Genomic DNA, 96,690 nt, shown 5'->3' with positions numbered 1-96,690 from the left:
GTCGCGGTGACCGGCTCGGGTCTGGCGGGCGCCCCGCAGGGGCGCGGGAGGGCGCCGCGACGAGGCCACCCCCTCCGCCCACACCAGCAGTCGCACCACGCACGACGCCGTATACAGCGAGCCGAACACGGGCGGACGCATTCCGCGCGGATTCGCAGGCGCCGTTATACTCGTCGGGGCGCGCAATGCGCCGGAACTTCGAAAGGTACCGCGTGGACATCCTCCAGGTCGTGCTCCAGGTCATCCTGGGCATCACGAGCCTCCTGCTCACCATGCTGATCCTGCTCCACAAGGGGCGCGGCGGCGGACTGTCCGACATGTTCGGCGGTGGAGTCACCTCCAACCTCGGCGCCTCGGGTGTCGCGGAGCGCAATCTCAACCGCATCACCGTGATCCTCGGCCTCGTCTGGCTGGCGTGCATCGTGGTGCTCGGTCTCATCACCAAGTTCGACACCGGAGCATAGGGGTACACGGAATGGCATCAGGCGGCAGTGCAATCCGCGGTTCGCGCGTCGGCGCGGGACCCATGGGCGAGCAGGACCGGGGCTTCCACGCGGAGCGCGTGGCGGTGTCCTACTGGGACGCCCTCGGCAACGAGACGGTGCGCCACTTCTCGGCGGCCCTCCCGGAGGACGAGATCCCCGAGGTCATCGACTCGCCCCAATCCGGCCTTCCCGCGGGACGCGACCGCGCGAACCCCCCGCAGGTCGCGAAGACCGAGCCCTACAAGACGCACCTCGCCTACGTGAAGGAGCGTCGCACCGAGGCCGAGGCGGCCCAGCTCCTCGAGGAGGCGCTGCAGCAGCTGCGCGCCCGCCGCGGCACCGCGACGCCGTCCTGATCCTGCTCCTGCAGTAACGGCGAAAGGCCCGATCCGCTGAGGATCGGGCCTTTCGCCGTCGTGGACCCGGGTGCGCCGGGCAGAGCTCAGTAGCTCGGAGCGATGAGCGACTCCGGGACCTCGGCCGCGGCCTCCTGGTCGACGAAGAACACTGTGCGCTTGCGCCCGAATGCTCCGGCGACCGGCACCTCGTTCGTGTTCGCGCCGGCGAGCGCGAGACCGAGAGCGGACGCCTTGTCCGCGCCCGCGAGCACCATCCAGATCCGGTCGGACTGGTTGATGAGCGGGAGGGTCAGGGTGAGGCGCTCCGGAGGCGGCTTGGGGGAGTTGCGCACCGGGAGCACACCCGCCTCGGTGGAGCGGATCGCCGAGCGCTCGGGGAACAGCGATGCGATGTGACCGTCGGGACCCACTCCGAGGAACGTGATGTCGAACCGCGGGTAGTCGCGACCCTCCGTCGCGTGAGCGCGCAGCTCCGCGTCGTAGAGGGTCGCAGCCGCGTCCAGGTCGATCCCGTCGTCGGACGCCGGGAACGCGTGCACATTCTCGGCGGGGACGTCGAGGCGGGTGAACAGGTCACCCGCCTGGACGTCGTTGCGGTCCTCGTGGCCGCGGGGAACCCAGCGCTCGTCCCCCCACCAGAAGTGGACCCTCGACCAGTCGACGTTGCCCGAGGCGGACGACGTCGCGATCTCGGCAAGCGTCGCCGCCCCCATGGTCCCACCGGTCAGGATCACGTTGGCGGACCCCAGATCGTCGAGGATGTCGATCGTCTTCGTGATGAATCGGGCGGCGACCGACCCGGCGAGGGTCTGCTTGTCGCGGTGGACGAGCACTCGACGTTCGGTGGTCATGAGGGGTCTCCTTCGGTTGCGTCTGCCGATCGGCGGGTGGTCGGCTCCGTGTCAGGAAGCGCTGCGGGCACCGGTCTGCTCGGAGAGCATGTCGACGCCGCGCGAGATGACTTCACCGTACAGGTCATCCGGGTCGAGCCTGCGCAGCTCCTCGGCCAGGCAGTCGCGGAGGCTGCGGCGGGGGAGCGAGATGTCGTGGACGGGCTGCTCCGGCTGCGTCAGCGTCGCCACGTTGGGGATCGAGCGCTCGAGCTCGATGGTCCCGGACGCGCGGATCAGTTTGACGCCGTGGATGCCGCTCGACCCGGTCGCGCTGATGGTCAGCTCGTGATCGACCGGGATGTCGAGCTCGAGCTGGAGCCAGGCGGCGAGCAGGATCGTCGACGGCGAGTCGGGAGCACCCGACACCTCGACAGCGGTGATCGGCTCGTACGGCGGCTGGTCGAGGACCGCCGCGAGCTGGGCGCGCCAGAGGGTCAGGCGCGTCCAGGCGAAGTCGGTGTCGCCGGGGGCGTAGGTGGAGGCGAGGTGGTGCAGCGCCTCCGCCGGGTTCGACTGCGCCGAGGCGTCGGTGATGCGCCGCTGGGCGATGCGGCCGATGGGCGACTTCGAGGCGCTCTCGGGCGCGCTGTTCGGCCACCACGCGACCACGGGCGCGTCGGGGAGGAGGAGTCCCGTGACGAGGCTCTCCTCGTCGTTCGCCGCGTCTCCGAACGGGCGGAGCACGACGACCTCGCTCGCGCCGGCGTCGCCGCCGACCCGGATCTGGGCGTCGACGCGCGGAGTGGCGTCCACGGGGACGGTGGTGAGCCCGTCGTCCTTGGAGACGACGATGACGCGCATCGGGTGCTCGCGCGAGGCGTCGTTCGCCGCGTCGATCGCCTCCTCCTCGTGACCCCGGGAGGTCGCGATGATGAGGGTCAGCACGCGCCCGAGAGCGACGGCGCCGCCCTCCTCGCGGATCTTGACGAGGGTCTTGGAGACCTCGCTGGTCGTGGTGTCGGGCAGATCGACGATCATGGACGCCTCCAGGTACGGCCGTCGCGGGCGAGGAGCTCGTCGGCGGATTCGGGGCCCCAGGTTCCGGGGCGGTACTGCTCGGGCTGGCCCTGGGTCTCCCAGAACTCCTCGATCGGGTCGAGGATCTTCCAGGAGAGCTCGACCTCCTCGTGGCGGGGGAACAGCGGGGGCTCGCCCAGGAGGACGTCGAGGATCAGACGCTCGTAGGCCTCGGGGCTCGCCTCGGTGAACGCGTGGCCGTAGCCGAAGTCCATCGTCACGTCGCGCACCTGCATGCCGGCGCCCGGGACCTTGGAGCCGAAGCGCATGGTGACGCCCTCGTCCGGCTGCACGCGGATGACGAGCGCGTTCTGGCCGAGCGAAGTCGTCTGGCTCTCGGCGAAGAGCTGCTGCGGAGCCCGCTTGAACACGACCGCGATCTCGGTGACGCGGCGGCCGAGGCGCTTGCCCGCGCGCAGGTAGAACGGGACGCCCGCCCAGCGGCGCGTACCGATGTCCAGGCGCATGGCCGCGAACGTCTCGGTCGTCGAGGTGGGGCTCATGCCGTCCTCCTCGAGGAAGCCGAGGACCTTCTCGCCGCCCTGCCAGCCGCCGGCGTACTGCCCGCGGGCGGTGGCGGTGGAGAGGTCCTTCGGGAGGCGGACCGCAGCGAGGACCTTCTCCTTCTCAGCGCGCAGATCGGCGGCGTCGAACGAGATCGGCTCCTCCATCGCCGTGAGGGCGAGGAGCTGGAGGAGGTGGTTCTGGATCACGTCGCGCGCGGCGCCGATGCCGTCGTAGTAGCCGGCGCGGCCGCCCACTCCGATGTCCTCGGCCATGGTGATCTGCACGTGGTCGACGTAGTTCGAGTTCCAGAGCGGCTCGTACATCATGTTGGCGAAGCGCAGCGCCAGAATGTTCTGGACCGTCTCCTTGCCGAGGTAGTGGTCGATGCGGAACACGGAGTCGGGCGGGAAGACCGACTCGACGACGGCGTTCAGCTCACGGGCGGTGGTGAGATCGCTGCCGAAGGGCTTCTCGATGACGACGCGCCGCCACTGGCCCTCCTTCTGCTCCGCGAGACCGGAGTTGCGCAGCTGCTCGGTGACCTGCGGGAAGGACTTCGGGGGGATGGAGAGGTAGAAGGCGAAGTTGCCCATCGTGCCGCGCTCGCGATCGAGCTCGTCGACGGTGGTCTTCAGGCGGGTGAACGCCTCGGGGTCGTCGAACTCGCCCTGCACGAAGCGGATGCCCTGAGCGAGCTGCGCCCAGACCTCCTCGTGGAACTCGGTGCGCGCGTACTTCTTGACGGAGTCGTGCACCACCTGCTCGAAGTCCTGGTCGTCCCAGTCGCGCCGGGCGAAGCCGACGAGAGCGAATCCGGGGGGCAGCAGGCCGCGGTTGGCGAGGTCGTAGACCGCCGGCATGAGCTTCTTGCGCGAGAGATCGCCGGTGACGCCGAAGATGACGAGGCCGCTGGGCCCCGCGATCCGGTTCAACCGCCGGTCGAAGCTCAACCTCAGGGGGTTGAACTCGGGGGTGATGTCCACAGACATGTGCAGTGTCCTTCTGTGTGCCGGCTTCTCCGGCGCACTGCTCTCGATGAGGAGTGGGTGGGACCGATCGCGGGCACGCCGCCCCGCCCCGGTGAGGGGCGGAGCGGCGTGCCCGTCGAATCAGCTGTTGAGGGCCTCGAAGAGGGCCTCGAGGTCGGCCTCGGGGTCGGTCAGCGTCAGCGTCAGCACCGGTCGACCGTGCTCGGCGAGCACGCTCGCGTCGCCGGCCGCCTGGGCGAGGATCAACTGCCCGAACGTGAAGGGGCTGTCCGGGATCTCGAGATCGGCGGTCGCGCGCTCGGTGATCTGCAGGAAGACGCCGGTCGGGGCACCGCCCTTGTGGTACTGACCGGTCGAGTGCAGGAAGCGGGGACCCCACCCGAAGGTGACGGGCCGCTGAGCCTGCGCGGCGAGGAGGTCGCGGACGCCCTCCAGCTGCGGCACGGCGAGGCGGTCGACGTAGGCCTGGACGGCCACGTAGCCGCCCTCGCCGAGCTGGGCGAGGAGGCGGTCGACGGCCTCGGCGACGGTCGAGACGCCCTCGGTGACCACGGGGCTCCCCGTGACCTCGATGCCGGCGTCGGTGAAGGCCGGCGCCTCGGGCTCGGGACGCTTCTCGAGCAGGGCGCGGGTCGCGATCTTCGCGGACTCGACGTCGGGCTGGTCGAACGGGTTGATGCCGAGCAGTCGTCCTGCGACGGCGACCGCGTACTCCCAGGTCAGCATCTGCGCGCCGAGCGAGCCGGAGAGCAGGATCTCGCCCTCGTGGCGATCGCGCGGGAACAGGTGGAGCGCGCTCGCGTCGTCGACCAGGCGGACGACCTGCACGTCGGGCAGGTCCTCCGACAGCTCGGGGGCGAGCGTGCCGAGCACGACCGGCAGGATCCCGGTGCCGTCCTTGCCGGTGGACTCGGCGATCAGCTGCTCCGCCCAGTCGGCGAAGCCCACGATGTGGGTGCCGTCGGCGACGATCGCGAGCTTGTCGCGGCGCGGGCTGGTGGCGGCGATCGCCGCCCCGAGCACGAGCCCCGGGTTCTCGGGGGAGTCGACGGCGAGCCCGAGCGATGCCTCCGCGGCCTCGTCGAGGAGGGCCTCGATGTCGGCGCCGGCGAGTCCGGAGGGGACCAGGCCGAACGCGGAGAGCGCCGAGAAGCGGCCGCCGATGTTCGGGTCCGCGTTGAACACGCGGTAGCCGGCCTCGCGCGAGGACGTGTCCAGCGGCGAGCCGGGGTCGGTCACGATGACGATGCGCTCGAGGGGGTCGATGCCCGCCTCGGTGAACGCCTTCTCGTAGGCCTTCTTCTGGCTCGCGGTCTCGACGGTCGAGCCCGACTTCGACGAGATCACGACGGCGGTCGAGGAGAGGCGGTCCCGGAGGGCCGCAAGCACCTGACCGGGAGCGGTCGAGTCGAGGACGGTCAGCTCGACGCCGGCCGTGCGCGTGATGACCTCGGGGGCGAGCGACGAGCCGCCCATCCCGCCCAGCACGATGTGATCGATGCCCTTCGAGGCGAACTCCTCGCGGAGCGCCAGGATCTCGGGGATCAGCGGGCGCGACACCGAGGTCGACTCGGTCCAGCCGAGGCGCTTGGCCGACTCCTCCTCCGCGGCGGCGCCCCACAGCGTGGGGACCTGCGCGGTGATGCCCGAGGCGACCTCGTCGGCGACGAGATCGGGGACGACACGGTCGACGGCCTTCTCGGCGTCTCCGCTGACGTGGATCTGGATCGCCATGATCAGGCCTGCGCCTTCGCGCCCTCGAGAGCCGCGGTGACGGTGTCGAGCAGCTCGTTCCAGGAGACGATGAACTTCTCCACGCCCTCCTTCTCGAGCAGCTCCGTGACCTCGGCGTACGAGACGCCCTGCGCCGCGACGGCGTCGAGGACGGCGTTCGCGTCGGCGTAGGCGCCCGTGACGGTGTCGCCGGTGATGACGCCGTGGTCGAAGGTCGCCTCGAGCGTCTTCTCGGGCATCGTGTTGACGACGCCGGCCGCGACGAGCTCGGTCACGTAGAGCGTGTCGGGGAGCTCGGTCGACTTCACGCCGGTCGAGGCCCACAGGGGGCGCTGGCGGTTCGCGCCGGACTCCTGCAGGAGCAGGGCGCGCTCGGTCGCGAACGCCTCGACGAAGACCTCGTAGGCGAGCTGGGCGTTCGCGACGCCCGACTTGCTCTTGAGCGCCTTCGCCTCGTCGGTGCCGACTGCCTCGAGGCGCTTGTCGATCTCGGTGTCGACGCGCGACACGAAGAACGAGGCGACGGAGTGGATGGTCGACAGGTCGATGCCCGCGTCCTTGGCCTTCTCGAGGCCGGCGAGGTACGCGTTGATGACGGCGCGGTAGCGGGCGAGCGAGAAGATCAGCGTGACGTTGACCGAGATGCCCGAGCCGATGACCTCGGTGATGGCCTCGAGGCCCTCGACGGTCGCGGGGATCTTGATCATGGCGTTGGGGCGGTCGACCTTGGCCCACAGGGCCTTGGCCTGCTCGATGGTGCCCTGCGCGTCGTGCGCCAGGCCGGGCTCGACCTCGATCGACACGCGGCCGTCGTAGCCGTTGGTGGCGTCGTAGATCGGACGGAAGACATCCGAGGCGGCGGCGACGTCGTCGGTGGTGATCTCGAAGACGGCGTCCGTGACGGAGGTGCCGGAGGCGGCGAGCTCGCGCACCTGGGCGTCGTAGGACTCGCCGTTGGCCAGGGCGGCCGCGAAGATCGTCGGGTTCGTCGTGACGCCGACGACGTTCTTCTCGTCGATGAGCTTCTGGAGCCCGCCCGAGGAGATGCGCGTGCGGGAGAGGTCGTCGAGCCAGATGCTGACGCCGGCGGCGGAGAGGTCTGCGGTGGGGGTGTTCTCGGTCATGTCTCTTCTTCTCTTCTTCGTTCGGAGGTGATGCGGGCGTGGAGCCGGAGCCCCGACGGCGAAGGCCGCGTCCGTGTGGACGCGGCCTTCGGCTCAGGAGGCTGCGAGCGACTCCTTGGCGGCGGCGAGTGCCGCCTCCGTGGTGATCCCGAACTCGCGGAACAGGGTCTTGTAGTCGGCCGACGCGCCGAAGTGCTCGATGGAGACCGAGCGGCCGGCGTCGCCGACGTACTTCTGCCAGCCGAGGCTCAGTCCTGCCTCGATGGAGACGCGGGCCTTCACAGCGGAGGGCAGGACCTTCTCGCGGTAGGCCGCGTCCTGCTCCTCGAACCACTCGAGCGACGGAGCCGAGACGACGCGGGCGTTGACGCCCTCGGCCTTCAGCTTCTCGCGCGTCTCGACGGCGATCTGGAGCTCGGACCCGGTCGCGATGAGGATGACGTCCGGCGTGCCGCCTGGCGCCTCGGCGAGCACGTACGCGCCCTTGGCGACGTTCGAGGCGTGGGCGAAGGTCTCGCCCTCGGCCTCGCCCTCGCCGCGCTCGAACACCGGGATGTTCTGACGGGTCAGCGCGAGGCCCGCGGGGCCCTCGCGGCGCTCGAGGATCGTCTTCCAGGCGTAGGCGACCTCGTTCGCGTCGCCGGGGCGGACGATGTCCAGTCCCGGGATCGCGCGCAGGGACGCGAGCTGCTCGACCGGCTGGTGCGTCGGGCCGTCCTCGCCGAGCGCCACGGAGTCGTGGGTCCAGACGTAGATGGCGGGCGCCTTCATGAGCGCGGCGAGACGGACCGCCGGGCGCATGTAGTCGGAGAAGATCAGGAAGGTGCCGCCGAAGGGGCGGGTGTTCCCGTGCAGGACGATGCCGTTGAGGATCGAGCCCATGGCGTGCTCGCGGATGCCGAAGTGCAGCACGCGGCCGCCCTTCTTCCCCGTCCACTCGTGGGTCGAGAACTCGGACGGCACGAACGAGCCGGCGCCCTCGATGGTGGTGTTGTTCGACTCGGCGAGGTCGGCCGAGCCGCCCCACAGCTCCGGGATCACTCCGGCGAGCGCGTTGATGACCTTGCCGGACGCGGCGCGGGTCGACACCTCCTTGCCGGGCTCGAACACGGGGAGCGCGTCCTCGACGCCCTCGGGGAGGTCGCCGGTCAGGACGCGGTCCAGCAGGACCTTCTTCTCGGGGTTGGCCGCGGCCCACGCGTCGAACTGCTCGGTCCACTCGGCGTGCTGCGCCTGGCCGCGCTCGACGGCCTTGCGGGTGTGCTCGATGACCTCGTCGGCGACGTCGAAGGTCTTCTCGGGGTCGAAGCCGAGCACCTCCTTGAGGCCGCGGAGCTCGTCGGCGCCGAGGGCGGAGCCGTGGATCTTGCCGGTGTTCTGCTTCTTCGGCGAAGGCCAGCCGATGATGGTGCGCAGGATGATGAGCGACGGCTTGTCGGTCTCGCCCTTGGCGGCCTCGATCGCGGCGTGGAGCTCGGCGACGTCCTCGTGGTACTCGCCGGTCTTCTTCCAGTCGACGATCTGGACCTGCCAGTCGTACGCCTCGTAGCGGGCCTTGACGTCCTCGGTGAAGGCGATGTTGGTGTCGTCCTCGATCGAGATCTGGTTGGAGTCGTAGATGACGACCAGGTTGCCGAGCTGCTGGTGGCCGGCGAGCGAGGAGGCCTCGCTGGTGACGCCCTCCTGCAGGTCGCCGTCGCCGGCGATCACGTAGACGAAGTGGTCGAACGGCGAGGTGCCCGCGGCGGCCTCGGGGTCGAACAGGTCGCGCTCGAAGCGCGAGGCGTAGGCGAAGCCGACGGCCGAGGCGAGGCCCTGGCCGAGCGGGCCGGTCGTGATCTCGACGCCGTCCGTGTGGCCGTACTCGGGGTGCCCGGGGGTCTTGGAGCCCCAGGTGCGCAGCGCCTTCAGGTCGTCGAGCTCGAGGCCGTAGCCGCCCAGGTAGAACTGGACGTACTGGGTCAGCGAGGAGTGGCCGACCGACAGGATGAAGCGGTCGCGGCCGATCCAGGTGCTGTCGGAGGGGTCGCGGCGCATGACCTTCTGGAAGAGGAGGTACGCGGCCGGGGCGAGGCTCATGGCGGTCCCGGGATGACCGTTGCCGACCTTCTCCACGGCATCCGCGGCGAGGACCCTCGCCGTGTCGACTGCCTTCTCGTCAATGGATTCCCATTGCAGTTCTGACACTTGGTACTGACCCTTCTCGAGACGTGGGGCAGACGCAGACCGTCCGCCCTCTCGCATGGTGGAGCACGCCGCGCGACGACTTCGGCACGATGCTCCGGCGGCGACCCTCTGGGCCTCGCGGCGACCGATCGGTCGGGGCGGGCTCGGGTGCGTGCCGGGCGCTCTGGCGAGCAGTCCCGAGTATACGGAGGGGGGTGCGCTCGCCGACGGGGGTTGCGGGATGCATATGTAGGGAGTCGTTTGGGCAAGCGTGCACGCGGCGGGAGCGGTGTGACGGAACCGACGGACCGGGCCCGGGTCCAGCCTGCGCGCATTACACTCGTTCGGGATTGTCGAACGTTAGAGGAGCAATGGACGTAGCCGTAGAGACCACCGCGATCGAACGGGGCGGATCGTCCGGGGCGACCCTGTCTCGCAAGGTGAAGGCCTTCGTCTCGCTGACGAAGCCCCGCGTGATCGAGCTCCTCCTCGTGGTGACGGCCCCGACGATGATCCTCGCGCAGGGCGGCATCCCGAACCTCTGGCTCGTGCTCAACGTCCTCATCGGCGGTGCGCTGAGCGCCGGGTCGGCCGGCGCCTTCAACTGCTACTTCGACCGCGACATCGACCGCATCATGAACCGGACGAAGAACCGCCCGCTCGTGACGGGCGAGATCTCGGACCGGGCCGCGCTGGTGTTCGCCACCACGATCGGCGTGCTGTCGATCGTCTGGCTCGGATTGACGGCGAACTGGCTGGCTGCCGGCCTCTCGCTCGCGGCGATCCTGATCTACGTCGTCTTCTACACCCTCTTCCTCAAGCGCCGCACCCCGCAGAACATCGTCTGGGGCGGCATCGCCGGCTGCATGCCCGTGCTCATCGGCTGGGCCGCCGTCACGAACTCGCTCGACTGGGCGCCCGTGATCCTCTTCTCGGTCATCTTCCTGTGGACCCCGCCGCACTACTGGCCTCTCTCGATGAAGTACCGCGACGACTACCAGGCCGCCGGAGTGCCGATGCTCGCGGTGGTCCGCGGCCGCACGGTCGTCGGCCTGCAGGTCATCCTGTACGCCTGGGCGACGGTGGCCTGCTCGCTCCTCCTGATCCCGGTGGCGGAGATGGGCGTGGTGTACACCGTCGTCGCGCTCGCGAGCGGCGTCTGGTTCATCGCCGAGACGCACCGCCTCTACAACCTCGCGATCCGCCACGAGCACGTCTCGCCGATGCGCGTGTTCCACGGCTCGATCGGGTACCTCACCCTGCTGTTCCTCGCCGTCGGCATCGATCCCCTGCTCCCGTTCTGATGGTGACGCCCTTCTCGTTCCTCGCCGAGCGGGTCACGCTCTCGCCGCGGGCCCTGCGCTGGGGCACGACCGCCGCGCTCGTCGCGAGCATCCTGATCATCTTCTTCGGGGGAGTGGTGCGGCTGACGGGATCGGGCCTCGGCTGCCCGACCTGGCCGGCCTGCGACGCGGGATCCCTCACGTCGACCCCGGAGCTCGGTATCCACGGCTTCATCGAGTTCACCAACAGGGCCTTCACGGGCGTGCTGATCGTCGCCGTCGGCTGGGCGATCACCGCTGCGCGACTCCAGAAGCCGCGCGACCGGACGATGACGCGACTGGCCTGGTCGCAGTTCTGGCTCGTCGTCGCGAACGCCCTCGCGGGCGGAGCGACCGTGCACTCGGGTCTGAACCCCTACATCGTGGCGGGGCACTTCGTCCTGGCCATCGCCCTGCTCACCACGACGTCGCTGACCTGGCACCGCGCCCACCGGTCGCAGTCCACGGAGTTCGAGCCGGACGCGCTCACACGCGCCGTCAGCATCGCCCTCGTCGCCGTGACCCTCCTCGTGATCCTCGTGGGCACACTCGTGACCGGCACCGGTCCGCACGCGGGCGACTCCGCGGAGGTGCCCCGGATGCGCTTCCACTGGGAGAGCGTCACCGTCGTCCACGGCGTGCTCGGCACGGCGTCCCTCGTGCTTGGCATCGTCCTGTTCGCGCTCCTGCGCCGGGTCGCCGGTGCGGAGCTCGCACGTCGACGGGTGGTCACCTACATCGCCGTTGTCGTGCTGCAGGCGCTCGTCGGGGTCGCGCAGTCCCTCCTCGCGCTCCCGGAGGCCCTGGTCGCCGTGCACCTGCTGGGCTCGGCGCTCGTCTGGGTGGGCACCGTGCGCGTGCTCCTCGACGTGAACCCCCGGCTCTTCGCCGTCCGTGCGCAGCGCCGTCGGGCGGCGGAGGAGCTCGAGCCCGTCCACTGACGCCGCCGGCCGCCCTCCCGACGGAGCCGCGCGGCTCATCGGCCGGCGCCGCCTCGCGACGGCCTCCGCAGGTGCCCACGGAGTCGTAGCAGGGCGAGCGGCAGCGCCCGGACCGGCAGGTCGCGCGCGACCGCGCTGCCGAGGCGGCGGTGGAGCGCGGCCTCGGCGGGTGGGAGCCCGAGGCCCGCGGCGGCGAGCAGGAGGCGGGGGAGCAGCGGGATCGAGTCGTCGTTCGGCATGCCGGAAGATCATCACGGACCACAGACACCCGTATGGTCACCGTCGTCTGGTGGCGCAGGACGTCGCACCCGGCCGACACCCAGGTGAGCGGGTTCCCATCCGGGCGCGCCTCTGTAGAATGAGTAGTTGGTTCAGGTACGACGTGAGACCCCGGCATCCGCGCGGACACGGCGTCGACAGGGACCACCGGCCCGATGACGCGCCGCAGCACTTCTCTTAGGACATCTCAGGCACGCACATCAACCGCCCCCGCGCATCGACCACGATCGCGACCAGCCGGAATGTGCTCCGGGTCGCCCCACGGGGAATGACTCCGGAACCCGACCGGTTAGCAGTGGGTAGGAAACGAGGTACACATGTCAGACATCCTGATCGACCGCCCCGAGCTCGAGAGCCTCGGCGTCTACGAGTTCGGCTGGGCCGACTCCGACTCCGCGGGAGCGTCCGCGCGCCGCGGGATCTCACCCGAGGTCGTCTCCGACATCTCCGCGCTCAAGAACGAGCCCGCCTGGATGCGCGACCGCCGCATGAAGGCGCTGAAGCTCTTCGAGCGCAAGCCCATGCCGACGTGGGGCGCCGATCTGTCGGCGATCGACTTCGACAACATCAAGTACTTCGTCCGCTCGACCGAGAAGCAGGCGCAGACCTGGGACGACCTCCCCGACGACATCAAGAACACGTACGAGAAGCTCGGGATCCCGGAGGCGGAGCGCCAGCGCCTCGTCGGCGGCGTCGCGGCGCAGTACGAGTCCGAGGTCGTCTACCACCAGATCCGCGAGGATCTGGAGGAGCAGGGCGTCATCTTCATGGACACCGACACCGCGCTGCGCGAGCACCCCGAGATCTTCGAGGAGTACTTCGGCACCGTCATCCCCGCGGGCGACAACAAGTTCGCGGCGCTGAACACCGCCGTGTGGTCGGGCGGCTCGTTCGTGTACGTCCCCAAGGGCGTGCACGTCGACATCCCGCTCCAGGCGTACTTCCGCATCAACACCGAGAACATGGGCCAGTTCGAGCGGACGCTGATCATCGCGGACGAGGACAGCTACGTGCACTACATCGAGGGCTGCACCGCGCCGATCTACAAGTCGGACTCGCTGCACTCGGCCGTGGTCGAGATCATCGTGAAGAAGAACGCCCGAGTGCGCTACACGACGATCCAGAACTGGTCGAACAACGTCTACAACCTCGTCACCAAGCGCGCTATCGCGCACGAGGGCGCGACGATGGAGTGGATCGACGGCAACATCGGATCCAAGGTCACGATGAAGTACCCGTCGATCTTCCTGGTCGGCGAGCACGCCAAGGGCGAGACGCTCTCGGTCGCGTTCGCGGGCCCCGGCCAGCACCAGGACGCCGGCGCGAAGATGGTCCACATGGCGCCGTACACGCAGTCGTCGATCGTCTCGAAGTCGATCGCCCGCGGCGGCGGTCGAGCGGGGTACCGCGGAGAGGTCCGGGTCGACGCCAACGCGCACCACTCGGCCAACACGGTGCGCTGCGACGCACTGCTCGTCGACACCATCTCGCGCTCCGACACCTACCCGGCGATCGACATCCGCGTCGACGACGTGCAGCTCGGCCACGAGGCGACCGTGTCGAAGGTCAGCGAGGAGCAGCTCTTCTACCTGATGTCGCGCGGCCTCCCGGAGGACGAGGCCATGGCCATGATCGTCCGCGGCTTCATCGAGCCGATCGCCCGCGAGCTGCCCATGGAGTACGCCCTCGAGCTGAACAAGCTCATCGAGATGGGGATGGAGGGGAGCGTCGGTTGACGCCCGCCTCCCCCCTCGAAGGGGCGCCCGGACGGGGCGCCCCGCACCCATCGAAAGGAACCACCGCCTGATGACGGTCCCCACGAGCGCCGCGACCCCCGAGATCGACGGCGCTGCCGCTGCCGAGCGCCTGGGCATCAGCGCCCACTCCGACGGGGCCTTCACGCCCGTGCAGACGCGCTCGGAGCGCTTCGCGTCGGCCGACGTCGACGCCTTCGAGGCCGTCACCGGACGCGAGATCGCCTGGAAGCTGACCCCCGTCGCCCGCCTCGCCGATCTCATCGACGGACCGCTCGACGGCTCGCCGACCCCGTTCGAGCACGCCGCGGTCGACGGAGTCGACGTCTCGTGGGTCGGCCGCGACGACCAGCGGATCGGGACCGCCGGCCTGCCCGAGGACCGCGCGGCGGCCAGTGCCTGGTCGAGCTTCGAGCAGGCCCTGGCCGTTCGCGTCACGGGTGAGGACGAGAAGGTCGCGACCCTGATCCGCTCGGGTCTCGGGTCCGCTCCTCGCGCCGCTCACACGATCATCGAGGCGGCGCCCTACGCGCGCGGCGTCGTCGTCCTCCAGAACGACGGCCCGGCGACGCTCGCCGAGAACGTCGAGATCCTGGTCGGCGAGGGAGCCCAGCTCACCGTCGTGACCGTGCAGGAGTGGGACGACGAGGCGCGCCATCTGGCGAACCACTTCCTCCGCGTCGGCCGCGACGCGAAGGTCAAGCACATCGTCGTCACCCTCGGCGGCTCGATCGTCCGGGTCAACCCGTCCGCGCACCTCGTCGAGCGCGGCGCCGACGGTGAGCTCTTCGGGCTCTACTTCGCCGACGGCGGCCAGCACCTCGAGCAGCAGGTGTACGTCGACCACGACGCCCCCGACACCCGCAGCCGCGTGACCTACAAGGGCGCTCTGCAGGGCCAGGGCGCCCGCACGGTCTGGATCGGCGACGTCCTGATCCGCAACAGCGCCACCGGGACCGACAGCTACGAGCAGAACCGCAACCTGGTCCTCTCCGACGGCACCCGTGCCGACTCCATCCCGAACCTCGAGATCGAGACCGGCGACATCGCCGGAGCGGGCCACGCCTCGGCGACCGGCCGGTTCGACGACGAGCAGCTCTTCTACCTGCAGTCGCGCGGCATCCGCGAGGACGAGGCGCGCCGTCTGGTCGTGCGCGGCTTCCTCAGCGAGATCGTGCAGCAGATCAAGGTCGCCGAGCTGGAGGACCGCCTGCAGCTGGCGATCGAGGCCGAGCTGGCGGGCAGCGCCGGCCAGACCGGCTCCGGCAACTCGGCGGTGACCGCATGAGCAACGCCGCGATGATCTGCTCGGTCTCCGAGCTGGTCCCGAACCAGGCCATGCGCGTCGAGGTCGACGGAGTCGCCATCGCCGTCGTCCAGGACTCGGCCGGCGAGATCCACGCCATCGGCGACACCTGCACGCATGGCGAGATCTCCCTCTCGGAGGGCTTCGTCGAGGGCGACAGCCTCGAGTGCTGGGCCCACGGCTCGCAGTTCTCCCTCCGCACCGGGACGCCCCTCAACCTGCCGGCCTACGAGCCGGTCCCCGTCTTCGTCGTCGAGATCATCGACGGCGACGTCTACATCGACCCGACCGTCACGAAGGAAGTCTGAATGTCCGTTCTCCAGATCAGCGATCTCCACGTCAGTGTCGAGACCGAGCAGGGGACCAAGCAGATCCTCCGCGGTGTCGATCTCACCATCAACCAGGGTGAGATCCACGCGATCATGGGCCCGAACGGGTCCGGCAAGTCGACCCTCGCCTACACGATCGCGGGCCACCCCAAGTACCACGTCGACGGCGGCTCGATCACCCTCGACGGCGTCGAGGTCCTCGACATGTCCGTCGACGAGCGCGCTCGCGCCGGCCTCTTCCTCGCCATGCAGTACCCGGTCGAGATCCCCGGAGTGACGAACACCAACTTCCTCCGCACCGCCAAGACCGCGATCGCGGGCGAGGCTCCGGCGATCCGCACCTGGACCAAGGACGTCAAGGCGGCCATGGGCAACCTGCGCATGGACCCCTCCTTCGCGGCGCGCAACGTCAACGAGGGCTTCTCGGGCGGCGAGAAGAAGCGCAACGAGATCCTCCAGCTCGAGCTGCTCGCCCCGCAGTTCGCCGTCCTCGACGAGACCGACTCCGGCCTCGACGTCGATGCGCTCAAGATCGTCTCGGAGGGCGTGAACCGCGCGCACGCGAACACGGGCCTCGGCGTGCTGCTGATCACGCACTACACGCGGATCCTGCGCTACATCGAGCCCGACTTCGTGCACGTCTTCGTCGCCGGCCGCGTCGCCGAGCAGGGTGGCAAGGAGCTCGCCACCCGCCTCGAGGACGAGGGCTACGACCGCTTCCTCACGACGACGACGGCCTGATCATGGCCGTCACGACGCTCGAGCCGAAGCTCTTCGACCAGGTCGAGGAGGCGCTGAAGGACGTCATGGATCCCGAGCTCGGGATCAACGTCGTCGACCTGGGCCTCATCTACGACCTCGGATGGGACGACGAGAACGACGCCCTCGTCATCCACATGACGCTCACCTCGGCGGGCTGCCCGCTGACCGACGTGCTCGAGGAGCAGACCGCCGAGTCGCTCGACGGCATCGTCGAGGCGTTCCGGATCAACTGGGTCTGGATGCCGCCGTGGGGTCCCGAGCGGATCACCGACGACGGCCGCGACATGATGCGCGCTCTCGGCTTCTCGATCTGAGACCGGTACGGCGAAGGGCCGGGAGGATCATCCTCCCGGCCCTTCGCCGTACCGTCGTGCGGGCTCAGCTCGAGCGGCGGCGGAGCAGAGCCCAGGTCGTGGGGAGCAGTGCGGCGGCGAGCACGATCTTGAGGGCGTCGCCGATCAGGAACGGCACGAGACCGGCGGTCAGGACGGAGCCGAGATCGGCGGGGTAGCCGAGCGAGCCGAGCGCGGTCGCGAGCCAGGGGAGGCCGACCAGGTAGATGGTCGCAGTGCCCGCGAAGAAGGTGACGAGGGTGCCGACGACCCGGCGGTCCCACTGGCGCTGCGCCAGCCATCCGGTGACGATCGAGGCGAGGACGAAACCGACGATGTAGCCACCGGTCGGCCCCGCGAGGACGGCCCAGCCGCTCGAGCCCTCGGTGAAGACCGGGGCGCCGAGCGCGCCGACCAGCGCGTAGACGCCCATCGCGAGTGCGCCGCGCAGCGCGCCCAGCGTCGTGCCCGCGAGGAGCACGGCGAAGGTCTGGCCGGTGATCGGCACGGGCCACATCGGGATGTAGAGCTGGGCCATCCCGGCGGTGAAGGCCGCTGCGGCGACCACCAGGACGAGATCGGTGACGATCGAGCGCGCGAACAGGCGGTCCGCGAGGACCGGCCGCGACGGGGCGAGCGAGTAGCTGGACATGAGTGTCTCCAAAGACCGTGGCGCCCGGTGGCGACGAAGGACGAGCCCGACGGGGTCGAGCGTGCAGGTGGCCGAGCGCAGGGGGTCCGGGTGCGTCCGCGGACAGCGGACGTGAACCGGCCCCGCGGCTCAGGAAATATACTAGAGGGCTGCCGCATCGCGGCCCCTTGCCCCACACCTCCCGAAGCGACCGCCATTTCTTGGCGAGAACGGACAGCACTGTGCTGAGCGTCCACGATCTCGAACTCCGAGTCGGCGCCCGACTCCTGATGGAGAACGTCTCCTTCCGGGTGGGCGACGGCGACAAGGTCGGCCTCGTCGGCCGCAACGGGGCGGGGAAGACGACGCTGACCAAGGTGCTCGCCGGCGACCTCATCGCCGCCAAGGGCACGGTCGACCGCGGCGGCGAGATCGGCTACCTCCCGCAGGACCCGCGCTCGGGCGACCCGGAGGAGCTGGCGCGCACGCGCATCCTCGACGCCCGCGGTCTCGGCTCCCTCGTGGTGGGCATGTCCGAGGCGACCGAGGCGATGTCGAGCAGCGACCCGGCGACCAGCGCGGCCGGGATGAAGAAGTACGGCAACCTGACCGATCGGTTCCTCGCGCTCGGCGGCTACGCCGCGGAGGCCGAAGCGGCCTCGATCGCGAGCAACCTGAACCTGCCGGACCGGATCCTCGATCAGCCGCTGAAGACGCTCTCGGGTGGTCAGCGCCGCCGCATCGAGCTCGCCCGCATCCTGTTCTCGGACGCCAGCACGCTGATCCTCGACGAGCCGACGAACCACCTCGACGCCGACTCGGTGGTGTGGCTCCGCGAGTTCCTGAAGAACTACCGCGGCGGATTCATCGTCATCAGTCACGACATCGAGCTGGTCGGCGAGACGGTCAACCGGGTCTTCTACCTGGACGCGAACCGCCAGGTCATCGACGTCTACAACATGAACTGGAAGAACTACCAGCGCCAGCGCGCCGCCGACGAGGAGCGCCGCAAGAAGGAGCGCGCGAACGTCGAGAAGAAGGCGGGCGCCCTGCAGCTGCAGGCGGCGCGCTTCGGAGCGAAGGCCTCGAAGGCGGCGGCCGCGCACCAGATGGTGGCGCGCGCCGAGAAGATGATGAGCGGCCTCGAGGAGGTGCGCGCCGTCGATCGCGTCGCCAAGCTGCGCTTCCCGACGCCGATGCCCTGCGGCCGCACCCCGCTGCAGGCCGAGAACCTGTCGAAGAGCTACGGCTCGCTCGAGATCTTCACCGCCGTCGACCTCGCGATCGATCGCGGATCCAAGGTGGTCATCCTGGGTCTGAACGGCGCGGGCAAGACGACCCTGCTGCGGATCCTCGGCGGGGTGGACGCGCCGGACACCGGGTCGATCGAGCCCGGCCACGGTCTGCGGATCGGCTACTACGCCCAGGAGCACGAGACGATCGACGTCAAGCGCTCGGTGCTCGAGAACATGGTGTCGAGCAGCCCGAACCTCACCGAGACCGAGGCGCGCCGCGTCCTGGGCTCGTTCCTGTTCACCGGCGACGACTCGCACAAGCCGGCCGGAGTGCTCTCGGGTGGCGAGAAGACCCGTCTGGCCCTCGCCATGATCGTCGTCTCCGGGGCGAACGTGCTGCTCCTGGACGAGCCGACCAACAACCTCGACCCGGCGAGCCGCGACGAGATCCTCGACGCCCTCGCGCACTACGAGGGTGCGGTGGTCCTGGTCAGCCACGACGAGGGCGCCGTCGAGGCGCTGAACCCCGAGCGGGTGCTCATCATGCCCGAGGGCACCGAGGACCACTGGACCGCGGACTACCTCGACCTGATCACCCTGGCCTGATCGCGGTCCGTCCCCGTCGAGCGCGGCGGCTCAGTGGTGGGCGTCGAGGAGCTCGTCCTCGATCTCGGAGTCGCTGCGACCGCGCTTGAGCCGGCGCTGCTCGCGCCGCTCCTCCGCCGCGATGACCTCGGGATCGTCGGCGTTGAGCACCCGGAACTCGTGCCGCACGGCCCAGCCCAGTCCTCCGAAGCCCATCAGCGCGAACAGCACCCACTGGATCGCGTAGCTGATGTGCAGGCCCTCGTCGGCCACCGGCTTCAGCGCCGCGAGAGGAGGAGCGTCGACGGGTGCGGGGGATTCCGAGACCAGCAGGCCGTAGGCGCTCGTGCGCACCTGCTCTCCCAGCTGCGCACGCAGGTCGTCGAGCTGGATGGTCGCGATCTGACCGGCGGGAGCGGAGCGCCCCTCGATGCGGCCCTCGCTCGGCTTGATCCTGGCCGTCACCGTGACCTCTCCCTCCGGAGGGGCGGGCACGGCATCGGGGGAGTCCTGCTCGGATCCGACCGGGACCCAACCGCGGTCCACGATGAACAGGCTGCCGTCCGCGAGTCGGAGCGGTGTGAGCACCTCGAATCCGGGATTGCCGTTGTAGGGCCGGTTGCGGACGAGCGTCTCGTCCTGCGTCTCGTAGACGCCCGTGACCTCGACCGGCCGGAACTCGAGCGCGTCGTCCCACGCGCCGTCCTCGCCGATCAGGTCGTCGAGAGTGACGGGGTCGGCCGTCCAGTTGGCCGTGACGAGCCGGTTCGTCGAGGCGGCCTCGTCCAGGCGCGCCACCTGCCAGCGCGACAGCAGCACGCAGGCGACGGCGAAGACCACCGCGAGGGCGAGGTAGCCGAACCAGCGGCGCGAGAGCACGAAGCGCCAGGAGGGACGCGGCGTGGAGTCGGTCAACGCGAGGTCCCCCGGTCGATGGTCTGAAGCGGTCTCACCTCGAGCGGGAACTCCCGTGCGGCGAGGAACTCGCGGAGGAACTCGAGGTGCTCACCGCAGGCGAGCCAGGTCTTGCGCCGGTCCTCTGCGTGGATCCGCGGATTCCGCCACTCTACGGCCCAGGTCGCGATGCTCGTGCAGCCCGCTCTCGAGCAGGTGTGCTTCTCGGGCGCGGTGCCGAGCGGGATCACGGTCGATCCGTCGTCGCTCCGCCGCCCTCGGCCCGGTCGCCGGTCGAGGAGCCGGATTCGGGGGCGGGTGCGGGCGGCGGCACGGGGCGGGACAGGACGATCGCACCGGGGCGCTGCACGTTCCCGCTCTCGCCGACTCCGCCGACGTTCGCGAGCACCACGGCGAAGTAGGGGAGGACGATGGCGCCGATGGCGAAGAAGGCGAGCCACCACCCCTGCGCGAAGATCAGGCAGATCACGCAGATCATGCGGATGCCCATCGCGATGGAGTACTTGATCGCGCGGGAGCGACGCTCCGCGGTCGGCGACGGCGGGAGGGAGGTGAGCGATTCGCGGGGTTTCACAGCTGTACAAGCCTACGTCGCGGGGGAGTCGCGGGAGTCGGGCGGACGGGATCTCCCGATGTGTTGCGCCGCGCGCCCGTAGGATGTACGGGTCGTCCGGCGCCGTCCGCGCGTCGGCAGGAGGGACACCATGACCACGCCCCGCACCGTCCTCGTCACCGGAGGCAACCGAGGAATCGGCTTCGCCATCGCCGAGGAGTTCGTCGCCGCGGGGCACCGGGTCGCGGTCACGGCTCGGTCGGGATCGGGTCCGGCCGGATCGCTCACCGTCGTGGCCGACGTCACCGACTCCGCGTCCATCGATGCCGCCTTCACCCAGGTGGAGGCCGAGCTCGGTCCCGTCGAGGTCGTCGTGGCGAACGCGGGGATCACCCGCGACACCCTCCTCCTGCGCATGACCGAGGACGACTTCACGTCGGTCATCGACACCAACCTGACCGGGGCGTTCCGTGTGGTGAAGCGCGCCTCGAAGGGCATGCTCAAGCAGAAGTTCGGGCGCGTCATCCTGATCTCGAGCGTCGTGGGCCTCTACGGCGGACCGGGTCAGATCAACTACTCGTCGTCGAAGGCCGCCCTCGTCGGCTTCGCCCGCTCGCTCACCCGCGAGCTCGGGGCGCGCAACATCACCGCGAACGTCGTCGCTCCGGGCTTCATCGAGACCGACATGACGGCGGAGCTGCCGGCGGAGCAGCAGGCGGAGTACCGCAAGAGCATCCCGCTCGGCCGGTACGGGACCGCCGCCGAGGTGGCGAAGGTCACCCGCTGGCTCGCCGGCGACGAGGCCGCCTACATCTCGGGCGCGGTGGTCCCGGTCGACGGCGGCCTCGGGATGGGTCACTGATCGCTTCAGCTGTGGGCTTATATCCGTCGGATATCAGCTGTAGGCTTATCGGATGAGGCAAGCGCCGGTCGTCGCCGTTCTGATCGATCTGGTCGGCTCGCGCCGACTCGAGCGACGAGACGTGGCGCAGCACGCGATCGAGACCGGCTTCGCCTCCGTCGACGGAGTCGTCCCCGCGATCGAACCGCTGCATCCGACAGTGGGTGACGAGTTCCAGGGCGTCTACCCGTCTCTCCCCGCCGCCCTCACGGCCACTTTGCACGCGCGCCTGTCCCTGCCCTCCGGGGTCGACTGCCGCGTCGGTCTCGGCCGGGGGGAGATCAGGGTGATCGGTTCGGGAGTCGCCGGCGGCCTGCAGGACGGATCGGCGTGGTGGCGCGCCCGCACCGCGATCGACCGCGCCCACGAGCTCGAGGACGGCTCCGTCCCGAGTGCGCGGGCCTGGTTCGTGGGCTCCGACGAGCCGGGGGCCGAGGAGGCCGCGGTGAACGCCTACCTCCTCGCCCGGGACGCTCTGATCGGCCCCTTGAGCGCTCGCGACCGCCGACTCGTGCTCGGGGCGGCGCGGGGAACGCCCCAGAAGACACTGGCGGAGCAGGAGTCGATCTCGCAGTCCGCGGTGTCGCAGGCGCTGCGTCGCGCGAGCGCGGGCGCACTCCTCACCGGAGCGAGGCTCTTCGAGGACGCGTGCTGACCGCCCTGCTGCTCGGCCTCGTCGGCGCCGCCGACGTGCTGCGCACTCATCTGGGCCTCCGATCGGCGGTGATCGCGATCGTCGTCCTCGACGTCGTCCTCGCGGTCGCCTCCGCCGCAGGGCTCGGCGCACCGGTCATCGGGGTCGTCGTCGTCGTGATCCTCTCGGCGCTGTGGCTCCCGGTCACGACGACGGAGGCGGGACGCCGACCGCTGGGAGGCCTGCGCGCCGTCGTCGGTCTCGCGGTCGCGGTCCTCGTGCTCACCCTGGTCGACCGAGCGGGCGCCGCATCCGACGGACCACTGGTGGACGCGTGGTCGCGACTCGACGGCACCGCCTCGGGCTGGCCGCTGGAGCAGGTGCTCCTCGCCGTGGGAGCAGGACTGCTCTTACTGGAGACGGGCAACGTGATCGTCCGCGCGGCCCTGCACCGGGAGCTCGCGCCGCATCCGGAGCCCCGCCGTTCCCTGTCCCTGCGAGCTCGATTCCTCCGCCCGCCCGCGGAGATCGCGCCGCTTCCGGACCTGCGCGGCGGGCGCGCGATCGGCCCGCTGGAGCGCGTGCTGGTCGCGGGGCTCACCCTGACCGGCGCGATCGGCCTGGCAGGAGCGGTGTTCGCCGCGAAGGGGATCGTGCGCTTCCCCGAGATCTCGCGCGATGGCGACAGCGGGTCGAAGGCCGAGTACTTCCTCGTCGGCTCCCTCGTCAGCTGGACGCTCGCCCTCGCCTGCGCAGGGCTGGTCGCGCTCTCGGGGGTCTGACCGGGGTCAGCCGCGCAGGCCGAGCACCGGGAGGAGCTGGCTGAGGTCGATGCCCTCCACCACGAGGTCGGCTCGCTCCCGCACGAGCGGCTTCGCGTTGAAGGCGACCGCCAGCGCGGCGACCGCCATCATCTCGAGGTCGTTCGCTCCGTCTCCGATCGCGATCGTGCGCTGCGCGGGGACACCGGCGTCGGCCGCCCACTCGAGGAGGGCGGCAGCCTTCGCGTGCGCGTCGACGACCGGGCCGCTGACCTCGCCGGTCAGCACACCGGAGTGCGAGGCGAGGCGGTTCGCCCGCGCGTAGTCGAGACCCAGCTCGTGCGCGACGGGGTCGAGCACTTCGTGGAATCCGCCGGACACCACTCCGATGCGGCCGCCCGCGGCGTGCACGCCTGCGATGAGCTCCTGCACGCCGGGAGTGACGCGGAGCCCCGCCCGGACGCTCTCGCACACGGAGTCGGGGACGCCCGCCAGGGTCGCCACCCGTTCGCGCAGGCTCTCGCCGAAGTCGATCTCCCCGCGCATCGCGCGCTCGGTCACCGCGGCGACGAGGTCCTCGGAGCCCGCGTGGGCCGCGAGGAGCTCGATCACCTCGTCCTGCAGCAGGGTCGAATCGGCGTCCAGGACGACGAGGAAGCGGGCAGGCGTCGCGGGACGCTCACTCATGACGGTCCGATCGGTCGGGCCGCGCGCCGGTGACGCCGGACGCGCGGAAGCGCAGTGCTCTCGGCCCGCTGGGGTGCTACGGGCGGACGACGACGCCCTTGCCGACCACGGTGATCCCCGAGTCGGTGACGGTGAACCCGCGCTCGCGGTCGTGATCGTGATCCACGCCGACCCGCGCGCCGGGCTCGACGACGACGTCCTTGTCGAGGATAGCGCGCACGACCAGCGCGTCCGGGCCGATGCGGACCTTGTCGAAGACCACCGAGTCGGTCACGGTCGCGTTCGACTCGATGACGGTCCACGGGCCCACGACGCTGCGCTCGATGTGGGCGCCCGAGATGACGGTGCCGAGCGAGACCACCGAGTCCACGGTCGAGCCCATGTTGCCCTTGCCGTCCCGCACGATCTTCGCGGGGGGCGAGTTGAGCTGCGACGAGAAGATCGGCCACTGCTGGTTGTAGAGGTTGAAGACGGGCAGCGCCGAGATGAGGTCCTGGTGCGCCTCGAAGAAGGAGTCGATGGTGCCGACGTCGCGCCAGTAGTAGCGGTCGCGATCGGTCGATCCGGGGACCTCGTTGAGCTTGAGGTCGTAGACGCCCGCCTCGCCGCGCGCGACGAAGTCCGGGATGATGTCGCCGCCCATGTCGTGGTCGGAGGTCGACAGCTCGCCGTCGCGGATGACCGCGTCGATCAGCGCGTCGGCGTCGAAGACGTAGTTGCCCATCGAAGCGAGCACCTCGTGCGGCGAGTCGGCCAGGCCGACCGCGTCCTTGGGCTTCTCGAGGAACTCGGCGATCTTGGTCGGGACCACGCCGTCGCCGGCCTCGTCGCCCGCGAGCTGGATGACTCCGAACTGGTCGGCCAGCTCGATCGGCTGGCGGATCGCCGCGACCGTGGCCTTCGCACCCGACTTGATGTGGGCGTCGATCATCTGCGAGAAGTCCATGCGGTACACGTGATCGGCGCCGACCACGACGACGATGTCGGGCTTCTCGTCGCGGATCAGGTTGAGGCTCTGCAGGATCGCGTCGGCGGAGCCGCTGAACCAGCGCTTGCCCAGACGCTGCTGCGCGGGCACGGAGGCGACGTAGGAGTTGAGCAGGCCGGAGAGGCGCCAGGTCTGCGAGACGTGGCGGTCGAGCGAGTGCGACTTGTACTGCGTCAGCACGACGATCTGCGTGAGCCCCGAGTTGATGAGGTTCGACAGCGCGAAGTCGATCAGGCGGTACTGGCCGCCGAACGGGACCGCGGGCTTGGCGCGATCGGCCGTGAGGGGCATGAGCCGCTTGCCCTCGCCGCCGGCGAGGACGATGCCGAAGATCTTCTTTGACTGCATGGCTCAACAGTAGGGGGTGGTGCCCCGCCCGGAACCCCTGCTGTCGCCGGGGAATCGGCTGTACTACGGTTCGGGGTGTGCGAGTCGATCTGCTGACCAAGGAATACCCGCCCGAGGTGTACGGAGGAGCCGGCGTCCATGTCGCCGAGCTCACCAAGGCGCTGCGCCACGACATCGAGGTCGTGGTCCGCTGCTTCGGAGCTCCCCGGGACGAGCCGGGGGCGTTCGCGTACCCGGTCCCCGCCGAGCTCGCGAACGCGAACGGCGCGCTGCAGACCCTGGGCGTCGATCTGCAGATCGCGCAGGACGCGGCGGGAGCCGACCTCGTGCACTCGCACACCTGGTACGCGAACGCGGCGGGCCGCCTCGCCCAGCTGCTCCACGGCGTCCCGCACGTGGTCTCGGCGCACAGCCTCGAGCCGCTGCGACCCTGGAAGGCCGAGCAGCTCGGCGGCGGGTACCGCGTCTCGAGCTGGATCGAGCGCGAGGCGTACGAGAACGCGGACGCCGTGATCGCGGTCTCCGGCGGCATGCGCGCCGACATCCTCCGCTCCTACCCGGCACTGGACCCGGCGAAGGTGCACGTGGTCTACAACGGCATCGATCTCGACGCCTGGCACCCCGTCGAGGACGAGGCGGTCCTCGAGGGCCTCGGCATCGACCCCTCCCGCCCGTCGGTGGTCTTCGTCGGCCGCATCACCCGGCAGAAGGGCCTCCCGTACCTCCTGCGCGCGGCGGCGACGCTCCCTCCCGAGGTGCAGCTCGTGCTGTGCGCGGGCGCTCCCGACACCCCGGAGATCATGGCGGAGGTCACCGCGCTGGTGCGCGGGCTGCAGGAGGAGCGGACCGGCGTCGTCTGGATCGACCGCCACCTCCCTCGTCACGAGCTCTCCGCGGTGCTGACCGCGGCGACGACCTTCGTCTGCCCGTCGATCTACGAGCCGCTCGGCATCGTGAACCTCGAGGCCATGGCGTGCGGCGCCGCGGTCGTCGGCACGGCCACCGGCGGCATCCCGGAGGTCGTCGTGGACGGAGTGACGGGCCGACTGGTCCCGATCGAGCAGGTCACCGACGGCACAGGCACCCCGGTCGACCCCGACCGCTACGTCGCGGACCTCGCGGCGGCTCTCGCCGAGGTGGTCGCGGATCCCGAGGCGGCCAAGCGCATGGGAGCGGCGGGTCGCGAGCGGGCGCAGAGCGATTTCAGCTGGACGCAGATCGCGCGGGACACCCGGGCGATCTACGACTCGCTCGTCTGATCCCTCCGCCCTCGCCCTTTAGGATGGGACGCATGCCCAGCGTCGTCTCGTTCTCCGATGTCTCCTTCGTCCGGAACGGCAAGCGGATCCTCGATCACATCGAGTGGGCCGTCGCCGAGGAGGACCGCTGGGTCGTGCTCGGACCCAACGGCGCGGGCAAGACGTCGATCCTCCAGATCGCCGCGGCGCAGAACTACCCCTCGACCGGCACCGCCGGGATCCTCGACGAGACCCTCGGCCGCGTCGACGTGTTCGAGCTGCGCCCGCGCATCGGCTACGCCTCGACCGCCATGGCCCGCCGCCTGCCGGTCGACGAGCCGGTGCTGGACGTCGTGATGACCGCCGCCTACTCGGTGACCGGTCGCTGGAACGAGTCGTACGACGCCGTCGACGAGCGCCGCGCCCGCCGTGTGCTGGCCGAGTGGAAGCTCGACCACCTCGCCGACCGCACGTTCGGCACGCTCTCGGACGGCGAGCAGAAGCGCGTGCAGATCGCGCGCGCGATCATGACCGACCCCGAGCTCCTCCTGCTCGACGAGCCGGCCGCGAGCCTCGACCTCGGCGCCCGCGAGGAGCTCGTCGCGCTTCTCAGCGGTTTCGCGAAGGACCCGGCGTCGCCCGCGATCGTGATGGTCACCCACCACGTCGAGGAGATCCCCGACGGCTTCACCCACGCGCTCCTGCTGCGCGACGGGAAGGCCGTCGCCGCCGGGCCGCTGGCCGAGGCTCTGACCGAGCAGACGCTCTCCGAGACGTTCGGACTCGACATAGCCCTCACCCGCGAGGACGGCCGGTACTCGGCTCGCGCCCGCCGCTGATCGACCCGGTCCGCCGCGCCGCGGATCCCCTCCTCGACGGCCGCACGATCTGCTATTCTCGGTAGCTGGCTCGGGCCCGTTCGCGGTGCGCCCACCACCCTTCCACCCGTTCCCGTCGACGACAGGTGCGGTTCAGGACCACCAACGACAGGACACGCCATGAAGACCGACATCCACCCCGAGTACGCGCCGATCGTCTTCCGCGACCTCGCCTCCGGTGAGACCTTCCTCACCCGTTCGACGGCGAAGAGCAGCAAGACCATCGAGCTCGACGGCGTCACCTACCCGGTCATCGACGTCGAGATCTCGTCCGCCTCGCACCCGTTCTACACGGGCAAGCAGCGCATCATGGACTCGGCCGGCCGCGTCGAGAAGTTCAACAGCCGCTACAAGAACTTCGGCAAGTAGCCACTCCTCGAAGGGCCCTCGACCTCACGGTCGGGGGCCCTTCGTCGTGTCCCGGGCGACGCCGGTGCGGTAGCGTCCGGGCATGGTGTCCTTCGCCGACAAGCCGATCCTCCCCGTCGTCACCGCGGACGAGTGGGAGGCGTACCTGTCGGACTCCCCGGATCCCGGCGGGGTGCGTCTGAAGCTGCGCAAGAAGGCGGCGGTCGATCCCGGCCTGACCTACGCGGAGGCGCTCGACGTCGCGCTCTGCCACGGCTGGATCGACGGGCAGGCCGGCGCGTTCGACGAGCAGTTCATGCTCCAGGCCTTCACGCCGCGTCGCCGGGCCAGTCCGTGGTCGCAGGTGAACCGCGACCACGTCGCCCGGCTGATCGAGGAGGGCCGGATGCGCCCCGCCGGACTCGCGGAGATCGAGCGCGCGAAGGCGGACGGCCGCTGGGACGCGGCGTACCGGCAGAAGGGGGCGGAGGTGCCTCCGGACCTGCTGGCGGCCCTGGAGGCCGACCCGGCGGCGGCGGCGTTCTTCGCGACCGTGGGCGGGCAGAAGCGCTTCGCGTTCCTCTTCCGGCTGCAGCAGCTGAAGCGGCCGGAGTCGCGCGAGCGCCGGATCCGCGAGTACGTGGCGCTGCTCCGCGAGGGGCGCACGCTGACTTAGACGGCGTCAGTGGCGCACGGGCCAGGCGCCGTCGGCGACGAAGGCCTCGTCGCGCACGCGGCGCATGTACTCCTGGAACGACTCGGCCTGGTCGCGGCACCAGTCGATCTGCAGCGCGTGCAGGGCGTCGGCTCCCACTCCGAGCTCGTCGGCGAAGGCGCGGCCGAGCGCCTGGGCGACCCTGCCTGCCGCGACGGCGTCGGCTCCGGCGTCGTGGGCCTCGGTGAGGCTCACTCCGTAGTGCTCGGCGGCGAGGGTGAGGGTGCGCTTGCCCTTGCGGTAGCGGTCGACGGCCTTGTCGATGACGAGGGGATCGACGACCGGGCTCGGATCGATCAGCACCGGGACGCCCCAGCGCCGCGCCTCGTGGGCGAGCAGCGAGAGGTCGTAGGGGGCGTTGTAGACGACGACCGGGATGCCGCGGGCGAGCAGGGAGCGGAGCGCTTCGGACACCTCGGCGACGACCTCGCCGGCCGGGCGGCCGTGCTCGCGCGCGTGCTCGGTGCTGATGCCGTGCACGGCGCTGGCTCCCGCGGGGATCTCGACTCCGGGATCGGCGAGCCACGTGGTGCCCTCGATCGCCTCGCCGTCTGCTCCGATCACTCCGACGTGCGCGGTCACGATGCGGCTCGTGCGCACATCGATGCCCGTGGTCTCGAGATCGAAGACGGCGAGCAGGTCGAACCAGGGCGCGCCCTCGGCGGGGGCGAGCTCGGCGGGTGCCGGGGCGGCGCGACCCTCGTCGGACGGGAGGCCCTCGAACGCGCCGTCGTCGAACAGGGTCGGCTCGGTCGTTGCGGTGATGCTCACGCGGACAGCCTAAACGGGGCCTCCGACATCGGTCGGAGGCCCCGCGGCGTGCTCACGGTCGCGAGCGGATCAGCGGTCGTGATCCGCCTTCGCGACGTGCAGCCAGAAGAAGCCCTGCGTGCCGAGGGTCATCGTGAGGGTGCCGTCCGCCGAGAACCCGGGGAAGCGTCCGCCGCCGAAGAGGTCGGTCAGCGCGGAGCCGGGGTTCTCGGGGTCGGTGATGGTCACGGACACCGGGTTGTGGTTGAAGCTGAAGACGCAGAGCACCTCCTCGGGCTGGTCGCCCATGGCCGAGCCGGACCCGGCGTAGTCGCGCACGAAGGCGAGCACCGACTCGTGGTCCGTCTCGAGCACGCGCATCGAGCCGAGGCCGAAGGCCGGGTGGCCGCGGCGCACGTGCAGCACGTTCCGCATCCAGTGCAGGAGCGAGCGGGACTGCGCGAGCTGCGCCTCCACGTTGACCTGGTTGTAGTGGTAGACGAGCGACTGCACGATCGGCTGGACGAGCTTGCCGGGGTCGGCGGCCGAGAAGCCGGCGTTGCGGTCGGGCGTCCACTGCATCGGCGTGCGGGAGGCGTCGCGGTCGTTGAGCCAGATGTTGTCGCCCATCCCGATCTCGTCGCCGTAGTAGAGGAACGGACTGCCCGCGAGCGAGAAGAGGAGAGCGTTGATCAGCTCGAGCTCGGCGCGGGAGTTGTCGAGCAGCGGCGCGAGGCGGCGCCTGATGCCGATGTTGGAGCGCATCCGCGGGTCGTAGGCGTACCAGCCGTACATCGCCTGGCGGTACTCCTCCGAGACCATCTCGAGCGTGAGCTCGTCGTGGTTCCGCAGGAACACGCCCCAGGCGGCTCCGGAGGGGATGTCGAAGGTCTCGGAGAGGACCTTCTTCAGCTCGTTCGCCGTCTGCGCGCGGAGCGAGTAGAAGATGCGGGGCATGACCGGGAAGTCGAAGGCCATGTGGCACTCCGGCTCCTCCTCGGTGCCGAAGAACGCGGCGACCTCGCGCGGCCACTGGTTCGCCTCCGCGATCAGGATGCGGCCGGGGTAGTCGCGGTCGACCATCTGGCGGAGGTTCTTGATGAAGTCGTGGGTGGGCGGCTCGCCCTCGCCGTTGCCCTCGTCGGACTCGTAGAGATAGGGGATCGCGTCCAGGCGGATGCCGTCGACGCCGAGGTCGAGCCAGAACCTCACCACGTCGTGGATCGCCTCGCGAACGGCCGGGTTCTCGAAGTTGAGGTCCGGCTGGTGCGAGAAGAAGCGGTGGAAGTAGAACTGCCGGCGCTCGGAGTCGAACGCCCAGTTCGAGTCCTCGGTGTCGACGAAGATGATGCGGATGTCGGGGTAGCGGTCGTCGGTGTCGTTCCACACGTAGAAGTCGCCGTAGGGGCCCTCGGGGTCCGATCGCGACTGCTGGAACCACTCGTGCTGGTCGCTCGTGTGGTTGAGCGGGAAGTCCATGACGATGCGCATGTTGCGCTCGTGCGCCTTGCGCACCAGGTCGCGGAAGTCCTCCATCGTGCCGAACTCGGGGAGGATCGCCTTGAAGTCCGAGACGTCGTAGCCGCCGTCGCGCAGCGGCGACATGTAGAAGGGCGGCAGCCAGAGCGCGTCGATGCCGAGCCACTGCAGGTAGTCGAGCTTCGAGGCCAGTCCGTTGATGTCCCCGGCGCCGTCCCCGTTCGAGTCGTAGTACGACCGGATCATGACCTCGTAGAACACCGCACGGCGGTACCACTGGGGATCGAGGGCGAGTCCGGGGAGTTGGATCGGCGACGTGAAGCTCACGGTGCTCCTTCTGCTGCTGCCTGAGCGGATGACCGTCACGAAGGACGGGGCGGTGCGTCGCGAAGCGAGCGCGTCCTCATGCTCCCGGCTCGGATCGCGGCCACGCAAGGCGTTGCGGCGAGAAGTTCGAGCGGTCTTGCCTACGATGGGGAGCGAGATGACCTTCGCTTCGCCCTACGCCGCCGACCTCGGACGACTCCCGATCCGGGAGGCCTCCGCGGCCGTCCCGGGGGCGTCCACCGCCTACTGGAGCTACGGCTCGGAGGACGCGGCGACGGTGATCGTGCTGGTGCACGGCTTCCGCGGCGAGCACCACGGTCTCGAGCCGGTGATCGCCCGTCTGCTCGGGGGAGGGGCGGATGTCCGCGTGATCGCCCCGGACCTGCCCGGATTCGGCGCCTCCCCGCCCATGACGGCGCACCCGCACGACGTGGACGGCTACGCGGCCTGGCTGGGGGAGTTCCTGGACGTCCTCGGACTCCGCGGCGAGGCGGTGGTGCTCGGGCACTCGTTCGGCTCGATCGTGGCCGCGGCGGCCGTCGCGTCGGGGCTGCCGACTCCGCTGCTGGTGCTCGTCAATCCGATCGCGGCTCCGGCCCTCGCCGGCCCTCGGGGAGTGCTGACGCGGCTCGCGGTGCTCTACTACCGGCTCGGAGCGGTGCTGCCGCCGGCCCTCGGGTACCGGCTGCTGCGCGATCCCGTGATCGTCCGCGTGATGAGCCTCTCGATGGTGAAGACGAAGGACGCCGGTCTGCGGCGCTTCGTGCACGACCAGCACGATCGCTACTTCAGCGCCTTCGCGTCGCGCGACACGGTGCTGGAGGCGTTCCGCGCCTCGGTCTCGCACGACGTCAGCGAGTACGCGGCGCGCATCACGGTGCCGACGCTGCTGATCGCGGCGGCGCAGGACGACATCACCCCTCTCCCGGCGCAGCACCGCCTGCTCGCGGCGCTCCCGCACGCCCGGCTGCACGTGATCGACGGGGTCGGCCACCTCATCCACTACGAGACGCCGGACGAGGCCGCCGCGGTGCTCCGCCGCGCCCTCGAGGAGGGGATCGACCGATGAGGATCGTCGTCGACTGCCGCTACACCCGGCTCGAGCGCCACGACGGGATCAGCCGCTACACCTCCGAGCTCGTCCGCGAGCTCTCGGCTCTGCACGACGTGACGATGCTGATCAGCGACCGCCGCCAGCTCGCGCTGCTGCCCGACCTGCCGTGGGAGAAGGTGACGTCGCCGACCGGTCCGTTCGAGCCGTTCGTGGCGCTCCTCGTGAACCGGCTGAAGCCGGACGTGGTCTTCTCGCCGATGCAGACCATGGGGTCGCTCGGCCGCCGCTACCGCCTCGTGCTGACCGTGCACGACCTCATCTACTACCGCCACCGCACGCCCCCGCGCGACCTTCCGTTGCCCGTCCGCGGGCTGTGGCGGCTCTACCACCTGTCGTGGTGGCCGCAGCGGCGACTGCTGCAGCGGGCCGACGCCGTGGTGACGGTCTCGGAGACCACTCGCGAGCTGATCCGGGAGCACCGCCTGACGACCCGCCCGATCGTGGTGGTGCCGAATGCGGCGGGCGATCCCGACGAGTCGAGCGCCGCGCTGGCCGCGTCGCTGCCCGACCGCTCCGACGCCCGCTCGCTGGTCTACATGGGCTCCTACATGCCCTACAAGAACGTCGAGACGCTGGCCCGAGCGATGCGCCTGCTGCCCGACTACGAGCTGCACCTGATGAGCCGGGCGAGCGACGAGACGGTCGAGACGCTGCGCTCGCTCGCTCCGACGGCGAAGCTGGTGTTCCACCAGGGCGCGGACGACGCCACCTACCGGGCGGTGCTCGCGCGGGCGACCGCCCTGGTCAGCGCGAGCCGCGACGAGGGCTTCGGGATCCCGCTGGTCGAGGCGATGGCGCTCGGCACCCCCGTCGTCGTCAGCGACATCCCGATCTTCCGCGAGATCGGCGGGGACGCCGCGGTCCTGGTGGATCCGGGCAGTGCGAAGGACGTGGCGCGCGGAGTCCGCTCGCTCGAGGATGCGGCGGTATGGACGGAGCGTTCGGAGCGGTCGCGCGAGCGCGCGGCGGCGTACTCGTGGCGCGACTCCGCCCGGGTGCTCTACGCGCTGCTGACCGGGCTCTAGGGCCTGGTGGGGCTGAGGACGTCGTCGAGATCGGCGTCCACGACCACCACGTCGCCGGAGTCGTCGAAGGCGACGATCCGCAGGGCGCCGTCGACGATCGCGAAGTCGTGCCGCGAGCCGTTGCCGACGGTGATGCCCTGAGGAGGCAGCGCGTCCTCGCTGAGCGAGCGGAGGAGGCTGCCGATGACGGCGCCGTGCGTCGCCACGATCACCCGCTGGTCGGGGAAGCGCTCCGCGACCTCGAGCAGCGCCTCCGTCGCCCGTGCGACCACCTCGGCGCGGGTCTCGCAGCCGGGGATGCGCTCACCCTCGATGCCGCCGGGGAAGAACGCGCGGAGGTCGTCCCCGGTCATGCCCTCGGCCTCGCCGTAGGCGCGCTCGGCCAGCCCGGGCACGACGAGCGGCTCGTCGAGGCCCAGACCCCGGGCGATGACGGCGCCCGTCTCGTAGGCGCGCTGCAGCGGACTCGCGACGACCGCGTCCCACTCCCGCTCGCCGAGGATCCGCGCGGCCGCCCGCGCCTGCGAACGGCCGGTGTCGTTCAGCGGGATGTCGCTCGCTCCCTGGATGCGGCGCGCCGCGTTCCAGTCGGTCTGGCCGTGGCGGACGAGGGTGAGCTGGGTCACGGGAGCCTCTCGAGGTGCGGGGAGGGGAGGACGCCCGGGTCAGCGGGCGGGGAGGCGGTCGGCGAGGATCCGCAGGACCTCGGTCGTGCCGCCGTCGATCTTGATCGCGGCGCGGCCGTCGCCCTTGGTCGTGCCGCGGTTGACGATGACGATCGGCATCTTGCCGCGGCGGGCGATCTCGAGGAAGCGGATGCCGGAGTTGACGACGAGGGAGGAGCCGGCCACGAGCAGGGCGTCGGCGCCGGCGACGATGGCGCGCGCCTCCTGGAACCGCTCGGTGGGGATGAACTCGCCGAAGAACACGATGTCGGGCTTGAGGATCCCGCTGCAGACGGTGCAGTCGGGCACGGTCATCGCCGAGACGTCGTGCACCTCGGCGTCGCCGTCGGGGTTGAGGGAGGAGACGCCCGGGTCGTCGAGCCAGGGGTTCGCCTCGGCGATCCGATCGGCCACGGCGTCGCGGGCGAAGTACTGCCCGCAGGTCATGCAGCGGACGCGGTCGGCGGAGCCGTGCAGGTCGACGACGCGGCGCGATCCGGCGCGCACGTGCAGCCCGTCGACGTTCTGCGTGACGACTCCTGTCAGAACGCCCCGCTCCTCGAGGCGGGCCAGGGCGCGGTGCCCGTCGTTGGGGAGGGTGCTCGTGAAGCGCCGCCAGCCGATCTGGCTTCCGGCCCAGTAGCGCTTGCGGTAGTCGGGGTCGGCGACGAACTGCGAGTAGGTCATCGGGGTGCGCACCGGCGCGCCCGCTCCGCGGTAGTCCGGGATGCCGGAGTCGGTGCTGACGCCCGCGCCGGTGACGGCGGCGATGCGCCGCCCGGTGAGGAGTTCGACGGCCTGCTCGATCGCGTCGGCACGAGTGCCGTCCTCGACCGGTGTCGGACTCGACTCCATCCGCGCCTCCCGTCGGTGATCCCTCCGCGTGCGCGGCGGACCCGTCTCGAAGTCTAGAGCGCCGCGGCGCCCGAGGGCTGTGAACGGGGGATCGCCGTCGCGTGCGCGGCATCCCGTTCGACAGGCCCTAGGGTGCCGGGATGCCGATCGTGCACATCGCGGACCTCGACCACCCCCTCCTCGCCGACTACCACCGGCTGACGGACGTCGCCCTGCGGCGGGTGCTGGAACCGGAGGGCGGTCTCTACATCGCGGAGTCTGCCAAGGTGATCGGCCGGGCTCTGGATGCCGGGCACCGGCCGCGCTCGGTCCTGGTGCAGGAGAAGCGGCTGGCGGACGCGGCGGACGTGCTCGAGCGCTTCCCCGAGGTCCCGGTGTTCGTGGCACCCGATCCCGTGATCGAGGAGCTGACCGGGTTCCACCTGCACCGCGGCGCGCTGGCCTCGATGCACCGGCCCGTGCTGCCCACCGTGACGGAGCTGCTCGCCGACGCGCGCCTCGTCGTGATCCTCGAGGACCTCGTCGACCACACGAACGTCGGCGCGGTGTTCCGCGCGGCCGCCGGGATGGGGGCGGACGCCGTCCTCGTGACACCGCGGTGCGCGGATCCGCTCTACCGGCGGAGTGTCCGAGTCAGCATGGGCACGGTGCTGCAGGTGCCGTGGACCAGGACGCCGGAGTGGGGGCCGGCGCGGGACGAGCTGCTCGCCTCCGGATTCTCGATCGCGGCGCTGGCGCTGGCGCCGGACGCGGTGCCGCTGGACGTCTACGCCCAGCGGCGCCCCGAGCGCGTGGCGATCGTGCTCGGAGCGGAAGGGGACGGATTGAGCCGGGCCGCCCTCGACGCGGCGGACACCGTGGTCACGATCCCGATGCTGCACGGGGTCGACTCGCTGAACGTGGCGTCGGCCGGAGCGGTGGCGCTCTGGGCGCTGACGCGCTCGGCCGCACCCTCCGAGGATCGAGCGGACACCGCGCCTACGATGACGGAGTGAGCACCCCGACGCGACCCGACGACTCGCCGATCGACGTGTTCGGAGCCGTCCTGCCGGAGCGGCCTGCCGGCCCTCCGCCGCGTCGCCGCCGCGTCGGCGCGATCATCGGGGGCGCTCTCGCCGTCGTCCTCGTCGGCGCGGGCGGCGCCTACTCCGCGACCGCGGCGAGCGCTGAGCTGCCCGCGGCGACCGCGCTCGTGGCGCAGACTCCCGGGGCGACGACCGAGGCTCCGGTGCTCGCCTGGCCGGCGTACGGCTCCGGGGCGATCGGCGCCGTCGGTTTCGACGACGCCGAGCAGGACGGGGTCCTCGCGCGCTACGGGTCCGAGGATCCGGTCCCGACCGGGAGCATCGCGAAGGTCGTGACGGCGCTGGTGATCCTCGCCGCGCGGCCGATCGCCGACGGGACCGATGGCGCGGACATCACCTTCACGAGTGCCGACGTCGGCTACTACAATGATTCGCTCGCCGAGAACGGCTCCGTCGCGCCCGTCTCCGCGGGCCTCGAGCTGACGCAGCGCGAGGCGCTGACGGTGCTGATGCTGCCGTCCGCGAACAACTACTCGAAGTCCCTCGCGATCTGGGCCTTCGGCTCGGAGGAGGCGTACCTCGCCGCCGCGCGCACCTGGCTCGACCAGCAGGGGCTGACCCGCACGATCGTCACCGACACGAGCGGGCTCTCGCCCGACACCGTGAGCACCACCTCCGACATGGTGCGCCTGGGCGAGATGCTCGTCGCCGATCCGGTGCTGGCGCCGATCGTCGCCCTGCCCCGCGCGGACGTCCCCGGGGTGGGCGTCGTGGAGAACACCAACACGCTGCTCGGGCGCGGGGGAGTGGACGGGATCAAGACGGGGACGACGGACGAGGCCGGGTCGTGCCTCCTGTTCTCGGTGGACACCGTCGTCGAGGGCGAGCCGGTGACGCTCGTCGGCGTCGTCGTGGGCGCGCGGACGCATCCGCAGCTCGCCTCGGACATCCTGACCCTGCTGCCGAGCGTCGAGGCGGGGTTCCGCACGGTGCCGCTGACCACCGAGGGGCAGGACTTCGGCTCGTACACGAGCCTCTGGGGCGAGTCGGCCGTGGCCGAGACCCCCGAGGCGCGGTCGGTGCTGACCTGGGGAGCCGTCACGACCTCGACGACGGTCGAGCTCGATCCGCTCGGCACGGTGGCCGACGGGGCGGGCGTCGGCACGGCGACCGTGAGCGTCAACGGCACGCCCTACGAGCTGCCCCTCGTCGCGGACGGGTCGATCGAGGATCCGGGGTTCGGCTGGCGCGTCTCGCACCCGGCGGAGCTGCTCGGCCAGTCGGAGCTCGTGGGCTAGCCAGCGCTCAGTCGCCCTCGACGACGATGCGGACGCCGGCGGTCGCGATGTCGGCGGCGACCTCCTCCGGGGTCGCGTTGCCCGGCGCCGCAGTGCCCGGCGCGGAGGGGACGGGCTGCGCGCGCTCGGGGTCGGCACGGTAGGGCTCCGCGGACGGGCGCTTGGCCGTGATGAAGTCGCCCGAGGACTGGTGCCGGATGCGCCGCAGCACCCACGGCACGAGGTACTCTCGCGCCCACTTCACGTCCTCGGTCCGCGCCGCGCGCCAGGTCGGCGTGGGCAGCGGCTCCGGAGCCAGAGGCCGGAGCGAGTTCTCGACGGCGAGCGCCTCGAGCACCATGCGGGCGACCTCGTGGTGCCCGTGCGGGTTGAGGTGCAGGCGGTCGGGCGCCCACATCCGCACGTCCTGGATCTCCTGCAGCGACCACTGGTCGGCGACGATGCAGTCGTAGCGCTTCGCGAGCGCACGCAGGTTCTCGTTGTAGATCGCGACCTTGCCGCGGATGCGCCCGAAGACGGGGGAGAAGCCGACGTCGACGCCGGTGAAGAGCACGACCGTCGCGTCATCGGCGCGGAGCCGCGCCAGGCCCGACTCGAAGCGGGCGGCGATGTCGTCCGGGTCGGTGCCTGGGCGGATCACGTCGTTGCCGCCCGCGGAGATCGTGATGAGGTCCGGGCGCAGCTCCAGCGCCGGCTCGACCTGCTCGTCGAGGATCTGCTGGAGCAGCTTCCCGCGGACGGCCAGGTTCGCGTAGGCGAAGTCGTCGACCTGGCTGCCGAGCACCTCGGCGACGCGGTCGGCCCAGCCGCGGTGACCGCCGGGGCTGGCGGGCTCGGGATCGCCGATGCCCTCGGTGAACGAGTCGCCCAGGGCGACGTAGCGGGACCACGGATGACGCTGCTCGACCATCCCTCCATTCTGCTCCGCGGCGCTCGCGGCCGGATCCGTCGTGCGGACGATCGCGACACGCCCAGCACGCGCCCGCCGCGGCGCCCGATCGCGGGGACCCGGCCCCCGCGTCGGTGGTGTCGGCTACCGTTGGCGCACGTGAACAGTCCCTCGAGCTTCGGTCATCAGGTCGGCACCTCCGCTGCGGAGCACCTGTCCCCGTCGTTCCCGGGACGCGCTCCGTGGGGCACGGCGAACAAGCTCCGCGCGTGGCAGGCGGAGGCGCTCGAGGCGTACTTCCAGACCGAGCCGCGCGACTTCCTCGCCGCCGCGACCCCCGGCGCCGGCAAGACGACCTTCGCTCTCCGGCTCGCGGCCGAGCTCCTGCACAACCGCACCGTCGACCGCATCACGGTGGTCGCTCCGACCGAGCACCTCAAGCGCCAGTGGGCCGAGGCCGCGCACCGCGTCGGCATCCGCCTGGATCCCACCTTCACGAACCGGATGGGGCGCCACGCCCGGCACTACCACGGCGTCGCCGTCACCTACGCGCAGATCGCGGTGCGGCCGGAGCTCCACCGCGAGCTGACCCTCTCGGGGCGCTCGCTCGTGATCCTCGACGAGGTGCACCACGGCGGCGACGCGCTCAGCTGGGGCGACGCGATCCGCGAGGCCTTCGAGCCCGCCGTGCGGCGCCTGTCGCTGACCGGGACGCCGTTCCGCTCGGACACGGCGCCGATCCCGTTCGTCAGCTACCTGCCCGACGAGGAGGGCATCCGCACCTCGCGGACCGACTACGCCTACGGCTACGGCCGCGCCCTGGCCGACGGCGTCGTCCGTCCGGTGCTCTTCATGGTCTACGCCGGGCAGATGCGCTGGAAGTCGAAGGCCGGCGACGAGATGGAGGCGCGGCTCGGCGAGGGCAACACGAAGGACATCACCTCGCAGGCGTGGCGCACGGCGCTGGACCCCAAGGGCGACTGGATCCCGTCGGTGCTGCGCGCCGCCAACACGCGCCTGAGCGAGGTGCGCCGCGCGATCCCCGACGCCGGCGGGCTGGTGATCGCGACCGACCACTACGCCGCCCGCGCCTATGCCGCGATGCTGCGCGAGATCAGCGGCGAGCCCGTCACCGTCGTCCTCTCGGACGAGAAGGAGGCGAGCGACCGGATCGAGGAGTTCTCGAAGGACACCAGCCGGTGGATGGTCGCCGTGCGGATGGTGTCGGAGGGCGTGGACGTGCCGCGGCTGGCCGTGGGCGTCTACGCGACGTCGGCGTCGACTCCGCTGTTCTTCGCGCAGGCGATCGGCCGCTTCGTGCGGGCCCGGCGCCGCGGCGAGACCGCGTCGATCTTCCTCCCGAACGTGCCGGGGCTGCTCGCGCTCGCGAGCTCGATGGAGCAGCAGCGCGACCACGCGCTCGACCGGAAGAGCTCGGACGACGAGGAGTACCCCGAGGCCGACCTGATGGCCGACGCCGAGCGGCAGGAGAAGGCGTCCTCCGAGCTGCTCGAGGAGGGGCGGTTCGAGTCGCTCGGCTCCGCGGCGACGTTCGACCGGGTCGTCTACGAGGGTGCCGAGTTCGGGATGGAGGTCGAGGTCGAGAGCGAGGAGGAGCTCGACTTCATCGGACTCCCGGGACTGCTCGAACCCGATCAGGTTCGCGAGCTCCTGCAGCACCGGCAGCAGCGGCAGGCGAAGCGCGCGGGCACCCGCCCGGGCGCCGCGGCAGCTCCGGAGGCGAAGGAGAGCGAGATCCCCGCGCCGCTCTACCGCACCCTGAAGGAGCAGCGGAGCCTCCTGAACTCGCTCGTCGGACTGTGGGCGCGCAACACGGGGGAGACCCACGGCCAGGTGCACACCGAGCTGCGGCGGCTCTGCGGCGGACCGGCCGTCGCCCAGGCCAGCGTCACCCAGCTGCAGGCGCGCATCGACCTGCTGCGGCGGAGGATCGGCTCGCACTGAGCACGACGGGGCGATAGCCGATCGGCCCGGCGCGGCGCCAGCCCCTCCGGCGCGATCGGCGCCGCCCGTACTGTTCGAGACGTGACCTCGCCGCTCCTCCCGCTCGTCGCGACGCGCCCGCTCGCTGCACTCGAGGACGGCTCCCGGTGACCCCTGCCGACGAGCGGCTCCCGGGTGCGCCGGAGGAGCCCCTCGCTAAGGTGGGCAGTCGGTCCGTCGCGAAGGTGATGGACCATCACCCCCGACGTCGGGCATCCGCGGACCGAACGACGGCCTCATCCGGATCGCCCGAGACCACACCCCAGAGGAGTCTCGTGGAGACCTGGCCCGGAACCGCCTACCCCTTGGGCGCCACTTTCGACGGAAGCGGCACGAACTTCGCTCTCTTCAGCGAGGTCGCCGAGCGCGTCGAGCTCTGCCTGTTCGACGACGACGGCACCGAGACGCGCGTCGACGTGCTCGAGTCGGACGCCTACGTCTGGCACTGCTACCTGCCGCAGGTGCAGCCCGGCCAGAAGTACGGCTACCGCATCCACGGGCCGTACGACCCGGCCGCAGGGCAGCGCTGCAACCCGAACAAGCTGCTGCTCGACCCCTACGCGAAGGCCGTCTCGGGAGAGATCGACTGGGACCAGTCGCTCTTCTCGTACACCTTCGGCGACCCGGACTCGACGAACGACGAGGACTCGGCGCCGCACATGATGATGGGCGTCGTCATCAACCCGTTCTTCGACTGGGCGGGGGACCGCCGTCCGCGCATCGCCTACGACCGCACGGTCATCTACGAGGCGCACGTGAAGGGGCTCACCAAGAGCCACCCCGACATCCCGGAGGAGCTGCGCGGCACGTACGCGGGCGTCGCGCACCCCGCGGTCATCGCGCACCTCAAGCACCTGGGCATCACGGCGATCGAGCTCATGCCGGTGCACCAGTTCGTCAACGACTCGACCCTGATCGACAAGGGCCTCTCGAACTACTGGGGCTACAACACGATCGGCTTCTTCGCGCCGCAGAACACGTACTCGTCCACGGGCGACCAGGGCCAGCAGGTCCAGGAGTTCAAGAGCATGGTGCGGGCGCTGCACGCGGCCGGCATCGAGGTCATCCTCGACGTGGTCTACAACCACACCGCCGAGGGGAACCACCTCGGCCCGTCGCTCTCGTTCCGCGGCATCGACAACGAGGCGTACTACCGCCTCGTCGACGACGACAAGCGCTACTACATGGACTACACCGGCACGGGGAACACCCTGAACGTCCGGCACCCGCACTCGCTGCAGCTGATCATGGACTCGCTGCGCTACTGGGTGACCGAGATGCGCGTCGACGGCTTCCGCTTCGACCTCGCCTCCGCGCTCGCCCGCGAGTTCTACGACGTCGACCGGCTCTCGACCTTCTTCGAGCTCGTGCAGCAGGACCCCGTGGTCTCGCAGGTCAAGCTGATCGCCGAGCCGTGGGACGTCGGACCCGGCGGCTACCAGGTCGGCAACTTCCCTCCGCAGTGGACGGAGTGGAACGGGAAGTACCGCGACACGGTCCGCGACTTCTGGCGCGGCGAGCCGTCGACGCTGGGCGAGTTCGCCTCGCGGCTGACCGGATCGGCCGACCTCTACGCGCGCTCCGGTCGCCGCCCGGTCGCCTCGATCAACTTCGTGACGGCCCACGACGGGTTCACCCTGCGCGACCTGGTCTCGTACAACGAGAAGCACAACGACGCCAACGGCGAGGACAACAACGACGGGGAGTCGCACAACCGCTCCTGGAACCACGGAGTCGAGGGGCCGACGGACGACCCGAAGGTCCTGGGCCTGCGCGCTCGGCAGCAGCGCAACTTCCTGGCGACCATGCTCATCTCGCAGGGCGTGCCGATGATCCTGCACGGCGACGAGCTGGGCCGCTCGCAGAACGGCAACAACAACACCTACGCCCAGGACAGCGAGCTGACCTGGATCGACTGGTCGACCGCGGACCGACCGCTTCTGGAGTTCACGGCCGCGCTGATCCGCCTGCGCGCCGAGCACCCCACGTTCCGCCGCGGCCGCTTCTTCGACGGCCGGCCCGTCGTCCGCGGCTCGGAGGAGCCCCTGCCCGACATCGTCTGGTTCAAGGCCGACGGCACGGAGATGTCGCCGGAGGACTGGGACTCGGGCCTGGGCCGCTCGGTCGGCATCTACCTCAACGGCAACGGGATCCGCGAGCGCGACGAGCGCGGCCTGCCCGTGACGGACGACAGCTTCCTCCTCTACTTCAACGCCGACGACGTCGACGTGGAGTTCTCGGTGCCCAGCGACGAGTACGCCGCGCTGTGGAGCGTGCTCGTGGACACCGCGGGCGCCGAAGCGGACTCGATCCCGCGTCCGGCCGGCGCGATGCTGACCGTCCAGGCCAAGTCGCTCGTGATCCTGCAGGAGCACAGCGCCCCGGAGCCGGAGGTGGACCACTCGGTGGCCGCCTCGCTGGCCTCGCTGGCCGCGACCTCCGCGATCCCGATCATCGCCTCCACCAGCCCCCACTCGGAGTCGACCGACTCCGCGACCGCCTCTTCGACAGGAGCCTGACGTGCGACTGCCCGCTTCGACCTACCGACTCCAGATCCGCTCCGGCTTCGATCTCGACGAGGCGGCGCAGGTCGCCGACTACGTGCGCTCCCTGGGCGCCGACTGGCTCTACTTCTCGCCGCTGCTGACGGCCGAGCCCGGCTCCGACCACGGCTACGACGTCGTCGACCACTCGCAGGTCGACCCCGCCCGCGGCGGCGGCGAGGGCCTGGCCCATGCCTCCGCGGCGGCGAAGGCCGAAGGCCTGGGCGTGCTCATCGACATCGTGCCGAACCACATGGGCGTCGCGACGCCGAGCGAGAACTCGTGGTGGTGGGACCTCCTGAAGAACGGGACGTCGTCCCGCTACGCGTCCGCGTTCGACATCGACTGGGATGCGGGCGGAGGGAAGCTGCGCGTGCCGATCCTGGGCGACGGCGCGAGCGAGGGCGACAGCGACAGCGAGCTCGACGCGCTCGAGGTCGTGGGCGACGAGCTGCACTACTACGAGAACCGTCTGCCGATCGCTCCGGGGACGGCGCAGCCCGGCGACTCCGGACGCACGGTGCACTCGCGGCAGAGCTACGAGCTCGTCAACTGGCGGCGCGCGGACGCCGAGCTGAACTACCGCCGCTTCTTCGCCGTGAACACCCTCGCCGCCATCACGGTCGAGCGCCCCGAGGTGTTCGACGCCTCGCACGCCGAGATCGTGCGATGGTTCACCGAGGGGCTCGCCGACGGCCTCCGGGTCGACCACCCGGACGGACTCGCCGACCCGGGCGGATACCTCGACGACCTCGCCCGCGCCATCGGCGGGGCGCCGGTCTGGGTCGAGAAGATCCTCGAGGGCGACGAGGCGCTGCCCGCGCACTGGGCGACCGTCGGGACCACCGGCTACGACGCCCTTGCGGACATCGACCGGATCCTCGTGGACCCGGAGGCGCGGAGCGTCCTCGAAGGACTGGACGCCGAGCTCGGCCACGGCGGATCGCCGGTCGTCTGGGCCGACCTCATCCACGACACCAAGCGCGGCATCGCCGACGGGATCCTCCGCTCCGAGGTGCTCCGCCTCGCGCGGCTGATCCCCTCGGTGGACGGCGCCGACGACGCTCTCGCCGAGCTGCTCGCGACCTTCCCGGTCTACCGCAGCTACCTCCCCTACGGCGCCGAGCACCTCGAGCACGCCCGCCTCGACGCGGTGCGTCGCCGCCCCGAGATCGCGGACACGATCGACCGGGTCGCCGCGCTGCTCGGCGAGACCGGCACCGCCGTCTCCGTCCGGTTCCAGCAGACCTCCGGCATGGTGATGGCGAAGGGCGTCGAGGACACGGCGTTCTACCGCTACAGCCGGCTCACCTCGCTCAACGAGGTCGGGGCCGACCCGGACGAGTTCGCGATCGACCTCGAGGAGTTCCACCGCCGACAGGGCGTGCGGCAGTCCTCGTTCCCCGCCTCGCTCACGACCCTCTCGACGCACGACACGAAGCGCGGTGAGGACACCCGCGCCCGGATCACCGCGCTGGCGGAGGAGCCCGAGGCCTGGGCAGAGACGCTGCGCTCGCTGCACTCGCTCGTCGGTTTCGGCGACGGGCCCGTCGAGCACCTCCTCTGGGAGGCGATCGTCGGATCGTGGCCCGCGTCGCGGGAGCGCCTGCACGCGTACGCCGAGAAGGCGTCCCGCGAAGCCGGCAGCTCGACGAAGTGGACCGCGCCTGACGAGGCGTTCGAGGAGCGGATGCACGCCGCCGTGGACGCCGCCTTCGACGACTCCCGCGTGCGGAGCCTGATCGAGGGGACCGTCGCCCGGGTGAAGGGGATCGGCTGGTCGAACAGCCTCTCGGCGAAGCTCGTGCAGCTGACCATCCCCGGGATCCCCGACGTGTACCAGGGCAGCGAGCTGTGGGAGACCTCCCTCGTCGACCCCGACAACCGCCGCCCGGTGGACTTCGCCGAGCGCCGCGCGCTGCTCGAGCGGATCGACGGCGGCTGGCTGCCGCCGATCGACGAGGAGGGGGCCGCCAAGCTGCTCGTCACGTCGCGCGCGCTGCGGCTGCGCCGCGACCGGCCCGAGCTGTTCACCCGCTACGCACCGGTCTCGGCGATCGGCGAGGCGGCCGAGCACGCCGTCGCCTTCGACCGGGGCGGCGCCCTGACGGTCGCGACGCGGCTCCCGCACCGGCTGGCCGAGGCCGGCGGCTGGGGCGGCACCGTCATCGTGCTGCCGGGCCACCCGGTCGAGGACCTGCTCACCGGACGGACCTTCGCCGGTGGGGTCACCCCCGTCGCCGAGATCCTCGGCGGCGGCCTCCCCGTCGCCCTGCTCGTCCCGGTCGTCTGACCGTCCGGCCGGGCCCCCGCGGCCCGGCCGGCTCCGTTCCCGCTCGCACGACACCGTCAGGAGATCTCCGTGATCAGCACGACTCCCTACCGCTACGCCCTCGCCACCGCCGGACCCGACCGCTTCGACGTCTGGGCGCCCACGGCCTCCGCCGTCGAGCTGGTGCTCGGTGGCGGGGACTCCGTCCCGATGACGCCCACCGGGTCGGAGGGGTGGTGGCGGGTCTCCGGCTCCGTCCCGTCGGGCGAAGTCGACTACGGATACCGCGTCGACGGCTCCGGACCCTTCCCGGACCCGCGGTCGCGCCGTCAGCCCGAGGGTGTGCACGAGCTGTCGCGCACCTTCGATCCGAGCGCGTACGCCTGGCAGGACGGGGCCTGGACCGGGCGCCAGCTGGCCGGAGCGGTCATCTACGAGCTGCACATCGGCACCTTCACCCCGGAGGGCACGCTGGACGCCGCCGCCGGGAAGCTCGACCACCTGCGCTCGCTGGGGGTCGACTTCATCGAGATCCTGCCGGTGAACGCGGTGAACGGCACGCACAACTGGGGCTACGACGGAGTGCTCTGGTACGCCGTGCACGAGCCGTACGGCGGACCGGAGGCGTACCAGCGCTTCGTGGACGCCGCGCACCGCGCCGGCATGGGGATCGTGCAGGACGTGGTCTACAACCACCTGGGCCCGAGCGGGAACTACCTGCCGGAGTTCGGTCCGTACCTCAAGAACGAGAAGGCCAACACCTGGGGCAGCTCGGTCAACCTCGACGGCGAGGGCTCGGACGTCGTCCGGGGCTACATCATCGACAACGCCCTGATGTGGCTGCGCGACCACCACGTCGACGCGCTGCGCCTGGACGCGGTCCACGCCCTCTCGGACGAGCGTGCGGTGCACGTGCTCGAGGAGCTGGCGTCGGAGGTCGCGGTCCTCTCCGCGCACGTCGGCCGACCGCTGACCCTCATCGCCGAGTCCGACCTCAACGACCCGACCCTGATCACTCCGCGCGAGGCCGGGGGCTACGGTCTCGACGCGCAGTGGAGCGACGACTTCCACCACGCGGTCCACGTCGCACTGACCGGGGAGACCACCGGGTACTACGAGGACTTCGCTCCGCTCGGCGCTCTCGAGAAGGTGCTCACGCGCGGGTTCTTCCACGACGGCACGCTCTCGACGTTCCGGGGGCGTCACCACGGCCGTCCGATCGACACCGAGCGGATGCCCGCCTGGCGTCTCGTGGTCTGCAGCCAGAACCACGATCAGATCGGCAACCGCGCCATCGGCGATCGTCTGACGGCCACCCTCGACGAGGGGCGGCTGGCGATCGCCGCGGCGCTGACCCTGCTCGGCCCGTTCACTCCGATGCTCTTCATGGGCGAGGAGTGGGCCGCGTCCACGCCGTGGCAGTTCTTCACCTCGCACCCCGAGAAGGACCTGGGCGAGGCGACGGCGAAGGGCCGGATCGAGGAGTTCGCGAAGATGGGCTGGGACCCGGAGGTCGTGCCCGACCCGCAGGACCCCGAGACCTTCACCCGCTCGCGCCTGGACTGGTCCGAGGCGGAGGAGGGGCGCCACGCGCGGATGCTCGGCGTGTACCGGGAGCTCGCGGCGCTGCGCCGTCGCTTCCCCGAGCTGACCGATCCGCGCTTCGGCTCGCTCGTCGTCGAGTTCGACGAGGAGCAGCGCTGGCTGACGCTCGGACGCGGTCGGGTGACCATCGCGATCAACGTGGGCGAGGAGGCGGCCCGGGTGCCCCTGCCCGAGGTGGCGGAGTCGCTGCTGGGCGTCGGCGAGTACGCCGTGCAGCCCGGTGACACCGAGGTCGATCTCGGCGCCTCGTCGCTGCTGATCACGCTCACGACCGCGGACTGACTCCGACCGCTCGGAGAGGGACGGCTCGCCTCGGCGGGTCGTCCCTCCGTCGTTCCCCCGGCGGTTCCGACGGGTGCTCACCGGTCAGCGGATCGACGCCGTGTACTCGGCCTCGGCGACGACGCGCACACCGTCGTCGTGCACGAGCAGCAGCGCGCGCAGAGGGATCGCTCGCCGGTGGCACGCCGCGGCGAGGTAGCGGGCGAGCACCCTGTCGGTCTCGCCGAGGAAAGCGCGGCCGGGCCGCTCGAGTGCGAAAGCGAGGGAGCCGACCTCGTGGTGGGCGACGGCCTTGGCGAGAGTCGCGACGATCCGCTCGGTGCGCTCTTCGTCGGGATGCACGGGCAGCCCGTCGACGGGGTAGAGGATCGGCAGCTGGAATCCGGCCCGGTCGAGCAGGATCGGCCAGAGCGCGCGCCGGTAGGCCGGGCCGATGAGGGAGGTGACGCGCTCGCGCAGATCGCGGTCGTCGAGCAGCGGCGCGTCCAGGTGCGGGAGCGGGCCGGCGGAGTGGGTGGTCGTCATGGGATCGCTTTCTCGTCGAGCGTGCGATCGCGGGAGCGGTCGTCGCCGGGTGGCCGTGGTCATCGGAAGTTGCGGGAGGTCGTGCGGGCACCGACCGAGAGGGGTTCGAAGCGGTCGGCGAGGAGGTTGGTGACACCCTCCTCGGAGCGCTCGAGGATGCCCCGCACGAGCAGGGCGGGCGCCTCGCGGGCGATCCGCCGGTAGCGGTTCCATACTCCGACGGAGCAGATCACGTTGAGGATCCCGTGCTCGTCCTCGAGGTTCATGAAGGTCACTCCGCCGGCTGTGGAGGGACGCTGGCGGTGGATCACCACGCCGGCCACCTCGATCCGGGTGCCGGAGGAGGTGCCGGGCAGATCCGCCGTCGACCGCGCGCCCCGTGCTCGGAGATCGGCGCGGAGGTGCCGGAGCGGATGGTCGTCGGGGGAGATCCCGGTGGCCCAGAAGTCGAAGACGACGCGCTCCTGCGCCGAGAGCATCGGCAGCAGCGGAGGCTGCACGGCGACGACGGATCCGGGCAGGAACTCCTCGCGGTCGGCGGCGGCGGTGCCCGCCTCCCACAGCGCCTGGCGGCGGTCGAGCCCGAGGGAGTCGAAGGCCCCCGCGGCGCCGAGCGCCTCGAGCTGGGTCGCGGTGAGCCCGACCCGTCGCGAGAGGTCGGACATGCTCGCGTAGGCGCCGCCGCGCTCGCGCTCGGCCACGATGTGCTGGGCGAGCGCGTCGCCGATCCCCTTCACCCCCGAGAGCCCGAGGCGGATCACGAAGCCCGCGTCGCGGCGGTGGTCGTCGGTGTGGAAGTGCTCCGTGCGGTCGAAGAGACCGGTCGGCGGCTGGTGGACGGCGAGGCACTCCTCGCTGCCGTACCCGGCTCCTCCCCGGCGCCGGGGAGGCGGGTCCTGTGCGGCCTCGAGGCCGGGGTGGGGCAGCGAGCGGTTGACGTCGGGGGACTCGACGCGCACCCCGTGCCGGCGCGCGTCGGCCACGAGGGTGTGCGGGGCGTAGAAGCCCATGGGCTGGGCGCGGAGCAGCGCCGCGGTGAACGCGGCCGGGTAGTGCAGCCGCAGCCAGGCACTCGCGTAGACGAGCAGGGCGAAGCTGATCGCGTGGCTCTCGGCGAAGCCGAAGTTGGCGAAGGCCTGGATCCGCGTGTAGATGTCGTCCGCGACCTCGCCCGTGATGCCGTTGCGCGCCATGCCCTGGTAGAGCCGCTCGCGCAGCGTCTCGATCTTCTCCGTGCCCCTCTTGGAGCCCATCGCACGCCGGAGGAGATCGGCGTCCTCGGCGTTGCAGTCTCCGACCGCGACCGCGACCTGCATCAGCTGCTCCTGGAACAGCGGGACGCCCAGGGTCCTCTTGAGCGGGGTGACGAGGAGGGGGTGCTGGTAGGTGACCGGCTCCTCGCCGAGCTTGCGGCGGATGTAGGGGTGCACCGCGCCTCCCTGGATGGGGCCCGGCCGGATCAGCGCGACCTCGATCACCAGGTCGTAGAAGCGGCGCGGCTGCAGGCGCGGCAGGGTGCCCATCTGGGCGCGGCTCTCGACCTGGAACACGCCGATGGAGTCGGCCCGGCAGAGCTGGTCGTAGACGCCCTTCTCCTCCCGCGGGATCGTGGAGAGGTCCCACTGCTCGCCGACGTGCTCGGCGACGAGGTCGAAGGTGTACTGCAGGGCGGCGAGCATCCCGAGCCCGAGCAGGTCGAACTTCACCAGGCCCATCCAGGCGCAGTCGTCCTTGTCCCACTGCAGGACGGTCCGCTTCTCCATCCGCGCCGGCTCGATCGGGCAGACCTCGCCGACGGGGCGGTCGGTGAGCACCATGCCGCCGGAGTGGATGCCGAGGTGCCGGGGTGCGCCGAGGACGCGGGTGGCGAGGGCCACGACGTCGTCGGGGATGTCGTGGTCGGTGCTCTCGGTGATGGCCCCCCACGCCTCGACCTGCTTCGACCAGCCGTCCTGCTGCCCGGGGCTGTAGCCGAGGGCCTTCGCCATGTCCCGGACCGCGAACTTGGGCCGGTAGGTGATCACGTTGGCCACCTGCGCGGCGTTCAGGCGCCCGTACTTCTCGTAGACGTGCTGGATCACCTCCTCGCGCCGCTCCGAGTCGAAGTCGACGTCGATGTCGGGCTCCTCGTCGCGGATGCTCGAGAGGAACCGCTCGAACGGGAGGTCGTAGAAGATCGAGTCGACCGCGGTGATGCCCAGGACGTAGCAGACCGCCGAGTTGGCGGCGGATCCCCGGCCCTGGCAGAGGATCCCCTGCCCCTTGGCGAAGTGCACGATGTCGTGCACGATCAGGAAGTAGCCGGGGAAGTCCTTCGCCTCGATGACCGCGAGCTCCTTCTCGAGCCGCTCGAGCACGTCGGAGTCGGCTCCCGGGTACTTCTGCGGGACGGCCCGGTGCACGAGCTCGCGGAGCCAGCTCATGGGGGTGTGCCCCTCCGGCACGTCCTGGCGGGGGAGACGGGGGCGGACCTTCCCGAGTTCGAAGGCGATCTCGTCCGCGACGCGGACGGTGTTCTCGACGGAGCCGGGATAGCGCGCGAACCTCTCGGCCATCTCGGCTCCGGAGCGCAGGTGGGCACCCGCCGCCGCGGGGAGCCAGCCGTCCATCTCCTCGAGGCTGCGCCGGGCGCGGACGGCGGACAGCGCGGTCTGCAGAGGGCGGTCCTCCGGTCGGGCGTAGTGCACGTTCCCGGTGGCCACGACCCGCAGCCGCAGCCGCTCGGCGATGACCGCCAGGCCGTCGTTGTGCAGGGAGGCGAGCGGATCACCGTGGTCGTAGAGCTCGACGAGCACGTTCGCCGCCCCGAAGAGGCGCACGAGCTCGCGCACCTCGGCCTCGGCCGCCGCCTCGCCCTCGGCGACCAGCGCCTGGCGCACCGCGCCCTTGCGGCAGCCGGTGAGCACGATCCAGTGCCCGTCCGCCGCGCGGGCGAGCTCCTCGAGGTCGTAGCTCGGCTTGCCCTTCTCGGCTCCGGCGAGCTGGGCGGTGGTCAGAGCGCGGGCGAGCCGGTGGTAGCCCTCCTCGCGGCGGGCGAGGACGAGCAGGTGCGAGCCCTCGGGATCGGCGATGCCGTTCTGCGGGGTGCGGAGCCCGAGCGAGAGCTCGGCCCCGAAGGCGGTCCGGACGGGGTGGCCCTGCGCCGCCTCGGCCATCCGGACGATCCCGTAGAGGCCGTCGTGATCGGTCAGGGCGAGGGTGTCGATGCCCAGGCGCACCGCCTCCTCGACCATCTGCTCGGGGCGGTTGGCGCCGTCGAGGAAGCTGAAGTTGGAGTGCGCGTGCAGCTCGGCGTAGGGCACCTTCAGGTCGGGGGAGCGCACGTCGTCGCCCGCGGAGTAGGCCGGCCGCTTGTGCGACCAGGCCGGGCTGTCCCCTCCGTCGCCCCGGACCACGGTGCCGTCGGCCCGGCGGCCGGTGGAGAGGCGCCGTTCGAACTCCGACCAGGGGATCGGCGGGTTGTTCCAGCCCATGCGGGGCTCCTTCGTGATCGTGATCATGGTGCGGGAGGGAGGTGCGGGAGCGTGGTGCGGGAGGTCAGTCGTACCGGGCCTCGGCGGCCCACTCCCCGTCGCGGCAGACCAGGAGCCAGGCGGTCCCGGCCGCGTCGACCACCTGGAAGCGGTCGTAGCGGGTGGCGGTCCTCGCGTCCCACCAGCGCTCGTCGACGGGCCACGGCCCCGCCCAGCCGGCCACCGGTTCGAGCCGGGCCTGCGAGGTGCCGGGAGTGAAGTAGGCGGGGACCGAGACGAGGGAGCCGCGGTCGTCCACCGACACCGGCTCCCCGCGCGGACCCCGCACGAGTGCCGCCACCGGCTCGGTGAACACCGTGGGCGGGTGGGGCGGCGGGAGCGATCCCGGCCACGGCAGTCCCTTGGGCCGTGCGTCGCCCGGTTCACGATCGCCCCAGGGGACGAGGTGCTGCCGATCGCGGAGCGCCCGGCCGCCGCCGATCGACGCCGTCACGACCGCTTCGTGCCCGAGCATGCTCTGCACGCGGCTGAGACCGTGGTGGACCCGTTCCTCGGGGGCGGTGCCCCAGAGGCCCTGCTCGTGGTTCCCGATCGCGTCCACCGCCTCCGGCTCCACGGCGATGCGCGCGATCGGGGAGCCCAGGCCCGTGTCGATCGCCCCGCTGCCCTGCAGCTGCCAGCGCACGCGGTCGAGCACGTCGCCCGGGGTGAACCAGCGCGGATGCAGCCAGCTGCGCGAGGAGACCTCGCCCCGGTCGCTGGTGACGTCGATGCGGATCGCGGTGGCCACCAGCTGCGCCCGGGTGAGCCCCGCGACGAACTCCTCCGCGGGGATCCGGAAGGCGAAGGCGGCCTGGTCGATGCGGTCGAGCGGGGGCTCGAACTCGAGCGACCGGTCGAGCCGCTCGGGAGGCAGGCGCGGCACGACCGCCTCGGTCTCGGCCCCGCGGGCCAGGAGGTGGGATCGGGCCCCGTCCGGTCCGAACCGGGCGGCGACGTCCTCGGCCGGCAGCGCGGCGAAGGCACCCAGCGTCCGCACGCCCAGCCGGCGCAGGAGGGTCACCAGATCCTCGCCGCGGACCGGCTTCGAGCGCGTCGCGGCCGCTCCGACCGCCTCGGTGCCGAGCGCCTCGAGGGGGAGCGGCGCGAGGAACGCCGCGGTCGTCCCCGCGGGCACGATCGCGACGTCCTCGCCCGAGTGCTTGGCGGCGAGCTCGGAGGCGAAGAGCCCGTCGGCGATGCCGATGCGGGCCCGGTCGACCCCGAGCTCGGCCAGTCGCCGCAGCACCGCCTCGGCAGCGGACCGCTCGCTCCCGTAGTAGCGGCGGGGGCCCCTGGCGCGGATCGCGCAGAGACCCGGCCGGATCAGCTGAACACCCGGGGTGATCTCCTCCAGCGCCTGCACGAGCGGCTCGAACGCCCGGTGGTCGAGCACCGGGTCATAGGGCAGCACGATGAGCCCGGTGCAGCGCGACTGCGCCTCGCGGATCCGCATGCCCCGTCGCACACCCTCGGCGCGGGCTGTCGGGGAGCAGGCGAAGACGCGGCTCTTCTCGGTGAGCGCCAGCGGCGCCTCCGCGGGCAGGCCGGCGTCGCCCGCCGCGGCGAGCAGCGGCCAGTCCGGGCACCACACGAGGATCGTGCGGCGCAGCTCGGGTGCGGTCGCCACCTCACACCGCCCGTTCGCGCAGCCGTGAGTGCTCGTGGTGCACTCCGAAGGCCTGGTCGGCGCCCGGCATGCTCATCCGCACGGTCCGCACGCGGGTCCCCGCGCGACCGACGACGTCGACGAGGGCCTCGCGGGACCGCAGATAGCCGTGACCGGCCCCCAGCCCCTCCCAGCGGCTGCTGCGGATGCTGAGCCGCGCCTCGGCCTGCGGCCACTCGCCGAGCACGACGAGTGCCGCTCCGCGCTGGCGGAGCCGGGCGCCGAGCCGGGAGACGTCGGCCGAGGAGACGGAGGCGGGCGACCGGGTCAGCACGACGGTGAGGACGTCGACGAGCGCGGCGGTGACGGTGAGCCAGTGCTCCGCCGGAGCGGGCACGAGCACCAGCCGCTCGAGATCGATCCCGATGCCGGCCGCCGCCTCGGCCCCGAACTCGGGCACGCCGACGACCCCGCACCACGCCCCCTCGGAGGACGGGCCCGCGAGCAGCCCCATCGCGAGGCTCAGGGACCCCTCGACCGAGTAGGCGGCGCCCTGCTTCAGCGCGCCTCCCGGCAGCACCGAGGCGAACGCCGGCAGCGTCGCCAGGCTCTTCGTCTCGAGCGTGGTGGCCTGCATGTCGCGGATCCGCGACTGCAGCTCCTTCACCGACGCGAGCTGGCGCAGCAGCGGCTCCGCAGCCTCGGCCGTCCCCTCGGAGAGGGTGGGGGAGGAGGCTGTCATCTGCCCATATTCGAACATGTGTTCGAGTATGTCAATCGCCACCGACATCCCCGATGCGGTCCTCGGAGACTACGCCCGAGCACCGTCATCCCGGTCCTGAAGAGGAGCCTCCACCCCTCCCGAACCACTACTCCGCCGCGCCGATCCGCAGCCCGTGGCCGAAGCGGAACAGCGGATCCACGGTGTCGAACGGCACATCGGGCCGCCGCGCCGCGGCCGCCGCCATCGAGCGCGGCAGGTCCATCGGCAGCCTTCCCCGGGGAGCGGATCCGCCGACCAGCACGTCCAGCACCGCCTCGTCCGACGCCCCGAACTCCGCGAGCAGCGCCGCGGTCGATCCCACGAACGGAGTCAGGACGGCCGGCCGGTCCAGGAACACGACCACGATCGTCGGCACCCGCCCCGCGATGTCCAGCACGTGCGCGACGACCTCGTCCGGGAACTCCAGCGACCCCGCGTGGAAGAAGCCCTCGAACGCCGTCGTCCGCTGCTCGAAGGGCGCCTGCAGGCGGATCACGGCGAGCTCCGCCTCCCCCGGCGACTCCACCACCTCGCCGTACCCGGCGGCGGCCTCGGGGGAGACCCCCTCGACGTACAGCCGCACACCGCGTCGCACCGGCAGGACGTCGTCGTGCGCGAGCACCGTGACGGCCGCCCGTTGGGCGTCCTCGCCCGCGGCGCGGAACTCCGCGGACCCCACCACCTCCTCCGCTCGCAGCGGGTCGACCGAGCGCGCGTCGAACAGCCCCAGCACGAACTTCTCCCGCAGCAGCCGCCGCACCGAGACGTCCAGGCGCTCCTCTTCGACCACCCCGTCGCGCACCAGCTGGACGAGCACCTCCGGTATCGCCTCGCCGCCGAACTGGTCGACGCCCGCGTCCAGCGCCTTCGCCATCCGCTCCGGCACGGTGAGGTGCTCGACGCCCCAGGCGCGGGCCGGGTGCCGGTCGCCGAGGATGTCGGCGTCCGTGAGCAGCCCCCAGTCGGTGCACACGACGCCGTCGAACCCGAACCGCTCCCGCAGCAGCCCCGTGATCACCGAGCGGTTGAAGCCGAAGCCGACCTCCTCGTGCTCGGTGCCGACCGGCATCCCGTAGTAGGGCATGATCTGGCTCGTCCCGGCCTCGAACGCCTTCTCGAACGGCCGCAGGTGGTACTCGGCGTTGCCGCCCGGGTACACCTGCTCGCGTCCGTAGGCGAAGTGCGGATCCTCGCCGTCCTTCTGCGGTCCGCCGCCCGGGAAGTGCTTGGTCATCGTCGCGACCGACTCGGGGCCGAGCGCGGCGCCCTGGAACCCGCGGATGTAGGCCGCGCCCAATCGCCCCGTGAGATCGGCGTCCTCGCCGAACGTGCCGACCTGCCGCGCCCAGCGCGACTCCGTCGCCAGGTCGATCTGCGGATGCAGCGCCACCCGCAGCCCGACGGCGAGGTACTCCCGCCGTGCGATGTCGCCGAAGCGCTCGACGAGGGCCTCGTCCCCGATCGCCCCGAGTCCGAGCGGCTCCGGCCACTGCGAGAACGCCGCGGCGGACGATCCCGTGCCGGGGTTGTCGGTGAAGGAGTGGCGCGGATCGGTGGACACGGTCACGGGAATGCCGAGGCGGGTCGAGGCGGCGAGCTCCTGCAGCCGGTTGTGCCACTCCGCGATCTCGCGCGCCGACGCCTGCGCCCCGCCCAGGAGGTTGAAGTGGGTCATCCTCCGCTCGAGCACCATCTCGGAGGTGGAGGGGAGTCCGAAAGCGTCGTCCGCTCCGGCGAGCGCCCCGCCCTCGCCCAGCACGATCATCGTCTGGAAGAGCAGGCCCGCCTTCTCCTCGAGGGTCATCTGCCCGAGCAGGATCCGCACCCGCTCCTCGACGGGCCGGAGTGGATCGAGGTAGCGGCGGTCCACGGGCGAGCCGGTGGGCGAGGATGCTGACGACGCTGTCATGGGAGGTCCTTCCGAGGGGGAGCCCTCGTCGGCTCCATCGGGCACGCTACCCGATTACCGACCACCGCTCGGTAATCGGGGAGGGAGTGCTCAGCTCTACCATGGGGGCCATGCCCGACGCACTGCCCGATTCCGCCGCCGCTCCCTCCTCCGACGAGGGGGTCGCACCGCGCAGACGCACCCTGGTGGTGAAGATGGGCTCGAGCTCCGTCACCAAGCAGTCCGGCCCCGACCCCGTGCTGCTCGCCAGCGCCCTCGAGAGCGCCTTCACGGCCCACGGCCTCGGCTGGGACGTCGTCCTCGTCTCCTCCGGCGCCGTCTCCTCCGGCCGCGCCCTCTTCGCCCGCTCGCAGGACGAGCCGATCAGCTCGAGGCTCGCCGCCGCGGTGGGCCAGACCGTGCTCATGGGCTTCTACCGCTCGGTCGCCGAGCTGTCCGGGTCGCTCGTCGCCCAGATCCTGATCGGCGAGTCCGACCTGGCCTCCCCTCGGCAGATGTCGCACGTGGCCGAGGCGATTCGCCACGCGCTCGACGCCGGAGTGGTCCCGATCGTCAACGGCAACGACACCATCGACTCGGCGGGCTCGGACAACGACGGGGTCGCCGGCGGCCTCGCGATGCTCCTGGGCGCCGACCTCCTCCTGCTCCTCACCGACGTCCCCGGCGTCTTCGCCGGCAGCATCGCCGAGGGCGTGCACCTCGACGAGCTGGGCATCGCCGAGCTGCGCGGCATCGGCGTGCAGAAGGGCGGCACCGGACGCGGAGGGATCCGCTCGAAGCTGAAGGCGGCCGAGCTCGCCGCGCACAACGGCGTCTCGACGAGGATCGCCGGCGCGCGGACCCCCGAGGTCATCCTGCGCGCCCTCGAGAGCCCCGGCCCGGGCACGCTCGTCCGCGCGGTGCACGCGCACCCCGCCATGGAGCAGCGCTGGATCTCGGGCGTCGCCACGGCGCGCGGCCGGGTCGAGATCAACCTCGAGGCCGAGCGGAGCGTCCACTCCGGGTCGAGCCTCTTCGCCTCCGGGATCAAGCGGGTGTCGGGGGAGTTCACGGGCGGCGACGTCATCGAGGTGCGCGCGTTGAGCGGCGAGCTCCTGGCCCGCGGAGTGACGCGCGTCTCCTCCCGCCTGCTCACGCTCGTGCGGGCCCTGCGCGTCGACGAGATCGCCCGCGTGTTCGTGGCCGTCCTGGCGCACGCCGCGGCGAGCGGAGCGGACGCCCGGCCCGCCGACGGCGAGCGCCCCCAGCTCGCCCGCGCCCTCGAGTACGCCCGCGCGCTGTCGTTCGAGCACGCCAGGGCCGTCGCGATGGAGATCGTCGGGCTGTTCCCCGCCGAGAGCATCTCGGCCCTGCTGGGCCAGGGCGCCGAGGAGGGGGAGCTCGTCGAGCGCTACACCCGCCTCGTGCGCACCCTCGCGATCGTCGAGAACCAGCACCTCTCGGTCTTCCGCGACTGATCCGGAGGCGATGCTTCGCGCCACTCGTGACCTCGATTCCGCGCCACCGCGTCATGGAACGGCCTCTCCCGTGTCTCTCTGGTGACGGCGCCGATTCCGGGCGCCCCGAAGGATCGGACCACCATGACCGCGACCACCTCGCCCCTCCCCACCGCCCCCGACGAGCGGATCACCGCCGAGGGCTTCGTCTCCGACCGTCTCGCACGACGTCTCGAGCTGCTCGAGCAGTCGATCGCCGACGGCGAGCGCGCCCTCCGCGGATCCGCCGACCCGGTCTCGGGACGCCTCGTCCCGCCCGCCCGGGGCGGCTACCGCGAGCAGATCCTCAGCAACCTCTCCGTCGAGCGCGCCCTCGCCGACACGATCCGGAGGTCGCTCGAGTCGCGCGGGTGACGCGGCAGCACACCGGAGGGCGGCGGAGGGGCGCGGCGGAGGCGGATGGGGCACCATGAGGGCATGGTCACCCTCACCGTCAGCGGCACCGCGCAGCACTTCCACCCCGCCGAGCGGGGGACCGTCCGCCTCGAGATCCGCCGCGAGTCGCGGTCCCGCTCGGCGGTGCTCGCCGAGGTCTCGTCGCTGCACGCCACCGTCCGCGACCAGGCGCGCGCCGAGCAGCAGTCCGGAGCGGCCACGTGGTGGTCCGCCGACCAGGTGTCGGTCTCGACGGTCCGCCGGTTCCTCAAGGACTCGGACGTGGCCGAGGTCTTCCACATCGCCGCCGCGAGCGTGCGGGTCAAGTACCGGGACTTCGACGCCCTCGGGCGATGGGTGTCATCGGTGTCCGGACTGCCGGGCGTCGTCGTCTCGGGAGTCGACTGGGATCTGACCGCCGCCCGGCGGGCGAGCGTGGAGCGCGAGGTCCGCGTGGCGGCCGTCCGCGACGCGCAGGAGCGGGCCGCCGCGTACGCGTCCGCCCTCGGGCTCGGCCAGCCCCGCGTGCTCACCCTGTTCGAGCCCGGTCTGCGGCCGCACACCTCGGGCGGAGGAGGCGGCTACGGCACGATGAGCCGCGCCGCCGCCTTCGCCTCCCACGAGGAGCCGCTCGCCCTGAAGCCCGAGGACATCGAGATCGCCGCGTCGATCTCGGCCGACTTCGAAGCGCTCTGAGATCCGGCCCGGGGGAATACCGAGCCGTCCGCGGGCGCTGAAGCAGGCATGGTCTCGCGCATCGGCTTCCTCTCCTTCGGCCACTACCAGTCGGTGCCGGGGTCGATGACCCACACCGCGCGCGACGTGCTCCTCCAGACCATCGAGCTCGCCGAGGCGGCGGAGGAGATCGGCCTCGACGGCGCCTACGTGCGCGTGCACCACTTCGCGACGCAGCTCGCCTCGCCCTTCCCGCTGCTGGCAGCGATCGCCGCTCGCACCCGCCGCATCGAGATCGGCACGGGCGTGATCGACATGCGCTACGAGAACCCCCTCTACATGGCCGAGGAGGCGGCGGCGACCGACCTCATCTCGGGCGGCAGGCTCGAGCTCGGCGTGAGCCGGGGATCGCCCGAGACCGCTCTGCGCGGCTCCGAGGCGTTCGGCTTCGTGCCCCCGGAAGGAATGACCGACGCCGACCTCGCCCGGCACAAGGTGCAGCTCTTCCGGGAGGCGCTGTCCGGTGCTCCCGTGGCGCAGTCCGACCCGGCGATGACGCGTCAGTCGCTCCCGCTCCCGATCGAACCGCGCTCTCCCGGACTCGAGGACCGCATCTGGTGGGGCGCCGGCAGCTTCGCCACGGCGCGCTGGGCCGCCGAGCAGGGCATGAACCTCCAGTCCTCGACCCTCCTGCTCGAGGAGGAGGGCATCCCGTTCGACGAGCTCCAGGCCCGGCAGATCCGCGAGTACCGCTCGGCCTGGGCCGAGGCCGGCTGGCAGCGCGAGCCGCGCGTCTCGGTCTCGCGCAGCGTCCTCCCGATCACGAGCGAGCTCGACCGCCTCTACTTCGGCGGCCGCGGGGGAGCGGACCAGGTCGCGTCCCTCGAGGGTGTGCCGGCGCGCTTCGGCCGCAGCTACACCGGCGAGCCCGACCTCATCGCCTCGGAGCTCGCCGCCGACGCCGCCGTGCAGGAGGCGGACACGCTCCTGCTCACGGTCCCGAACCAGTTGGGCGTCGAGTACAACGCGCGGCTCCTGCAGACCATCGCCGAGTCGGTCGCGCCCGCCCTGGGCTGGACGTCCGCCCGCGCGGCCGCCGTCTGAGCCCGGTGCCGGGGGAGCGCGCCGCCGCGACCGTCGTCGCCGCGGCAGGGGCGGTCGGAGCCGTGGCCGCCGCGGTCGGGGTGCTGCTCGCCCGCCGCGTCGTGCTCGGCGGCCGTCCGAGGTTCGTGCGTCTCCACTCGGCGTCGGCCGCGTCCGTCGTCCTCGACGCCGACGACGCGACGACCCGTCCCGGGTCCTTCGGGATCTGGTCCCCGTCGCGCGACGGTCACGTGCGCGTCGGCGCAGTTCTCGGCACACGCGACTCGGGACGCCTGGTCGAGCGCGAGGTCCTCCACTCCTGGGGCGCCACGATCAGCCCGGGTCCCGTCCGGTGGACCGGTCACGTGTTCGCCGTGCCGCAGCAGCTCGGGGTCGAGGTCGGCTCCGTCGACCTCGCCGTTTCCGGAGGAAGGGCACCCGCCTGGGTCTTCCCGGGCGCGGGCCCCGCGGCCGACGTCTGGACCGTGCACATCCACGGCATCCGCACCACGCGCGTCACGTCGCTGCGCTCCGTCCCCGTCGCCCGGCAGCTCGGCTTCACCTCGATCGTCCCCTCCTTCCGCGGCGACGGCGACGGACCCGACACTCCGCGGGGCGCGTCGATGCTCGGACAGGCCGAGTGGGCCGACGTGGAGGCGGCGCTGGATCACGCCGTCGCGCAGGGCGCCCGGTCGATCGTCCTCGTCGGCTGGTCTCTCGGCGCGCAGATCGCGCTCCTGCTCCAGGAGCGCTCCGCGCACCGCGCCCGCATCGCCGGCCTCGTCCTCGTCTGCCCCGCGACCACCTGGCGCGGAGCGATCCGTCACGGCGCCGCTCGCGCCGGTCTGCCGCGCGGGGCGGGACGGCTCGCGGAGTGGGCCCTCGGCGATCCGGTCCTCAGCAGGATCGTCGGTCTCCCCGCTCCGATCGACCTCGACGCACTCGACTGGGGCGCCGGTCCGCTGGTGTCCGTGCCGACCCTCGTCGTGCACTCCGTCGGCGATCCCGAGGTGCCCTTCGCACTGACGGAGCGCTTCGCCACGGCGAACGCGCGGTTCGTCGAGGTCGCCGCGTTCCCCGACACGGTGCACGGAGGGGAGTACAACCTCGACCCGGAGCGGTTCGACCGCGTGATCCGCGAGTGGGCGGCCCGCACGATCCCGCGGGCGTGATCCGAGACCGCCCGCCGGCCCGATCCCCGACCGAATCGACCGAGCGGATCCTCAAGATGACCTCCGGAAACGCGAGAACCCCCGCTCCTCCGAAGAGGGACAGGGGTTCCGATGCGTCGTTCTCGATCTGTGTCCGAGGGGGGACTTGAACCCCCACGCCCTATACGGGCACTAGCACCTCAAGCTAGCGCGTCTGCCATTTCCGCCACCCGGACGAGTGTTGTTTCCGGCCTGCGTTTCCGCGGCCGAAGAAGACATTAGCACGGTTTCGGAGCGGTCCATGACCGCGGCCCGCCGGTAGCGTGGGGGCATGACCAGCGCCTCCTCCTCCTCCGTCCCCGACCAGGAGCTCGACGAGACCGCGCTGATCGCGCGCGACCTCATCCGCTTCGACACGAGCAACTACGGCGAGGGCCGGGCGGAGCCCGAGCGGGAGGCCGCCGAGTACGTCGCGTCGTACCTGCGCGACCTCGGCCTCGAGCCGGAGCTCGTCGACTCCGACCCGGGGCGCACGAGCGTCGTCGCCCGGGTCGCGGGGGAGGACCGCGAGCGCGGCGCCCTCGTCGTGCACGGGCACCTCGACGTGGTCCCGGCGATCGCCGAGGACTGGAGCGTGGACCCCTTCGGCGGCGTCATCAAGGACGGCATGCTCTGGGGCCGCGGCGCCGTCGACATGAAGAACATGGACGCGATGATCCTGGCGTCGCTCGGCGACGTCCTCCGCTCCGGCCGGCGCCCCTCCCGCGACCTCGTCGTCGCGTTCTTCGCCGACGAGGAGGCGGGCGGCGTGCGCGGCTCCGGGCACCTCGTGAAGACCCGGCCCGAGCTGTTCGACGGAGCGACCGAGGCGATCAGCGAGGTCGGCGGCTACTCCATCGACCTCGACGGCACGCGCGCCTACCTCGTGCAGACCGGCGAGAAGGCGCTGCTCTGGCTGAAGCTCCGCGCCCGCGGCACCGCCGGCCACGGTTCGCAGATCAACCGCGAGAACGCGGTCACGCGCCTGGCCGAGGCGATCGCGCGCATCGGCAGCGAGGAGTGGCCCACCCGCCTCACCGACACCACGCGCGAACTCCTCGGCGAGGTCGCCCGCATCCTCGGCCGCGACCCCCAGCGCAGCACTCCGGAGGAGCTCGCCATCGCCACGGGCACCGCCTCGCGCTTCATCGCGGCCACGCTGCGCACCACCGCGAACCCCTCGATGCTCTCCGCCGGCTACAAGGCCAACGTCATCCCCGAGTTCGCCGAGGCCGTCGTCGACGTCCGCGTGCTCCCCGGCGAGGAGGACGCGGTGCTCGAGCGCATCCGCGAGCTCGCGGGCGAGCACATCGAGATCGAGGTCCAGCACCGCGACATCGGCCTCGAGGTCCCGTTCGCGGGCCCCCTGGTCGACAGCATGGCGGCGTCGCTCCGGCGCTTCGACCCCGAGGCCGAGGTGCTGCCCTACCTGCTCTCCGGAGGGACCGACAACAAGGCCCTCTCGACGCTCGGCATCACGGGCTACGGCTTCGCGCCGCTGCAGCTGCCGGGGTCCCTCGACTTCCCGGCGCTGTTCCACGGGGTCGATGAGCGGGTTCCGCTCGACGCACTAGTGTTTGGCAGGAAGGTCCTGACCGATCTGCTCCTGCGATCCTGAGGCCGGCCTTCCGACCGCCACCGACCGCCTGCTGGCCGACGACGCCCCAGCCCTCCTCGAAAGTGACGCATGGGCCTGCTCGAAGCGCTGATCCTGGGACTCGTCCAGGGTCTGACCGAATTCCTCCCCATCTCCTCCAGCGCCCACCTCCGCATCGTCAGCGAGCTGCTGCCGGGCCTGGGCGGCCGCGACACGGGTGCGGCGTTCACCGCGATCACGCAGCTGGGCACCGAGACCGCGGTGATCATCTACTTCTGGCGCGACATCGTGAAGATCGTCGGCAGCTGGTGCCGCTCGCTCGTGGGCCGCGTGCCCCGCTCCGACCCGAACGCCCGGATGGGCTGGCTGATCATCATCGGCAGCCTCCCGATCATCGTCCTCGGCCTGATCTTCCAGGACGCCATCGAGACGACGCTCCGCTCGCTGTGGGTGGTCGCCACGACGCTCATCCTCTTCGGCATCCTGCTCGGCATCGCCGACCACGTCGGAGCGAAGAAGCGCCGCCTGCGCGACCTGAACGGCCGCGACGGACTCATCTACGGCGGCGCGCAGGCGCTGGCCCTCATCCCGGGCGTCTCGCGCTCGGGCGGCACCATCACCGCCGGGCTCTTCATGGGCTACGAGCGCGCCGCGGCGGCCCGCTACTCGTTCCTCCTGGCGATCCCCGCCGTGTTCGGCAGCGGGCTCTACCAGCTCTACAAGAGCCTCACCGATCCCGAGGTGCTGCCGAACCAGATCCAGGTCGGCGGAGTCGAGACCCTCGTGGCGACGGTGGTCGCGTTCGTCGTCGGCTTCGTCGTGATCGCGTTCTTCATGGGCTACATCTCGCGCCGCAGCTTCCTCCCGTTCGTGATCTACCGGATCCTGCTCGGCGGTGTCCTGATGGTCGCGCTCAGCACCGGGCTCATCGCCGCCTAGATGCGCGCCTGGACCTCCCCGGACCTCCCCGCTCTGCCGGGAGCCGGACCCGTGCCCCGGATCCACGACACCTCGACCGGCGGGCTCGTCGAGCTCACCGCCACGGACGGGACCGCCCGCCTCTACGTCTGCGGAATCACGCCGTACGACGCGACCCATCTCGGCCACGCGTCGACCTATCTCGCCTTCGACACCGTGCAGCGGCTCTGGCGCGACGCCGGTCTCGAGGTCGACTACGCGCAGAACATCACCGACGTCGACGACCCGCTGCTCGAGCGCGCGACGGCGACCGGCGTCGACTGGCGGGACCTCGCCGAGGAGCAGGTGGAGCTGTTCCGCGGTGACATGGCCGCGCTGCGCATCCTGCCGCCCGCGCACTACGTCGGCGTCACCGAGACCGTCGAGCCGATCGCCGGCGCGGTCGCCCGTCTCGAGCGCGACGGAGTGGCCTACCGCGTCCCCGCGCCCGACGCGACGACCGAGGGAGCCGCGGACCTCTACTACGACGTCGCCGCGGCGGAGAGCGCCGTCTGGCACCTCGGCAGCGAGAGTCGACTCGACTCCGCCACCATGGCCGAGCTGTTCGCGCTCCGCGGCGGTGATCCGGAGCGTTCCGGCAAGCGGCATCCGCTCGACCCGCTGCTCTGGCGCGCCGAGCGCCCGGGGGAGCCCGCCTGGGACTCCGCCGTCGGTCGCGGCCGCCCCGGCTGGCACATCGAGTGCTCGGTCATCGCGCTCGATCGGCTCGGGCCCGACTTCACGCTGCAGGGCGGCGGGAGCGACCTCGTCTTCCCGCACCACGAGTTCAGCGCCGGTCACGCCGCCTCGCTGTCCGGCCGCCCGCTCGCCCGCGCCTATGCGCACGCCGGCATGGTCGGCTACGAGGGCGAGAAGATGAGCAAGTCGCTCGGCAACCTCGTGCTGGTGTCGCGACTGCGCGCCCAGGGAGCGGATCCGCGGGCGATCCGCCTCGCGCTCCTCGCGCACCACTACCGCTCGGACTGGGAGTGGCTGCCGGAGGATCTGCCCGCGGCCGTCGAGCGCCTCGGCCGCTGGGAGGCGTCGCTCGCGGCGACCGGGACCGCCTCGGCACTCGAGGTGCTCGAGCGGCTCCGCGCCGTCCTCCGCGAGGACCTGGACACTCCGGGCGCGATCGCACTCCTGGACGCGGTCGCCGCGACCGGGGTCGACGACCCCGCGATGCTGCGCGACACCGCCGACGCCCTGCTCGGGATCCGCCTGGGCTGATCCCCGGCAGGAGCCGCGGCGACGCGCGGCTCAGCGGGTCACGCCCGCCAGGGCTCCTCGCCCGAGCGGCCGTCGCCGCGGCGACGGAGGTAGCGCTCGAACTCCTGTGCGATGGCCTCGCCGCTCGCCTCGGGCGAGTCGACGGTGTCGCGCGCCTGCTCGAGCTGGGCGATGTAGGCGGCCATCTCCTCGTCGTCGGCCGCAAGTGCGTCGATCCCGCGCTCCCACTCCTCGGCCTCCTCGACGAGGTCGCCGCGGGGGATGCCCAGGCCGACGACCTCCTCGAGCTTCTCGAGCAGCGCCAGCATCGCCTTGGGCGAGGGCGCGTTGTGCACGTAGTGGGGGACCGAGGCCCAGATCGAGACGGCGGGGATCCCGACCTTCTGCGCGGCCTCGCCGATCACGCTGAGGATCCCGACCGGGCCCTCGTAGCTCGAGCGCTCGAGCTCGAGCTCGGAGCGCAGCTCGGCGTTCTCGCTCGAGGCGAAGATCGAGATCGGCCGGGTGTGCGGGACGTCGGCGAGCATCGCGCCGAGGAACACGACGGCCGAGATGTCGATGGCGAGCATCGCGTCGACGACCTCGGCGGCGAAGCTCTTCCAGCTGCGCGACGGCTCGGTGCCGATCATCACGTAGAGCGCGCTCTCGGCATGGACGGACGTGTCGGCCGGTCCGAAGATCTGCGTGCCGGGCCACGCGAGCGTGCGCCGGCCGTCTTCGCCGATCGAGAGCATCGGACGGGTGTACTGGAAGTCGTAGTACTGCTCGGCGTCGACCGCGAACAGGGGCACGTAGTCGCCGTCGTCCTTGACGAGGCGGACCGCCCCGCTCGCGGCGTCCCCCGCGTCGTTCCAGCCTTCGAAGGCCACGACGAGGACGTTTCCCTTGATCACGTTCATAGGCACGATCTCCGCGTTCGGCTCGAGGTCCGGGCCTGCGCGGTCCGCGGGCACCCGTTGCACAAGGATAGGACCCGCCCCGCCCGCGCCCGCGCGGCACCGGTGCTTTCCGCTGTCCGCGTACGGACGGCTCCCGCAGGGCTGCCGGTACGATGGTCGCTCGTGACTTCCGACTCCTCCGCCGCGCGCCCGACTCCCGACGCCCCGGCCGCGGTCCTCTGGGACATGGACGGCACGCTCGTCGACACCGAGCCGTACTGGATGGCCTCCGAGCACGCGCTCGTCGCGTCCTACGGCGGCGTCTGGACGCACGAGGACGCGATGAGCCTCGTCGGATCGGGGCTGCCCGCCTCCGCCCGCATCCTGCAGGGCAAGGGCGTCGACCTCAGCGTCGAGCAGATCATCGACCGGATGACCGACGAGGTCGTCGCGCAGCTGGCCGTCGAGATCCCGTGGCGACCCGGGGCGCTCGAGCTCCTCGCCGCGGTGCGTGCCGCGGGCGTGCCGCAGGCGCTGGTGACGATGTCCGTCGGACGGATGGCGCACGCCGTCGTCGACCGCCTGCCCTTCCCGGCGTTCGACGCCGTCGTCAGCGGCGACATGGTGGAGCGGAGCAAGCCCGACCCCGAGGCGTACCTGCTCGCCGCGCGGACCCTCGGCGTTCCGGTCGGCGCGTGCGTGGCGATCGAGGACTCGCACGCGGGCCTCGCCGCCGCCGTCGCCTCCGGCGCCGCCGCGATCGGCGTGCCCCACCAGCTCGAGCTCGACCCCGACGCTCCATACTCCCTCTGGCCCACCCTCGCGGGCCGCACCCTCGCGGACCTCGCGCTGGTGTCCTCCGAGCACCGCGGCGACCGACCGCTCAGAACCGAGACGGAGGCCCTCCGATGACCGGTGAGGCACTGCAGCATTCCGGCCCCTTCCGCGCGGGCGACCGCGTCCAACTGACCGGGCCGAAGGGGCGGATGAACACCATCACGCTCGTCCCGGGCAAGGTCTTCCACACGCACCGCGGAGGGATCGAGCACGACACGGTCATCGGGCTGCCCGACGGATCCGTGGTCGTCAACACCGTCGGGGTGGAGCACCTGGCCCTCCGACCGCTCCTGGCCGACTTCGTGATGTCGATGCCTCGAGGAGCGGCGATCGTCTACCCGAAGGACGCCGCCCAGATCCTCGCGCTCGCGGACGTGTTCCCCGGCGCCCGCGTCGTCGAGGCGGGCGTGGGCTCCGGAGCCCTCTCGCTGTGGCTCCTGCGCGCGGTCGGCCCGACCGGCCGTCTGGCGTCCTTCGAGCGCCGCGACGAGTTCGCCGACGTCGCCCGCGCCAACGTCGAGACGTTCCTCGGCTACACGCCCGACAACTGGAGCGTCACGGTCGGCGACCTCGTCGACGAGCTGCCCGGAGCGGTGCCCGCAGGCGAGGCGGACCGCGTCGTCCTCGACATGCTCGCGCCGTGGGAGTGCCTCGACGTCGCCGCAGAGGCACTCACCCCCGGCGGAGTGCTCCTCTGCTACGTCGCGACCGTGACGCAGCTCTCGCGGACGGCCGAGGCGATCCGCGCGTCCGGCCTCTTCACCAACCCCGCCTCCAACGAGACGATGGTGCGCGGCTGGCACGTCGAGGGCCTGGCCGTGCGGCCCGACCACCGGATGATCGGGCACACCGGCTTCCTGATCACCGCGCGCCGGCTCGCTCCGGACACCGTGCTCCCCGAGCTCAAGCGCCGCCCGTCCAAGACCGACTTCAGCGACGAGGACGTCGAGGCCTGGACCCCCGGCGCCCTCGGCGAGCGGGCGGTCAGCCCGAAGAGCCTGCGCAAGCGGGTCCGCGAATCGGCGACCAGCGCCGAGCTGTCGCGGGCGCGCGGCTTCGGCGCCGAGGAGCCCTCGGACGGCTCCGAGGGCGACGAGGGCATCGTCTAAGCTGATTCCGGCCTCCGGGCCGCCGTCCCGATGGCCCCGCACGCGGGCCCCCGCTCCACCCGTCGAATAGAGGACCCGTGCGCCGCACCACCGCGCTCATCGCCAGCATCGGCATCGTCGCCGCTCTCGCGGGATGCTCCGCGTCCTCGCCGACGGCCGACTGCGACGCCCCCTTCTCCTCCGGCGACTCGTCGTCGGCGGTCGAGGCGACCGGCGACTTCGGCTCGCAGCCCGACGTGACGGTGCCGAGCCCGCTGAAGGTCTCGACCTCGCAGGTCAGCACCCTGATCGAGGGCTCGGGCGACCCGCTCGAGAAGGGCCAGCTGGTCACGATCGACTACACGCTCGTCAACGGCGCCGACGGCAGCGTGCTCGAGGCCTCCCCGTACGACGGCGAGAGCACCGCGCGCTTCGCCGTGGGCGGCTCCGGTCTGGTGGGCCTGAACGACGGCCTGCTCTGCACGCAGGTCGGCTCGCGCGTCGCGATCGCGATCGCCCCGGAGGACGGCTTCGGCGAGTCCTCCGCCCAGCTCGGCATCTCCCCCGAGGACACCCTCGTCCTGGTCGCCGACGTGCAGAGCGCCTCGCTCGCCCGCGCGAACGGGGAGCAGCAGCCCGCTCCCAGCGGCTTCCCGACCGTGACCCTCGACGAGAACGGGCAGCCGGGGCTGGCGAAGCCCTCGGGCGACGCGCCGACCGAGCTCGAGATCGCCCAGCTGAAGAAGGGCGACGGCGAGGTCGTCGAAGAAGGCGACCAGGTCGTCGTCGCGTACACCGGCTGGCTCTGGAGCACGGGCGAGACCTTCGACTCCAGCTGGGAGAAGGGCGCGCCGGTCGTCTTCACCGCGGCCGACGGCTCCACGACCCAGGGCGGAGTGATCCCCGGCTTCGCCGAGGCCCTCATCGACCAGCCCGTCGGCTCGCAGGTCATCGCGATCATCCCGCCCGACCAGGGCTACGGCGACACCGAGCAGGGAGCCATCCCCGCCGGGTCGACGCTGATCTTCGTCGCGGACATCCTCGGCACCGTCTGAGTCCCCGGCGCCGCTCGGGCAGGCCGTGCCCGGGCCGCGCCCTAGACTGGAGGGCGTGCCCGCCGACGCTTCTCCCTCGAGCCGCATCCCGGCCGAGGAGCGTCTGTTCAACCTCGTGCTCGCCCTCGTGGCCGCCGAGAACGGACTCACCAAGGCGGACGTCCTCTCGACCGTCCAGGGCTACCGCCAGCGGTCCGACCGCGGCGATCGCGCCTCGCTCGAGCGGCAGTTCGAGCGAGACAAGGACGATCTGCGCGAGCTCGGCATCCCGATCGAGACGGTCGACGCCCCGGGCGATCCGGGCAACACGCAGACCGTGCGCTACCGCATCGCGAAGCGCAGCTACGACCTCCCCGCCGACATCTCCTTCGATCCGGAGGAGGTCGCCCTGCTCCGCCTCGCCGGTGCGGTGTGGCGCGAGGGCACCCTCTCGGCCGAATCCCGCCGGGCGCTGATCAAGCTCCGCTCGATCGGCGTGGAGTCGGTCGACCCCGTGATCGGGATCAGCCCGTCGATCCGGGTCCGTGAAGCCTCCTTCGAACCGCTGAGCACCGCGCTCGACCGCGGTCAGGTCGTCCGCTTCCCCTACCTCAAGCCCGGTGCCGCCGAGCCGCGCGTGCGCGTCGTCCGGCCTCGGGCCCTCGTGAACCACCAGGGCCGTTGGCACCTGCACGCCTGGGACGAGGGTGCCGAGGGGACGCGCACCTTCCTCCTCTCGCGCATCGTCGGGCCGGTCGCGTCGGCGGGCCGCACCTTCGCTCCGGAGGAGGGGGACCACGCGGTCGCGGCGCTCGCCCAGCTCGACGACGTGCTGCGCCGCAACACCGCGCTCCTGCGGGTGGCGCCGGACTCCGATGCGGCACTGCGCCTCGGCCGCCGTGCCGAGACGGCGGGGGAGGGCGAGCACCTGCTCCGCCTCCACTTCACCGACGCCGACATCCTGGCGGACGAGCTCGCGGGCTACGGCCCGGAGGTCGTCGTCCTCGAGCCGCTCGAGCTGCGCGACGCGGTGGTCCGGCGTCTGCGACGCTCCCTGTCCGACCACCGCCCGCAGCCCGCCTCCGGAGGGAGCCACGATGGCTAGGCCCCGCACGCTCCAGGCCCGCGACCGCCTCGCGGTCCTGCTCTCCCTCGTCCCGTACCTGCTCGACCGCGGCCGCGTCAGCGTCGGCGAGGTCGCCGAGCACTTCGACATCGCCCCGGAGGAGGTGCGGCGCGCCGTCCGCCTCATCGCCGTGTCGGGGATCCCCGGAGAGACGGCCCAGTACCAGGCGAACGACCTGTTCGACATCAGCTGGGACGACTTCGAGGAGAACGATCACGTCGTCCTCACCCAGCAGGTCGCGATCGACGACTCGCCCCGCTTCTCGGCGCGGGAGGCGGCGGCCCTGATCGCCGGCATGCAGTACCTCGCCGCGCTGCCCGAGAACCAGGGCAACGACCGCATCGCCGCTCTGATGGGCAAGCTGTCGCGCGGAGCCTCCTCGGCGCCGAGCGCGGTGGCCGTCGCGCGGGGCACCGGGGCCGATGCCGGGCTCGAGGTGATCCGGACCGCTCTGGCCGCAGGGACCCAGCTCGCCTTCGACTACCGCAACGCCCGCGGCGAGACGGAGTCGCGACTGGTCGACCCCTTCCTCCTCGAGTCCGTCGACCGCGACTGGTACCTCCGGGGCTGGTGCCACCTCCGCGAGGGCGTCCGCACGTTCCGCGTCGATCGGATGCGCGGGCTCGCCGACACGGGATCGCCGATCGTGCGGCGCCGCAACGAGGTCACTCTGCCGGACCGCCTCTTCGAGGCGTCCGACTCCGACCTTCTCGTCGATCTCCGGGTCGCGCCGAGCTCCGTCCCGCTCCTCGGCGACTACGCCGTGGACGCCGAGTTCCCGCCGGTTCCCGCCGATCAGGAGGAGCCCGGTGTGCTCGTCCGGATCCGCGTGGCGCACCTGGAGGGCCTCACCCGCCTGGTCGCCTCCCTGCCCGGCCTCGTGACCGTCGTCGCCCCGCCCGCCGCGCGCGACGCCGTCGCCGACTGGACTCTCGCCGCTCTGCGGGTCAACGGGGAGGAGGCGTCGTGACCTGGTGGTCGTGGATCCTGATCTGGGCGGTGCTCGCGATCGCCGCGCTCGCGGTGCTCGCGCTCTTCCTGGTGTCGTACTGGCGCAAGGGCCGCGCTCTCCTCGGGCAGCTCGACGAGCTCACCGCGACGCTCGACGCGATCCAGCCCGAGGGCGGCGTCCCGGTCGTCACCCGGCCGTCGTCGTCGCTCTTCGCCGATCGCGACGCGGTGCGGCGGGCTCACGAGTCCCGTCGCGACTCCCGCCGTGACAGGACTGAGGATCGCCGGTCGGTGCGAGTCGAACGGGGTAAGCTCCTGATACACCGCAACCGACAAGCAAAGTGAGTCTGCAATGTTCGCTGGCCTCCAGGGGTGGCACCTCCTCATCATCCTCGCTGTGATCCTCCTGCTCTTCGGTGCGCCCAAGCTGCCCCAGCTCGCGCGCAGCGTCGGCCAGTCGATGCGCATCTTCAAGAGCGAGGTCAAGACCATGAAGGAGGAGGACGGCTCCGAGCGCAAGGACTCCACCGAGGGTCCGGCGTCGTCCACCGGCACCACCACCGGCTCGACCACCGGCACCGGCTCGACCACGCCGCCCGAGTCACCGCTCAAGTAATGACGTCCGTGGCAGCGAAGAAGCCACGGACGAAGCGATCGGGGAAGGATCCCGAGGGGCGCATGTCCCTCGGCGCTCACCTGATCGAGCTCCGCAACCGGCTCTTCAAGTCGGCGATCGCGATCGTTCTCGGTTGCATCGCCGGATGGTTCGTCTCGGAGTGGGTGTTCGAGTCGCTCAAGGCGCCCATCCTCGAGGTGGCGTCGACCCAGGGCAAAGAGGCGATCCTCAACTTCCCGACGATCGCCGGCGCCTTCGATCTGCGCCTCCAGATCGCCATGACCGTCGGCATCGTGATCGCGAGCCCGGTGTGGCTCTACCAGATCTGGGCGTTCCTCGTGCCCGGTCTCACGAAGAAGGAGATGCGGTACGGGCTCGGGTTCATCCTGACCGCCATCCCGCTGTTCTTCGCCGGCTGCGCGGCGGGCTGGTTCGTCTTCCCGCACATCGTCGAGCTGCTCACGGGCTTCACGGGTGACAACGCGGCGAGCTTCATCGACGCGAAGTACTACTACGACTTCGTCCTCAAGCTCGTCCTGATGGTCGGCATCGCGTTCGTGCTGCCGGTGTTCCTGGTCCTGCTGAACTTCCTCGGGATCCTGCCCGGGATGCTGATCCTGAAGTCGTGGCGCATCGCGATCATGGTGATCGTCTTCTTCACCGCGATCGCGACCCCTGCGGCCGACCCGATCTCGATGTTCCTGCTCGCGATCCCGATCATCGTCCTGTTCTTCCTCGCGTGCGGCATCGCGATCCTCCACGACCGTCGCGTCGCGAAGCGCCAGCCGGTGTTCGACGGCACCGCCTCCGACCTGCCCGCGTGAGCGATCAGTCCCCGTCGGAGCGCTTCGCCGCGTTCCGCACCCGCCAGGGCCATGCGAGGGTCGAGTCGTTCCGCTCGACCCTCGCGTTCGACCTCGATCCGTTCCAGTACGAGGCGTGCAGCGCTCTCGACGACGGTCGGAGCGTCCTGGTCGCGGCCCCCACGGGTGCTGGGAAGACCGCCGTCGCCGAGTTCGCGATCCACCTCGCCATGCAGGACCCGACCGCCAAGGTGTTCTACACGACGCCGATGAAGGCGCTCAGCAACCAGAAGTTCCAGGAGTTCGTCGAGGACTACGGAGCGTCCGAGGTCGGCCTCCTCACCGGCGACTCGAACGTGAACGCCCGGGCCCGCATCGTCGTCATGACGACCGAGGTCCTGCGGAACATGCTGTACGCCGACTCCGATCTGCTGCGCGATCTCGCGTACGTGGTCATGGACGAGGTCCACTACCTCGCCGATCGCTTCCGCGGGGCGGTGTGGGAGGAGGTCATCATCCACCTCCCGCAGCGCGTCCGCCTCGTCTCGCTCAGCGCGACGGTGTCGAACGCCGAGGAGTTCGGCGACTGGCTGCAGACCGTCCGGGGCGAGACCGAGGTCATCGTGTCGGAGGAGCGGCCCGTGCCGCTGGATCAGCACGTGCTCGTCGGCGGCAAGCTGCTCGACCTGTTCGATTCCTCCGGCCGCGCCGCGACGAACCGGGTCAACCCCGAGCTGGCGCGTCTCGCTCAGGGCGGGACGCGAGTCGAGCGCGGCGGCCGGGGCGGCCCGCGCGGCCGGGGCCGCGGTCGGTTCCAGGACACCCGTCCGGCCGACGATCTCGTCCAGCGCTCCGAGGTCGTGGAGATCCTCGAGGGCAAGAACCTCCTCCCCGCCATCTTCTTCGTCTTCAGCCGTGCAGGCTGCGATCAGGCAGTGCGGCAGGTGCTGCGCTCGGGGGTCCGGCTCACCGAGCGGCACGAGCGCGATGAGATCCGCGCCGTCGTGGAGGAGCGCTGCCGCACCATCCGCGACGAGGATCTCGCCGTCCTGGGCTACTGGGAGTGGCTCGACGGACTGCAGCGCGGGGTCGCCGCGCACCACGCCGGCATGCTCCCCGCCTTCAAGGAGGTCGTCGAGGAGCTGTTCCTGCGCAAGCTCGTGCGAGTCGTCTTCGCGACCGAGACGCTCGCGCTCGGCATCAACATGCCCGCTCGCACGGTCGTGCTCGAGAAGCTCGAGAAGTTCAACGGCGAGGCCCGCGTCCCCATCACTCCGGGGGAGTACACCCAGCTCACCGGTCGCGCGGGCCGGCGCGGCATCGACGTCGAGGGCCACTCCGTCATCCAGTGGCGCGGCGGGATGAACCCGCAGGCCGTGGCGTCGCTGGCCTCGCGCCGCACCTACCCGCTGAACTCGAGCTTCCGGCCGAGCTACAACATGGCCTGCAACCTCATCGAGCAGTTCGGCCGGACGCGGACCCGCGAGATCCTCGAGTCCTCGTTCGCCCAGTTCCAGGCCGATCGCTCCGTCGTCGACCTCGCTCGACGGGTGCGGCAGCAGGAGGAGTCGCTCGACGGCTACGTCACGGCCATGCAGTGCCACCTCGGCGACTTCGAGGAGTATGCGGCCATCCGGCGCGAGATCAGCGAGCTCGAGCGCCGCGGCGCGGTCCGGGGGGAGTCCGCCTCGCACGCCGAGCGCGAGAAGAGGCAGGGGCAGCTGACCTCGCTCCGCCGCCGGATGAAGGCGCACCCCTGCCACGCCTGCACCGATCGTGAGCAGCACGCGCGCTGGGCCGAGCGGTGGTGGAAGCTCCGCCGGGAGACCGACGAGATCGAGCGCCAGATCCGCTCGCGCACCGGAGCCGTGGCCAAGGTCTTCGATCGCATCACCGAGGTCCTCCTCGAGCTGGGCTACTTCCGGCGCGACGACGCGGGCGAGCTCTCGCTCACGCCGAACGGGCGGACCCTGCGCCGCATCTACGGGGAGCGCGATCTGCTCGTCGCGGAGTGCCTCCGGAAGCAGGCCTGGACGGAGCTCGACCCGGCCGGCCTCGCGGCGATGGCGTGCTGCCTCGTCTTCGAGCCGCGGCGCGAGGAGGGGACGCTCAACGAGAAGTTCCTCCCGCGCGGCGGGTTCCCCGAGGCGCTCGAGAAGACGCAGCTGCTCTGGGCGCGACTCGACGACGTCGAGCGAGACCACCGACTGCCCGGCAGCAACCCGATCTCGACGAGCCTCGCGCTCGCGATGAACATGTGGGCGCGCGGGATGCCGTTGGACGCCGTCCTGCGCGAGGCCGACATGGCGGCCGGTGACTTCGTCCGGTGGGCGAAGCAGACCATCGACCTCCTCGACCAGCTCTCGGTGGTGGCGGACGGCAAGGTCGGCCGCGCCGCCCGCACGGCACTCGACCTCGTGCGCCGGGGCATCGTCGCCTACTCCGCGGTCGCATGATCGGAGCGACTCCCGCGCCTCCGGGGCGCACGGCACCGCTGTGGCTCGCGCTGATCCTCGCCGCGCTCGGGGGAGCGGTCCTGGACCGCGGGTTCCCGGACACCGACGTCTGGCCGCTCGCGATCATCGGCGCCGCGGCCATCCTGTCCGCGCTCGCCGGCCGCGGCTTCTGGAGCGGCGCGCTGGTGGGCCTCGTCGGCGGCGCCGTGTTCTGGGGCGTCCACATCGAGTGGCTGACGCTGTACCTCGGGCCCGTGCCGTGGGCGGCCCTGGCGGGACTCCAGGCGATCTTCTTCGCCCTCTCCGCCGGTCTGATGGCGCTCGTGTCCACGCGCGGCCACCTCGTCTGGACCGGACCGCTCGGGCGCATGGTCGGCATCCCGGCCCTGCTCGCCGCACTCTGGGCGGGTCGCGAGACGATTACGAGCGTCTGGCCGTACGGCGGCTTCGCCTGGGGGAGGCTCGCGCTCTCGCAGTCGACGGGCCCGCTGGCCGATCTCGCCGCCTGGATCGGATTCACGGGACTGAGCTTCGTGGTGGCGTTCCTCGCGGCGCTCCTGGCGCAGGCCGTCCGCGAGGTCTCGGTCCCCGGCACCGCGCGTGTCGCGACCGTCGCCGGCTTCGCGATCGTCGCCCTCGTGTTCCCGGCCTGGCCGGCACCGACCGACGGGACGACCCGCATCGCGGCGATCCAGGGCGACTCCGACGCCGGCCTCTTCTCGGAGAGCTACCGCGGGCAGATCCTCGAGGACCACACCTCCGCGACGCTGCCCGTGCTCGACGAGGACGTCGACATGGTGGTCTGGCCAGAGAACGGCGTCGACATCGATCCGACGCGCAACGCCCAGTCGGCCGCGGTGCTCGACTACCTCAGCCGCACCATGGACGCGCCGTTCGTCGTCGGCACGATCACGAACCCCGAGGAGGACGTCTTCTACAACAGCTCGCTGCTCTGGAAGGCGGGGGAGGGTGCGACGCAGGTCTACGACAAGGTCCATCCGGTGCCGTTCGCCGAGTACATGCCGGATCGCGCGTTCTGGCGGATGTTCGCTCCGGACCTCGTCGATCTCGTGAGCCGGGACTACTCGATCGGCACCCGGCCGAACGTGTTCGACATCGACGGGGTGCTCGCGGGCATCGCGATCTGCTTCGACATCTCGGACGATGCACTGACGAACGCGATGATCGACGGCGATGCCGAGATCATCCTCGCCCAGACCAACAACGCCGACTTCGGGCGCACGGACGAGAGCGTCCAGCAGCTCGCGATCGCGCGGCTGCGGGCGATCGAGACCGGCCGGAGCGTGGTGAACATCTCGACGGTCGGCACGAGCGCGATCATCGCGCCCGACGGCTCGACGCTCGACTCCCTGACATGGTTCGAGCCGGGTGCCATGGTGGACGAGGTCCCCCTCGCCTCCACCACGACCCCGGCTCTGGTGTGGTCCCGGAACCTCGGCTGGTACTTCCTCGCCGCAGGTCTCGTGGGCCTGGTCTCGTTCGTCCTGCGGACGCGCGCTCCCCGGCCCCGGGACGCAGACCGGCGCTAAGCGCCGATCTTGTGCTCGCCTCGACGGGCGCGCAGGTAGGCGAGCCGCTCCTCGAGCAGCTCCTCCAGCTCCGCGCGGGTGCGGCGCTCGAGCAGCATGTCCCAGTGGGTACGGGGCGCCTTCTGCTCACCGCGGTCGACGACGACGGGCTTCGAGTCCACCAGGAGGGTGGCCTCGTGACCGCACGCGCGGCACTCCCAGGTCTCCGGCGCCTCGGCGTCGGCCGAGAACACCATGTCGGTGTCGTGGCCGCAGTTCGTGCAGTGGTAGGTGTGCGTCGAACGCGGTGAGAAGACGACACCCTCCTCGCTCTGCAGGCTCTGAGAACCCAGTCTCATTCCTCGCAAGCTTCGATCTGCCATTGTGTGGTCTCCTCTCGCTGTGCTCCGACAAGTGTCGACCGCGTACCTGGAGGTGGTCTTGCGGTCGTCTCCTTTGCCAGAGAACCTTCAGGTGAGAGGCGATTTCCGGGCGTCGACGGCGCGGCGCGCGAGGTCCGTCCGGTCGGTGACGAGTCCGTCCACGCCCAGGGCGAGCAGCCGGGTCATCCGCTGCGCGTCGTTGATGGTCCAGAGATGGATCTCGGCCCCGGAGATCCGCAGGCGGGCGAGGATCGGGGGAGTGGTGACGCGCAGGCCGAGCGCCGACTCCGGGACCTGGAGCGCGTCCATCCCGTTCAGCGCGAGGCGCACCAGCGCGGGGATCCGGAGGTGCGCTCCGAGCAGCGCCGCCAGGAAGCGGGGGGCGGACGCCGACGTGGCGACTCCGGGGAGCAGCCGCACGGTCGAGGCGCGGCGGGACTCCGAGAAGGAGGTGATCAGGACGCGGTCGCGCGCGCCCTGCCGGTCGACGGCCCGCGCAGTGGGGGCCACCGCGGCGCGAGTCTTCACGTCGATGTTCAGGAGGGCGTCGGGCAGCAGCCGCAGAGCGTCCTCGAGGCTCAGCAGCGTCTCTCCGCCCGGGAGGACGAGACGCGCGAGGTCCTCCCAGCGCTCGGCGTCGATCCGGTGGGACCGCCCGTCGGCGTCGCGGACGACCTCGTCGTGGACGAGAACGGCGACTCCGTCGAGAGAGGCCCGGACGTCTGTCTCGAGCAGGTCGGCGCCGGCCTCCAGTGCCCGCTCGAAGGCGCCCAGGGTGTTGCCGATCCGATCCGGCCCGAAGCCGCGATGGGCGATGACGCGCGGCCGCCGTCCCCGGAGGAACGGCGGCCGCCTGTCGCTCATGGTGCGCGGACCCTAGAAGCGCGGCGCCGGGGGAGTGACCGCGGAGTCCTGCGGGCGCTCGGGCTCCTGGCCCTTCGGGCCGAACGCGGCGCCGATACCCTTCAGCGCCTCGGTCAGCTCGCTCGGCACGATCCAGAGCTTGTTGGCGCTTCCGTCCGCGAGCTTGGGGAGCGTCTGCAGGTACTGGTAGGCGAGCAGCTCCTTGTCCGGACGGCCCTGGTGGATCGCTTCGAACACCGTCGTGATGGCCTTCGCCTCGCCCTCGGCGCGGAGGATCGCCGCCTTCGCGTCTCCCTCCGCAGCGAGGATCGCCGCCTGGCGGTGCCCCTCCGCGTTCAGGATCTGCGACTGCTTGGTGCCCTCTGCTGTGAGGATGACGGCGCGGCGGTCGCGCTCGGCGCGCATCTGCTTCTCCATCGAGTCCTGGATGGAGGCGGGCGGGTCGATCGCCTTGAGCTCGACGCGACCGACGCGGATGCCCCACTTGGTGGTGGCCTCGTCGAGGACGATGCGCAGCTGTCCGTTGATGTTGTCGCGGGAGGTGAGCGCCTCCTCGAGGTTCAGGCCACCGACGACGTTGCGGAGCGTGGTCGTGGTGAGCTGCTCGACGGCGCCGAGGTAGTTGGCGATCTCGTAGGTGGCCGCGCGGGCGTCGGTGACCTGGAAGTAGACGACCGTGTCGATCGAGACGACGAGGTTGTCCTCGGTGATGACCGGCTGGGGCGGGAACGAGACGACCTGCTCGCGCAGATCGACCGAGGGGCGCACCCGGTCGATGAAGGGGATGACGAGGTTGAGACCCGGCAGCAGCGTGCGGTGGTACTTGCCGAGCCTCTCGACGACCCCCGCAGTGGCCTGCGGGACGATCCTGATGGATTTGAACAGGACGACCAGGGCGAAGACGACGATCACCGCGACGACGATGGTCGTCACGAGTGCGGAAGTGGTCACGAGGAGCTCCTTTCGGCGGGGACGACGACAGCGGTCGCGCCGTCGATGGCGGTGACGACGACACGTTCGCCGAGACCGAGTGGACGTGATTCGACGAGCGGCGACAGGCGGGCCGTCCACGTCTCGCCGTTGGCCAGCTTGACCTGGCCGGGGCCGTCCCCGGCGATCACGACGCTGCCCGCGAGTCCGAGCAGGGCGTCGGCGCCGATCGGAGCCGGATCGCCGCCGCGTCGGAGCAGGCGGAGCAGGGGCGGACGGACCGTGAGCAGCAGCAGCACCGCGAGGACCGCGGCCACCGGGACCTGCACCCAGAAGGGCGCCCCGACGAGGCCGGTCAGGAGCCCGCCGACGCTGCCGACGGCGAGCATCAGGAACGTGAACTCGAGAGTGATCATCTCGACGATCACGAAGATCAGGATCAGCGCGAGCCAGAGGATCCACGCGAACTGGAGGACAGCGTCCATGCTGGTTGCTCCTTCCCCTCGATGAGCGGTTCCACCGTAACAAGGCCCCCCGGAAGCGGGCTGGGAGGGTCGGCGGCCGGGTCGAGGGGCGCGGGGCGGACGGTTTCGGTAGGATCGCCTGTCGGGGCCCCGGCCCGTCATCGTGCCCGCCCCGGTCTTCGCATCGGCGTCCTGGAGGATCTCCTCGTGTCCAACCCCCTCGCTCCCGGCTCGCTCGACGGCAAGCGCGTCCTCGTCACCGGCTCCTCCCGCGGCATCGGCGCCGACACGATCCGCTACTTCGCCGAGGCGGGCGCCCGTGTGGTCGTCAACTACCGCTCCAAGGCACCCCGGGCGAACAAGCTCGTCGACCAGATCGTCGCCGCCGGCGGCTCGGCCTTCGCGGTCGGAGCGGACCTCACCGACGCGCAGTCGCGCACCGACCTCTTCGCCCGCATCCAGGACGAGCTCGGTGGACTGGACGTGCTGGTCCTGAACGCGTCCGGCGGCATGGAGAGCAACATGGGCGAGGACTACGCGATGGTCCTCAACCGCGACTCCCAGGTGGCGACCCTCGAGGCGGCGCTGCCGCTGCTCGGCGACGGCGCGCGCATCGTCTTCGTGACGAGCCACCAGGCCCACTTCATCCGCTCGACGCCGACGATGCCCGAGTACGAGCCGGTCGCGCTGTCCAAGCGCGCGGGTGAGGACGCCCTGCGCGACCGCATCCCCGAGCTCGCCGAGCGCGGCATCGAGTTCGTCGTGGTCTCGGGCGACATGATCGAGGGCACCATCACGGCGACGCTGCTCGAGCGCTCGAACCCCGGAGCGATCAGCTCGCGCCGCGAGTCGGCCGGCAAGCTCTACAACGTCGGCGAGTTCGCGGCCGAGGTGGCTCTCGCGGCCGTCGAGCCGATCCCGGCGGAGAACACGCGGCTGGTGGGCGACATCACGGACTTCGTCGGCGCGTAGTCGCTGCGGGCGCTGGGCCGGCGACGGTTCGTCGGCGCGGGAGACCGGCGCCCGGCGTGCTTGCGCGATATCCGATAATGCACATTATGTCAGTTCGATCCGGCGTCGAGGCCTGAGCCGCTCCTCCGTCTCGACGGTGACGAACGACGCTCGCTGAGCGTCCTCCCCAGCGATGCCTGCCTCGAAACTCCGACGGCCGCGTGCACGACGTCGCTCTCGAGAACGATCGGCGTCCTCGCGCGAACCTCTCGACGGCTTGTGCTGGAGGAAACCTTCGTCGTAAAGTAACTTTACTATAAAGATAGTGGTTCGGAGGGACGTGGTCCTTCCGCTGAGGGTTCGGCGCACCGTTCTCCGCCGCACGCCGACGCCTCCAGGAGCAGCCCATCCATGACGACCGCCACCGCGACGACCCGAGATCCGCTGGAGCCGTCCGGGGTGGAGGCGACCCTGCGGTCCCTCGACGGGCCCGTCTTCGGGTTCGCCGCCCAGCCGCACCTCTCCGAGCTCGCCGCGGCGACCCTCAGTGATCGAGCCAGGGTCGACGGCGTCTCGCTCTCGTACACCTACTACCGGCACCCGCTGAACCGGGCCCATCCCTCGAACTTCGTCGACCTCACTCCGCAGCAGGTCGCCGCCATCGAGAGGGCCGAGACGTCGAGCCTGCCGCTCTGGATGGTCGAGCAGATCCGGCAGATCCGCTATCCGACCCTGTGGGACGCGGTCCGCACGGCGAAGGCGGGCCCGGGCGACCGGAAGGACGCCCTGGAGACGCGCCTCGCCGCCCACGCGAACGACGTGCTCCGCGCCCGCGATCCCCGCCACGTCGCGGTCCGCTCCCCCAGGAACACGTCGACCGGCCGTCTCCACCACTCCGACCTGCTCGAGACGACCTGCGTGATGGTCGATCGGGAGCCCCACCGCGGTCGACTCCTCGAGGCGGCGCCGTTCCTCACCGCCTTCGGTGCCCGGATCGGGAAGCGCTACCTGACGGTCGTCTACGACACGCGCACGGCACCGAAGCTGGCGTTGGAGTTCACGGTCCGCCGACCGGTCCCGGAGAGCGGCATCCTCTGATCCGATGTCGGCCGGGACTCCCCCGCGCCCCGCGTCGGACTGCGCGCCGATCATGTCGCTCACAGTCGGCGCACATGTCGCTGAGTATCGTTCGGGGAAACGGAGGTCATCATGAACAACTCTTCCTCGACCGGTGCGTTCGGCGCCGGCAACCCGATCGACAGCATCTGGCAGGCCATGGAGCAGGCGCGCGCCGGCTTCGAGAAGCGGGTCGGCACCCGGGTCGGGCGCGGCGACGTCCGCGCGGCCGTCCTGGCGCTCCTCGCGGAGCAGCCCATGCACGGCTACCAGATCATCCACGAGATCGAGGAGCGCAGCGGCGGCAGCTGGAAGCCCAGCCCCGGCTCGGTCTACCCCACCCTGCAGCTTCTGGCGGACGAGGGCCTGATCTCGGCCGACGAGTCGAACGGCCGCAAGACCTACTCGCTCACCGAGGCGGGCCACGCGCAGGTCGCCGCGTCCGGGGCCTCCTCCCCCTTCGCCGAGACCGACGGCGTCGAGGCCGGAGCGCTGCCCAAGGCGGGCATCGCACTGGCGCAGGCCGCCGCGCAGGTGCAGCGCTCGGGCACGCCCGCCCAGATCCGCCAGGCCGTGACCGAACTCGAGGACGTGCGCCGCCGCCTGTACGCGATCCTCGCGCAGGACTGACCCGGGTGCCGTCGGACAGCCCGGGTCCTTCGGGCCCGGGCCGCCGAGCGAGCAGTGAGCGGCGGCGCTACCGCCGCATCCTGCGCTTCGCCGCCTGGCACCTCGCGGTGACCTGGTGGTTCGATCTGGTCCTGCCCCGGCTGGGGCTGAACGTGATCGCCCTGCGTACGAGGCCGCACCGGATGCGGCGGTTCGCCCGCAGCTTCCACGTGCTCGCGGTCGAGCTGGGCGGCCTGATGATCAAGGTCGGCCAGTTCATGTCGTCGCGCCTGGACGTCCTCCCACCCGAGATCACGCGGGAGCTCGAGGGACTGCAGGACGAGGTCCCGCCCGTGCCCTTCCCCCGCATCCGCGCCCTCGCGGAGGCCGAACTCGGCATGTCACTGGAGCGCGCGTACGCCGGAGTCAACGAGTCGCCCGTGGCGGCGGCGTCGCTCGGCCAGGCTCATCGGGCGCTCCTGTCGCCGATCGACTCGGGCGACACCGGTCACACCACCGCGATCCTGAAGGTGCAGCGACCCGGCATCGACGCGATCGTCGACGTCGACCTCGCCGCGCTCCGCAGGGTCGGGCGCTGGCTCACCCACGTCCGCCTCGTCTCCGACCGCGTCGACGCCCCCGCACTCGTCGAGGAGTTCGCAGCGACCAGCCTCGAGGAGATCGACTACCTGCAGGAGGCCGCCAACTCCGTCCGCTTCGCCGCGGACTTCGCCGGCGACCCGCGGATCGGGGTGCCGGACGTCGTCTGGGAGCGCTCGACCCGCAAGGTCCTCACCCTGCAGGACGTCACCGCGATCAAGATCACCGACGCCGACGGGCTGTGCGCGGCCGACATCGACCCGCGCGACGTCGCGCCGGTGTTCGCCGCGGTGATGTTCGACCAGTTGTTCACGACCGGCTGGTTCCACGCGGATCCGCATCCGGGGAACGTGTTCGTCACTCCGACCCCCGGCGCCGAGCTGCCCTGGCGGCTCACCTTCATCGACTTCGGGATGATGGGCGAGGTCCCGCCGACGACCCGGGCGGGGCTGCGCACGATGCTCATCGCGGCCGCCTCGCGCGACGGCAAGGGCCTCGTCGATGCGGCGCGCGACCTCGGCGTTCTGCTGCCGTCCGCCGACTCCCGGGAGCTCGAGAAGGCGATGACGCAGCTGTTCGCGCGCTTCGGCGGGATGGGCTTCGCCGAGCTGCGCGAGGTCGACCCGCGCGAGTTCCGCCAGTTCGCCGAGCAGTTCGGCGACGTCGTCCGCTCGCTGCCGTTCCAGCTGCCCGAGAACTTCCTGCTGATCATCCGGGCCATGTCGCTCACCTCCGGCGTCTGCAGTGCGCTCGATCCGTCCTTCAACCTGTGGGACTCGGTCGAGCCGTACGCGCAACGGCTGATCCGGGAGGAGCGCGGCAACGTGGCGCAGGACCTGGGTCGGCAGGCGGTCGAGAACCTCGGTCTGCTCTGGCGGCTCCCCCGCCGGTTGGAGTCGCTCGCCTCGACCCTCGAGGACGGCACTCTCGCGGTGACGGTGCCGAGCGTCGAGCGCCGGCTGAACCGGCTCGACGCGACCGTGCGCCGGGTGGTGTCGGCCGTCCTATTCGCAGGGCTGCTGATCGCGGGCGCGGTGGTGCGGAGCGACGACGGCGGTCTCGGATCGGCGCTCATGATCGTGTCGATCGTGCCGCTGCTCCACGCGCTCCTGTCGGGGCGCCGCAGCGGCTGACTCCGCACCGCGAGCCGCATCACGGCGGTGGCCTACCGTGGAGGCATGGCCAGGACGATCTCCACGAACACCTCCGTCGACCGCGACGCGATGCTCGCCTTCGTGCGACCCCGGCACCGGATGATCGTCGCGACCACCCGGGGCGACGGCAGGCCGCAGATGTCGCCGGTGTCCGGCGGGGTCGACGAGGAGGGCCGGATCGTCGTCTCCACGTACCCGGGTCGCGCGAAGACCCGGAACGTCGAACGCCGGTCCGCCGTGTCGGTCCTGGTGCTGTCCGACGAGTGGGACGGGGCCTGGATCCAGGTCGACGGCGACGGCGAGGTCCTGCACATGCCCGAGGCCGCGGACGGACTGGTGGACTACTACCGCTGCATCGCGGGAGAGCACCCCGACTGGGACGAGTACCGCGCGGCGATGGCGCTGCAGGACAAGTCGCTCCTGCGCATCACTCCGACGCGCTGGAGCCCCGTCTCGACGGGCGGGTTCCCAGCCGACGTGGCGCAGCGGCTCGACGCGCGCTGACGACGCTCCGGCGGAGGATCCTGCGCCCCGTGCTCAGCCGGAGGGGACCGCGCAGGTCTCCTCCGCGGCCGTCTGGCCCGGAGCGGCGACCGCCGGGGGCTCCTGCGGCGGAGCGGGCTCCTGTGCGCCGGCCGTGGGCTCGACGGCGGGCGGCGCGGGCTCGACCGGCTCTCCCTGAGCGGGAGCGAGCACGACGGGCTCGTCCGCCAGGACCCGGGCCATCAACTCGGCGCCGAGCACCGGGTCCGGGACGACCTTCCCCGGGAAGTCCGGATCGTCGAGCGCGGGGTACTGCACGAACACCATCCGCTCGAGGTCGATGTCCTTGAGGGCGAGCGCGAGGGAGATCATCGTGCTCGGGTTCGTCATCGTCGTCGAGAGGTGCAGGTTCGAGGACGCCGCCTGCGCGAGTCCGTACAGCACGGGAGGGTTCGAGAGGGTGTCGGCCGAGCGGACGGTGCGCATCAGCGAGGCGAGGTACTGCTGCTGCGAGGAGATGCGCCCCAGATCGCTGCCGTCGCCGACGCCCTTGCGGGTGCGCAGGAACGCGAGCGCCGTCTCTCCGGAGACGGTCGAGACGCCGGCGGGCAGGTCGAGGCCGGAGTCGGTGTCCCGGATCGGACCGGCGAGGCAGATCGGCACTCCCCCGACGGCGTTGCTCATCTCGATGACGCCGTTGAACGAGACCCAGCCGGCGTAGGGGACGGAGAGGCCGGTGAAGGCCTGCAGGGTGTCGTTGACGCAGGCCAGTCCCCCGGCGCCGAACGCGCGGTTCAGCGAGGCGGCGGTCTCGGCCGGCGAGACGACTCCCGTCTCGGGGTCGGTGCACTCGGGGCGGCCGAGGATCAGGTCGCGCGGGAAGCTGATGACCGTCGCGTTGCTGTGGTCCGCCGAGACGTGCAGGAGGATGTTCACGTCGTTGAGCGTGGAGTCGCGGACGCCGAACTGCTCCCCCTGCGCGGTGTCGTTGTCGGTGCCGACGATCAGGACGCTGAAGCCGCCCTCGATCGCGCCGAGCCGCAGGCCTCCGGTGCCGTCGGCCTCGACGCCGAGGTCGACGGCGTTGCCGGTGACGTTGCGGCTGATGCTCGCGGCCGCGATGGCCACCAGTGACGTCGCGCTGACGCCGAGGACGGCCAGTCCCGCCGCCACCGCGATCGCCGCGGACCGCCGTCCCGATCGTCGCCGGAGCCGTCCGTGGCGGATGCTGCGCTCTGCTGCCATTCCGACAGTCTCCCCGACGTGCCGCCCCCAGGTGATCACCGGCGTGTCCTCGTGCAGCAGGCACGCGGTCGGCGACCCCGAGGCGGTCGCTGCGGCGGGCGGCCCGGCTCAGGGTTCTGCTCCGATCCGTCGGGCATCCCTGCCGCGACATGAAAACCACACATCGCTCGGAATTTCTGTGCTGATCTCTTGCGGCGTCCGTCCGCCCCGTGCATACTCGCTTTCCAAACGACGTTCGGTTTTCGGCAGAGGCCGTGGAGACCCGTCGACTCAACGGTGAGAGGACTCAGAGATGACAACTGCGAGTGGATCCGCGGCGGGGATGCCGTCCGGAATGACGACGGCGACCGCGACGGTCAGACGGGGCCAGGGGTTCCCGGAGCCGACCGAGCCGGCCAAGGGGAGCTACATCTTCTGGCTGCTCGCGGCGCAGCTGGTGTTCTTCATCGCCCTGCTCGGGCCGGCGATCGTGGGCATCGGAATCAAGATCACGTCGCTCGCTGACGCGGGAGTCATCGATCAGGACGGCCTGACCGGTGCGGCGGCCGTGCTCGGCGGATTCGGCGCGCTGTTCGCCACGGTCGCGAACGTCGTCTTCGGTCGCCTCTCGGACCGCACGACGAGCCGCTTCGGTCGCAGGCGGGTCTGGATCGTCGCAGGCACGGTGATCATGACCGTCGCGTTCGTCATCATGGCGCTCGCTCCGAGCCTGCTGGTCGCGACCGTCGGCTGGTCGCTGGCTCAGCTCGGTGCCAACATGGCGCTCGCGCCCTTCATCGCGACGATCGCCGACCAGGTGCCCAAGTTCCAGCGCGGCAAGATCACCGCTGCCCTCGGCATCGCGCAGAACGTCGGCGTCCTCGGCGGCACCTACGTCGCGCAGGCGTTCCAGGACCAGCTCCTCATCCTCTTCGTCGGCCCGGCGGTCCTCGCGATCGTCGTCATGGTCGTCTTCGCCGTCGTCCTCCCCGACCGCCGCCTGCCCGCCGCACCGCCCCGGGCGACCCTGCGCGACTGGGCCGAGACCTTCTGGGTCAGCCCCCGCAAGAACCCCGACTACGCGCTCGCCTGGTGGTCCCGCTTCCTGATCACCTTCGCGAGCTTCGGCTTCACGACGTTCCGCTTCTTCTACCTCCTCAACCACATCGGCGTCGACGCCGAGGACATTCCCGCGGTCATCTCGACGAGCGTGCTGATCTACACGATCACCCTCGTGGCCGCCAGCTACTTCGCCGGCTGGCTCTCGGACCGCATCGGACGGCGCAAGGTCTTCGTCTGGAGCTCCACCGCACTCTTCGCGATCGGGACCTTCGCGCTGATCTTCGTGCAGGACGTCCCCACCTTCTACATCCTCGAAGCACTCCTCGGCATCGCCTACGGCATCTACGTCGGCGTCGACCTCGCCCTCGTCGTCGACGTCCTCCCCGACCCCGAGAACTCCGGCAAGGACCTCGGCGTGTTCAACATCGCCAACGCCCTCCCCCAGACCATCGCCCCCCTCATCGGCGGCATCCTCGTCTACGTCAGCGACCCCACCGGCAACAACTACGCACTCTGGTTCTCCGTCTGCGCCATCGCGGCCATCATCGGAGCACTCGTCATCTTCCCCATCAAGAAGGTCAGGTAGGGCGGGCCGCCCCACCTCTCCCGCGAAGGCCCGCCGGTCACCGATCGGCGGGCCTTCGTGCGCTCCGGGCGAGTCGCGCCTCCTGCGGCCGCGCGATCTGATCGGATCGGGACATGTCGCGACCGCTGATCCTCCTGACCGGCATCGGTCTCGTGCTCCTGGCGACCCTCGTCCTCGCGCCGCTCTCGACCGTCTCCACCTGCTTCGACGCCGTCGAGCCGTCGGCGTCGCGGTGCGAGACGGCGCACCAGTCTCTGCTCGGAGCTCCGGCGAACCTCTGGGTCTGGCTCGTCGTCGTCGCGGTCGTCGTCGTCCGGACCGCCCTGCGCCTCCGCCGTCCTCGCGCGTTCATCGCGCCGGACGCGAGCCGATGATCCTCCCCGTCGCTCCTCCTGCCGCCCGCCTCCGGAGAAGATGTCGTCCGTGGAGGCGCTGAGCGTGCTCGTCCTGCTCGTGGTCGCCGTCGGCGCGGTCTGCCAGGTGCTGTCGGGAGTCGGATTCGCGCTCGTCACCTCCCCCCTGCTCGTGCTCGCGCTCGGCCACGACCGCGGCGTCCGCACCGTGCTGGCACTGTCGATCGTCCTCAACGCGGTCGTCCTCGTCCGGTCGTTCCGGCACGTGCGTCCGGCGGAGGCGCTGCGCCTCCTCGTGCCGGCGGCACTGCTGGTCGTGCCGGCGGCGCTCGTGCTGGACGCCGTCCGGCCCGCGGCACTCGCCGTCGTCGCGGGAGCGGTGATCCTGCTCGCCACGGCGCTGGTGGCAGGCGGAGGCGCACTCCCGTTCCTCGACGGCGGGCGGGGCGCGGTCCTCGCCGGGGCGCTCAGCGGAGTCTTCACCGTGCTGGCGGGCGCCGGCGGTCCGCCCGTGGCCCTCTTCGCCGCCCAGCGCCGCTGGACACCCTTGGTCGCGAGCGCGACTCTCCAGGCCTTCGCACTCCCCCTCAACCTGCTGACGCTGCTGGTGCTCGGCCCGTCCCCGGCTGATCTGTCGGGGCTGGGCTGGGCCGCAGCGGGGCTCGTCCTCGGGACGATCGCGGCGATGCTCGTCGCCCCCCGGGTGTCGGGCGCAGCAGTGCGACGGGTCACCCTCGTCGTCGCGGCTCTCGGCGGTGCGGGCCTGGTGGTCGGGGGCATCGCCGGCGCAGCGTGACCCGACGCCGTAGCAGGCGCCCCGGCGACGAGTCACTCCCCCGCTCTCTTGACACGGCTTCCACCTCGTCGTACTTTATCGATACACGAACAATCCTGTATCGATACAGGAAGCCGAGCACGAAGGAGTGCGATGCACGACACCGGCACGAGGGCTCCCTCCCCCTCGCCTCTGGAGCGGTTCCTCGCCGATCCGTCGCTCGTCGTCTCCGGAGGCAGATGGCACCTGTTCCCGACGACCGACGGCATCCAGGACTGGGGCGCCCGGGCCTTCCGGTGCTACTCCTCCCCCGACCTGGTCGACTGGACGGACGAGGGCGAGATCCTCCGCCTCGGGCGCGACGTCGCCTGGGCCGACTCCTTCGCCTGGGCGCCCGCCGCTCTCGAGCGGGACGGCACCCACTACCTCTACTTCACGGCGGGCAACAGCATCGGAGCGGCCCGCGCCACCGACGCCGCGGGCCCCTACGCCGACCTCGGCACCCCCCTCGTCCCCGCCGGCCGCTTCCCCGGCACCGCCATCGATCCATCGGTGTTCGTCGACGACGACGGTGCGGTCTACCTGCTCTGGGGCAACTCCGTCGCCCACCTGGTGCGCCTGGGCGACGACCTGATGTCGTTCGACGAGGACGCGGTGCACTCGTGGGTGCCGACCGGGTTCCGGGAGGCGGCGCACCTGCACCGGCGCGGCGACGCCTACTTCCTCACCTGGTCCGAGAACGACACCAGGGAGGAGGACTACCGCGTGCGCTGGGCGGTCGGCCGCAGCCCCTTCGGCCCCTGGACCGACGGCGGCGTTCTGCTCGAGAAGAACACCGCCGAGGGCATCCTCGCGACCGGCCACCACTCGATCTGCCGCGTCCCCGGCACGGACGACTGGGTCATCGCCTACCACCGCTTCGCCGTGCCGGGCGGAGACGGGGTGCACCGCGAGATCGTCTTCGACCTTCTCCACCACGACGGCGACCGACTCGTGCCCGTCGTCCCCCGGCACGCCCACCTCCGACTCCCTCTCTCCTGATCCCACCCACCCACCACAGAACGAGGAATGCAATGTCGCATCGCCCCCACGCCGTCGCCCTCCGCGCGGCCGCCCTCGCCGTCGCCGCGGCGAGCGCCTTCTCCCTGACCGCCTGCGGGTCCGCCGGCGCCGACTCCGGGAAGACCGAGCTCAGCTTCTTCTCCTGGGACAACGAGGCGACGATGACCCCGGTCATCGAGGCCTTCGAAGCAGCGAACCCGGACATCTCGGTCGAGTTCTCGAACGCGCCTCCGGTCGCCGAGTACGTCTCGACCCTGCAGACCCGCCTCGCGGGGAACAACGCGGCGGACGTGTTCCTGATCGCCGCCGAGAACAAGACGAACCTCATCGACGGCGGCTTCGTGAAGGACCTGACCGGCGAGCCGTTCATGGCCGAGATGTCGCCGTACAACACCGAGACGTACAGCAGCGACGGCAAGGCGTACGGCATGTCGACCTCCTCCTGGGCAGGCGGGATCCTCTACAACCGGGCACTGCTGGACGCGGCGGGCGTCACGGAGGTGCCGACCGACTGGGACGGCTTCCTCGACGCGCTGTCGAGCGTGAAGGACACCGGGGTCGTGCCGTACTACGACGCCGCCACGCAGATCCCGATGGGCCTGTCGGCGATGGTCGGCTCGGTCGACGCCGAGCAGGGCGGCGAGGTCGACGAGGCGATCTTCGACGGGAGCGCCGAGTTCGGCGACCTCTGGGACGAGCCGCTCGCCGCCTGGAGCGAGCTGCTCACCAGCGGGCTGATGAGCCAGGACGTGGTCAGCCTGACCGGCGACCAGATCGTGGACGAGTTCGCGAACGGACGCGTCGCGATGATCGCTGCCGGACCGTGGAACCTGCCCGCCGTCCGCGAGAAGGCCCCGGACCTCGACGTCGAGTTCGCTCCCTTCCCCACTCTCGACGGTGCCGGCTTCTGGGCCGGAGCCGCGTCCCCGGGCTTCGCGATCAACGCGAAGACCGACCACGAGGCCGAGGCCGAGGCGTTCCTGAGCTTCCTCGGCAGCGAGGAGGGCGTCCGGATCTATCAGGAGGGCACCTCCGCGCTGACGACGACCGCCAACTACACGCCGGTCGTCGACCCGGCGCTCGAGCCGAACCTCGCCGGACTGCAGGAGGGGCGCTTCTACCTCCCCTCGATCGCCTGGCCGCGCGAGCAGGACGCTCTGAGCACCGAGGCGGTCGCTCAGATCCAGCTGCTCGTGCAGGGGCAGGCCTCCCCCGAGGACGTCTCGGCGGCGCTGCAGGCGCGACTCGAGTCGCAGGGCTGAGGGCTCGGCCCGGCTCCGGCCGGGCCGGCCCTCCGGGAACGGAGAACCATGTCTGCCCTCACCGCACCGCACCGCGGAGCCGCCCTTGTTCGGCGCGCCCGCATCGATCCGCTCCGGCGTCGCGAGACCGTCAGCACGAGCCTGTTCCTCGTGCCGATCGTGCTCGTCTTCGTCCTGCTCTTCGCCGTGCCGCTCGCCCAGTCGTTCTACTTCAGCCTGACCGACTTCGACGGCTACTCCGTCGACTCCGAGTTCGTCGGACTCGCGAACTACGCCAGCATCGTCCGCGACCCGGCGATGCTGGCCGGGCTCCTCTTCACGCTGACCTACAGCCTCGGGACCACGGTCCTCGTCACTGCGCTGGCGATCCCTCTGGCCCTCGTCCTCAACCGCCCCTTCGTCGGTCGCGGAGCGGTCCGGGCCGTCCTCTTCTTCCCGGCCATCCCCAGCATCGCGATCCTCGGCCTCGTCTGGGGCCTGATCCTGTCGCCGCTGGGCTCCGGAGCCATCAACCGGGTGCTCGAGACCGTCGCTGGGCTCGGTCCGGTGCCGTGGCTCTCGAACGGCGCCCTCGCCCAGCTCTCGGTCATCGTCGTGGGCGTCTGGTCGAGCACCGGCTGGCACGCGATCCTCTATCTCGCCTATCTGCAGTCGATCCCCGAGGACTACTACGAGGTCGCCCGCATCGACGGAGCGTCGGCCGTGCGGCGCTTCTTCTCGATCACCCTCCCCCTGCTCGCCCCCGCGGTGACGGTCAGCACGCTGCTCCTCATGACGGGCGGGCTGAAGGTCTACGACCTGCCCTTCACCCTGACCAAGGGCGGTCCTGGGTTCTCGACCTACACGATCACGCAGTCGATCATCCAGAACGGAGTCGGCCAGGCGCAGTTCGGCAAGGCCTCGGCCCTCGCCGTCGTGTTCCTGCTCGTCGTCGGCTCGATCGTCGCCGTGCAGCTGCTCATCTCGCGCCGATTCGAGGAGAGGACCTCATGACCACCACCGCGGTCTCCCTGCCCCCGGCACCGCCGGTCGCCGATCCCCCCGTCCTTCGCCGACGCCCGCGACGGACGCGCGCTCAGCGCCGTCGCGGAGTGGCGGGCGCCCTGACCAGCATCGGCATGATCGCGCTGGCCGCGCTGGTCGGCGCACCCTTCTACTACATCGTCGTCAGCACGCTGAAGACGCAGCAGGAGGTGTCGAACGCTCCGTTCGCCCTGCCGACCCGCCTCGACTTCCGCAACTACGCCGACGTGTTCGCCTCCGTCCCGATCGTCGGAGCCTTCGCGAACACGTTCTACGTCACGGTCGTGTCGGTGGCGCTCATGCTCCTCGTGGGCTCGATGGCGGCCTACGCGATGCTGCTGCGCACCACGCTCCTCACCCGGATCGTGTCGGTCGTGCTGATCATCGCGTTCCTGGTGCCCGGTCAGGCGACGCTGATCCCGCTCTACCGCCTCCTGGCGAGCGCCGGTCTGGTCGACAGCCTGGAGGGGCTGATCCTGCTCTACGCCGCGGGGTCGATCTTCTGCTACTTCCTGATCCAGGGGTACATGAAGTCGCTCCCGCTCGAGATCTTCGAGGCCGCGCGGATCGACGGGGCGGGTCCGTGGCAGATCTACTGGCGCATCGTGCTCCCCCTGATCCGGCCGATCCTCATCACCGTGGGCGTCTTCCAGACGATGTGGGTGTGGAACGACTTCATCACCCCGAACGTCTTCATCAGCTCGTCCGAGAAGCAGACGCTCGTGCTGCAGGTGTACAAGGCGGTCGGGCAGTTCGGAGTGAACTGGCCCGCGTTCCTCACGCTGAGCGTCGTCGTGCTGCTGCCGATGGTGGTCTTCTTCGTCCTGATGCAGAAGCACATCGTGGGCGGTCTGGTGTCCGGCAGCGTGAAGGGGTGACCGGGTACCTCCTCGCCTACTTCCTCCCGGGACCCGGTGGGGAGGCCGTGCGGTTCGCCGTGAGCGCGGACGCGACTCCGCTCGTCTTCCATGCACTGCCGGGCGGGCCTCTGCGCTCGGACGTGGGCGAGGGCGGAGCCAGGGACCCGTTCCTCGTGCGGGATACCGCCTCGGGACGGGTCGTGCTGCTCGCCACGGACCTGCGCACGGAGGACGTCGACGACTGGCACCGGGCGGTGCGGCACGGCAGCCGGTCGATCCTGGTGTGGGAGTCGTCGGATCTCGTCGACTGGGGCGATCCCCAGCTGCGAGCCGTCGCTCCGGAGGAGGCGGGCAACGCGTGGGCGCCGAAGGCGTACCGGAGCGAGGAGCGCGGCTGCTGGCAGGTCTTCTTCTCGAGCGCGCTCTTCCCGCCCGGGCAGGATCGCGGCACCGCCGTCCACCAGAGGATCCTCGTTGTCGAGACGGAGGACTTCGTGCGCTTCTCCTCTGCGAGGATCGCCCTGGACACCGGTCGCGACGTCATCGACGCGACGTTCCTCCCCGACGGCGACGGGTGGCTCCGCTTCACGGTCGAGACGCCGACGGGAGCCGACGCGACCTCGATCACGCTCGCGCGCGGAGTGTCCCTGGACGGCCGCTTCGAGACCGTGCGGACGGGGATTGGCCGCCCCGAGCTCGCCCGCGGCGAAGGTCCCGCGGTCATCCGCTCCCCCGACGGGACCACGACCTGGCTGCTGATCGACGAGTTCGGCCTGCGCGGGTACCGCGTCTTCTCCTCCGCCCGACCCGGGACCGGAGGGTTCGAACCGGTCCGTGGCGCGCGTCTACCCGACGACGCGCGCCACGGGTCGCTCCTCGCGCTCACCGACGACGAAGCGGCACGGCTCCGCTCCCGTGCCGGGATCGGGCCTGCACCCGTGGGAAGCTCGAGGGGAGGAGGTGCGTCATGGTGACCATCCACGACGTGGCGAAAGAGGCCGGGGTCTCGGCGATGACCGTGTCGCACGTGCTGAACGACCACCCGCACGTCCGCGAGACCACGCGCGAGAAGGTGCTCGACGTGATCACGCGGCTCGACTACCGGGTGAACGTCGCCGCGCGGAACCTGCGGACGGGACGCACCGGCACCATCGGACTCGCGGTGCCCGAGATCGACCGGCCGTACTACGGCCGGCTCGCTGCCGAGATCATCGCCGCCGCCGAGAAGCACGACCTCCGCGTCGTGATCGAGCAGACCGGCGCCCAGCGCGAGAACGAGCTCGGGGCGCTCGCGTCCTCCCGGAAGCGGCTGTACGACGGCATCATCCTGAGCACCGTCGGGCTCGGCGCGGCCGACACGGAGCTGCTGCGCGTCGATCATCCGCTCGTGATCCTCGGCGAGCGCATCTTCGAGGGGCCGGTCGATCACGTGGCCATGGCGAACGTGGACGGGGCCCGGATGGCCGTCGCCCATCTGATCGAGAAGGGCTGCCGCCGGATCGTGATGGTCGACGATCCGGCACCCGACGAGGTCGACGTCTCGAGTCTGCGCCTCGAGGGCTATCGTCGCGCGCACGAGGAGGCCGGACTCGCGGTCGACCCGGCGCTGCACATCGAGGTCGGCGAGTTCACGATGGCCGGCGGTGCCCGGGGCATCCGCGACTTCCTCGACCGCGGCGTCCCCTTCGACGGGGTGTTCTGCATCACCGACACCGTCGGGATCGGGGTCCTCCGGGGTCTCGCGGATCGAGGGATCCCGGTGCCGGGACAGGTCAGGGTCGCCGCCTTCGACGCGATCCTCGAGGGCGAGTACACGGTGCCGAGGCTGACCACGATCGATCCCGACCACGCCTTCATGGCGCGCACCGCGGTCGAGCGGCTCGTCTACCGGATCGCGGGCGGGACCACGGCGGCCGAGGAGTACATGGCCGCGCCGCGCCTGATCGTGCGGGAGAGCTCGGCCTGAGCCCTCGTGGCCCCGGCATCGCGCTCCCCCGCTAGGGTGGGCGGACCGCAGCGCGAAGGGGGCCTCGATGGCGCGGAGCAGGACCAGGGACGGACGACGGATCGCCGTGCTCGCGGTCGTGCTCGCGGCGGTGCCGCTGCTCTCGGGATGCGCGGGACCGATCGCGTTCTCGGACTACGGTCGCGAGCGCACCGACGCCGATGTACTGCCGGATCTCGGAGTCGTCACCGACGGGATCGATCCGGAGTCGGCGCGCTACGCGGGCTCGGTCGAGGGCCTGGAGGTGTACCTCGGCTCCTCCGTCGAACGCGGCGATCAGTGCGTGATCGTCGACGCCGGCGCTCAGTCGAGCAGCGCCTGCACGACGGGCGGAGGGACCGTGTCGTCGGGTCCGGGCGCCTGGACGGTGCAGCTCCATCCCGACGGCGGCGGGCCGGAGGACTCCTCCTTCGAGGACTGGACCCCGCTCGGCGAGAACGTATCGGTGCGCGCCGACTGAGCCCGTCCGGGGCTGGCCGGGGTGGAATCAGGGTTCTCCCCGATCCACTCGGCGGCGCGCCCCGACAGGATCGGAGCGTGCCCACCGCCTCGAGATCCTTCCTGCTGTCCGCCCTCGCCCTCGCGCTCGGCGGCGGACTGCTGCTGGGAGGAGCGACGAGCCTCCTGCAGACCGTCCTCCCTCCCGCGCTGAACTCGTTCGCCAACTCCTCCGGTGGCTGGTCCATGCTGGTGTTCGCCCTCGTGCGGCTCACGCGGGTGCGTCCCGTGCCCGGCGCGGTCGTCGGACTCCTCTCGTTCCTCGCGATGCTCGAGGGCTACGACCTGGTCACCGGCTGGCGCGGCTTCGGCTGGTCGCCGCCGTTCTCCGATCCGTTCTGGCTCCTCGCGGTCCCCGCCGGCCCGATCCTCGGAGCCGCCGCGGCGCTCACTCTGCACGGCACGACCGCCTGGCGGGTGCCGGCCGTCGCTCCGCTCTCGGGGGTGCTGATCGGCGAGGGGATCTGGGCGCTGGGCGCCGTCGCCGACACCACGAGTCCGGTCTACTGGTGGCTCGAGATCGTGCTCGGAGTCGTGTTCCTCCTGCTCGCCGTCCTCCGTCGCAGGCCCGGCCTGCCGGTCGCGCTCGCGTCGCTCGCGGTCACGGCGGCCGCGGCGGTCTGCTTCGACGTGGTGTACTCGCTGTTCTGACCTCGGGAATGCGCGGCCCTCCTCCGTTGCTGCACGAGGGGGCTGAGGAGGATCACGTGGAGCTCGTGCACTGGCTGTTCGATGCGCAGATCGTCCTGGGCGACCAGAGGGTGCTGTGGCGCGAGGTCATCGGCAACGCCTTCGGGCTGGCGAGCGCTCTGGGCGGCATGCGGCGGAAGGTCTGGGCCTGGCCGGTCGGGCTCGTCGGCAACGCCCTGCTCTTCACGGTCTTCATGGGTGCGCTCTTCGGCACTCCGAACCCCGTGAACCTGCTCGGGCAGGCCGGCCGGCAGGTCATGTTCATGATCGTGAGCGTCTACGGCTGGTACCGGTGGACGCACCGCCCGGAGTCGTCGCCGACGGTGATCGAGCCGCGCTGGGCGTCCTGGCGGACCCGCGCGCTCCTGGTCCTCGGGATGGTCGGCGGCACCGCGGTGCTCACTCCGCTGTTCCGCGCGCTCGGCTCGTACGAGCCGGTGTGGAGCGATGCGTGGATCTTCACCGGGTCGCTGCTCGCGACCTACGGCATGGCGAAGGGGTGGGTCGAGTTCTGGCTGATCTGGGTCGCCGTCGACGTCGTGGGCGTGCCCCTGCTCTTCTCGGCCGGGTACTACGCCTCCGGTCTCATGTACGTCGTCTACGGAGCGTTCACGCTGCTCGGGTTCTTCGTCTGGATGCGGCACGGACGCAAGCCCTCCAGTGCGGCGGTCACGGTCGGCTGATCGCCGGGGAGCGGCCCGTAGGCTGGGACGATGACGTCCCGGGTGCGCCTCCTCCTGGCCTCGTCGCACCCCGGGCCCACCGTCACGGTCACGGTCCTCGCCACGGTGCTCGCCGCCGCGGCGGGCCGGCCCCTCCCCGTGGTGGTGCTCGTCGCTCTGGCCGTGCTCGCGGGCCAGCTCTCGATCGGGCTCGCGAACGACTGGATCGACGTCGACCGCGACCGCGCGGTCGGGCGCACCGACAAGCCGGTGGCCGTCGGAGCGATCAGCGTCCGCGCCGTGCGGACCGCCGCGATCGTCACCGCCGCCGTCTCGGTCGTGCTCTCGCTCCTGCTCGGCCCGGTCTCGGCGGTCGCCCACATCGTGCTCGTCGCGGCCGGCTGGGCGTACGACGCCGGGCTCAAGCGCACCGCCCTCTCGGTGCTCCCCTTCCTCGTCGCGTTCGGCCTCCTCCCCGTCGTCGCCGTCTCGGCCGGCGGCGGTCCCCTCCCGGCCGTCTGGGCGATCGCGACCGGAGCCGTGTTCGGCGTCGCGATCCACTGCACCAACGTGCTGCCGGACCTGGTCGACGACGCGGCCACCGGCGTCCGCGGGTTCCCGCACCGACTAGGGCTCCGGCTCTCGGGCGTCGTCGCCTTCGGCTCCCTCGTCGTCGCGGCGCTCCTGGTGCTGCTCGGTCAGATCGGGGGTGCGGAGGCGGTCCGCGGCCCTGGCATCGCGCTGGCCGTCGCCGGGGCCCTCGCCGTGATCGCGCTCGCCGCCGTCGGGATCCGCCTCGTGTTGACCGGACCCCCGACGCGCCTGCTCTTCCGCCTGGTGATCGCGGCGTCGCTCGTGCTCGTCGTCGAGCTGGGGCTCTCGGGCGCCCGTCTCGTGGCCTGACCCGGATCAGGACCAGCGCATCGCGTAGACGCGCGCCAGAAGATCGGACGTCGGCAGCGCGAGCAGCGTGCGCAGGAGGGCCGTGCGACCGCGATGGGCGACGGCTCCCAGCGGCCGGCCGAGCGCCATGTTCAGCTCGGCCTGACGGGCGGCCCGGCGCGCCACGCGCATCCGTCGACGGGCGAAGGCGGACCACGGGCCGGCCGTTCCCGAGCGGACGCCGTGCACCAGGAGCGGAGCGAGTTCCGCCGCATCGAGCCAGCCCAGGTTCATCCCCTGGCCGCCGATCGGGCTGATCTCGTGCGCCGCGTCGCCGATGAGCACCACGCCTCCGATCCCGACGAGGCCCGCCTCCCGTCGGCGGACCCGGAAGCCACTGAGCATCGTGCAGGTCCTCGCGTCGACGGGTGCCCCCGTGCGCGCGCGGACGACCGCGGCGAGCGCGGCCGCCGCCGCCGTGTCCGGAGCCGCGTCGGGGCGCCAGGCGGGGGCGCCGAGCGAGGCGTTCGGTCCGCTGAGCGCGACATAGCGCCGCCGACCACCGGGCAGGGGGAAGGACTCCACGACGCCCTCCGGGCCGACGTCGACGAGAGCGGAGGAGGCCAGCGAGGCCGCCTCGGGGTCGGCGAAGTCGCCCATCACGTAGCGGTCGGAGTAGTCGCGGCCGGAGACGCCGATGCCGAGCAGCTCCCGCACAGCGCTCCGGGCGCCGTCCGCCCCGACGACGAAGGAGGCGTGCAGCTCGAACGTCTCGCCGTTTCGACCGGTGCCCGTCACCTCGACCTGCGCCCCGCGACGGTGCAGGCCGCTCACCTCGACTCCCGTCCGCAGGGCCGTCGGGTCGAGGGCGTCCAGCCGACCGCGGAGGATCGTCTCCGTCCGGTGCTGGTCGAGGGTCGCGACGTAGGGATGCGTGCGCGACGCGCGAGCGAACGACAGCACGCCCAGATCGCGGCCCCGGCTGCGCGCGACGCCGTGCGTCACGAGCGCCGCCTCCGCGAGGACGGGCTCTGCCGCTCCGATCACCGCGAACGCGTCGAGGGACGGCGGATGGATGCCGATCGCGCGGGATCCCGCGGGCACCGACGCCCGCTTCTCCCACACCTGCACGCCGACGCCCGCCTGCGCGAGCAGCGCGCCGAGGAACACCCCGACGGGCCCGCCGCCGACCACGAGCACGTCCGTCCGCTCCACAGTCACGCTCCGAGCCTACGGAGCGGCGCCCCCTCCCGCGGGCACTCGTGCCGTGGGCGGGTGCTGGCTAGGGTGTCGCCATGACCGACCGCGTTCTCGCTCCGGAACCGCCCGCCGACGGCTCGAAGCCGAAGGGCCCCGCCTCCTACTTCCCCAGCATCGAGAAGACCTACGGGCGCCCGGTGCAGGAGTGGCTCGACCTCGTCGACGAGCGCCTCGACTCCGAGCCCCACATGCAGGTCGTGGGGTGGCTGAAGTCGGAGCACGGACTCGGCCACGGGCACGCGAACGCGCTCGTCGCCTACGTGAAGGCAGCTCGGGCCTGATCCGGACTCGGCGGCGAACGATCGTGCGCGGCCGGATCAGCCCTTCGCGGCCGCCCGGGCGGCCTTGGCAGCCTCCCGCTTCGCCACCTTCGCCGCTTCGCGCTCGGCGACCTTCCGCCGGTTGAGCGCCACAGCTTCGCGGACGAGCTCGGCGAGCGCCTCCGCGTCGACCGGATCGCCCTCGCCGAACTCGACCGAGCGGCGCTGGTTCCCGCCCAGCTCGCCGTTGAAGATCCCGTGCGGATCGGGCAGCGAGGCGCCGTAGAGGAAGCCGAGCTTGACCTTCGCCTTGAAGACGTTGCCGACGCAGAGGATCCCGTCGAGCTCCCACACGGGCGCGCCCATCCACTTCCACTCCTCGACGATGCCTGGCTCGGCGGCGAGGACGACTCGGCGCAGCTCCGCGAGCACCTCCCCGCGCCAGTCGGGGGTGCGGGCGATCAGCGCGTCGATCTCGTCGCTCGGAGTCATGGCGGTCCTCTCGTCGGCGGGAACGGGCCGATGCTACTCCGCCCGCGACTCTGGTGCTGCGGGCCCAGCAGGTCCACCCTGAAGACGACGGA

93 protein-coding genes and 1 tRNA gene are annotated in these 96,690 nt (G+C 71.4%); 62 read left to right on the top strand and 32 right to left on the bottom strand.

Annotation, left to right across the window (positions count from 1 at the left end; genetic code table 11):
- The first annotated feature begins 212 nt into the window (after positions 1 to 212).
- Both secG and ASF46_RS08930 read left to right on the top strand, forming a co-directional pair.
- The gene (secG, locus tag ASF46_RS08935) at positions 213 to 464 is read left to right on the top strand and encodes a preprotein translocase subunit SecG (RefSeq protein ID WP_055791960.1); all 252 of its coding nucleotides are present in this window, start codon (positions 213 to 215) and stop codon (positions 462 to 464) included.
- A gap of 11 nt (positions 465 to 475) precedes the next feature.
- Entirely contained in the window at positions 476 to 841 is a 366-nt protein-coding gene (locus tag ASF46_RS08930) for an RNA polymerase-binding protein RbpA (protein ID WP_055791968.1), read from the top strand.
- An 86-nt stretch (positions 842 to 927) separates the two neighbouring features.
- On the opposite strand, the gene pgl is transcribed toward ASF46_RS08930, so the two are convergent.
- The 6 genes from pgl to tkt all read right to left on the bottom strand — a co-directional run bounded on the left by pgl (position 928) and on the right by tkt (position 9,295).
- Complete coding sequence (gene pgl, locus ASF46_RS08925) at positions 928 to 1,695, bottom strand: 6-phosphogluconolactonase (protein ID WP_055791971.1); 768 nt, start codon at positions 1,693 to 1,695, stop codon at positions 928 to 930.
- Positions 1,696 to 1,746: 51 nt separating this feature from the next.
- Positions 1,747 to 2,715 carry a glucose-6-phosphate dehydrogenase assembly protein OpcA gene (locus tag ASF46_RS08920; RefSeq protein ID WP_056867178.1) on the bottom strand — a complete coding sequence of 323 codons (969 nt, stop codon included), beginning with the start codon at positions 2,713 to 2,715 and terminating at the stop codon, positions 1,747 to 1,749.
- Positions 2,712 to 4,250, bottom strand: a complete 1,539-nt coding sequence (gene zwf, locus ASF46_RS08915) for a glucose-6-phosphate dehydrogenase (protein WP_055791978.1) — start codon at positions 4,248 to 4,250, stop codon at positions 2,712 to 2,714. Before zwf ends, ASF46_RS08920 begins: the two co-directional genes overlap by 4 nt.
- A 120-nt stretch (positions 4,251 to 4,370) precedes the next feature.
- Positions 4,371 to 5,984 carry a glucose-6-phosphate isomerase gene (locus tag ASF46_RS08910; RefSeq protein WP_056867177.1) on the bottom strand — a complete coding sequence of 538 codons (1,614 nt, stop codon included), beginning with the start codon at positions 5,982 to 5,984 and terminating at the stop codon, positions 4,371 to 4,373.
- Between the two features lie 2 nt (positions 5,985 to 5,986).
- Positions 5,987 to 7,108, bottom strand: coding sequence for a transaldolase (gene tal / locus ASF46_RS08905; protein ID WP_056867176.1), 1,122 nt, complete (start codon positions 7,106 to 7,108; stop codon positions 5,987 to 5,989).
- A 93-nt stretch (positions 7,109 to 7,201) separates the two neighbouring features.
- Positions 7,202 to 9,295, bottom strand: a complete 2,094-nt coding sequence (gene tkt / locus ASF46_RS08900) for a transketolase (protein WP_056867175.1) — start codon at positions 9,293 to 9,295, stop codon at positions 7,202 to 7,204.
- A 350-nt stretch (positions 9,296 to 9,645) separates the two neighbouring features.
- On the opposite strand from tkt, the gene ASF46_RS08895 reads away from it, so the two are divergent.
- Both ASF46_RS08895 and ASF46_RS08890 read left to right on the top strand, forming a co-directional pair.
- Positions 9,646 to 10,578 (top strand): heme o synthase, encoded by a 933-nt coding sequence (locus tag ASF46_RS08895; protein ID WP_056867174.1) that lies wholly within the window; start codon positions 9,646 to 9,648, stop codon positions 10,576 to 10,578.
- A complete protein-coding gene (locus ASF46_RS08890; protein WP_082485328.1) occupies positions 10,578 to 11,537 on the top strand; it encodes a COX15/CtaA family protein in 960 nt (319 codons plus the stop codon). The genes ASF46_RS08895 and ASF46_RS08890 overlap by 1 nt, the downstream gene beginning before the upstream one ends.
- Positions 11,538 to 11,572: 35 nt before the next feature.
- Here the strand turns inward: ASF46_RS08890 and ASF46_RS08885 are convergent, their stop codons facing one another.
- Positions 11,573 to 11,776, bottom strand: a complete 204-nt coding sequence (locus tag ASF46_RS08885; protein ID WP_056867173.1) for a hypothetical protein — start codon at positions 11,774 to 11,776, stop codon at positions 11,573 to 11,575.
- A gap of 357 nt (positions 11,777 to 12,133) precedes the next feature.
- On the opposite strand from ASF46_RS08885, the gene sufB reads away from it, so the two are divergent.
- The 5 genes from sufB to ASF46_RS08860 all read left to right on the top strand — a co-directional run bounded on the left by sufB (position 12,134) and on the right by ASF46_RS08860 (position 16,281).
- On the top strand, positions 12,134 to 13,552 hold the full coding sequence (sufB, locus tag ASF46_RS08880; RefSeq protein WP_055791996.1) for a Fe-S cluster assembly protein SufB: 1,419 nt from the start codon (positions 12,134 to 12,136) through the stop codon (positions 13,550 to 13,552).
- A 70-nt stretch (positions 13,553 to 13,622) separates the two neighbouring features.
- Positions 13,623 to 14,858 (top strand): Fe-S cluster assembly protein SufD, encoded by a 1,236-nt coding sequence (gene sufD / locus ASF46_RS08875; RefSeq protein ID WP_056867172.1) that lies wholly within the window; start codon positions 13,623 to 13,625, stop codon positions 14,856 to 14,858.
- The gene (locus ASF46_RS08870; protein ID WP_082481418.1) at positions 14,855 to 15,184 is read left to right on the top strand and encodes a non-heme iron oxygenase ferredoxin subunit; all 330 of its coding nucleotides are present in this window, start codon (positions 14,855 to 14,857) and stop codon (positions 15,182 to 15,184) included. The genes sufD and ASF46_RS08870 overlap by 4 nt, the downstream gene beginning before the upstream one ends.
- Positions 15,185 to 15,946 carry a Fe-S cluster assembly ATPase SufC gene (sufC, locus tag ASF46_RS08865; protein WP_056867171.1) on the top strand — a complete coding sequence of 254 codons (762 nt, stop codon included), beginning with the start codon at positions 15,185 to 15,187 and terminating at the stop codon, positions 15,944 to 15,946.
- Positions 15,947 to 15,948: 2 nt separating this feature from the next.
- Positions 15,949 to 16,281, top strand: a complete 333-nt coding sequence (locus ASF46_RS08860; RefSeq protein ID WP_055792004.1) for a metal-sulfur cluster assembly factor — start codon at positions 15,949 to 15,951, stop codon at positions 16,279 to 16,281.
- 64 nt (positions 16,282 to 16,345) lie between these two features.
- Here the strand turns inward: ASF46_RS08860 and ASF46_RS08855 are convergent, their stop codons facing one another.
- Positions 16,346 to 16,951: a biotin transporter BioY gene (locus ASF46_RS08855; protein WP_056867170.1), complete on the bottom strand. Its 606-nt coding sequence runs from the start codon at positions 16,949 to 16,951 to the stop codon at positions 16,346 to 16,348.
- A gap of 221 nt (positions 16,952 to 17,172) precedes the next feature.
- On the opposite strand from ASF46_RS08855, the gene abc-f reads away from it, so the two are divergent.
- Positions 17,173 to 18,771 carry a ribosomal protection-like ABC-F family protein gene (gene abc-f / locus ASF46_RS08850; RefSeq protein ID WP_056867169.1) on the top strand — a complete coding sequence of 533 codons (1,599 nt, stop codon included), beginning with the start codon at positions 17,173 to 17,175 and terminating at the stop codon, positions 18,769 to 18,771.
- Between the two features lie 30 nt (positions 18,772 to 18,801).
- Here the strand turns inward: abc-f and ASF46_RS08845 are convergent, their stop codons facing one another.
- From ASF46_RS08845 to ASF46_RS08835, 3 genes are read right to left on the bottom strand one after another with little or no spacing between them, the layout of a single operon-like run.
- The gene (locus tag ASF46_RS08845) at positions 18,802 to 19,665 is read right to left on the bottom strand and encodes an SURF1 family protein (RefSeq protein WP_056867168.1); all 864 of its coding nucleotides are present in this window, start codon (positions 19,663 to 19,665) and stop codon (positions 18,802 to 18,804) included.
- Complete coding sequence (locus ASF46_RS08840) at positions 19,662 to 19,895, bottom strand: hypothetical protein (RefSeq protein ID WP_055792014.1); 234 nt, start codon at positions 19,893 to 19,895, stop codon at positions 19,662 to 19,664. Before ASF46_RS08840 ends, ASF46_RS08845 begins: the two co-directional genes overlap by 4 nt.
- On the bottom strand, positions 19,892 to 20,239 hold the full coding sequence (locus ASF46_RS08835; protein WP_082485327.1) for a DUF3099 domain-containing protein: 348 nt from the start codon (positions 20,237 to 20,239) through the stop codon (positions 19,892 to 19,894). Before ASF46_RS08835 ends, ASF46_RS08840 begins: the two co-directional genes overlap by 4 nt.
- A gap of 130 nt (positions 20,240 to 20,369) precedes the next feature.
- Between ASF46_RS08835 and fabG the strand changes: the two genes are divergently transcribed.
- The 3 genes from fabG to ASF46_RS08820 are packed head-to-tail and all read left to right on the top strand — an operon-like array spanning position 20,370 to position 22,535.
- A complete protein-coding gene (gene fabG / locus ASF46_RS08830) occupies positions 20,370 to 21,080 on the top strand; it encodes a 3-oxoacyl-ACP reductase FabG (protein WP_055792017.1) in 711 nt (236 codons plus the stop codon).
- A 52-nt stretch (positions 21,081 to 21,132) separates the two neighbouring features.
- Entirely contained in the window at positions 21,133 to 21,774 is a 642-nt protein-coding gene (locus ASF46_RS08825; RefSeq protein WP_056867167.1) for a SatD family protein, read from the top strand.
- Complete coding sequence (locus ASF46_RS08820) at positions 21,768 to 22,535, top strand: hypothetical protein (protein ID WP_056867166.1); 768 nt, start codon at positions 21,768 to 21,770, stop codon at positions 22,533 to 22,535. Before ASF46_RS08825 ends, ASF46_RS08820 begins: the two co-directional genes overlap by 7 nt.
- A gap of 6 nt (positions 22,536 to 22,541) precedes the next feature.
- On the opposite strand, the gene serB is transcribed toward ASF46_RS08820, so the two are convergent.
- Positions 22,542 to 23,201 carry a phosphoserine phosphatase SerB gene (gene serB / locus ASF46_RS08815; protein ID WP_056867165.1) on the bottom strand — a complete coding sequence of 220 codons (660 nt, stop codon included), beginning with the start codon at positions 23,199 to 23,201 and terminating at the stop codon, positions 22,542 to 22,544.
- A 76-nt stretch (positions 23,202 to 23,277) separates the two neighbouring features.
- The gene (locus tag ASF46_RS08810) at positions 23,278 to 24,537 is read right to left on the bottom strand and encodes a glucose-1-phosphate adenylyltransferase (protein ID WP_055792030.1); all 1,260 of its coding nucleotides are present in this window, start codon (positions 24,535 to 24,537) and stop codon (positions 23,278 to 23,280) included.
- Positions 24,538 to 24,614: 77 nt separating this feature from the next.
- Between ASF46_RS08810 and glgA the strand changes: the two genes are divergently transcribed.
- The 4 genes from glgA to ASF46_RS08790 all read left to right on the top strand — a co-directional run bounded on the left by glgA (position 24,615) and on the right by ASF46_RS08790 (position 27,677).
- Positions 24,615 to 25,796 carry a glycogen synthase gene (glgA, locus tag ASF46_RS08805; RefSeq protein ID WP_056867164.1) on the top strand — a complete coding sequence of 394 codons (1,182 nt, stop codon included), beginning with the start codon at positions 24,615 to 24,617 and terminating at the stop codon, positions 25,794 to 25,796.
- Positions 25,797 to 25,828: 32 nt separating this feature from the next.
- Positions 25,829 to 26,614, top strand: coding sequence for an ABC transporter ATP-binding protein (locus ASF46_RS08800; RefSeq protein ID WP_056867163.1), 786 nt, complete (start codon positions 25,829 to 25,831; stop codon positions 26,612 to 26,614).
- A 159-nt stretch (positions 26,615 to 26,773) separates the two neighbouring features.
- Positions 26,774 to 27,022, top strand: a complete 249-nt coding sequence (locus ASF46_RS08795) for a type B 50S ribosomal protein L31 (protein ID WP_055792039.1) — start codon at positions 26,774 to 26,776, stop codon at positions 27,020 to 27,022.
- An 82-nt stretch (positions 27,023 to 27,104) separates the two neighbouring features.
- Complete coding sequence (locus ASF46_RS08790) at positions 27,105 to 27,677, top strand: YdeI/OmpD-associated family protein (RefSeq protein WP_056867162.1); 573 nt, start codon at positions 27,105 to 27,107, stop codon at positions 27,675 to 27,677.
- Positions 27,678 to 27,683: 6 nt separating this feature from the next.
- Here ASF46_RS08790 and ASF46_RS08785 read toward each other — a convergent pair whose 3' ends face one another.
- Complete coding sequence (locus tag ASF46_RS08785) at positions 27,684 to 28,487, bottom strand: 3'-5' exonuclease (protein ID WP_416351483.1); 804 nt, start codon at positions 28,485 to 28,487, stop codon at positions 27,684 to 27,686.
- 69 nt (positions 28,488 to 28,556) lie between these two features.
- A complete protein-coding gene (gene treS, locus ASF46_RS08780) occupies positions 28,557 to 30,272 on the bottom strand; it encodes a maltose alpha-D-glucosyltransferase (protein ID WP_056867161.1) in 1,716 nt (571 codons plus the stop codon).
- 157 nt (positions 30,273 to 30,429) lie between these two features.
- Here treS and ASF46_RS08775 point away from each other — a divergent pair, with 157 nt between their 5' ends.
- Together ASF46_RS08775 and ASF46_RS08770 are read left to right on the top strand one after the other, a co-directional pair.
- The gene (locus ASF46_RS08775) at positions 30,430 to 31,341 is read left to right on the top strand and encodes an alpha/beta fold hydrolase (protein WP_056867160.1); all 912 of its coding nucleotides are present in this window, start codon (positions 30,430 to 30,432) and stop codon (positions 31,339 to 31,341) included.
- Complete coding sequence (locus ASF46_RS08770; RefSeq protein ID WP_056867159.1) at positions 31,338 to 32,411, top strand: glycosyltransferase family 4 protein; 1,074 nt, start codon at positions 31,338 to 31,340, stop codon at positions 32,409 to 32,411. Before ASF46_RS08775 ends, ASF46_RS08770 begins: the two co-directional genes overlap by 4 nt.
- Here ASF46_RS08770 and ASF46_RS08765 read toward each other — a convergent pair.
- Both ASF46_RS08765 and ASF46_RS08760 read right to left on the bottom strand, forming a co-directional pair.
- A complete protein-coding gene (locus tag ASF46_RS08765) occupies positions 32,408 to 33,037 on the bottom strand; it encodes a histidine phosphatase family protein (protein ID WP_082485326.1) in 630 nt (209 codons plus the stop codon). The genes ASF46_RS08770 and ASF46_RS08765 overlap by 4 nt on opposite strands.
- A gap of 39 nt (positions 33,038 to 33,076) precedes the next feature.
- Positions 33,077 to 33,931, bottom strand: coding sequence for a Sir2 family NAD-dependent protein deacetylase (locus ASF46_RS08760; protein ID WP_056867158.1), 855 nt, complete (start codon positions 33,929 to 33,931; stop codon positions 33,077 to 33,079).
- 140 nt (positions 33,932 to 34,071) lie between these two features.
- Between ASF46_RS08760 and ASF46_RS08755 the strand changes: the two genes are divergently transcribed.
- Positions 34,072 to 34,926: a TrmH family RNA methyltransferase gene (locus ASF46_RS08755; RefSeq protein WP_056867157.1), complete on the top strand. Its 855-nt coding sequence runs from the start codon at positions 34,072 to 34,074 to the stop codon at positions 34,924 to 34,926.
- Positions 34,923 to 36,254 carry a D-alanyl-D-alanine carboxypeptidase family protein gene (locus tag ASF46_RS08750; protein WP_056867156.1) on the top strand — a complete coding sequence of 444 codons (1,332 nt, stop codon included), beginning with the start codon at positions 34,923 to 34,925 and terminating at the stop codon, positions 36,252 to 36,254. Before ASF46_RS08755 ends, ASF46_RS08750 begins: the two co-directional genes overlap by 4 nt.
- A 7-nt stretch (positions 36,255 to 36,261) precedes the next feature.
- Here the strand turns inward: ASF46_RS08750 and ASF46_RS08745 are convergent, their stop codons facing one another.
- Positions 36,262 to 37,164 carry an SGNH/GDSL hydrolase family protein gene (locus ASF46_RS08745; RefSeq protein ID WP_082485324.1) on the bottom strand — a complete coding sequence of 301 codons (903 nt, stop codon included), beginning with the start codon at positions 37,162 to 37,164 and terminating at the stop codon, positions 36,262 to 36,264.
- Positions 37,165 to 37,302: 138 nt separating this feature from the next.
- Between ASF46_RS08745 and ASF46_RS08740 the strand changes: the two genes are divergently transcribed.
- The 4 genes from ASF46_RS08740 (at position 37,303) to treZ (ending at position 45,849) form a co-directional block, all read left to right on the top strand.
- Entirely contained in the window at positions 37,303 to 39,108 is a 1,806-nt protein-coding gene (locus tag ASF46_RS08740) for a DEAD/DEAH box helicase (protein WP_056867526.1), read from the top strand.
- Positions 39,109 to 39,422: 314 nt separating this feature from the next.
- The gene (gene glgX / locus ASF46_RS08735) at positions 39,423 to 41,666 is read left to right on the top strand and encodes a glycogen debranching protein GlgX (RefSeq protein WP_056867155.1); all 2,244 of its coding nucleotides are present in this window, start codon (positions 39,423 to 39,425) and stop codon (positions 41,664 to 41,666) included.
- Position 41,667: 1 nt separating this feature from the next.
- Positions 41,668 to 43,983 carry a malto-oligosyltrehalose synthase gene (gene treY / locus ASF46_RS08730; protein WP_056867154.1) on the top strand — a complete coding sequence of 772 codons (2,316 nt, stop codon included), beginning with the start codon at positions 41,668 to 41,670 and terminating at the stop codon, positions 43,981 to 43,983.
- A 69-nt stretch (positions 43,984 to 44,052) separates the two neighbouring features.
- Positions 44,053 to 45,849: a malto-oligosyltrehalose trehalohydrolase gene (gene treZ, locus ASF46_RS08725; RefSeq protein WP_235576889.1), complete on the top strand. Its 1,797-nt coding sequence runs from the start codon at positions 44,053 to 44,055 to the stop codon at positions 45,847 to 45,849.
- Positions 45,850 to 45,933: 84 nt separating this feature from the next.
- Here the strand turns inward: treZ and ASF46_RS08720 are convergent, their stop codons facing one another.
- The 5 genes from ASF46_RS08720 to ASF46_RS08700 all read right to left on the bottom strand — a co-directional run bounded on the left by ASF46_RS08720 (position 45,934) and on the right by ASF46_RS08700 (position 54,167).
- Positions 45,934 to 46,374 carry a hypothetical protein gene (locus ASF46_RS08720; protein ID WP_056867153.1) on the bottom strand — a complete coding sequence of 147 codons (441 nt, stop codon included), beginning with the start codon at positions 46,372 to 46,374 and terminating at the stop codon, positions 45,934 to 45,936.
- 59 nt (positions 46,375 to 46,433) lie between these two features.
- Positions 46,434 to 49,847: an error-prone DNA polymerase gene (locus tag ASF46_RS08715; protein ID WP_056867152.1), complete on the bottom strand. Its 3,414-nt coding sequence runs from the start codon at positions 49,845 to 49,847 to the stop codon at positions 46,434 to 46,436.
- Between the two features lie 64 nt (positions 49,848 to 49,911).
- Positions 49,912 to 51,516, bottom strand: coding sequence for a DNA polymerase Y family protein (locus ASF46_RS08710; protein WP_056867151.1), 1,605 nt, complete (start codon positions 51,514 to 51,516; stop codon positions 49,912 to 49,914).
- 1 nt (position 51,517) lies between these two features.
- A complete protein-coding gene (locus ASF46_RS08705) occupies positions 51,518 to 52,237 on the bottom strand; it encodes a hypothetical protein (RefSeq protein WP_056867150.1) in 720 nt (239 codons plus the stop codon).
- 127 nt (positions 52,238 to 52,364) lie between these two features.
- Positions 52,365 to 54,167: a glycoside hydrolase family 3 protein gene (locus tag ASF46_RS08700; RefSeq protein ID WP_056867149.1), complete on the bottom strand. Its 1,803-nt coding sequence runs from the start codon at positions 54,165 to 54,167 to the stop codon at positions 52,365 to 52,367.
- 110 nt (positions 54,168 to 54,277) lie between these two features.
- On the opposite strand from ASF46_RS08700, the gene proB reads away from it, so the two are divergent.
- The 5 genes from proB to ASF46_RS08675 all read left to right on the top strand — a co-directional run bounded on the left by proB (position 54,278) and on the right by ASF46_RS08675 (position 58,968).
- The gene (gene proB / locus ASF46_RS08695; RefSeq protein ID WP_056867148.1) at positions 54,278 to 55,624 is read left to right on the top strand and encodes a glutamate 5-kinase; all 1,347 of its coding nucleotides are present in this window, start codon (positions 54,278 to 54,280) and stop codon (positions 55,622 to 55,624) included.
- Between the two features lie 123 nt (positions 55,625 to 55,747).
- A complete protein-coding gene (locus tag ASF46_RS08690) occupies positions 55,748 to 56,017 on the top strand; it encodes a hypothetical protein (protein ID WP_056867147.1) in 270 nt (89 codons plus the stop codon).
- Between the two features lie 63 nt (positions 56,018 to 56,080).
- A complete protein-coding gene (locus ASF46_RS08685; RefSeq protein WP_056867146.1) occupies positions 56,081 to 56,734 on the top strand; it encodes an SIMPL domain-containing protein in 654 nt (217 codons plus the stop codon).
- A gap of 48 nt (positions 56,735 to 56,782) precedes the next feature.
- A complete protein-coding gene (locus ASF46_RS08680; RefSeq protein ID WP_056867145.1) occupies positions 56,783 to 57,817 on the top strand; it encodes an LLM class flavin-dependent oxidoreductase in 1,035 nt (344 codons plus the stop codon).
- A gap of 5 nt (positions 57,818 to 57,822) precedes the next feature.
- Entirely contained in the window at positions 57,823 to 58,968 is a 1,146-nt protein-coding gene (locus ASF46_RS08675; RefSeq protein WP_056867144.1) for an alpha/beta hydrolase family protein, read from the top strand.
- Positions 58,969 to 59,098: 130 nt separating this feature from the next.
- Here ASF46_RS08675 and ASF46_RS08670 read toward each other — a convergent pair.
- Positions 59,099 to 59,183, bottom strand: a tRNA-Leu gene (locus ASF46_RS08670).
- Positions 59,184 to 59,278: 95 nt separating this feature from the next.
- Between ASF46_RS08670 and ASF46_RS08665 the strand changes: the two genes are divergently transcribed.
- The 3 genes from ASF46_RS08665 to mshC all read left to right on the top strand — a co-directional run bounded on the left by ASF46_RS08665 (position 59,279) and on the right by mshC (position 62,770).
- Entirely contained in the window at positions 59,279 to 60,604 is a 1,326-nt protein-coding gene (locus ASF46_RS08665) for a M20/M25/M40 family metallo-hydrolase (RefSeq protein WP_056867143.1), read from the top strand.
- Between the two features lie 69 nt (positions 60,605 to 60,673).
- A complete protein-coding gene (locus ASF46_RS08660; protein ID WP_056867142.1) occupies positions 60,674 to 61,522 on the top strand; it encodes an undecaprenyl-diphosphate phosphatase in 849 nt (282 codons plus the stop codon).
- Positions 61,523 to 62,770: a cysteine--1-D-myo-inosityl 2-amino-2-deoxy-alpha-D-glucopyranoside ligase gene (gene mshC, locus ASF46_RS08655; RefSeq protein WP_056867141.1), complete on the top strand. Its 1,248-nt coding sequence runs from the start codon at positions 61,523 to 61,525 to the stop codon at positions 62,768 to 62,770.
- 38 nt (positions 62,771 to 62,808) lie between these two features.
- On the opposite strand, the gene ASF46_RS08650 is transcribed toward mshC, so the two are convergent.
- Positions 62,809 to 63,669, bottom strand: a complete 861-nt coding sequence (locus ASF46_RS08650; protein ID WP_056867140.1) for a proteasome assembly chaperone family protein — start codon at positions 63,667 to 63,669, stop codon at positions 62,809 to 62,811.
- 162 nt (positions 63,670 to 63,831) lie between these two features.
- Between ASF46_RS08650 and ASF46_RS08645 the strand changes: the two genes are divergently transcribed.
- The 10 genes from ASF46_RS08645 to lnt all read left to right on the top strand — a co-directional run bounded on the left by ASF46_RS08645 (position 63,832) and on the right by lnt (position 74,109).
- On the top strand, positions 63,832 to 64,560 hold the full coding sequence (locus ASF46_RS08645) for an HAD family hydrolase (protein ID WP_268788638.1): 729 nt from the start codon (positions 63,832 to 63,834) through the stop codon (positions 64,558 to 64,560).
- A complete protein-coding gene (locus ASF46_RS08640; RefSeq protein ID WP_056867139.1) occupies positions 64,557 to 65,594 on the top strand; it encodes a tRNA (adenine-N1)-methyltransferase in 1,038 nt (345 codons plus the stop codon). The genes ASF46_RS08645 and ASF46_RS08640 overlap by 4 nt, the downstream gene beginning before the upstream one ends.
- 77 nt (positions 65,595 to 65,671) lie before the next feature.
- A complete protein-coding gene (locus tag ASF46_RS08635; RefSeq protein ID WP_056867138.1) occupies positions 65,672 to 66,628 on the top strand; it encodes an FKBP-type peptidyl-prolyl cis-trans isomerase in 957 nt (318 codons plus the stop codon).
- Between the two features lie 55 nt (positions 66,629 to 66,683).
- A complete protein-coding gene (locus tag ASF46_RS08630) occupies positions 66,684 to 67,712 on the top strand; it encodes a helix-turn-helix transcriptional regulator (protein ID WP_056867137.1) in 1,029 nt (342 codons plus the stop codon).
- The gene (locus ASF46_RS08625) at positions 67,705 to 68,703 is read left to right on the top strand and encodes a helix-turn-helix transcriptional regulator (RefSeq protein WP_056867136.1); all 999 of its coding nucleotides are present in this window, start codon (positions 67,705 to 67,707) and stop codon (positions 68,701 to 68,703) included. Before ASF46_RS08630 ends, ASF46_RS08625 begins: the two co-directional genes overlap by 8 nt.
- Positions 68,700 to 69,029, top strand: a complete 330-nt coding sequence (locus ASF46_RS08620; protein WP_056867135.1) for a hypothetical protein — start codon at positions 68,700 to 68,702, stop codon at positions 69,027 to 69,029. The genes ASF46_RS08625 and ASF46_RS08620 overlap by 4 nt, the downstream gene beginning before the upstream one ends.
- A 7-nt stretch (positions 69,030 to 69,036) precedes the next feature.
- Positions 69,037 to 69,300: a Sec-independent protein translocase subunit TatA gene (gene tatA, locus ASF46_RS08615; RefSeq protein WP_056867134.1), complete on the top strand. Its 264-nt coding sequence runs from the start codon at positions 69,037 to 69,039 to the stop codon at positions 69,298 to 69,300.
- A gap of 62 nt (positions 69,301 to 69,362) precedes the next feature.
- On the top strand, positions 69,363 to 70,124 hold the full coding sequence (gene tatC, locus ASF46_RS08610) for a twin-arginine translocase subunit TatC (RefSeq protein WP_055792125.1): 762 nt from the start codon (positions 69,363 to 69,365) through the stop codon (positions 70,122 to 70,124).
- Positions 70,121 to 72,559: a DEAD/DEAH box helicase gene (locus ASF46_RS08605; RefSeq protein ID WP_056867133.1), complete on the top strand. Its 2,439-nt coding sequence runs from the start codon at positions 70,121 to 70,123 to the stop codon at positions 72,557 to 72,559. The genes tatC and ASF46_RS08605 overlap by 4 nt, the downstream gene beginning before the upstream one ends.
- Positions 72,556 to 74,109, top strand: coding sequence for an apolipoprotein N-acyltransferase (gene lnt / locus ASF46_RS08600; RefSeq protein ID WP_056867132.1), 1,554 nt, complete (start codon positions 72,556 to 72,558; stop codon positions 74,107 to 74,109). The genes ASF46_RS08605 and lnt overlap by 4 nt, the downstream gene beginning before the upstream one ends.
- On the opposite strand, the gene ASF46_RS08595 is transcribed toward lnt, so the two are convergent.
- The 4 genes from ASF46_RS08595 to ASF46_RS08580 form a co-directional block, all read right to left on the bottom strand.
- Positions 74,106 to 74,471 (bottom strand): RNA polymerase-binding protein RbpA, encoded by a 366-nt coding sequence (locus tag ASF46_RS08595; protein WP_055792134.1) that lies wholly within the window; start codon positions 74,469 to 74,471, stop codon positions 74,106 to 74,108. The two genes, lnt and ASF46_RS08595, sit on opposite strands and share 4 nt — an antisense overlap.
- An 87-nt stretch (positions 74,472 to 74,558) precedes the next feature.
- A complete protein-coding gene (locus tag ASF46_RS08590; RefSeq protein WP_056867131.1) occupies positions 74,559 to 75,335 on the bottom strand; it encodes a glycerophosphodiester phosphodiesterase family protein in 777 nt (258 codons plus the stop codon).
- Positions 75,336 to 75,347: 12 nt separating this feature from the next.
- Entirely contained in the window at positions 75,348 to 76,268 is a 921-nt protein-coding gene (locus tag ASF46_RS08585) for an SPFH domain-containing protein (protein WP_416351489.1), read from the bottom strand.
- 14 nt (positions 76,269 to 76,282) lie between these two features.
- Entirely contained in the window at positions 76,283 to 76,750 is a 468-nt protein-coding gene (locus ASF46_RS08580) for an NfeD family protein (protein ID WP_056867129.1), read from the bottom strand.
- 186 nt (positions 76,751 to 76,936) lie between these two features.
- Here ASF46_RS08580 and ASF46_RS08575 point away from each other — a divergent pair, with 186 nt between their 5' ends.
- The 5 genes from ASF46_RS08575 (at position 76,937) to ASF46_RS08555 (ending at position 81,663) form a co-directional block, all read left to right on the top strand.
- Positions 76,937 to 77,701, top strand: coding sequence for an SDR family oxidoreductase (locus ASF46_RS08575; RefSeq protein WP_056867128.1), 765 nt, complete (start codon positions 76,937 to 76,939; stop codon positions 77,699 to 77,701).
- Between the two features lie 390 nt (positions 77,702 to 78,091).
- Positions 78,092 to 78,778 (top strand): hypothetical protein, encoded by a 687-nt coding sequence (locus ASF46_RS08570; RefSeq protein WP_056867127.1) that lies wholly within the window; start codon positions 78,092 to 78,094, stop codon positions 78,776 to 78,778.
- A gap of 111 nt (positions 78,779 to 78,889) precedes the next feature.
- Complete coding sequence (locus ASF46_RS08565; protein ID WP_056867126.1) at positions 78,890 to 79,426, top strand: PadR family transcriptional regulator; 537 nt, start codon at positions 78,890 to 78,892, stop codon at positions 79,424 to 79,426.
- The gene (locus tag ASF46_RS08560; RefSeq protein WP_416351488.1) at positions 79,423 to 81,138 is read left to right on the top strand and encodes an ABC1 kinase family protein; all 1,716 of its coding nucleotides are present in this window, start codon (positions 79,423 to 79,425) and stop codon (positions 81,136 to 81,138) included. Before ASF46_RS08565 ends, ASF46_RS08560 begins: the two co-directional genes overlap by 4 nt.
- Before the next feature lie 45 nt (positions 81,139 to 81,183).
- On the top strand, positions 81,184 to 81,663 hold the full coding sequence (locus ASF46_RS08555; RefSeq protein WP_056867124.1) for a PPOX class F420-dependent oxidoreductase: 480 nt from the start codon (positions 81,184 to 81,186) through the stop codon (positions 81,661 to 81,663).
- A gap of 33 nt (positions 81,664 to 81,696) precedes the next feature.
- On the opposite strand, the gene ASF46_RS08550 is transcribed toward ASF46_RS08555, so the two are convergent.
- A complete protein-coding gene (locus tag ASF46_RS08550; RefSeq protein WP_082485320.1) occupies positions 81,697 to 82,887 on the bottom strand; it encodes an LCP family protein in 1,191 nt (396 codons plus the stop codon).
- A gap of 292 nt (positions 82,888 to 83,179) precedes the next feature.
- Between ASF46_RS08550 and ASF46_RS08545 the strand changes: the two genes are divergently transcribed.
- The 13 genes from ASF46_RS08545 to ASF46_RS08485 all read left to right on the top strand — a co-directional run bounded on the left by ASF46_RS08545 (position 83,180) and on the right by ASF46_RS08485 (position 94,607).
- Positions 83,180 to 84,514 (top strand): MFS transporter, encoded by a 1,335-nt coding sequence (locus tag ASF46_RS08545; RefSeq protein WP_056867122.1) that lies wholly within the window; start codon positions 83,180 to 83,182, stop codon positions 84,512 to 84,514.
- 113 nt (positions 84,515 to 84,627) lie between these two features.
- Positions 84,628 to 84,888, top strand: coding sequence for a hypothetical protein (locus ASF46_RS08540; protein ID WP_056867121.1), 261 nt, complete (start codon positions 84,628 to 84,630; stop codon positions 84,886 to 84,888).
- A 40-nt stretch (positions 84,889 to 84,928) separates the two neighbouring features.
- Positions 84,929 to 85,663 carry a TSUP family transporter gene (locus ASF46_RS08535; protein ID WP_056867120.1) on the top strand — a complete coding sequence of 245 codons (735 nt, stop codon included), beginning with the start codon at positions 84,929 to 84,931 and terminating at the stop codon, positions 85,661 to 85,663.
- A gap of 132 nt (positions 85,664 to 85,795) precedes the next feature.
- Positions 85,796 to 86,683: a family 43 glycosylhydrolase gene (locus ASF46_RS08530; RefSeq protein ID WP_056867119.1), complete on the top strand. Its 888-nt coding sequence runs from the start codon at positions 85,796 to 85,798 to the stop codon at positions 86,681 to 86,683.
- Positions 86,684 to 86,715: 32 nt separating this feature from the next.
- Positions 86,716 to 87,966: an ABC transporter substrate-binding protein gene (locus ASF46_RS08525; RefSeq protein WP_056867118.1), complete on the top strand. Its 1,251-nt coding sequence runs from the start codon at positions 86,716 to 86,718 to the stop codon at positions 87,964 to 87,966.
- Positions 87,967 to 88,014: 48 nt separating this feature from the next.
- Positions 88,015 to 88,959: a carbohydrate ABC transporter permease gene (locus ASF46_RS08520; protein WP_082485319.1), complete on the top strand. Its 945-nt coding sequence runs from the start codon at positions 88,015 to 88,017 to the stop codon at positions 88,957 to 88,959.
- Positions 88,956 to 89,867, top strand: coding sequence for a carbohydrate ABC transporter permease (locus tag ASF46_RS08515; RefSeq protein ID WP_082485318.1), 912 nt, complete (start codon positions 88,956 to 88,958; stop codon positions 89,865 to 89,867). Before ASF46_RS08520 ends, ASF46_RS08515 begins: the two co-directional genes overlap by 4 nt.
- Positions 89,864 to 90,823, top strand: coding sequence for a glycoside hydrolase family 43 protein (locus ASF46_RS08510; RefSeq protein WP_055792177.1), 960 nt, complete (start codon positions 89,864 to 89,866; stop codon positions 90,821 to 90,823). The genes ASF46_RS08515 and ASF46_RS08510 overlap by 4 nt, the downstream gene beginning before the upstream one ends.
- Positions 90,817 to 91,815 carry a LacI family DNA-binding transcriptional regulator gene (locus ASF46_RS08505; RefSeq protein WP_055792180.1) on the top strand — a complete coding sequence of 333 codons (999 nt, stop codon included), beginning with the start codon at positions 90,817 to 90,819 and terminating at the stop codon, positions 91,813 to 91,815. Before ASF46_RS08510 ends, ASF46_RS08505 begins: the two co-directional genes overlap by 7 nt.
- A gap of 67 nt (positions 91,816 to 91,882) precedes the next feature.
- A complete protein-coding gene (locus ASF46_RS08500) occupies positions 91,883 to 92,314 on the top strand; it encodes a hypothetical protein (RefSeq protein WP_157602315.1) in 432 nt (143 codons plus the stop codon).
- A 77-nt stretch (positions 92,315 to 92,391) separates the two neighbouring features.
- A complete protein-coding gene (locus tag ASF46_RS08495) occupies positions 92,392 to 93,003 on the top strand; it encodes a DUF6518 family protein (protein WP_056867116.1) in 612 nt (203 codons plus the stop codon).
- Positions 93,004 to 93,059: 56 nt separating this feature from the next.
- Positions 93,060 to 93,725, top strand: coding sequence for a nicotinamide riboside transporter PnuC (gene pnuC, locus ASF46_RS08490; protein ID WP_157602312.1), 666 nt, complete (start codon positions 93,060 to 93,062; stop codon positions 93,723 to 93,725).
- A 30-nt stretch (positions 93,726 to 93,755) separates the two neighbouring features.
- Positions 93,756 to 94,607 (top strand): UbiA family prenyltransferase, encoded by an 852-nt coding sequence (locus ASF46_RS08485; protein ID WP_056867114.1) that lies wholly within the window; start codon positions 93,756 to 93,758, stop codon positions 94,605 to 94,607.
- Positions 94,608 to 94,613: 6 nt separating this feature from the next.
- Here ASF46_RS08485 and ASF46_RS08480 read toward each other — a convergent pair whose 3' ends face one another.
- Positions 94,614 to 95,807 (bottom strand): FAD-dependent oxidoreductase, encoded by a 1,194-nt coding sequence (locus ASF46_RS08480; RefSeq protein WP_235576888.1) that lies wholly within the window; start codon positions 95,805 to 95,807, stop codon positions 94,614 to 94,616.
- A 74-nt stretch (positions 95,808 to 95,881) separates the two neighbouring features.
- On the opposite strand from ASF46_RS08480, the gene ASF46_RS08475 reads away from it, so the two are divergent.
- Positions 95,882 to 96,127 carry a DUF4287 domain-containing protein gene (locus ASF46_RS08475; protein WP_056867112.1) on the top strand — a complete coding sequence of 82 codons (246 nt, stop codon included), beginning with the start codon at positions 95,882 to 95,884 and terminating at the stop codon, positions 96,125 to 96,127.
- Positions 96,128 to 96,163: 36 nt separating this feature from the next.
- Here ASF46_RS08475 and ASF46_RS08470 read toward each other — a convergent pair whose 3' ends face one another.
- Complete coding sequence (locus ASF46_RS08470; RefSeq protein ID WP_056867111.1) at positions 96,164 to 96,598, bottom strand: DUF1801 domain-containing protein; 435 nt, start codon at positions 96,596 to 96,598, stop codon at positions 96,164 to 96,166.
- Between the last annotated feature and the right edge of the window lie 92 nt (positions 96,599 to 96,690).

Origin of the sequence: Rathayibacter sp. Leaf296, from assembly GCF_001423045.1 — a bacterium.
Taxonomy (GTDB): domain Bacteria; phylum Actinomycetota; class Actinomycetes; order Actinomycetales; family Microbacteriaceae; genus Rathayibacter; species Rathayibacter caricis.
The sequence above is the reverse complement of the archived record's forward strand: the minus strand, read 5'-3'. Positions and strand labels throughout refer to the sequence as shown.

Bases quoted from the DNA above. Each gene is read 5' to 3' on its own strand.
- ASF46_RS08930 (WP_055791968.1), top strand. From the start codon at position 476: ATGGCATCAGGCGGCAGTGCAATCCGCGGTTCGCGCGTCGGCGCGGGA.
- pgl (WP_055791971.1), bottom strand. From the start codon at position 1,695: ATGACCACCGAACGTCGAGTGCTCGTCCACCGCGACAAGCAGACCCTC.
- ASF46_RS08920 (WP_056867178.1), bottom strand. From the start codon at position 2,715: ATGATCGTCGATCTGCCCGACACCACGACCAGCGAGGTCTCCAAGACC.
- zwf (WP_055791978.1), bottom strand. From the start codon at position 4,250: ATGTCTGTGGACATCACCCCCGAGTTCAACCCCCTGAGGTTGAGCTTC.
- ASF46_RS08910 (WP_056867177.1), bottom strand. From the start codon at position 5,984: ATGGCGATCCAGATCCACGTCAGCGGAGACGCCGAGAAGGCCGTCGAC.
- tal (WP_056867176.1), bottom strand. From the start codon at position 7,108: ATGACCGAGAACACCCCCACCGCAGACCTCTCCGCCGCCGGCGTCAGC.
- ASF46_RS08895 (WP_056867174.1), top strand. From the start codon at position 9,646: ATGGACGTAGCCGTAGAGACCACCGCGATCGAACGGGGCGGATCGTCC.
- ASF46_RS08890 (WP_082485328.1), top strand. From the start codon at position 10,578: ATGGTGACGCCCTTCTCGTTCCTCGCCGAGCGGGTCACGCTCTCGCCG.
- ASF46_RS08885 (WP_056867173.1), bottom strand. From the start codon at position 11,776: ATGCCGAACGACGACTCGATCCCGCTGCTCCCCCGCCTCCTGCTCGCC.
- sufB (WP_055791996.1), top strand. From the start codon at position 12,134: ATGTCAGACATCCTGATCGACCGCCCCGAGCTCGAGAGCCTCGGCGTC.
- sufD (WP_056867172.1), top strand. From the start codon at position 13,623: ATGACGGTCCCCACGAGCGCCGCGACCCCCGAGATCGACGGCGCTGCC.
- ASF46_RS08870 (WP_082481418.1), top strand. From the start codon at position 14,855: ATGAGCAACGCCGCGATGATCTGCTCGGTCTCCGAGCTGGTCCCGAAC.
- sufC (WP_056867171.1), top strand. From the start codon at position 15,185: ATGTCCGTTCTCCAGATCAGCGATCTCCACGTCAGTGTCGAGACCGAG.
- ASF46_RS08860 (WP_055792004.1), top strand. From the start codon at position 15,949: ATGGCCGTCACGACGCTCGAGCCGAAGCTCTTCGACCAGGTCGAGGAG.
- ASF46_RS08855 (WP_056867170.1), bottom strand. From the start codon at position 16,951: ATGTCCAGCTACTCGCTCGCCCCGTCGCGGCCGGTCCTCGCGGACCGC.
- fabG (WP_055792017.1), top strand. From the start codon at position 20,370: ATGACCACGCCCCGCACCGTCCTCGTCACCGGAGGCAACCGAGGAATC.
- ASF46_RS08825 (WP_056867167.1), top strand. From the start codon at position 21,133: ATGAGGCAAGCGCCGGTCGTCGCCGTTCTGATCGATCTGGTCGGCTCG.
- serB (WP_056867165.1), bottom strand. From the start codon at position 23,201: ATGAGTGAGCGTCCCGCGACGCCTGCCCGCTTCCTCGTCGTCCTGGAC.
- ASF46_RS08810 (WP_055792030.1), bottom strand. From the start codon at position 24,537: ATGCAGTCAAAGAAGATCTTCGGCATCGTCCTCGCCGGCGGCGAGGGC.
- ASF46_RS08800 (WP_056867163.1), top strand. From the start codon at position 25,829: ATGCCCAGCGTCGTCTCGTTCTCCGATGTCTCCTTCGTCCGGAACGGC.
- ASF46_RS08795 (WP_055792039.1), top strand. From the start codon at position 26,774: ATGAAGACCGACATCCACCCCGAGTACGCGCCGATCGTCTTCCGCGAC.
- ASF46_RS08790 (WP_056867162.1), top strand. From the start codon at position 27,105: ATGGTGTCCTTCGCCGACAAGCCGATCCTCCCCGTCGTCACCGCGGAC.
- ASF46_RS08775 (WP_056867160.1), top strand. From the start codon at position 30,430: ATGACCTTCGCTTCGCCCTACGCCGCCGACCTCGGACGACTCCCGATC.
- ASF46_RS08770 (WP_056867159.1), top strand. From the start codon at position 31,338: ATGAGGATCGTCGTCGACTGCCGCTACACCCGGCTCGAGCGCCACGAC.
- ASF46_RS08760 (WP_056867158.1), bottom strand. From the start codon at position 33,931: ATGGAGTCGAGTCCGACACCGGTCGAGGACGGCACTCGTGCCGACGCG.
- ASF46_RS08755 (WP_056867157.1), top strand. From the start codon at position 34,072: ATGCCGATCGTGCACATCGCGGACCTCGACCACCCCCTCCTCGCCGAC.
- ASF46_RS08745 (WP_082485324.1), bottom strand. From the start codon at position 37,164: ATGGTCGAGCAGCGTCATCCGTGGTCCCGCTACGTCGCCCTGGGCGAC.
- ASF46_RS08720 (WP_056867153.1), bottom strand. From the start codon at position 46,374: ATGACGACCACCCACTCCGCCGGCCCGCTCCCGCACCTGGACGCGCCG.
- ASF46_RS08715 (WP_056867152.1), bottom strand. From the start codon at position 49,847: ATGGGCTGGAACAACCCGCCGATCCCCTGGTCGGAGTTCGAACGGCGC.
- ASF46_RS08705 (WP_056867150.1), bottom strand. From the start codon at position 52,237: ATGACAGCCTCCTCCCCCACCCTCTCCGAGGGGACGGCCGAGGCTGCG.
- ASF46_RS08700 (WP_056867149.1), bottom strand. From the start codon at position 54,167: ATGACAGCGTCGTCAGCATCCTCGCCCACCGGCTCGCCCGTGGACCGC.
- proB (WP_056867148.1), top strand. From the start codon at position 54,278: ATGCCCGACGCACTGCCCGATTCCGCCGCCGCTCCCTCCTCCGACGAG.
- ASF46_RS08690 (WP_056867147.1), top strand. From the start codon at position 55,748: ATGACCGCGACCACCTCGCCCCTCCCCACCGCCCCCGACGAGCGGATC.
- ASF46_RS08685 (WP_056867146.1), top strand. From the start codon at position 56,081: ATGGTCACCCTCACCGTCAGCGGCACCGCGCAGCACTTCCACCCCGCC.
- ASF46_RS08680 (WP_056867145.1), top strand. From the start codon at position 56,783: ATGGTCTCGCGCATCGGCTTCCTCTCCTTCGGCCACTACCAGTCGGTG.
- ASF46_RS08665 (WP_056867143.1), top strand. From the start codon at position 59,279: ATGACCAGCGCCTCCTCCTCCTCCGTCCCCGACCAGGAGCTCGACGAG.
- ASF46_RS08660 (WP_056867142.1), top strand. From the start codon at position 60,674: ATGGGCCTGCTCGAAGCGCTGATCCTGGGACTCGTCCAGGGTCTGACC.
- mshC (WP_056867141.1), top strand. From the start codon at position 61,523: ATGCGCGCCTGGACCTCCCCGGACCTCCCCGCTCTGCCGGGAGCCGGA.
- ASF46_RS08650 (WP_056867140.1), bottom strand. From the start codon at position 63,669: ATGAACGTGATCAAGGGAAACGTCCTCGTCGTGGCCTTCGAAGGCTGG.
- ASF46_RS08640 (WP_056867139.1), top strand. From the start codon at position 64,557: ATGACCGGTGAGGCACTGCAGCATTCCGGCCCCTTCCGCGCGGGCGAC.
- ASF46_RS08625 (WP_056867136.1), top strand. From the start codon at position 67,705: ATGGCTAGGCCCCGCACGCTCCAGGCCCGCGACCGCCTCGCGGTCCTG.
- tatA (WP_056867134.1), top strand. From the start codon at position 69,037: ATGTTCGCTGGCCTCCAGGGGTGGCACCTCCTCATCATCCTCGCTGTG.
- tatC (WP_055792125.1), top strand. From the start codon at position 69,363: ATGTCCCTCGGCGCTCACCTGATCGAGCTCCGCAACCGGCTCTTCAAG.
- lnt (WP_056867132.1), top strand. From the start codon at position 72,556: ATGATCGGAGCGACTCCCGCGCCTCCGGGGCGCACGGCACCGCTGTGG.
- ASF46_RS08595 (WP_055792134.1), bottom strand. From the start codon at position 74,471: ATGGCAGATCGAAGCTTGCGAGGAATGAGACTGGGTTCTCAGAGCCTG.
- ASF46_RS08590 (WP_056867131.1), bottom strand. From the start codon at position 75,335: ATGAGCGACAGGCGGCCGCCGTTCCTCCGGGGACGGCGGCCGCGCGTC.
- ASF46_RS08580 (WP_056867129.1), bottom strand. From the start codon at position 76,750: ATGGACGCTGTCCTCCAGTTCGCGTGGATCCTCTGGCTCGCGCTGATC.
- ASF46_RS08570 (WP_056867127.1), top strand. From the start codon at position 78,092: ATGACGACCGCCACCGCGACGACCCGAGATCCGCTGGAGCCGTCCGGG.
- ASF46_RS08565 (WP_056867126.1), top strand. From the start codon at position 78,890: ATGAACAACTCTTCCTCGACCGGTGCGTTCGGCGCCGGCAACCCGATC.
- ASF46_RS08555 (WP_056867124.1), top strand. From the start codon at position 81,184: ATGGCCAGGACGATCTCCACGAACACCTCCGTCGACCGCGACGCGATG.
- ASF46_RS08550 (WP_082485320.1), bottom strand. From the start codon at position 82,887: ATGGCAGCAGAGCGCAGCATCCGCCACGGACGGCTCCGGCGACGATCG.
- ASF46_RS08545 (WP_056867122.1), top strand. From the start codon at position 83,180: ATGACAACTGCGAGTGGATCCGCGGCGGGGATGCCGTCCGGAATGACG.
- ASF46_RS08540 (WP_056867121.1), top strand. From the start codon at position 84,628: ATGTCGCGACCGCTGATCCTCCTGACCGGCATCGGTCTCGTGCTCCTG.
- ASF46_RS08535 (WP_056867120.1), top strand. From the start codon at position 84,929: ATGTCGTCCGTGGAGGCGCTGAGCGTGCTCGTCCTGCTCGTGGTCGCC.
- ASF46_RS08530 (WP_056867119.1), top strand. From the start codon at position 85,796: ATGCACGACACCGGCACGAGGGCTCCCTCCCCCTCGCCTCTGGAGCGG.
- ASF46_RS08525 (WP_056867118.1), top strand. From the start codon at position 86,716: ATGTCGCATCGCCCCCACGCCGTCGCCCTCCGCGCGGCCGCCCTCGCC.
- ASF46_RS08520 (WP_082485319.1), top strand. From the start codon at position 88,015: ATGTCTGCCCTCACCGCACCGCACCGCGGAGCCGCCCTTGTTCGGCGC.
- ASF46_RS08515 (WP_082485318.1), top strand. From the start codon at position 88,956: ATGACCACCACCGCGGTCTCCCTGCCCCCGGCACCGCCGGTCGCCGAT.
- ASF46_RS08505 (WP_055792180.1), top strand. From the start codon at position 90,817: ATGGTGACCATCCACGACGTGGCGAAAGAGGCCGGGGTCTCGGCGATG.
- ASF46_RS08500 (WP_157602315.1), top strand. From the start codon at position 91,883: ATGGCGCGGAGCAGGACCAGGGACGGACGACGGATCGCCGTGCTCGCG.
- ASF46_RS08485 (WP_056867114.1), top strand. From the start codon at position 93,756: ATGACGTCCCGGGTGCGCCTCCTCCTGGCCTCGTCGCACCCCGGGCCC.
- ASF46_RS08475 (WP_056867112.1), top strand. From the start codon at position 95,882: ATGACCGACCGCGTTCTCGCTCCGGAACCGCCCGCCGACGGCTCGAAG.
- ASF46_RS08470 (WP_056867111.1), bottom strand. From the start codon at position 96,598: ATGACTCCGAGCGACGAGATCGACGCGCTGATCGCCCGCACCCCCGAC.